General features: G+C 47.1%; 108 protein-coding genes and 1 tRNA gene (1 of these 109 running past the window's edge). 47 read left to right on the forward strand and 62 right to left on the reverse strand.

The features are described from left to right. From fliI to AC5SV9_RS03585, 9 genes are all read right to left on the reverse strand, one after another. Positions 1 to 831, reverse strand: partial view of a flagellar protein export ATPase FliI gene (gene fliI, locus AC5SV9_RS03545; RefSeq protein WP_475152696.1) — the 5' portion only. Its footprint begins 516 nt before the window's first position; the window shows 831 of its 1,347 coding nt (coding positions 1–831); it begins with the start codon at positions 829 to 831; its stop codon lies off the left edge, out of view. A 2-nt stretch (positions 832 to 833) separates the two neighbouring features. Beyond that, a complete protein-coding gene (fliH, locus tag AC5SV9_RS03550) occupies positions 834 to 1,658 on the reverse strand; it encodes a flagellar assembly protein FliH (RefSeq protein ID WP_475152694.1) in 825 nt (274 codons plus the stop codon). 17 nt (positions 1,659 to 1,675) lie between these two features. Next, positions 1,676 to 2,710, reverse strand: a complete 1,035-nt coding sequence (gene fliG / locus AC5SV9_RS03555) for a flagellar motor switch protein FliG (RefSeq protein WP_134053782.1) — start codon at positions 2,708 to 2,710, stop codon at positions 1,676 to 1,678. Further along, the gene (gene fliF / locus AC5SV9_RS03560) at positions 2,703 to 4,391 is read right to left on the reverse strand and encodes a flagellar basal-body MS-ring/collar protein FliF (RefSeq protein ID WP_475152691.1); all 1,689 of its coding nucleotides are present in this window, start codon (positions 4,389 to 4,391) and stop codon (positions 2,703 to 2,705) included. The genes fliG and fliF overlap by 8 nt, the downstream gene beginning before the upstream one ends. A gap of 14 nt (positions 4,392 to 4,405) precedes the next feature. Continuing rightward, entirely contained in the window at positions 4,406 to 4,741 is a 336-nt protein-coding gene (gene fliE, locus AC5SV9_RS03565; protein WP_134053778.1) for a flagellar hook-basal body complex protein FliE, read from the reverse strand. Between the two features lie 119 nt (positions 4,742 to 4,860). Next, positions 4,861 to 6,240, reverse strand: a complete 1,380-nt coding sequence (locus AC5SV9_RS03570; RefSeq protein WP_475152690.1) for a sigma-54-dependent transcriptional regulator — start codon at positions 6,238 to 6,240, stop codon at positions 4,861 to 4,863. Continuing rightward, positions 6,237 to 7,352, reverse strand: coding sequence for a sensor histidine kinase (locus tag AC5SV9_RS03575; protein WP_475152688.1), 1,116 nt, complete (start codon positions 7,350 to 7,352; stop codon positions 6,237 to 6,239). The genes AC5SV9_RS03570 and AC5SV9_RS03575 overlap by 4 nt, the downstream gene beginning before the upstream one ends. Before the next feature lie 106 nt (positions 7,353 to 7,458). Beyond that, positions 7,459 to 8,907: a sigma-54 dependent transcriptional regulator gene (locus AC5SV9_RS03580; RefSeq protein WP_475152685.1), complete on the reverse strand. Its 1,449-nt coding sequence runs from the start codon at positions 8,905 to 8,907 to the stop codon at positions 7,459 to 7,461. 110 nt (positions 8,908 to 9,017) lie between these two features. Beyond that, the gene (locus tag AC5SV9_RS03585) at positions 9,018 to 9,815 is read right to left on the reverse strand and encodes a flagellin (protein WP_475152684.1); all 798 of its coding nucleotides are present in this window, start codon (positions 9,813 to 9,815) and stop codon (positions 9,018 to 9,020) included. A gap of 201 nt (positions 9,816 to 10,016) precedes the next feature. Here AC5SV9_RS03585 and pseB point away from each other — a divergent pair, with 201 nt between their 5' ends. Genes pseB through AC5SV9_RS03630 form a run of 9 tightly spaced genes read left to right on the forward strand, consistent with a single transcriptional unit; the run spans position 10,017 to position 18,221 of the window. Beyond that, on the forward strand, positions 10,017 to 11,018 hold the full coding sequence (pseB, locus tag AC5SV9_RS03590; RefSeq protein WP_475152683.1) for a UDP-N-acetylglucosamine 4,6-dehydratase (inverting): 1,002 nt from the start codon (positions 10,017 to 10,019) through the stop codon (positions 11,016 to 11,018). Next, complete coding sequence (pseC, locus tag AC5SV9_RS03595; protein ID WP_475152681.1) at positions 11,015 to 12,163, forward strand: UDP-4-amino-4,6-dideoxy-N-acetyl-beta-L-altrosamine transaminase; 1,149 nt, start codon at positions 11,015 to 11,017, stop codon at positions 12,161 to 12,163. The genes pseB and pseC overlap by 4 nt, the downstream gene beginning before the upstream one ends. Then, the gene (gene pseF, locus AC5SV9_RS03600; protein ID WP_475152679.1) at positions 12,160 to 12,858 is read left to right on the forward strand and encodes a pseudaminic acid cytidylyltransferase; all 699 of its coding nucleotides are present in this window, start codon (positions 12,160 to 12,162) and stop codon (positions 12,856 to 12,858) included. Before pseC ends, pseF begins: the two co-directional genes overlap by 4 nt. Continuing rightward, positions 12,855 to 13,886, forward strand: coding sequence for a UDP-2,4-diacetamido-2,4,6-trideoxy-beta-L-altropyranose hydrolase (pseG, locus tag AC5SV9_RS03605; protein WP_475152678.1), 1,032 nt, complete (start codon positions 12,855 to 12,857; stop codon positions 13,884 to 13,886). The genes pseF and pseG overlap by 4 nt, the downstream gene beginning before the upstream one ends. Then, positions 13,886 to 14,935 (forward strand): pseudaminic acid synthase, encoded by a 1,050-nt coding sequence (gene pseI, locus AC5SV9_RS03610; RefSeq protein ID WP_475152676.1) that lies wholly within the window; start codon positions 13,886 to 13,888, stop codon positions 14,933 to 14,935. Before pseG ends, pseI begins: the two co-directional genes overlap by 1 nt. Beyond that, positions 14,932 to 15,909 (forward strand): ATP-grasp domain-containing protein, encoded by a 978-nt coding sequence (locus AC5SV9_RS03615; RefSeq protein ID WP_475152674.1) that lies wholly within the window; start codon positions 14,932 to 14,934, stop codon positions 15,907 to 15,909. The genes pseI and AC5SV9_RS03615 overlap by 4 nt, the downstream gene beginning before the upstream one ends. Then, positions 15,893 to 16,564 carry an HAD family hydrolase gene (locus AC5SV9_RS03620; RefSeq protein ID WP_475152673.1) on the forward strand — a complete coding sequence of 224 codons (672 nt, stop codon included), beginning with the start codon at positions 15,893 to 15,895 and terminating at the stop codon, positions 16,562 to 16,564. Before AC5SV9_RS03615 ends, AC5SV9_RS03620 begins: the two co-directional genes overlap by 17 nt. Continuing rightward, positions 16,557 to 17,429 carry a class I SAM-dependent methyltransferase gene (locus AC5SV9_RS03625; RefSeq protein WP_475152671.1) on the forward strand — a complete coding sequence of 291 codons (873 nt, stop codon included), beginning with the start codon at positions 16,557 to 16,559 and terminating at the stop codon, positions 17,427 to 17,429. The genes AC5SV9_RS03620 and AC5SV9_RS03625 overlap by 8 nt, the downstream gene beginning before the upstream one ends. A 24-nt stretch (positions 17,430 to 17,453) precedes the next feature. Further along, positions 17,454 to 18,221: a hypothetical protein gene (locus AC5SV9_RS03630; protein ID WP_475152669.1), complete on the forward strand. Its 768-nt coding sequence runs from the start codon at positions 17,454 to 17,456 to the stop codon at positions 18,219 to 18,221. Positions 18,222 to 18,409: 188 nt separating this feature from the next. On the opposite strand, the gene AC5SV9_RS03635 is transcribed toward AC5SV9_RS03630, so the two are convergent. The 9 genes from AC5SV9_RS03635 to AC5SV9_RS03675 all read right to left on the reverse strand — a co-directional run bounded on the left by AC5SV9_RS03635 (position 18,410) and on the right by AC5SV9_RS03675 (position 27,679). Further along, the gene (locus AC5SV9_RS03635) at positions 18,410 to 21,205 is read right to left on the reverse strand and encodes a motility associated factor glycosyltransferase family protein (protein WP_475152667.1); all 2,796 of its coding nucleotides are present in this window, start codon (positions 21,203 to 21,205) and stop codon (positions 18,410 to 18,412) included. Positions 21,206 to 21,225: 20 nt separating this feature from the next. After that, a complete protein-coding gene (locus AC5SV9_RS03640) occupies positions 21,226 to 21,534 on the reverse strand; it encodes a hypothetical protein (protein ID WP_475152665.1) in 309 nt (102 codons plus the stop codon). Further along, a complete protein-coding gene (gene fliS, locus AC5SV9_RS03645; protein WP_475152663.1) occupies positions 21,534 to 21,962 on the reverse strand; it encodes a flagellar export chaperone FliS in 429 nt (142 codons plus the stop codon). Before fliS ends, AC5SV9_RS03640 begins: the two co-directional genes overlap by 1 nt. An 11-nt stretch (positions 21,963 to 21,973) precedes the next feature. Further along, positions 21,974 to 23,437, reverse strand: coding sequence for a flagellar filament capping protein FliD (fliD, locus tag AC5SV9_RS03650; RefSeq protein WP_475152661.1), 1,464 nt, complete (start codon positions 23,435 to 23,437; stop codon positions 21,974 to 21,976). 8 nt (positions 23,438 to 23,445) lie between these two features. Beyond that, positions 23,446 to 23,826, reverse strand: coding sequence for a flagellar protein FlaG (locus AC5SV9_RS03655; protein ID WP_475152659.1), 381 nt, complete (start codon positions 23,824 to 23,826; stop codon positions 23,446 to 23,448). Between the two features lie 68 nt (positions 23,827 to 23,894). Then, positions 23,895 to 24,728, reverse strand: coding sequence for a flagellin N-terminal helical domain-containing protein (locus AC5SV9_RS03660; protein ID WP_475152658.1), 834 nt, complete (start codon positions 24,726 to 24,728; stop codon positions 23,895 to 23,897). A gap of 209 nt (positions 24,729 to 24,937) precedes the next feature. Further along, on the reverse strand, positions 24,938 to 25,765 hold the full coding sequence (locus AC5SV9_RS03665) for a flagellin N-terminal helical domain-containing protein (protein ID WP_475152656.1): 828 nt from the start codon (positions 25,763 to 25,765) through the stop codon (positions 24,938 to 24,940). A 65-nt stretch (positions 25,766 to 25,830) separates the two neighbouring features. Next, entirely contained in the window at positions 25,831 to 26,655 is an 825-nt protein-coding gene (locus AC5SV9_RS03670; RefSeq protein WP_495473533.1) for a flagellin N-terminal helical domain-containing protein, read from the reverse strand. 196 nt (positions 26,656 to 26,851) lie between these two features. Then, positions 26,852 to 27,679 (reverse strand): flagellin N-terminal helical domain-containing protein, encoded by an 828-nt coding sequence (locus tag AC5SV9_RS03675; protein WP_495473534.1) that lies wholly within the window; start codon positions 27,677 to 27,679, stop codon positions 26,852 to 26,854. Positions 27,680 to 27,872: 193 nt separating this feature from the next. On the opposite strand from AC5SV9_RS03675, the gene AC5SV9_RS03680 reads away from it, so the two are divergent. Then, a complete protein-coding gene (locus tag AC5SV9_RS03680; protein ID WP_475153152.1) occupies positions 27,873 to 28,931 on the forward strand; it encodes a putative sugar O-methyltransferase in 1,059 nt (352 codons plus the stop codon). A 29-nt stretch (positions 28,932 to 28,960) separates the two neighbouring features. Here the strand turns inward: AC5SV9_RS03680 and flgL are convergent, their stop codons facing one another. The 13 genes from flgL to AC5SV9_RS03745 form a co-directional block, all read right to left on the reverse strand. Further along, entirely contained in the window at positions 28,961 to 30,196 is a 1,236-nt protein-coding gene (flgL, locus tag AC5SV9_RS03685; RefSeq protein WP_475153151.1) for a flagellar hook-associated protein FlgL, read from the reverse strand. 2 nt (positions 30,197 to 30,198) lie between these two features. Beyond that, the gene (gene flgK, locus AC5SV9_RS03690; RefSeq protein WP_475153149.1) at positions 30,199 to 32,217 is read right to left on the reverse strand and encodes a flagellar hook-associated protein FlgK; all 2,019 of its coding nucleotides are present in this window, start codon (positions 32,215 to 32,217) and stop codon (positions 30,199 to 30,201) included. 41 nt (positions 32,218 to 32,258) lie between these two features. Beyond that, positions 32,259 to 33,272, reverse strand: a complete 1,014-nt coding sequence (flgJ, locus tag AC5SV9_RS03695; protein ID WP_475153147.1) for a flagellar assembly peptidoglycan hydrolase FlgJ — start codon at positions 33,270 to 33,272, stop codon at positions 32,259 to 32,261. Between the two features lies 1 nt (position 33,273). Next, complete coding sequence (locus AC5SV9_RS03700) at positions 33,274 to 34,359, reverse strand: flagellar basal body P-ring protein FlgI (RefSeq protein WP_417704941.1); 1,086 nt, start codon at positions 34,357 to 34,359, stop codon at positions 33,274 to 33,276. 10 nt (positions 34,360 to 34,369) lie between these two features. After that, on the reverse strand, positions 34,370 to 35,047 hold the full coding sequence (gene flgH, locus AC5SV9_RS03705) for a flagellar basal body L-ring protein FlgH (RefSeq protein WP_134053703.1): 678 nt from the start codon (positions 35,045 to 35,047) through the stop codon (positions 34,370 to 34,372). Positions 35,048 to 35,058: 11 nt separating this feature from the next. Further along, positions 35,059 to 35,847 (reverse strand): flagellar basal-body rod protein FlgG, encoded by a 789-nt coding sequence (flgG, locus tag AC5SV9_RS03710; RefSeq protein WP_273023780.1) that lies wholly within the window; start codon positions 35,845 to 35,847, stop codon positions 35,059 to 35,061. A gap of 36 nt (positions 35,848 to 35,883) precedes the next feature. Further along, a complete protein-coding gene (locus AC5SV9_RS03715; RefSeq protein ID WP_475153145.1) occupies positions 35,884 to 36,630 on the reverse strand; it encodes a flagellar basal body rod protein FlgF in 747 nt (248 codons plus the stop codon). A gap of 142 nt (positions 36,631 to 36,772) precedes the next feature. After that, the gene (gene flgE, locus AC5SV9_RS03720; RefSeq protein WP_475153144.1) at positions 36,773 to 38,086 is read right to left on the reverse strand and encodes a flagellar hook protein FlgE; all 1,314 of its coding nucleotides are present in this window, start codon (positions 38,084 to 38,086) and stop codon (positions 36,773 to 36,775) included. Positions 38,087 to 38,105: 19 nt separating this feature from the next. Beyond that, positions 38,106 to 38,834, reverse strand: coding sequence for a flagellar hook assembly protein FlgD (locus AC5SV9_RS03725; RefSeq protein ID WP_475153142.1), 729 nt, complete (start codon positions 38,832 to 38,834; stop codon positions 38,106 to 38,108). A gap of 11 nt (positions 38,835 to 38,845) precedes the next feature. Beyond that, the gene (gene flgC, locus AC5SV9_RS03730) at positions 38,846 to 39,271 is read right to left on the reverse strand and encodes a flagellar basal body rod protein FlgC (RefSeq protein WP_475153141.1); all 426 of its coding nucleotides are present in this window, start codon (positions 39,269 to 39,271) and stop codon (positions 38,846 to 38,848) included. 2 nt (positions 39,272 to 39,273) lie between these two features. Continuing rightward, positions 39,274 to 39,675 carry a flagellar basal body rod protein FlgB gene (flgB, locus tag AC5SV9_RS03735; RefSeq protein WP_475153139.1) on the reverse strand — a complete coding sequence of 134 codons (402 nt, stop codon included), beginning with the start codon at positions 39,673 to 39,675 and terminating at the stop codon, positions 39,274 to 39,276. Positions 39,676 to 39,747: 72 nt separating this feature from the next. Beyond that, entirely contained in the window at positions 39,748 to 40,581 is an 834-nt protein-coding gene (locus AC5SV9_RS03740; protein ID WP_475153137.1) for a CheR family methyltransferase, read from the reverse strand. A 16-nt stretch (positions 40,582 to 40,597) separates the two neighbouring features. Next, complete coding sequence (locus AC5SV9_RS03745; protein ID WP_475153135.1) at positions 40,598 to 41,527, reverse strand: chemotaxis protein CheV; 930 nt, start codon at positions 41,525 to 41,527, stop codon at positions 40,598 to 40,600. Between the two features lie 130 nt (positions 41,528 to 41,657). On the opposite strand from AC5SV9_RS03745, the gene flgA reads away from it, so the two are divergent. From flgA to flgN, 3 genes are all read left to right on the forward strand, one after another. Further along, the gene (gene flgA / locus AC5SV9_RS03750) at positions 41,658 to 42,362 is read left to right on the forward strand and encodes a flagellar basal body P-ring formation chaperone FlgA (RefSeq protein WP_475153134.1); all 705 of its coding nucleotides are present in this window, start codon (positions 41,658 to 41,660) and stop codon (positions 42,360 to 42,362) included. A 76-nt stretch (positions 42,363 to 42,438) separates the two neighbouring features. After that, the gene (gene flgM, locus AC5SV9_RS03755; protein WP_134053683.1) at positions 42,439 to 42,759 is read left to right on the forward strand and encodes a flagellar biosynthesis anti-sigma factor FlgM; all 321 of its coding nucleotides are present in this window, start codon (positions 42,439 to 42,441) and stop codon (positions 42,757 to 42,759) included. Continuing rightward, positions 42,756 to 43,190 (forward strand): flagellar export chaperone FlgN, encoded by a 435-nt coding sequence (flgN, locus tag AC5SV9_RS03760; RefSeq protein WP_475153133.1) that lies wholly within the window; start codon positions 42,756 to 42,758, stop codon positions 43,188 to 43,190. Before flgM ends, flgN begins: the two co-directional genes overlap by 4 nt. A gap of 16 nt (positions 43,191 to 43,206) precedes the next feature. Here flgN and AC5SV9_RS03765 read toward each other — a convergent pair whose 3' ends face one another. After that, positions 43,207 to 43,665, reverse strand: a complete 459-nt coding sequence (locus tag AC5SV9_RS03765) for an LPP20 family lipoprotein (RefSeq protein ID WP_475153132.1) — start codon at positions 43,663 to 43,665, stop codon at positions 43,207 to 43,209. Between the two features lie 132 nt (positions 43,666 to 43,797). Here AC5SV9_RS03765 and AC5SV9_RS03770 point away from each other — a divergent pair, with 132 nt between their 5' ends. The 3 genes from AC5SV9_RS03770 (at position 43,798) to AC5SV9_RS03780 (ending at position 46,507) form a co-directional block, all read left to right on the forward strand. Further along, the gene (locus AC5SV9_RS03770; protein WP_495473535.1) at positions 43,798 to 44,934 is read left to right on the forward strand and encodes a flagellar assembly protein T N-terminal domain-containing protein; all 1,137 of its coding nucleotides are present in this window, start codon (positions 43,798 to 43,800) and stop codon (positions 44,932 to 44,934) included. 47 nt (positions 44,935 to 44,981) lie between these two features. Next, positions 44,982 to 45,056 (forward strand) — tRNA-Arg (locus AC5SV9_RS03775). A 245-nt stretch (positions 45,057 to 45,301) separates the two neighbouring features. Next, positions 45,302 to 46,507, forward strand: coding sequence for a lipase family protein (locus AC5SV9_RS03780; RefSeq protein WP_475153129.1), 1,206 nt, complete (start codon positions 45,302 to 45,304; stop codon positions 46,505 to 46,507). A gap of 52 nt (positions 46,508 to 46,559) precedes the next feature. Here the strand turns inward: AC5SV9_RS03780 and tssH are convergent, their stop codons facing one another. The 9 genes from tssH to tssA form a co-directional block, all read right to left on the reverse strand. Beyond that, entirely contained in the window at positions 46,560 to 49,253 is a 2,694-nt protein-coding gene (gene tssH, locus AC5SV9_RS03785; RefSeq protein ID WP_475153127.1) for a type VI secretion system ATPase TssH, read from the reverse strand. Between the two features lie 25 nt (positions 49,254 to 49,278). Beyond that, the gene (gene tssG, locus AC5SV9_RS03790; RefSeq protein WP_475153125.1) at positions 49,279 to 50,310 is read right to left on the reverse strand and encodes a type VI secretion system baseplate subunit TssG; all 1,032 of its coding nucleotides are present in this window, start codon (positions 50,308 to 50,310) and stop codon (positions 49,279 to 49,281) included. Next, entirely contained in the window at positions 50,274 to 52,154 is a 1,881-nt protein-coding gene (tssF, locus tag AC5SV9_RS03795; RefSeq protein ID WP_475153124.1) for a type VI secretion system baseplate subunit TssF, read from the reverse strand. The genes tssG and tssF overlap by 37 nt, the downstream gene beginning before the upstream one ends. Before the next feature lie 21 nt (positions 52,155 to 52,175). Continuing rightward, on the reverse strand, positions 52,176 to 52,676 hold the full coding sequence (gene tssE, locus AC5SV9_RS03800; protein WP_273024129.1) for a type VI secretion system baseplate subunit TssE: 501 nt from the start codon (positions 52,674 to 52,676) through the stop codon (positions 52,176 to 52,178). A 5-nt stretch (positions 52,677 to 52,681) separates the two neighbouring features. Further along, entirely contained in the window at positions 52,682 to 53,464 is a 783-nt protein-coding gene (locus AC5SV9_RS03805; RefSeq protein ID WP_475153123.1) for a type VI secretion system accessory protein TagJ, read from the reverse strand. An 81-nt stretch (positions 53,465 to 53,545) separates the two neighbouring features. Further along, positions 53,546 to 54,028: an Hcp family type VI secretion system effector gene (locus AC5SV9_RS03810; RefSeq protein ID WP_475153121.1), complete on the reverse strand. Its 483-nt coding sequence runs from the start codon at positions 54,026 to 54,028 to the stop codon at positions 53,546 to 53,548. 59 nt (positions 54,029 to 54,087) lie between these two features. Continuing rightward, positions 54,088 to 55,578: a type VI secretion system contractile sheath large subunit gene (tssC, locus tag AC5SV9_RS03815; protein WP_475153119.1), complete on the reverse strand. Its 1,491-nt coding sequence runs from the start codon at positions 55,576 to 55,578 to the stop codon at positions 54,088 to 54,090. Positions 55,579 to 55,580: 2 nt separating this feature from the next. Further along, positions 55,581 to 56,102: a type VI secretion system contractile sheath small subunit gene (tssB, locus tag AC5SV9_RS03820; protein ID WP_273024133.1), complete on the reverse strand. Its 522-nt coding sequence runs from the start codon at positions 56,100 to 56,102 to the stop codon at positions 55,581 to 55,583. 96 nt (positions 56,103 to 56,198) lie between these two features. Continuing rightward, the gene (gene tssA, locus AC5SV9_RS03825; protein ID WP_475153117.1) at positions 56,199 to 57,284 is read right to left on the reverse strand and encodes a type VI secretion system protein TssA; all 1,086 of its coding nucleotides are present in this window, start codon (positions 57,282 to 57,284) and stop codon (positions 56,199 to 56,201) included. Positions 57,285 to 57,804: 520 nt separating this feature from the next. Between tssA and AC5SV9_RS03830 the strand changes: the two genes are divergently transcribed. From AC5SV9_RS03830 to tagF, 15 genes are all read left to right on the forward strand, one after another. Further along, complete coding sequence (locus tag AC5SV9_RS03830) at positions 57,805 to 58,716, forward strand: hypothetical protein (protein ID WP_475153115.1); 912 nt, start codon at positions 57,805 to 57,807, stop codon at positions 58,714 to 58,716. A gap of 137 nt (positions 58,717 to 58,853) precedes the next feature. Further along, positions 58,854 to 59,945 (forward strand): hypothetical protein, encoded by a 1,092-nt coding sequence (locus tag AC5SV9_RS03835; protein WP_475153114.1) that lies wholly within the window; start codon positions 58,854 to 58,856, stop codon positions 59,943 to 59,945. Between the two features lie 158 nt (positions 59,946 to 60,103). Beyond that, a complete protein-coding gene (locus AC5SV9_RS03840) occupies positions 60,104 to 62,095 on the forward strand; it encodes a type VI secretion system Vgr family protein (RefSeq protein WP_475153113.1) in 1,992 nt (663 codons plus the stop codon). 12 nt (positions 62,096 to 62,107) lie between these two features. Then, positions 62,108 to 62,524: a carboxypeptidase-like regulatory domain-containing protein gene (locus AC5SV9_RS03845; RefSeq protein ID WP_331922195.1), complete on the forward strand. Its 417-nt coding sequence runs from the start codon at positions 62,108 to 62,110 to the stop codon at positions 62,522 to 62,524. Between the two features lie 79 nt (positions 62,525 to 62,603). Further along, the gene (locus AC5SV9_RS03850) at positions 62,604 to 63,251 is read left to right on the forward strand and encodes a peptidoglycan-binding domain-containing protein (protein ID WP_475153111.1); all 648 of its coding nucleotides are present in this window, start codon (positions 62,604 to 62,606) and stop codon (positions 63,249 to 63,251) included. A 12-nt stretch (positions 63,252 to 63,263) separates the two neighbouring features. Then, a complete protein-coding gene (locus AC5SV9_RS03855) occupies positions 63,264 to 63,740 on the forward strand; it encodes a peptidoglycan-binding domain-containing protein (RefSeq protein WP_475153109.1) in 477 nt (158 codons plus the stop codon). A gap of 6 nt (positions 63,741 to 63,746) precedes the next feature. After that, the gene (locus AC5SV9_RS03860) at positions 63,747 to 64,937 is read left to right on the forward strand and encodes a zinc metalloprotease (RefSeq protein WP_475153108.1); all 1,191 of its coding nucleotides are present in this window, start codon (positions 63,747 to 63,749) and stop codon (positions 64,935 to 64,937) included. 162 nt (positions 64,938 to 65,099) lie between these two features. Further along, entirely contained in the window at positions 65,100 to 65,876 is a 777-nt protein-coding gene (locus tag AC5SV9_RS03865) for a HEAT repeat domain-containing protein (RefSeq protein ID WP_475153106.1), read from the forward strand. Positions 65,877 to 65,902: 26 nt separating this feature from the next. After that, positions 65,903 to 66,292, forward strand: a complete 390-nt coding sequence (locus AC5SV9_RS03870) for a DUF4280 domain-containing protein (RefSeq protein ID WP_475153105.1) — start codon at positions 65,903 to 65,905, stop codon at positions 66,290 to 66,292. A 117-nt stretch (positions 66,293 to 66,409) separates the two neighbouring features. After that, positions 66,410 to 67,975 (forward strand): type VI secretion system-associated FHA domain protein TagH, encoded by a 1,566-nt coding sequence (gene tagH / locus AC5SV9_RS03875; RefSeq protein WP_475153103.1) that lies wholly within the window; start codon positions 66,410 to 66,412, stop codon positions 67,973 to 67,975. Between the two features lies 1 nt (position 67,976). Further along, a complete protein-coding gene (tssJ, locus tag AC5SV9_RS03880) occupies positions 67,977 to 68,483 on the forward strand; it encodes a type VI secretion system lipoprotein TssJ (RefSeq protein WP_475153101.1) in 507 nt (168 codons plus the stop codon). 64 nt (positions 68,484 to 68,547) lie between these two features. Then, a complete protein-coding gene (gene tssK, locus AC5SV9_RS03885; protein ID WP_475153099.1) occupies positions 68,548 to 69,876 on the forward strand; it encodes a type VI secretion system baseplate subunit TssK in 1,329 nt (442 codons plus the stop codon). A gap of 4 nt (positions 69,877 to 69,880) precedes the next feature. Beyond that, positions 69,881 to 71,185, forward strand: a complete 1,305-nt coding sequence (icmH, locus tag AC5SV9_RS03890) for a type IVB secretion system protein IcmH/DotU (protein ID WP_475153097.1) — start codon at positions 69,881 to 69,883, stop codon at positions 71,183 to 71,185. A 5-nt stretch (positions 71,186 to 71,190) separates the two neighbouring features. Next, a complete protein-coding gene (tssM, locus tag AC5SV9_RS03895; RefSeq protein WP_475153095.1) occupies positions 71,191 to 74,631 on the forward strand; it encodes a type VI secretion system membrane subunit TssM in 3,441 nt (1,146 codons plus the stop codon). A gap of 7 nt (positions 74,632 to 74,638) precedes the next feature. Further along, positions 74,639 to 75,319 carry a type VI secretion system-associated protein TagF gene (tagF, locus tag AC5SV9_RS03900; protein ID WP_475153093.1) on the forward strand — a complete coding sequence of 227 codons (681 nt, stop codon included), beginning with the start codon at positions 74,639 to 74,641 and terminating at the stop codon, positions 75,317 to 75,319. 37 nt (positions 75,320 to 75,356) lie between these two features. Here tagF and AC5SV9_RS03905 read toward each other — a convergent pair whose 3' ends face one another. Together AC5SV9_RS03905 and AC5SV9_RS03910 are read right to left on the reverse strand one after the other, a co-directional pair. Beyond that, on the reverse strand, positions 75,357 to 76,460 hold the full coding sequence (locus AC5SV9_RS03905; RefSeq protein WP_475153091.1) for an IQM protein middle domain-containing protein: 1,104 nt from the start codon (positions 76,458 to 76,460) through the stop codon (positions 75,357 to 75,359). A 197-nt stretch (positions 76,461 to 76,657) separates the two neighbouring features. Then, complete coding sequence (locus AC5SV9_RS03910) at positions 76,658 to 77,443, reverse strand: PP2C family protein-serine/threonine phosphatase (protein ID WP_475153090.1); 786 nt, start codon at positions 77,441 to 77,443, stop codon at positions 76,658 to 76,660. A gap of 193 nt (positions 77,444 to 77,636) precedes the next feature. On the opposite strand from AC5SV9_RS03910, the gene AC5SV9_RS03915 reads away from it, so the two are divergent. The 3 genes from AC5SV9_RS03915 to AC5SV9_RS03925 are packed head-to-tail and all read left to right on the forward strand — an operon-like array spanning position 77,637 to position 81,495. Continuing rightward, positions 77,637 to 79,574: a protein kinase domain-containing protein gene (locus AC5SV9_RS03915; protein WP_475153089.1), complete on the forward strand. Its 1,938-nt coding sequence runs from the start codon at positions 77,637 to 77,639 to the stop codon at positions 79,572 to 79,574. Between the two features lie 11 nt (positions 79,575 to 79,585). Further along, positions 79,586 to 80,572: a polysaccharide deacetylase family protein gene (locus tag AC5SV9_RS03920; protein WP_475153088.1), complete on the forward strand. Its 987-nt coding sequence runs from the start codon at positions 79,586 to 79,588 to the stop codon at positions 80,570 to 80,572. Beyond that, positions 80,569 to 81,495, forward strand: a complete 927-nt coding sequence (locus tag AC5SV9_RS03925; RefSeq protein ID WP_475153087.1) for a tetratricopeptide repeat protein — start codon at positions 80,569 to 80,571, stop codon at positions 81,493 to 81,495. Before AC5SV9_RS03920 ends, AC5SV9_RS03925 begins: the two co-directional genes overlap by 4 nt. An 82-nt stretch (positions 81,496 to 81,577) precedes the next feature. Here the strand turns inward: AC5SV9_RS03925 and AC5SV9_RS03930 are convergent, their stop codons facing one another. The 3 genes from AC5SV9_RS03930 to AC5SV9_RS03940 all read right to left on the reverse strand — a co-directional run bounded on the left by AC5SV9_RS03930 (position 81,578) and on the right by AC5SV9_RS03940 (position 85,906). Continuing rightward, the gene (locus AC5SV9_RS03930) at positions 81,578 to 82,741 is read right to left on the reverse strand and encodes a hypothetical protein (protein WP_475153086.1); all 1,164 of its coding nucleotides are present in this window, start codon (positions 82,739 to 82,741) and stop codon (positions 81,578 to 81,580) included. Between the two features lie 212 nt (positions 82,742 to 82,953). Further along, positions 82,954 to 83,562 carry a LuxR C-terminal-related transcriptional regulator gene (locus tag AC5SV9_RS03935; RefSeq protein ID WP_475153085.1) on the reverse strand — a complete coding sequence of 203 codons (609 nt, stop codon included), beginning with the start codon at positions 83,560 to 83,562 and terminating at the stop codon, positions 82,954 to 82,956. 91 nt (positions 83,563 to 83,653) lie between these two features. Continuing rightward, the gene (locus AC5SV9_RS03940) at positions 83,654 to 85,906 is read right to left on the reverse strand and encodes a sensor histidine kinase (RefSeq protein ID WP_475153083.1); all 2,253 of its coding nucleotides are present in this window, start codon (positions 85,904 to 85,906) and stop codon (positions 83,654 to 83,656) included. Positions 85,907 to 86,247: 341 nt separating this feature from the next. On the opposite strand from AC5SV9_RS03940, the gene AC5SV9_RS03945 reads away from it, so the two are divergent. The 4 genes from AC5SV9_RS03945 (at position 86,248) to AC5SV9_RS03960 (ending at position 88,303) form a co-directional block, all read left to right on the forward strand. After that, positions 86,248 to 86,811: an RNA polymerase sigma factor gene (locus AC5SV9_RS03945; RefSeq protein WP_475153082.1), complete on the forward strand. Its 564-nt coding sequence runs from the start codon at positions 86,248 to 86,250 to the stop codon at positions 86,809 to 86,811. A 424-nt stretch (positions 86,812 to 87,235) separates the two neighbouring features. Further along, positions 87,236 to 87,538, forward strand: coding sequence for an integrase arm-type DNA-binding domain-containing protein (locus AC5SV9_RS03950; RefSeq protein ID WP_475153081.1), 303 nt, complete (start codon positions 87,236 to 87,238; stop codon positions 87,536 to 87,538). Beyond that, on the forward strand, positions 87,505 to 87,774 hold the full coding sequence (locus AC5SV9_RS03955; protein WP_475153079.1) for a phage integrase central domain-containing protein: 270 nt from the start codon (positions 87,505 to 87,507) through the stop codon (positions 87,772 to 87,774). The genes AC5SV9_RS03950 and AC5SV9_RS03955 overlap by 34 nt, the downstream gene beginning before the upstream one ends. A gap of 19 nt (positions 87,775 to 87,793) precedes the next feature. Beyond that, entirely contained in the window at positions 87,794 to 88,303 is a 510-nt protein-coding gene (locus AC5SV9_RS03960; RefSeq protein ID WP_475153078.1) for a tyrosine-type recombinase/integrase, read from the forward strand. A gap of 91 nt (positions 88,304 to 88,394) precedes the next feature. Here AC5SV9_RS03960 and AC5SV9_RS03965 read toward each other — a convergent pair whose 3' ends face one another. Then, positions 88,395 to 88,754, reverse strand: a complete 360-nt coding sequence (locus AC5SV9_RS03965) for a hypothetical protein (RefSeq protein ID WP_475153077.1) — start codon at positions 88,752 to 88,754, stop codon at positions 88,395 to 88,397. 112 nt (positions 88,755 to 88,866) lie between these two features. On the opposite strand from AC5SV9_RS03965, the gene AC5SV9_RS03970 reads away from it, so the two are divergent. Then, positions 88,867 to 89,088 carry a hypothetical protein gene (locus AC5SV9_RS03970; RefSeq protein ID WP_475153075.1) on the forward strand — a complete coding sequence of 74 codons (222 nt, stop codon included), beginning with the start codon at positions 88,867 to 88,869 and terminating at the stop codon, positions 89,086 to 89,088. A gap of 30 nt (positions 89,089 to 89,118) precedes the next feature. On the opposite strand, the gene AC5SV9_RS03975 is transcribed toward AC5SV9_RS03970, so the two are convergent. Further along, positions 89,119 to 89,529 carry a hypothetical protein gene (locus AC5SV9_RS03975; protein WP_475153074.1) on the reverse strand — a complete coding sequence of 137 codons (411 nt, stop codon included), beginning with the start codon at positions 89,527 to 89,529 and terminating at the stop codon, positions 89,119 to 89,121. A gap of 138 nt (positions 89,530 to 89,667) precedes the next feature. Here AC5SV9_RS03975 and AC5SV9_RS03980 point away from each other — a divergent pair, with 138 nt between their 5' ends. Continuing rightward, the gene (locus AC5SV9_RS03980) at positions 89,668 to 89,826 is read left to right on the forward strand and encodes a hypothetical protein (RefSeq protein ID WP_475153072.1); all 159 of its coding nucleotides are present in this window, start codon (positions 89,668 to 89,670) and stop codon (positions 89,824 to 89,826) included. A gap of 22 nt (positions 89,827 to 89,848) precedes the next feature. On the opposite strand, the gene AC5SV9_RS03985 is transcribed toward AC5SV9_RS03980, so the two are convergent. The 13 genes from AC5SV9_RS03985 to AC5SV9_RS04045 all read right to left on the reverse strand — a co-directional run bounded on the left by AC5SV9_RS03985 (position 89,849) and on the right by AC5SV9_RS04045 (position 109,715). After that, positions 89,849 to 90,508, reverse strand: a complete 660-nt coding sequence (locus tag AC5SV9_RS03985; protein ID WP_475153071.1) for a hypothetical protein — start codon at positions 90,506 to 90,508, stop codon at positions 89,849 to 89,851. Positions 90,509 to 90,529: 21 nt separating this feature from the next. Next, complete coding sequence (locus AC5SV9_RS03990; protein WP_475153069.1) at positions 90,530 to 92,254, reverse strand: hypothetical protein; 1,725 nt, start codon at positions 92,252 to 92,254, stop codon at positions 90,530 to 90,532. Positions 92,255 to 92,340: 86 nt separating this feature from the next. Continuing rightward, entirely contained in the window at positions 92,341 to 92,661 is a 321-nt protein-coding gene (locus tag AC5SV9_RS03995) for a hypothetical protein (protein ID WP_475153067.1), read from the reverse strand. A gap of 214 nt (positions 92,662 to 92,875) precedes the next feature. Next, on the reverse strand, positions 92,876 to 93,952 hold the full coding sequence (locus tag AC5SV9_RS04000) for a patatin-like phospholipase family protein (RefSeq protein WP_475153066.1): 1,077 nt from the start codon (positions 93,950 to 93,952) through the stop codon (positions 92,876 to 92,878). Beyond that, the gene (locus AC5SV9_RS04005) at positions 93,949 to 94,836 is read right to left on the reverse strand and encodes a diguanylate cyclase regulator RdcB family protein (RefSeq protein ID WP_475153064.1); all 888 of its coding nucleotides are present in this window, start codon (positions 94,834 to 94,836) and stop codon (positions 93,949 to 93,951) included. The genes AC5SV9_RS04000 and AC5SV9_RS04005 overlap by 4 nt, the downstream gene beginning before the upstream one ends. Before the next feature lie 5 nt (positions 94,837 to 94,841). Beyond that, positions 94,842 to 97,268 carry a dynamin family protein gene (locus AC5SV9_RS04010; RefSeq protein WP_475153063.1) on the reverse strand — a complete coding sequence of 809 codons (2,427 nt, stop codon included), beginning with the start codon at positions 97,266 to 97,268 and terminating at the stop codon, positions 94,842 to 94,844. A 214-nt stretch (positions 97,269 to 97,482) separates the two neighbouring features. Next, entirely contained in the window at positions 97,483 to 98,664 is a 1,182-nt protein-coding gene (locus AC5SV9_RS04015; RefSeq protein ID WP_475153062.1) for a restriction endonuclease subunit S, read from the reverse strand. Then, a complete protein-coding gene (locus tag AC5SV9_RS04020) occupies positions 98,661 to 100,250 on the reverse strand; it encodes a type I restriction-modification system subunit M (RefSeq protein WP_475153060.1) in 1,590 nt (529 codons plus the stop codon). The genes AC5SV9_RS04015 and AC5SV9_RS04020 overlap by 4 nt, the downstream gene beginning before the upstream one ends. 41 nt (positions 100,251 to 100,291) lie before the next feature. Next, complete coding sequence (locus AC5SV9_RS04025; RefSeq protein ID WP_475153059.1) at positions 100,292 to 103,726, reverse strand: DEAD/DEAH box helicase family protein; 3,435 nt, start codon at positions 103,724 to 103,726, stop codon at positions 100,292 to 100,294. Positions 103,727 to 104,116: 390 nt separating this feature from the next. Beyond that, on the reverse strand, positions 104,117 to 105,448 hold the full coding sequence (locus AC5SV9_RS04030) for an McrC family protein (RefSeq protein WP_475153058.1): 1,332 nt from the start codon (positions 105,446 to 105,448) through the stop codon (positions 104,117 to 104,119). Then, on the reverse strand, positions 105,432 to 107,342 hold the full coding sequence (locus AC5SV9_RS04035) for an McrB family protein (RefSeq protein ID WP_475153057.1): 1,911 nt from the start codon (positions 107,340 to 107,342) through the stop codon (positions 105,432 to 105,434). The genes AC5SV9_RS04030 and AC5SV9_RS04035 overlap by 17 nt, the downstream gene beginning before the upstream one ends. Positions 107,343 to 107,377: 35 nt before the next feature. Continuing rightward, positions 107,378 to 108,397, reverse strand: coding sequence for a hypothetical protein (locus AC5SV9_RS04040; RefSeq protein ID WP_475153056.1), 1,020 nt, complete (start codon positions 108,395 to 108,397; stop codon positions 107,378 to 107,380). Positions 108,398 to 108,560: 163 nt separating this feature from the next. Further along, positions 108,561 to 109,715: a metallophosphoesterase gene (locus tag AC5SV9_RS04045; RefSeq protein WP_475153055.1), complete on the reverse strand. Its 1,155-nt coding sequence runs from the start codon at positions 109,713 to 109,715 to the stop codon at positions 108,561 to 108,563. Between the two features lie 184 nt (positions 109,716 to 109,899). Here AC5SV9_RS04045 and AC5SV9_RS04050 point away from each other — a divergent pair, with 184 nt between their 5' ends. The 5 genes from AC5SV9_RS04050 (at position 109,900) to AC5SV9_RS04070 (ending at position 112,937) form a co-directional block, all read left to right on the forward strand. Continuing rightward, the gene (locus AC5SV9_RS04050; protein WP_475153053.1) at positions 109,900 to 110,244 is read left to right on the forward strand and encodes a hypothetical protein; all 345 of its coding nucleotides are present in this window, start codon (positions 109,900 to 109,902) and stop codon (positions 110,242 to 110,244) included. A gap of 48 nt (positions 110,245 to 110,292) precedes the next feature. After that, complete coding sequence (locus tag AC5SV9_RS04055; protein WP_475153052.1) at positions 110,293 to 111,066, forward strand: hypothetical protein; 774 nt, start codon at positions 110,293 to 110,295, stop codon at positions 111,064 to 111,066. Continuing rightward, positions 111,063 to 111,602: a hypothetical protein gene (locus AC5SV9_RS04060; RefSeq protein WP_475153051.1), complete on the forward strand. Its 540-nt coding sequence runs from the start codon at positions 111,063 to 111,065 to the stop codon at positions 111,600 to 111,602. Before AC5SV9_RS04055 ends, AC5SV9_RS04060 begins: the two co-directional genes overlap by 4 nt. Before the next feature lie 77 nt (positions 111,603 to 111,679). Beyond that, on the forward strand, positions 111,680 to 112,549 hold the full coding sequence (locus tag AC5SV9_RS04065) for a WYL domain-containing protein (protein ID WP_475153049.1): 870 nt from the start codon (positions 111,680 to 111,682) through the stop codon (positions 112,547 to 112,549). Between the two features lie 109 nt (positions 112,550 to 112,658). After that, on the forward strand, positions 112,659 to 112,937 hold the full coding sequence (locus tag AC5SV9_RS04070) for a hypothetical protein (RefSeq protein ID WP_475153048.1): 279 nt from the start codon (positions 112,659 to 112,661) through the stop codon (positions 112,935 to 112,937). 40 nt (positions 112,938 to 112,977) lie between these two features. Here the strand turns inward: AC5SV9_RS04070 and AC5SV9_RS04075 are convergent, their stop codons facing one another. Beyond that, entirely contained in the window at positions 112,978 to 113,289 is a 312-nt protein-coding gene (locus AC5SV9_RS04075; RefSeq protein ID WP_475153046.1) for a hypothetical protein, read from the reverse strand. Positions 113,290 to 113,400: 111 nt separating this feature from the next. Between AC5SV9_RS04075 and AC5SV9_RS04080 the strand changes: the two genes are divergently transcribed. After that, entirely contained in the window at positions 113,401 to 114,366 is a 966-nt protein-coding gene (locus AC5SV9_RS04080; RefSeq protein ID WP_475153044.1) for a hypothetical protein, read from the forward strand. 62 nt (positions 114,367 to 114,428) lie between these two features. Beyond that, positions 114,429 to 115,100, forward strand: coding sequence for a hypothetical protein (locus AC5SV9_RS04085; protein ID WP_475153043.1), 672 nt, complete (start codon positions 114,429 to 114,431; stop codon positions 115,098 to 115,100). The last annotated feature ends 243 nt before the right edge of the window (positions 115,101 to 115,343 follow it).

The following is a 115,343-nucleotide window of genomic DNA, read 5'->3' on the forward strand; positions in this document are numbered from 1 at the left end:
CTCGCCAACCGCCAGCGCTATTTCACGTTGGGCCTGGGCATAACGGGTAATAGAGTCGATAAGCAGCAGTACATCCAGCCCCTGATCACGAAAATACTCCGCTACCTGGACCGCCGTTTCACAGCCTTTTAAGCGCATAAGCGGCGACACATCAGCAGGCGCCGCAATAACCACCGAACGCGCTTTACCTTCGTCCCCCAAAATTTCGTCAATAAACTCTTTAACTTCCCGACCACGCTCGCCAACCAGCCCGACAACAATGACATCGGCAGAGGTGCCCCGTGTCATCATGCCAAGCAGCACACTTTTACCTACACCAGAGCCGGCAAATAAGCCCATCCGCTGACCTTTACCTACGGTCAGAATACTGTTGATTGCCCGCACACCCACGTCAAGTGGCTGCTTTATTGGCCGTCTGTGCAGTGGGTTTATTGGTTTGCCTTTGATACCACCATGCTCGCGCGCTGCAATCGGCCCTTTGCCATCCAGTGGCGTGCCAACACCGTCAATAACACGCCCGAGCAAGTTCATGCTAAGCGGCACACCTTTAAAATTCAGCATGGGTGTAACTTTGGCCCCCGGCACGACACCGGAAACATCATCTTTGGGCATCAGGTAAATGCGATCATTAGCAAAGCCAACCACTTCGGCCATGATATCGCCACGGGCGGTTTCGACACTGCAGGGCTGGCCAATTGCCGCACTGCAGCCGGTAGCTTCCAGCGTCAAACCAACGACCCGCACCAGATGCCCGGAAACAGAAGGTTTTGAACGATGAACATAGCCCAACTGCTGTTGCAGAAACTGGCTCAGCGTTTCACTGCTGGCCATGATTATTCCCCGGCCTCAGGCGCATCAGCGTGTTGCTGTAGCTGCAGGAAATGTTCAAGACTGCTCTGAACGCGTTGGCTTAAAGTGCGATCAACACTTGAGCGGCTACTTTCTACCATACAGCCACCCTGCTCAATCGACGGTTCAGCCCGCAGTTGCCAACCTCGCTCGATAAGGGCCTCTGTGCCGTAAAATTGTTCAATGGTACTGATATCCTGCGGGTTAAGTTTTATCAGCAGCTGCGATGCATCGAGCGGCAATGCACTGATAGCATCACTGACTGCCTGCAATATAACCTGTTGATTAGTCTTAACTTCGACGGCAATTACGGCCTGCGCCATTGCCAGGCTCAGCTCCAGCAATTGCTGTTGTACCATCGCATCCACATTTGCCAGTGGTTGCTGTAGTTGATCCAGCAAAGTACTCAGCTGCGTTAACTTGTTATTGAGCTCTTCCTGACCATCTGCCAATCCTTGTTTTTTGCCTTCAGCCTGCCCCTGGGTAAAACCATCCTGCTGGCCTTGTTCTCGCCCTTCGCCGTAGCCTTTACTGAACCCTTCGTCTTTGCCTTCGGCAAATCCTTCATCAAAAGCAGCCTGACGGATTTGCTCGATGTCATCCGCCGTCAGTGGTTTCAGGGTTAACTCTTCTTCTTCCTGTGGCTTCTGCGCTTTAGCAACCGGCTGGGTTTTATTCAACGCATTGGTTTTGGTATTACGCTTTAGCTGCTCTGAAGTCAGATCCGGTGTCTGCCACTGCTTTAACAGCTCTTCGGTGTCATCATCCGGCGAAAATGGCCGTTTATATTTAAAGGCATCAACTGACATATGCGCACTCATTTTGCTTACAGGAAGTCATCACCACCGCCGCTGCCCAGCATAATTTCGCCGGCATCAGACAAGCGTCGTGCAGTCGACAGAATTTCTTTTTGTGCCGCCTCCACATCACTGACACGCACTGGCCCCATGGCTTCCAAATCATCCTGCAGCAATTCTGCCGCCCGTTTGGACATATTTTTGAAGATTTTCTCTTTCAAGTTTTCATCTGTGCCTTTTAATGCTTTCATCAGCACATCCTGCTGCACTTCACGCAGCAATACCTGAATACCGCGATCATCAACATCTATCAGGTTTTCAAACACAAACATCAGATCCTGAATTTGCTGCGCCATTTCTTCGTCATGCTCACGGATTGAATCCATCAGCTGACCTTCAATATTGGTATCCATATAGTTCAGAATGTCGGCAGCTGCTTTTAAGCCACCCATTTTCGCGGTCTGCGTACCCGCCTGACCTGCAAACTGTTTCTCCATAATCTCGTTTAACTCCTGCAACGCCGCCGGTTGCACTTCTTCCAGGTTGGCAATACGCATGGTTAAATCCAGCCTTACCTTTTCCGGGAATTGCGATAGAATTTCGGCGGACTGTTCAGGTTCCAGATAGGACAACACGATAGTCTGGATCTGCGGGTGTTCGTTGCGGATGATGTTCGCCACCTGCTTAGAGTCCATCCATTTCAATGAATCCAGGCCTTTGGCACCACCACCCAGTACTATCTGATCGATCAGATTAGCTGCCTTCTCTTCACCTAATGCCGCTGTTAACGCGCGTTTGATAAACTCTTCACTCTGGAAGCCAATGGTGCTGAAATTCTGAATTTGTTCAATAAACAGCCGGTGTACAGCGCTGATTTTGGCCTGGTTCAAATCTGTCATCTGCGCCATCGCCAGACCGACTTTCTGCACCTGTTTCGGCTCTAAGTGCTTTAAGATCTGCGCAGCATCTTCTTCTGATAAACTCAGCAATAAAATGGCCGCTTTCTCAACACCGTCCAGTTTGCCAACGTCAAACGCCGGCTTTGTCGCTTCTATGCTACTCATCTTCAGCCAACCAGTTTTTCACTACCAGAGAAGACAGTTCAGGCTCATTGGCAACCAAGGCCCTAACTGCGCGTAATAAATCATCATCACCATGTAAGTCTGGCAGCATCAGTGTGCCATCAGGTGCAAAGCCCACGGCATTTTCATCAAAGCTTGAGCTTAGCATATCAATGGTGTCATCCCCTAAGTCCAGCCCGCTGCTAAGAGCATTGTCGTCATAGGCCTCTTTGGTATCTTCAGGGTAAATCAGTTTCTTCAGCATTGGCCGCACTATCGCCAGGATCAGCACGATAATAATCAGGCCACCAATGGCAAGACGTACGACTCGCAGGAACCATTCTTCTTCATAGAATGCAGGTGTCGGTGGCTGTACCACTTCATCTTTCATAAAGGGCACAGAGATCACTTCAATCATGTCACCGCGCTGTGCATCAAAGCCGATACCACCTTGTAGCAGGCGACGGATATCAGCCAGCTCTGCCTGAGGCCGCGGCTGTGGTTCACCGTTTTCACCGGCAACGTAGTCAATCGCAACGGACACACTTAAACGCCGGATCACGCCACTTTGCTGGGAGATGTGGCTGATAGTCGTGTCCAGCTCATAGTTGCGGGTCGCTTCTTTATGATTACGGCCAGGAACCACCGGTTTAGCATTAGCGCCGGTGGCCTGCTCCGGAATATTCGAGTTCAGCGGTGGCTGGTTAGACAAAGCTCCCGGGATACCAGCACTTAAACCACCGACACTGTTTTCTTCAATCGTCATTTCGCTGCGAACAGCAGGCAGGTCAGGGTTAAACCGTTTCTGCGTTTGCTCGGTTGCAGTAAAATCCATATGCAGGTCGACCTGAGCAGTGTAATTACCATAGCCCAGCACCGGCATTAAAATTGAGTCAACTTTCTGACGGTATTCTTCTTCACGGGTACGCTGCAGTTCATACTCTTTGCGGGTACGGGCAGAGCTGGCATCCTGAGAGCCACTGTTGAGCAGACGGCCATTCTGATCGGTAACGGTAACTCTTGACGGAGATAACCCCTGCACAGCAGACGCTACTATATCAACGATAGCGTCTACTTCGCTGTCACGTATGACCGTGCCGCCACGCGCCGTAACCAGCACTGTTGCTGATGGCAGCTTTTCAACCCGGGCAAACACGTTTTCTTTGGGGATAGCCAGCAATACGCGCGCCCGCGCCACGCTTTGCAGCTCTTCAATAGTGCGGGCCAGCTGCTGCTCACGGCTGTGTTTTAACCGCTCCATTTCCAGGCGCTGGCTGACACCGAAACCGCTGTCCTGCAACAGAAACTCGGTGCCGCTGGAAGGCTCTTGCGTTAAACCTGCACGTGACAATGATAATTTAGTGCTCTGAAACTTATCCTCAGCAACATAGATCACATTGCCTTCAAGCGTGTAATCAATTTTTTGCGCATCCAGGTGGTCCAGCGTTTTGATTAGTTCTTCAGTAGGAAAGGTGCCCAGCGGACGCATTTCAGGCTGGCGTGCCCACATAATGATTAAAATTGCTATGGCCAGACAAATTGTCAATGCAACGATAAGCGTGATCTGACGCACCAGATCCATACCGCCTAACGAGCCAACAAAACCACTTTTTTGCTCCTGCTGTTCACCACTACTGTAATCGTTACCAGCCAGCGCCAGCTCGGTTGATTGATTTTCAGCCACAACCTATTCCTCCGTTACACTGGCATTGACATAATGTCTTTGTACGCTTCAACCAGCTTGTTGCGTACCTGAACTGTCGCTTCAAAGGCTAAAGATGATTTCTGGCTGGCTATCATGACCTGCGCCAGTGACACATTAGGATCACCAAGCTCAACTGCGGTACGCATTCTGCCGGTTTCCTGAGCCAGATCGTTAACATGGCTAAGCGCACTGGTCAGCATAGAACTGAAATCGCTTTGGCTTGGGTTCACCTGCTCTGTATTTTGCAGCCGCAGCTCAGTGCCAAGCCCTCTTGCCTGGCCCGCCAATGACTGCATTTCTGCATAAAGTGCCTGACCTTTGATGTTCATAGCGTTATCCGTCAAAAAAATGCTGCAACTAGAATTACCTCTAACAAAGCAGGAGTTGTGCCAGTTTTTAACGCAATGAAATATATAGAAAAAACCCTCGTAACGAGGGTTTAGGTAACTCAGACAGGCAGGTCAATACCGCAGTCGCGCATTCTGGCCAGCTTATAACGCAATGTACGGTCGCTTATCCCCAGCTTTTGCGCTACGTCTTTGCGCCGGTTGGCGCAGGCTTTCATAGTGGCAAGGATAATGCGGTGTTCCTGCTCATGCACACTGTGTTTAAAGCTATTACTGCTCTCATCAGCAATATCAGGCTCATCGGCATCTGCCAGTAAGGCAGTGTCCGCCGCAGCCAGCGCAGCAGACTGCGCCATATCGTCCGGCTCCAGCATAATATCCTCTGCTGTTATCGTGTTGCCCTGTGCAATGATCAGCGCCCGCTGTACCACGTTGTCCAGTTCACGCACATTTCCCGGCCAACTATGCTGACTAAGGCGCACACGTGCTTCTGCGGTTAAAACCGGTACAGCTTGTCCGCTGTCAGCACAGTGGCGCTGCAGCAAATGCTCCGCCAGTGGCACTATATCGTCAGGGCGTTGACATAGTGCTGGCCAGATAAGCGGAAACACATTAAGCCGGTAAAATAAGTCTTCCCGAAAAGCGCCTTGCGCTACAGCCTGCTTTAAATTACGGTTACTGGTGGCCAGCACCCGCACATCGAGCTTAATGGTTTTACGCCCGCCCAAACGCTCTACTTCCCGCTCCTGCAATACCCGTAGCAACTTAGCCTGCAGGTTTAAATCCATTTCGGTAATTTCATCCAGCAGGATAGTACCCTGTTGTGCCTGCTCAAATTTGCCAGGGCACGCGCTTATCGCGCCGGTAAAGGCACCCTTCTCATACCCAAACAACGTTGACTCGAGCATATTTTCCGGAATAGCGGCGCAATTTATCGCAATAAAAGGCCCGTTTCTGCGCTCTGATAACTGATGAATGTAGCGTGCCAGTACTTCTTTGCCGGAACCACTGGGCCCGGTGATCATCACACTGACATCAGTCGCGGCAACTTTGCCGCACAGCGCCAGCAGCTGTTTACTGCTATTTGATGCGGCCACGGGTTCAACATTACCTGAGGGTTCAGAGCTGACATAACGGCTGACAGTATTCACTAATACTTCCGGCGAGAAAGGTTTCGCCAGATAATCGATAGCGCCAAGCTGAATGGCCTCTACTGCTGCCTGCACCGTTGCGTAAGCCGTCATCATCAGCACCGGCAATTGCGGATAGCGCTCGCGCAGTGTCTTTAGTAATGTCAAACCGGATACGCCCTGCATTTGTACATCACTGATAACAAGCTGTACCTTATGTTGCTGCAGCAATAATAAAGCCTGTTCGGCACTGTCGGCGGCCAGAACCTGATATTGCGCCAGCATCAGCGTATCCTGCAACGCTTCACGCAAGCCGGCATCGTCTTCGACCAGTAAAATACGTTGTGTCATTGGCCTGCCTCCTGAACACTGTGGGAAAGCGGTAGCAACATTTCAAAGCAAGCGCCCTGCTTAGTGGGCACATACCTTACCGAACCATGATGTGAATGCGCCACAGCCTGCACAACAGCTAAGCCAAGCCCAGTGCCTTGTGCGCGTCCGGTAACGAAGGGTTCAAACAAATTATCGTGTAACGCCGGCGCAACCCCGGGCCCGTTATCGGTAAGGCGCAGCAGCAACTTACCACTGTGCTGTTCGCTTGTTTTGAGCTCCAGCAGTATTTGAGCTTTGGCTGGTATTGCCTGCAGACTGTTTTGGATCAGATTCTGTATCGCACCGCACAAAGCATTTTGGTTACCAACAAGACGAAGCGACGGCTCATCACATTGCAGGGTAAAATCCGCCTGGTGCTGCACCAGCAAAGCGTCAACCGCTGCTTCAATTTCTGTAATCAGCTGATCGAGCGTAAATTCTGCCACCTGCTGTGAACTGCCGCTGCGGGCAAACAGCAGCATATCGCTGACCTGCTGCTCTAAATCCTGCAAACGGGATAATAACTTTTGCTGAAACTGCTGTTGAACCTGCCAGGTGGCTCTTGGGTTGGCCAAATTCTGTGCGTACAACATTGCAGCAGATAACGGCGTGCGTATTTGATGCGCCAGGGTGGCCATCATTTTGCCCAGCACAGACAACCGCTGCATCTGACCGACCCTGCTTTGTAATTGCCGGGTTTCGGTCAGATCGGTCAACATGATTAGCTGTCCTGGCTGGGTATATTCGGTGTGCGTCAGTAAAGCATTAATTTGTAATTTAACCCTGCGGCCATCTTTTAACGACACTTCCAGGCCGTCATCACGGCGGGGGCTAAAACAGCGGCTGATGATGGAAAACCAGGCCTCTCCAACCAGCTGCTCACCTAACATAGATACAGCAGCGGGATTAGCCTGGTACACCACACCGCGCTGATCTAATAAAATGACTGCTGCTGGCAATGCCTGCAATACAGGATCAAGCCCGGTTGATGCGCAATACGTTGAGAGCTGATGGCCACTGGCTGCAACAACTGATAAGCCTTGCCGGGCAAACCCGGAGGGCGAAAAGTGCATAGCACTGGCTGAAGTCATAAGTCCCCCTGAAACACATCGTTCAGGGGAGTAATGCAGACATTATGCCAGCATTTTATTGATTTATTTCAGATGGTTAAACCTGTCAAAACTCTGACAGCAGCAGTTACTCATCTTTCCCGAGATTATACTTTCGCATTTTTTCAACCAGGGTAGTACGACGCAGCCCTAACACTTCAGCTGCCCGGGCAACAACAAACTCATGCCGCTCCAGCGCTTGTGAAATAAAGCGGATTTCAAGCTCAGCAAGGTATTCTTTTAAATCCAGCCCCTGCTCAGGCAACTGCTGCAGCGTATCAGCATCTGATGCAAAGCCGCTGTCATCGTCTGTGTCATCATCGTCGGTTGACTGAAACATCTCATTTAGCAGATCGCGTTCCTGCAAGCTTTCCGGATACTGCGGTACGTAGCTTTCAATGTCCAGATGACGGTACTTGTGTGGCAATTCAGCCACATCAACCACCTGATCCGGGTACATAATGACCATTCGCTCCAGCAGGTTCGCCAGCTCACGCACATTTCCGGGCCAGCTGTGTAACTGCAGGCTTTGCATTGCATGCTCCGTAAACTTAACGATTGCCTGGCTATGCTTAGCCTGGCGCTTTAATAACTCACTCACCAACAGAGGTAAATCGTCTGTACGTTGGCTAAGGGCCGGTGTCTCAATTGGAAACACATTCAACCGGTAGTATAAGTCTTCGCGGAAACAGCCTTCAGTAATCATCTGCTCCAGGTCGCGGTGCGTTGCAGCAACAATTCTGACGTCGGCTTTAATTGGCTGGGTACCACCAACACGCTCATAAGTGCGCTCCTGCAACACCCGTAGCAGTTTAACCTGCATGTTCAGCGGCATATCGCCAATTTCATCTAAAAACAGCGTGCCGCCCTGGGCCAGTTCAAACCGGCCTTTGCGGGTTGAGATTGCGCCGGTAAAAGCGCCCTTCTCATGGCCAAACAGCTCACTTTCCAACAGCTCAGCCGGAATAGCACCACAGTTAATAGGCACAAAAGGTCCGCCTGAGCGGTTAGATAACAAATGGATATTGCGGGCTGCCACTTCTTTACCTGTACCTGAAGGCCCAAGCACCAGCACGTTGGCATCTGTTTTAGCCACTTGCTGAATAAGAAAGCGTACCTGCTGCATTGCATCTGAATTGCCAACCATGCCGTCAAACTTAACTGCAGTTTCAGTCTGGCGCTGTATTGGCAGTAACCTGTGATACTGCTGGCAATCACGCAGCAGTTGTGTCAGTGAGGCATAAGCAAAAGGTTCAGTTAATAATCCAACGGCATTGGCGTGTTCCAAAAGCGGTTGCAGGGTTTCACCTAACAACAAAAATGCCGTAGCCGGGTATTGCTGTAACAGCGTTGCATGCAACTGGCTACCTAAAGCGCCAAGCAGCACTACAGCCGGTTCATCGGCGCTTAAACGTTGCTGCAATTCCTGCAATGTCAGCTGTTGATGTGGTTCATGAATAAAGCCCAGCACCGTGCTTAAACGGCCACTACGCTGGCTTTGTTCATCAACAATATACAGTGAAGGCGTATTTGACATGCTGTTGCTTTTATTATGCTTTTAACTGCATTGTACTGTGCAGGCGTCAGCTTGCAAGAGAAGACGCTATTTTTTTGACGCCGGTGTCAAAAAAATAGCGTCAGAGATAGTTAACTCAGCAGATTCAATGCTTGTTGCTGTTGCACCCTGGATTGCGCCGCTACACTAACCGATGTGTTAGCAAGAATATCTGCAGCCACTTTATCACTGGTCGCACGGGCAAAATCCAGATCTTCAATCCGGCTGCGCGCCTCTGATTCAGCAATCTGCTGGCCATTTAAATTACTGGCGGCACTGGCAAACCGGTTGGCTTCAGCCCCGGCCTGAGCTTGCAAACCACCAATGTAATCACGCGCCTGAGCAATACTATCCAGCGACTGCGCAGCACTTTGCGCGCTGGATAAATCGATATTAAAGGCATTGCGGTCCTGCAAACCTGCTGCAACATCTGTGGTGGTAAGGTTAACGCTTCCAGACCCGGAGCCAAAAGCTACACTGGCGTCTTCGCCGAACAGCTTCTTGCCGGCAAACTCTGAACTGTCAATGATCTGCTGTGCGTTGGCAACATACGCATCGGCTTCCGCCTGCAGCGCCTGCCGTTCTTCCGTACCATAAATGCCATTACCGGCGGCAACAGACAAGCGGCTAAGCTCAGCAAAGTTGTCATTTACGCCTTGCAACGCTTGCTCATAAACACGGGATAACGAAATACCGTCGTACACGTTTCGCTCGCCCTGAGCCTTGGCATTAATACTGCTGCTAAGTTGATTCGCAATTTGTAAGCCTGCGGCATCATCCGCGGCACTGTTAATACGTTTTGCTGTTGCCAACTTTTTTAGCAGGTTTTCCTGCTGCAGCTGCGCCTGATTGAGGGTGTTGCTACTGCCGGGAGCATTAAGTTTCATCATGACACCACTTCATCGTTAAAACTGGTTATAGTTTAGTCAAAGCGACACTAAAGCGCTATTAATTCAGTAGCGGCATAAAATTTATTGACGCAATGGCTGCAAAACTGTTTAAGTTTAATATGTTAGAAGCGGCGGCATACTTTATGCTAAAGTCAGCTCACACAGCAATTTGCAACATTACGTGGTTCCTGAGGGCAGCTTATGTTTAACGGCAAAACCATTCTGATTACCGGCGGTACCGGCTCGTTTGGCCATAAGTACACGGAAACTCTGTTAGCGCGCTACAAACCGAAAAAGATTATTATCTATTCACGTGATGAGCTAAAGCAGTATGAAATGCAGCAAAAGTTTCATCACAGCTGCATGAGATATTTTATCGGTGATGTACGCGATGAGCATCGTCTGATCCGCGCTATGCACGGTGTAGATTATGTGATCCATGCGGCAGCGTTAAAACAGGTTCCGGCGGCAGAGTATAACCCGACCGAATGCATCAGAACCAATATCAATGGCGCCGAAAACGTGATCAACGCAGCTATTGAAACCAACGTTGAAAAAGTTATCGCGCTATCTACCGATAAGGCTGCAAACCCCGTAAACCTTTACGGCGCCACTAAACTGGCATCCGACAAGCTGTTTATTGCTGCCAACAACATGGTTGGCGACAGCAAGCCGAGGTTTTCCGTGGTGCGCTACGGCAATGTTGTTGGCTCCCGCGGCTCAGTGGTACCGTTTTTTCAGCAGTTAGTAGATAAAGGAAATGATCATATTCCAATAACACACCCCGAGATGACCCGTTTCTGGATTAGCCTGCAACAAGGTGTCGATTTTGTGCTGAAGAACTTTGAGCGCATGCTGGGCGGTGAGATATTCGTACCGAAAATCCCCTCTATCCGTATTGTCGATCTGGCCGAAGCGATGGCGCCGCATTTGCCGATAAAAGAAGTGGGCATTCGCCCGGGTGAGAAACTGCATGAAATGATGTGTCCGGGTGATATGTCCTATCATACTTATGAATTCGCTGATCATTTTGTTATCGCACCGGCCATCAAATTTTTTAACCGCAGTAATGATTTCTCCAGTAACGCCCTGCAAGAGCAAGGCAAGCCGGTAGCCCCTGGGTTTGAGTATGTGTCTGATACTAACCCGGATTTTCTTACTGTCGAGCAAATGCGCCAGTTTAATCAGGAAGCTATGTCGTGATCCCCTATGGCCGCCAGCACATTACCCAGGCTGATATTGATGCGGTAACAGAGGTACTGCAAAGCGACTTTTTAACCCAGGGGCCGACTGTACCGGCTTTTGAAAAACGCCTTAGCGAACTAACCACCGCGCAGCATGCCATAGCTGTTAATAGCGCCACATCCGCTTTGCATCTTGCCTGCCTCGCGCTGGGGGTTGGCCCGGGCAGCCGGGTCTGGACCTCACCTATCAGCTTTGTTGCCTCGGCCAATTGTGCCCGTTACTGCGGTGCTGATGTCGATTTTGTTGACGTAGAACCCGACAGCGGCAATATGGCAATTGATAAGCTGCGGCTGAAGCTGGAGCAGGCGCGTAGCAATGATACGCTGCCGCAGGTCGTTATTCCTGTGCATCTGGCCGGCGCCAGCTGTGATATGCAGCAAATTCATTACCTGGCCAACGAGTTTGGCTTTGCAATCATTGAAGATGCTTCACATGCTGTGGGTGCCAGTTATCTTGATGATGCTGTGGGCTGTTGCCGCTACAGCGACATTACGGTATTTAGCTTTCATCCGGTAAAAATCATCACCACTGCCGAAGGCGGTATGGCGCTGACTAATAACACTGAACTGGCCGATAAAATGCGTTTACTCAGAAGCCATGGTATCAGCCGTGATGAAGGCCTGATGACTGAGCCCAGCCATGGCAACTGGTATTATCAGCAGTTACAATTGGGCTTCAACTACCGCATGACTGATCTGCAAGCCGCTTTAGGGCTAAGCCAAAGCCGGCGCTTGCTACCAATAATTCAAAAACGCCAGCTGCTGGCCGCAAACTACCACCGCTTGCTGGCACAGTTGCCTTTAAGCTTACCTGCGCTGGATGATGACAATATCAGTGCCTGGCATTTGTTTATTATCCGGCTGGATGACAAAACTAAACGTAAAGCCGTATTCGATGGCTTGCGCGATGCAGGCATAGGTGTCAATGTGCATTATATCCCTATCCATACCCAGCCTTACTATCAGCAACTGGGTTTTGACTGGGGCGATTTTCCGGTAGCGGAAGATTTTTATGAGCGCATCATCAGCCTGCCGATGTTTCCGGAATTGACCGGCGACCAACAGCAATATATCGCCGATACACTGACTGAGCTGCTGCAATGAGAGTCGCCATCATTCCCGCCCGCGGCGGCAGTAAGCGCATACCACGCAAAAATATTAAAGACTTCTGTGGCCAGCCTATGCTGGCTTACCCCATTAAAGCAGCATTGAACAGCGGCGTAGTGGACAAAGTGGTGGTCTCCACCGAGGATGCTGAAATAGCGGCCATAGCACGCCGGTACGGTGCAGAAACACCTTTTGTGCGCAAGGCTGAGCTAGCAGACGATTTTACCGGAACCACAGACGTAATACGTAACGCTATAACGGAGTTGCAACAACTGGGTTGGCCACTAAGCAGCTGCGCCTGTATTTATGCTACTACCCCGTTATTGAACAGCGAACGTATTGCAGCCGCATACCAGATGCTGTTAAGCAGTAAAGCCGACTATGTGTTTAGCGCCACCCGTTTTTCTTTTCCCATTCAGCGCGCATTGCTGCAAACAACGGAAGGTGGCGTGGTGCCGTTTGACCCGGCCAGCATTATGCAGCGCTCACAAGATCTGGCTGAGACATTCCATGATGCTGGACAACTTTACTGGGCAACCGCTGATACTTGGCTGGATAGTGCTAAAGCTGTGTTCGGCACAGGTTCGCGAATGCTGCTGTTACCGGATCATTTAGTGCAGGATATTGATACTACTGAAGATTGGCGTCGTGCTGAGTTGTTGTATCAACTGTTACTGGCGCCTGCGCAGTGAAGGTGCTGTTCCGCGCTGACGCCTCTGTTACCCTGGGTTCAGGCCATGTTATGCGCTGCCTGACACTGGCTATGGCGCTTAAGCAACAAGGTGCTGAGTTTGACTTTATATGCCGGCCACATGAGGGAAATCTAATTGCCTGGCTTAATAGCCAAAGCGTTAATGTGATTATCCTTCCCGATACTATCCACAATGAAGTTGATGACGCCCTGCAATGCCTGCGCAGTCTCACAACACAGTATCAGTTGCTGGTGCTTGACCATTATCAGCTAGGGCAAGCCTATTGCCAGCTTATGCGCCAGCGCTGTCATAAAATATTGGTGATTGACGATTTGGCCAACCGCCAACATGACTGCGACATATTGCTGGATCAAAACCTGCTACCGAACAATAGCGAGCGCTATCAACAATTAATCCCAACCCATTGCCTACAATTATTAGGCCCACGCTATGCGCTGCTGCGCGATGAATTTTACCAAGGCCAAAGCTCCCCCCAGCCGCAGCATATTTTGGTCAGCTTTGGCGGAAGTGATGAGCAAAACTTAACCTCACTGGCAGTTAATGCTATTGAACAGCTAAAGTCACAGCAGGTTACGGCCGATATAGTATTAGGCGCAAATAACCCGTGGCGCGCTATGCTACAGCAGCAAGTTGCGCGCCTGCCTAATGTGCAATTACATGTGCAATGTAATTACATGGCCAGCCTGATGCACCGGGCTAGACTCATGCTAGGTGCGGGCGGAGCCACACATTGGGAGAGATGCATTTGTGCCCTGCCGGGTTTAGTAGTGACCGTTGCCGAAAATCAGCAGGCGACAACGGCGTATCTAGACGAGCTCGGGGCCTGTGTCTGGTTGGGTCAGGCTGCTGAAATGTCAGCAAAGTTCTTTGCAGAGCAACTATGCTATTACCTGTCCCAACCAGCACTATTGGATGAAATTAGCCAAGCGGCCAGCAACATAGTTCAGATGAACACAGGTACGCCTATAGTGGTAAAACAAATATTAACGATGGTAGCGAGAACGTGATGTCAGAGATAAAAATTGGCAACCGGCTAGTAGGGCCAACACAGCAACCTTTTGTCATTGCCGAAATGTCTGGCAACCACGGTCAATCACTGGAAAAGGCGATGGCCTTAGTTGATGCAGCCGCTGCAGCAGGCGCTCATGCTTTAAAACTGCAAACTTACACGCCGGATACTATTACGCTGGATGTCCACGAGCGAGAGTTTTTTATCGCTGATAAAAATAGCCTGTGGCAAGGTAACTCATTGTACAACCTATACAAAGTTGCAATGACGCCTTGGGAATGGCATAAACCTATTTTTGATTATGCCAACAGCAAAGGTATGTTGGCATTTAGCTCGCCGTTCGACTTGACGGCAGTCGATTTTCTAGAATCTCTTGACGTACCTTGTTATAAAATTGCCTCCTTTGAAAATATTGATCATGGCCTGCTTGCTGCTGTGGCGAAAACCGGTAAGCCCGTTATTATGTCTACCGGCATGGCAACGCAAGCAGAACTTGCAGAATCAGTTGAAGTACTTCGCAGTAATGGCTGTAAAGATCTCATTCTGCTAAAATGCACAAGTAATTACCCTGCCCGCCCGATCGATGCGAACTTGCGTACCATCCCACATTTAGCGCAACTGTTTAACTGCCAGGTCGGCCTATCTGACCATACTCCTGGGGTGGGTGTATCTGTTGCAGCAGTCGCACTCGGCGCTACCATAATCGAAAAACACTTTGTATTAGACCGCAACGGTGGCGAAGTTGATGCCGAGTTCTCTCTGGAGCCCGCCGAACTAAAAATGTTGGTAGAGGAAACCAACCGCGCTCATGATGCGCTTGGTACAATACACTACGGCTGTACCGATAAAGAAATTTCCTCCCGGGTACACCGGCGCTCGCTCTATATTGCTAAAGATATGCAAGCCGGAGATATCTTTACTGCAGAAAACCTGCGCTCAGTGCGGCCGGGCCTTGGTTTAGCACCGAAATATTTGCCAGAATTTCTTGGACGTAAAGTAAAGCAGGATGTAGCGATGGGCACACCGCTAAGCTGGGATCTGCTGTGACAGAGCCTCTTTCCGGCACCGCATTGCTGTTAACCAGTGCAGGTGCCAAAATTCCTATGTTGCAAGCAGCCAGGCAAGCTTGGTTGCGGCTGTTTCCAACCGGCAGCATTATTGCCGGCGACATGCAGCCTTTAAGTGTAAGCAGAGCTTTTGCCGATAGTTTCTGGCAAATGCCTGCCACAATCCTTGCCAATAAAGCTGAACTACGCCGCGGCTGTATTGAGCGGAATATCAAGGTTATTCTGCCCAGCCGCGATGGAGAGCTATTGTTTTGGGCACAAAACCACTCTTACTTTGCAGAAGCAGGCATTCACATTATTGTGTCACCTGAGGCCGGCATTAAATTGTGCCTGGATAAGCTGGCCTTTGCTGAATTTGGCCGCCAGCATCAACTACCTATTATTCCGGCGTCATTACAGATTGACGATATCAACGCAGAGCAATTGGTTGTTAAAGAGCGCTTTGGTGCCGGCGCCAAATCAATCGGCCTGGCGCTGAGCAAAGAACAGGCCTTGCAGCATGCAAGGCAGTTGCAGGCACCAATTTATCAACCGATGCAAAGCGGCAAAGAAATCAGTATTGATGCTTGGCTGGATAAAGACAGCCGCGTAAAAGGCCTGGTACTGCGACAGCGCGATAAAGTCGTAGCCGGCGAATCACAAATCAGCACCACCTTCAGCGATGCGGCTTTAGCTCAGCAATTCAGCCATATATTGGCACAGCTGAAACTCACAGGCCCGGTGGTAATGCAGGCCATTATTGACGCCAACAGCAAGCCACACATTATAGAATGTAACAGCCGTTTTGGCGGCGCTTCGACTCTAAGCATAGTGGCTGGATTGGACAGCCTGTATTGGAGTTTTCAGCAAGCCATGCAGCCGGAAGCCCGGCTTAGTGATTTTACTGCAGCAAAGCAACCAATCAGGCAATTGCGCTACAGTATGGATACCTATCAGTATGATCCTGATTTTTGATCTGGACGACACCCTATACGATGAACGTCAGTTCGTAGAAAGCGGTTTTCGCGCTGTAGCCGATATGGCGCAGCAACATTGGCAACTAGATGCCGTCTCCGGTTTCCAACGTTTATGCCAATTGCTGGATAGCCAGGGCCGCGGACGTATTTTTGACGATTGGTTAAAACCACATAACTTAGCCAGTAAAACCAATATCAGCGCGTGTTTGCAGCGCTACCGGTTACATAAACCGCAGCTAACACTGCCATTGGCCCATCGGCAAATGCTGCAAAGCCTTCCCGGACCGCTGTATCTTGTCACCGACGGCCACAAAATAGTGCAGCAAAATAAAGTAGAGGCGCTTGGCTTAGCGCCTTATTTCAAACGTATGTTTATTACTCACCGTTTTGGCATAAAGCATGCTAAACCTTCCACCTATTGTTTTGAGTTAATCCAAAAGGCTGAACAATGCCGCTGGCAGGATCTGGTTTATATCGGCGATAACCCGGCAAAAGACTTTGTTAATCTGAATAAAAAAGGCGCACAAACCATCCGTATTTTGACAGGCTGCCATAAGGATGTGCAGGCTAAACCTGGCTATGACGCTAAAACGCTGCTGCATACTCTTACTGAGCTGACGCCATTACTAACAGGTAACCGTAATAATGTCTGACCAAGCAAAATTTACCGAACACCGCCACGCGCTGGGGTTTATTGAAGCGATACCCAAACCGTCAGAGGCACAGTTGCAGGCGCATTATAACGCTAAGTACTACCAGGTGCCTGAAGGCTCTTACCACAGCTCTTATACTGAGCAGGAGCTGGCGTATTTTCACAATATCGCCAGTGTCGCTCACCGTGTAGCACAGCAGAATAATTTGCCCCGCAGCTTGCTGGACTTGGGCTGTGGTGAAGGTTTTTTTGTCAACGCTTTTGAAACCTTTGGCTGGGAGCTTGCCTGCTGTGATTATTCTGATTTTGGTATCAGCAAACACAACCCGCATTTGTTGCCGTATTTTCAACAAGGCAGCATTGAACAAAGCCTGGCACACTACAAAGGCCGCACCTTTGGCCTGATTAACCTGCAAAATGTGCTGGAGCATGTGCTGGACCCGTTCCAAACCATGGCGATACTCAAACCCTTACTGTCGGCCAATTCCGCGCTGAGAATCAAAGTACCGAATGACTATTCTGATTTTCAACTGGCCTTGCAACAGCAAGGCTATACCGACAATACCTGGTTTGCGCCACCGGAGCATCTCAGCTATTTTAATCAGGAAAATTTAAGCAGCTTTATCTCGGCGTGCGGCTATCGCTTATTGTCTCTGCAAACCAACTTTCCTATCGAAGTTTTCCTGACCAATTCACATTCTAATTACTGGCAGGACAGAAGCCTTGGCAAACAAGCGCATTTTAGCCGCGTATTTTGTGAAAACTTTCTGATTAGCAAAAACATAGACAACTATATTCGCTATGCTGAAGCCAGTGCAGCCCTGGGCTTTGGCCGCGAGCTGATCGCTTATGTCACACCTGAGTAAGCCTTACTTTTCGGGAATAAAAAAATGAATAACAAAACAAACACCAATCCGGTGGTATCCACGGATTCATCAGCAACAGAAGCCGACAGCCGCAGAAATTTTTACCAAACCTTTAGCGATTGTCCGGTGCCACAGGCAGAAATACTGAACAATTTAGGCCTGTTTATGCGCCGTCAGGATCTGTCACGTATTATGTTTATGGACGAATTGTATAAAAAAGCACTGCCGGTGCATGGTGTCATTATGGAGTTTGGTGTGCGCTGGGGGCAAAACCTCGCGTTATTTTCATCATTTCGCGGCATGTACGAGCCCTACAATTATAACCGCAAGATCATAGGCTTCGATACCTTCGAGGGCTTCCCGTCAGTATCAGAGAAAGATGGCTGCAATGATGTAATCAAAAAAGGGGCCTACAGTGTCACCGAAGGCTACGAGCATTACCTGGACAGCGTGCTGCAATATCATGAATCAGAAAGCCCGCTAAGCCACATTAAAAAATATGAAATTGTTAAAGGCGATGCCACGGCAACCCTGGAGCAATACCTGGCGGATAATCCTCAAACTATTATCGCTATGGCATACTTTGATTTTGATATTTACGAACCCACCAAAAAATGCCTTGAATTAATTAAAGGCCATTTAACCAAAGGCAGTGTTATTGGTTTTGATGAGCTAAATTACCACAAGTTTCCGGGGGAAACACTGGCACTAAAAGAGGTATTTGGTTTAGATAAGTACGCCATAAGACGCTCGCCGCTGAGCCCGCTTACCTCTTACATCGTTATAGAGTAATGGGCAATTGTTAATAGTATATTATTAGCGAGGCTACTCGCAGCGAGTTTTATTCTATCACACCCGTCATTTTCAAGCGGTTGTTGCCTATTCAGCAACAACCCAATCATTTACTATTTTTATCAGTACTAATGCTGGTTAGTTTTACTGAACTTTACTCAAGAGCACTTATTTTAGAGTGAAGCCATCTAACTAAATGTCAGCCCCGACTCTACCTGATCCTGTTTGATGGGTTTAACTGCAAAGTCTTCTTCAACATCAGCTAAATAGTGGCGCCAGATATCCAGCACAAAGTTAAAGCGCATAATATCTTTTTCGGAGTCATCAGATGGCAGGATCTTAGTCAATACACTGAGGAAATAATTAGAACTGCCATAGAGCAAATAAAAGGTAATATTGCGTTCGTTAGAGGCTTCATTAATTAAAAACCGCCACTGATTATCAATAATACTTTTCGCTGTACTGTAATTTGTAGCGTCACTATTTATCAACGACTGCCACTTAGCCATAGTTTGTTTGAACAGCGACAATTCATAGAAATTAAAAATCTTAGATGCTAAATCTGTAGCAAACGGTGGGTGGTATGCTGCCGTTAAAAAGCGGCTTAATTCAGCTTTAACATCCAAATCATGCTGAATAATAATATTATCCGGTGCTAATGGCATAGCGCCTTTGATTAAAGCACCATCACTGCAATTGAACACATCACAGCGTCGCTGCTTTTCTGCAAGCGCTTTTTCAATAAGTTGTCTGGATACATCAAACTCGGGCTTGGTAAAAACATAAGGCTTAAAGTTTCCTTTTACAGGAATACCACTGCCGTAGTGCTTCTGATAATCAATAATGTCTTTACCATCAGCTTTATAATAAGCCGAGTGTTTTGAGTGATGCTGATTAATATCGGCGTAACCTAAATCAACCCCCAACAGATACACCTGCTCAAACCCAAGCTTTAACACATAATTAAGCACTAAGTTTGATACCGTTGGGTAAGCAAATGCTAAAGACCCCACGTTATAACCATTTGAAACAAAGCCATTTCTGAAAATCTGGGTTGAAGCTTCGCCGTCTTTTAATGCCAGGTAGGTAAACTCGAATAGCCCTGCGGTATCAGGATGCACGCCATTTACAGATAGTAATTTTATCTGCTTTAAATAAGCAGGATCCTTTACCTGATTTATCCAGTCATAGGTAGCACGGTTTTGCTCTACTTCGGCGTGAAAATCAGGTTGAATACCCATTTTATGCAACGAACGGATTGCGGTACCGCAACTGATCACAATTACCTTGCTTCGGTGCTCTTTAATGTAGTCAATGCAGTTATCAAGGCTCGGGCCATTACCGATAACAAAAACAGGGATAGTCACCGCCGGTAGCTTAGCGGCTTTAGCTAAATCTGCGTACAAAAATTTGTGCCCAGCTTCCACACTCATGTAGGTATGCGCTACTCCATAGCGGGCATGGTCATAAAACTCACCCATCGCCAGGACCACCTTAAGTTGCTGTTTTAAACTCTGAATAGCTTTAAGCAATTGAGGTGTATGATAACTCGGTAGCATATAGGTGTTTGCTATCGCATAGGCACCCACCTGATAGAATTGTCCCATAAAATCATGAAAATACTCTGTTCCATCACCACCAATATTCAGGTAAATACGCTTCTTTTGCTGCTCAGCTGCAGTCAGAATGGCGGACCAATCAGTGACAAATAAGCTAGCATAAAAAAAATCAAGGTTCGGTTCACAGATATACAAATTGGTAATGTCTCGTTTCGTCAACAGCTGTTCAACATGCAACCCTAACGCCACACCAAACACAATTAGCGAATCTACATTCTCAGGCAGCGGCTTTCTCTCCGCTTTTAATGCCAGAAACATGTTCTGAAGCTTCTTGATATACCTAAAATGAATAAAACTGTTAAATTTTTCGCTGGCGGCCTGGCCAACAATTACATCATCTTTAAAGGGTTCAGCCAGATATTGATTAACCAGTATGGTTGAATCATGTTGTGGGTCATCGTAAAAGTACACCCGGCGTTTACTGTGCCATAGGTTGTACTCGCTGTTATCATCCAGCTGTAACAGCCAGTGCTTTGGCTGGTAGTCGGCAAACAACTGCTGCACCTGCGGATATAAACGGGCAAAAGTGCGCATATTTTTGTCAAACAGTTCGGTATTCACTCTGCTGCTATCGGTTTGCGGCGCAAAACCAAGTACATTTTGCGGATGTGCTGAGACAAAGTCGGTTGATTCATTAAAACCACGAAACTGCCGCCCCTTTCGTTGCAGAATTTCAGGATTACCGCTATTTTCAAACAAAAAAGCAACTACTTCATCAGATACCGGGTCACACAAATGACGGTACAGATACAATCTTTCCAAATCAGGCGCTATTGTAAGTAATTCCTGAATATCTTCTGCGATTGAAGTACCGGCGTTGCCAATCTGAAATGAAATTTGCGTGCCCGTTGCTACGGCTAGCTCAAAGATTTGTAACCAGTTAGTGCTATGCAGTGAGCACAGAAAGTTTTCCACCTTAGGCTCATAAAGCACCAGAAAATGAATGCGTGCACTTTGTAGTAAATGAACAAGCTGATATCCAAGGCCACAACCAAACATCAGTACCACATCAACCTGAGCAGGCAGCGTTTCAGCCTGATAGCCCGATGCCGCCGTAGTAAGGTGAATAACTGGTGCATGGGATACAAACTGCTCAACTTCGGCTTGCATTTCCTGCTGCGGTGTAATGCCATAGGTCACTCGGCCCGTGGTAACATTTACAATATTTAACTGACCTGCTTTTGTGCAAAAGACTGAGTAATCGGTTAGTTCATGCTCACCAATGACCTCAAGCAGCTGAGGATGGTGTTGGCGAAATGTATTTATGTTGTTACGAAGGGTTTGTTGAATAAACGGGGAGATTTGCTGCTCTAGTTTGTTTTGTGTCGTCTCGTCATCTAGCTGATAATTAATAAATTTAAGCATCTACAAACCTGGCTCTTATGTTATTTGTTTTCGCCGTAGCTTTTTTCAGCCTTCTTTCTTCGTTGGATTTGCAAAATACTATTAGCAATCTCTTTTTTTTCTTCATGTATTTTGCTTACTACTGCATTCAACCAGTGAAGATTATCGGTTAAAAAAAGTGGATATGCCTCCCCGTTGGCAACGTCCAGTGGCTTTGTGTTTAATAATCTATTGAGTGTAACAGTTTTTTCAGCCAGTTCTTCTACTGAGTATTCTTCAGTGGCCAACAATATATCTATTTCAGCCCTAAGCGCTAACACTTCAGCGCTTAGTTCAGTCAATGTTGCCACTAGGCAGCTCCCTGCGCTCTTTGCATCTGAAGCTGATAGCCTTTTTCGCGATCGGCCACAGAAATCTGATCCCAGGCGGATTTTATAGTCAATAACAGCTCCATAACTTCAGAAATTTTCTCTATGCTGTTTTCTCTGCTGGCTAAGATTAAATGGTTAATCATAAACTCATAAAGCGAAGCCAAATTCTCTGATATCTCTGCTCCAGCTTCCATATCTAAAGAACTTTGTAATGAACTGATTATTGTCATCCCCTTCGAGATGGTAGATGACTTACCGGCAAAATCTTTGCGTTCAATACAGCCTTTAGCTTTTGCCAGATTCTCTAGAGCGCCCTGCATTAATAGCTGGATCACGCGATGTGGGTCAGCAACAGCCAGGTCATCTTTAATACCAACGGCTTTGTAGGCTTTAATTCCGTAACTCATGATGCTCTCCACTAATTCGATTTGTTGGTGCCAAATCCCGGCAAGCTCGCCAGCTGTGCTGTTACAGTAGACCCCATGTTATTCATGGAACCTATCAGCGCATCCAAAGCAATGTAACGGCTGCGCAAGGTTTGCTCGAAACTCTCTATATATCGGTTCGCAGCCTCTAAATCTTTAGTGTTTTTATCAATTTGTGTTTTAAGAGTATTTTGTTTGCTGGCAATAATACCGCCGGTCTGGGTAAATTCATTTAAAAAGCCATCAAGAGTTGCACTTAAGCCCTCATCGCCACCAAAAAACGCTGCCACGCCGTCGTAATTCTCTGTTAACGCGCGATCGAAACGCGTACGGCCTGAATCCGCACCAAATTCAGAAGTACTGGAAATTTCCAGCTTCCCTTGATCATTAAAAGTGATACCGAGCGAATACAATGTGGATAAAGACTGATCAGCGCCCTCTACCGCGTTCCCCAGTAAGCCACGCAGTTGCGTCATAATATTCTTTGGCAATTGGTCTGTCGCCAAAGGCCCACCTTCCGCAGTAACCGTTTTGCCATCTGCACCTAAAGTGCGTTTTTTAGTCAGGTCAGCTATCTGATCAACCAACACGTTATAGTTATTAATAAAATTCTGAATGTTTTCTTCGGCGGAAGCGGTATCCGTCGCTATATCAACTGCCGCATTATTACCATCTGGCGTCACAGCTTTTACCGTCAGGGAAACGTCTTGAATCACGTTGTTGAATGTATTGCTGGCATTGGTAGCTGTTATACCGTCAATTTCAATAATGGCATCTTGCGCGGCCTGACTTACGTTGAGACCAGCAGAAGCACCTGTAGGTACCGTAGATACCCCATCGAGCTCGGCATTGTTATTACTGATAACAAGATCATTACCAGTGCCGGTTTCGTCTGAGGTTAGAACCAATTTGGTACCAGCTGCACCACCAGCATTTATAATATTGGCGTTTACTCCAAAATTGTCGCTCTTAGCATTTATCGTTTTCCGCAACTCATTTAGCGTCATACCAGCGGTGACTTCCACGTCAAAGCTCTTACCATTGGCAGAGAACGTCAAAGTGCCATCTGTGGTTGAAACAACATCATCGGCAGAGCCAAACGCTGTATCAGCGCTTTCCAGACGACTACCAGATGCTAGCTGATTAACTTTAATATCAAAACTGGCAGCTGCAGCGGTACTAGACGCAGATGCCTCTATATAGGTTTTATTTTCTGTTGGCTGGGTTACTGTTGCTATTCTTGCATTCAGGGTGTTACCACTCAGTTTTTTGATAGCATCTTGAAAAGCTGACAAGGCAGATTTTAACTGCCCGACGCCCGACAACGAAGAGTCCAGTGTCTTCTTGGTAGTATTAATCCTACTAAATTTACTGTTCCTTTCTACACCAACCAAGGTGGTAACGAGTTCCTCGAGTGGCAAACCGGAGGCTGAACCAAGGAAATTAATACCAGACATAAAAACCTCTACACTTTGTTGTCGATTAACAGGCCGATAGATTGTCCCATTTCTTCCTGTAACCGTTTAATGTCCTGCGCTACTTTCAACAACTCTTCAGATGGAATTTGTTTAATCAGCTCATCAGTCTCAAAGTCTATCACTTTAATGACAGACCGGCCCGACACATCATCAATAGAAAAACTTAATGACCGTTGCTCTAACGCTACAGCCTGATTAACCACATCAACCGCCTGCTGCAAATCGGTTTTATTTACCTCTGTAACCGGTTTTTCGACATTTACTGCTGATAATGGGGTAACCGGTTCTTCCGGCGCAAATTTTATTGCTTTGTCGGCGACAGCAGCGTAGTTTACCAGCGTCGTACTATTTACATTAATACTGCTCATATTCAGACTCCTTATCGGCGCGCAAGGTGAGAACTTTATAACAAATTCTCACCGCTGCGCGTATTAGTTTAACCCAATAACGATAAAGCTGCCTGTGGCCGCTGGTTCGCCTGTGCCAATACAGTAGTACTGGTTTGCTGCAGAATCTGCTGACGGGTCAGCTCTGCAGTTTCACGGGCAAAGTCTGTATCACGGATCCGGCTGCGAGCACCTGATACGTTTTCAGAGATATTAGTTAAGTTACGGATAGTTGATTGAAAGCGGTTTTGGATCGCACCTAAGTCTGCACGCTTACCATCAATCGCTTTAATGGCGCTGTCAACCAGAGCAATGGCTGTAGAGGCACCCGTTACACTAGAAACGGTTAATGCACCCAGACCCAGACCGGCAGTACCCCAGCCTGCACCTGGTGTGGTACGACTTAAATTAACACTGATGTTTTGGTTAGCGTTAGCACCAACCAAAAATTTTGCTGAGTAACTGCCACTTAGCAGGTTTTGGTTACCAAATTGCGTGGTAGTAGCAATACGGCTCATTTCCACTTTTAACGCTGACACTTCTTTTTGCAGGGCAGCGCGGTCATCATTACTGTTGATACCGTTCTGAGACTGGATTGCCAGAGTACGGATACGCTGTAATGAGTTAGTGATTTCTTCCATAGCACCTTCAGCTACCTGAGCAACTGAAATACCATCGTTCGCGTTACGTGCGGCTTGATCCAGGCCATTAACCTGGCTGGTTAAACGGTTTGAAATCTGCAGGCCGGCCGCGTCATCAGCAGCACTGTTAATTCTGAAACCCGAAGACAAGCGCTTGAAGGCTGTATCCAGGTTATTACCAGAATTGAACAGCTGACGCTGAGCATTCAACGACGAGGTATTGGTGTTTACATATAAAGCCATGAGTCACTCCTTAGTTGTCGGTAGCGGCGCCACGTCCAACTGATGTTTAAAATACGGTTATCCCGTTAACTGAGCCAAGCTGCAACTTGGCTTAACTAGTATTTCGGCTGCGGCTTCATAAACTTTAGGAAAAAAATCTATTTTTTTAATTAAATTTATTTCTTATTTAAATTCAAAAAGATAAAAACCACCGTTAGGTGGTTTTTATCTTAACTTGTCAAAATACTCAGTGCAGCTTGCGGCCTCTGATTGGCCTGCGCCAACACTGTAGTGCTGCTTTGCTGAATTATCTGGGTCCGGGTAAGCTCAGTGGTTTCCTTGGCGTAATCGGTATCGCGGATCCTACTGCGGGAAGCGGACACATTTTCACTGACATTAGTCAGATTACGAATTGTTGAGCCCAACGCATTTTGCCAGGCACCTAAATCAGTACGAGCTGAATCAACAGCCAATATTGCACTGTCAAGCGCAGACAGAGAATCGGCAGCGTCATCTTGCCCAAGCACAACTGCCGCAACATTTAATCCGCCAGCGTCGCTACCATAACTGGCTGACAAATCAATTTCTATTTTCTGCCCAGCATTTGCACCAATCTGAAACACTACCTTAGGCGTGCTGCCATCCAGTAATTTAATGCCACCAAATTCAGTATTGTCGGCAATATTCTGAATAGAAGCTGCCAATTCATCATATTCCAGCTGAATGGCACTGATATCCGCTGCGGTATTGATGCCGTTTTCTGATTGAATGGTCAGTACCCGCATGCGTTGTAAACTAATGCCAATCTCTTCCATGGCACCTTCGGTAACCTGTACCAGCGAAATCGCGTCATTTGCATTACGTACCGCTTGATCCAAACCATTCACCTGGCTGGTCAGCACATTGGTAATCACTAAACCAGCAGCATCGTCTGCAGCTCTGTTAATGCGAAAGCCCGATGTCAGCCTCTCAAAAGTTGTGCTTAAGCCAGCCGTTGCGTTACTTAATAAACGCTGCGAAGTAAGCGATGACTGATTAGTATTTACGACTAACGACATACTGCAATTCCTTCTCAGTAAGAGGGATATGAGCCGCCTGTCAGCGGCTCATATCTTTACCTCAGTTACTGCAGTAAGCTCAATGCAGCCTGAGGCCGCTGGTTAGCCTGTGCAAGAACCGTCGTACTGGTTTGCTGCAGGATTTGCGTACGAGTTAATTCTGCCGTTTCTTTAGCAAAATCCGTGTCGCGAATACGGCTGCGGGCGCCTGATACATTTTCCGAAATGTTGGTCAGGTTGCGAATTGTCGCCTGAAACCGGTTTTGTACCGCACCCAAGTCTGCACGTTTACCATCAACCGCTTTAATCGCACTGTCGATCAATGCTAGCGCTCCTGATGCACCACCGACTGTTGATACTGTTAATGTTGCTAAACCCAAACCTGTTGTACCGTAACCGTTGGTACGTGATAAGTTCACACTGATATTCTGGTTAGCATTCGCACCCACTAAAAACTTAGAAGAAAAACCACCAGTTAACAGATTCTGATTACCAAACTGCGTAGTCGATGCAATTCGGCTCATTTCCAACTTCAGCGCTGATACTTCTTTTTGCAGCGCAGCACGATCATCATTGCTGTTAATACCATTCTGTGACTGAATCGCAAGGGTACGAATACGCTGCAAAGAATTGGTAATTTCCTCCATTGCACCTTCTGCTACCTGTGCCAGCGAAATACCATCGTTGGCATTACGTGCAGCCTGGTCCAATCCATTCACCTGACTGGTTAGCCGGTTCGAAATTTGTAAACCTGCGGCGTCATCAGCAGCGCTGTTAATCCGAAAACCTGAGGACAACCGTTTAAATGCCGTGTCCAGCGCATTGCCTGAGTTGAACAGCTGACGCTGAGCATTTAATGATGAAGTATTGGTATTGACATATAAAGACATCTTAACTCTCCTGCTACCTAATTAAACACTAGCAGCAGCCGCCTTAACAGGCGATGTTGCTATTTTTTTGTGCTACTTATGTATCGGAAAAAAAAGAAAATACTTTAGATAGTTTATAAAAATACTTATTTTAAAGACAAAAACATTTTAAAATAGAAAAAGCCGCATTAATGCGGCTTTTTAGGAAACAGCTTTACTAGCCCTGCAGTAAGCTCAATGCAGCCTGAGGCCGCTGGTTAGCCTGTGCAAGAACCGTCGTACTGGTTTGCTGCAGGATTTGCGTACGAGTTAATTCTGCCGTTTCTTTAGCAAAATCCGTGTCGCGAATACGGCTGCGGGCGCCTGATACATTTTCCGAAATGTTGGTCAGGTTACGAATTGTCGCCTGAAACCGGTTTTGTACCGCACCCAAGTCTGCACGTTTACCATCAACCGCTTTAATCGCACTGTCGATCAATGCTAGCGCTCCTGATGCACCACCGACTGTTGATACTGTTAATGTTGCTAAACCCAAACCTGTTGTACCGTAACCGTTGGTACGTGATAAGTTCACGCTGATATTCTGGTTAGCATTCGCACCCACTAAAAACTTAGAAGAAAAACCACCAGTTAACAGATTCTGATTACCAAACTGCGTAGTCGATGCAATTCGGCTCATTTCCAACTTCAGCGCTGATACTTCTTTTTGCAGCGCAGCACGATCATCATTGCTGTTAATACCATTCTGTGACTGAATCGCAAGGGTACGAATACGCTGCAAAGAATTGGTAATTTCCTCCATTGCACCTTCTGCTACCTGTGCCAGCGAAATACCATCGTTGGCATTACGTGCAGCCTGGTCCAATCCATTCACCTGACTGGTTAGCCGGTTCGAAATTTGTAAACCTGCGGCGTCATCAGCAGCGCTGTTAATCCGAAAACCTGAGGACAACCGTTTAAATGCCGTGTCCAGCGCATTGCCTGAGTTGAACAGCTGACGCTGAGCATTTAATGATGAAGTATTGGTATTGACATATAAAGACATGGTGTGCTCCTAAACTCGGTAATCTTACTTAACGTTTATCGCTAAGTCGTAATCCAGATACTTATTTATCGCGCAATCTTGGTTTATCTTTAGCTTTTTTTTAAGGACGACGATTTAATGCTCTTAAGTTGTTGTACTTAATAATTTTTCCATTATAGTTTAGACGATATACGACAGACTTCAGGTAGCGACAATGAGTACTTCAGAAAGCTTTACTGCACTGGACCAAGCGTTTGCTGATATGCAAAACCAAAGTGAGCTTTACAAGCCTTCAGCATTTTGGACAGACGCCTCACTTAAAATCGCTACAGCATTAAAAATGCATGGTGTGGAAAACTTCAGACGTATTGACGACATTTTGGCGTTTTTTGTACCGACTTATGGCTCACCCGGTAATAGCTTTACACCTTACATGCAAAGTGAATTGACTAACTTTTTCCAGCAAACCTTTCCTGATGCAGTTAAAGCTCAAAAAACTATAGAACTGATGCTTGGCGGATATCAATCTGCGCTCGCTGATTACCGGGTGTTTCTCGCTGCTGATGATCCAGCAACAGTGCCACAACTTAGTCATTTCTCTGAATCAGAATTTGGTAACCCCATTGAACACTTTGAGTTTGATGGTAAAAAATTCAGCCGTTCCTCTCTGAATTACCTGCTCGGCATGCAGTTGCTAAAACGCTACTTGGATACAGAGATAAATACTGTGCTAGAAATCGGTGCAGGTTTCGGTGCGCTTGGCGAAATATTAGCAAAAAGTGATATTCCTAGCCTACGCTATATCGACGTTGATATTCCGCCAACGTCTTTTGTTGCCGAAACATACCTAAAAGCGGCTCTTCCTGGAAAAAAAGTGGTCGGTTATATGGAGACCAGACACCAGGATAATATCGACATCGCCTTGCTCCCCGAAATTTCTGTACTATGTAGCTGGCAGTTACCGAAACTCAGCGGCTCCATTGATTTATTTGTCAACTTTATTTCGTTTCAGGAGATGGAACCGTCTATCGTCAAAAACTATTTTAATCATGTTGAGCGGTTACAAAGCAAATGGATCCTGCTGAGGAATATAAGGGAAGGTAAACAAGTGAAAAAACATAAAGATGACCTTGGCGTTGAGCAACCTATACGAACGGATGATTACATCGACATGTTGCCAAATTACAACTTAATAACCCGTCAGGTGTACCCTTTTGGTTTTAAAACAGTCGATAATTTTCACTCTGAATTATTATTATTTAAACGGCGCTAGAATTAAAAAGGTAGATAACAAGTGATTATCTACCTTATATAGTCAAATAAGCTCACACCCGATACCTTCACAAAAGTATTAGAGATAGCCTCAAGCGCAATTTCCTGTTTAGTAATTTCTGTTATCGCAGCTGCGTAATCCACTTCAGCCAGGTCAGCTCGGTAGGCTTTGTTATTGATCGTTAAATCTTCATTGGTACCAAATACACTATCCAGCACATTTACTCTGCCACCTATTGAAGACAGATAACTATCAATGTTTGTTGCAGCAGAAGTGACCTGAGTTATCGTATCACTGATAGCTTCATTATAGTCAAATGAAGAAAATGACGGGTCTTCCAGCGCAGTAATAAATTCTCCAATTGTGGTCAAAATGTTCTTCTTTTCCGGTGCCTGTAACGAGAAGTCAACTTGTCCTGGAACAGCTGCAGCACCACTTACGGTAATTGTAAGGCCGTTAAAGGCTATAGGAGCATCAGGGGTAAAAGTGCCAGTAACAGGTGGAACCAAACTGGTACCATTTTGTTGGATCTCATAGGTTGATGGAGCCGTAAGCACCACACTGAAGTCATTGTTTGCCGGTGCCAGGCCGTCATAGGTCTGTTTATAATAAGCATCAAACTGGCTTTGATCTGTCACTGAAACAGAAGCTGCTGTCGCACCACCGGCGCTGATAACTGCCGCAGTCGTTTTGAAGCGCGCATCCACATTTTCAAAGATAAATTTACCGCTATCATTGCCAGCCAAGGCTATTGTTGGTGAAATCTGCAAAGCCTTTTGTCCATCATCCCCCTGAAACTCATATATGCCAGTGGCGTTATTGTAGCTGTATGTTTGTTTCTTATCCTGAAAACCAGAGAAGATATACCCGCCCTCTGCATTACGGCTATTCATCAAATCCAGCAATTCAACCTGAATATTTTTCAGCTCTTGCGCAACGGCCTTTTTGTCCGTCTCGGTATAAGCACCGTTACCTGCAGCAATGGTTAAAGTACGAGCCTTGTCTAGCGATAAGCGCATATTAGTCAGCACTGTCTCTTCCAGCGCCAGATTATTCTTCAACAATACGCTGTTGTTCTGAAACTGTGCGACTTGCTCTAAATTCTGATCCAGCCCCAAAACCTTAGCAGACGCAGCTGGATCATCAGCTGGCGTCAAAATCCGGGTTTGTTTGGTAAGTTGGTCCTGCGCCCGGTTCATTTTCTGCTGGGTATTTAAAATGCCATCTAAACCGGCATTAAATTTCATATTAAAAGACAAGCGCATAATTACCTCACCGCTGACAACAGCGTATCGAACACGGTTTGTGACGTAGATATTATCCGGGCTGCTGCAGCATAGGTCTGCTGAAACCTTACCAGATTAGAGGCTTCTTCATCCAGACTAACACCCGATAACGACTCATACCAGGCGGTAGTTTGTTCTAACAACGCCTTACTGGCGGCTTCATTATTCCGCCCCTGACTAGTACGTTCGCCAATCAAGCTGACCATATCAGCGTAAGATTGGTTGAAGTTAACAGCATTTGCGCTGTCCGGCGCAGATAGCGGATTGAGGCGTGTGGTCTGCTCTGTTTGCAAAGCAGACATAGCCAAACCGTTACGGTTATCGTTAAAACCGCCGTCGTTAAAGCTTATACTAAACGTATCTCCAACAGACGGAATACCTGTCACAGAAAAATCGAAACCTACGTCAATACCTGCCTGAGCAAAAATATCCTGATACTGATTTGAACCAAAGGCTGCAGTAGCAACGGGATTACCAAGATTGTCTACTATTTCAAAAGTATCACCACCAACATAGGTCATTGTCCAGGGACCATTAATCAGACCTGACGGTGTATCAAAACCATATGCGGGTAAGGTTGCCGGTGTGGTATCCGTAACAGTTAACCCCTCTATTTGGGCATTGCCCAGGTTAGTGACGGAAAATTCACTTCGTACCGGAGATGCCAGGGCAATATCTTCAGGTCGGGTAGTTGCCAGCTCCAACGTCCTGGAAGCGGTGCTCAGTGGTTTAAGCTCAAATTGATCACCTATAGCCGGAGCACCGGTCAGCGTAATTTCAAGACCATACAGATCGCCTGCCGCATCTGCCGAATTAATTGTTACAGGGTATGCCCCCACTGCAACGACTTTATCCGAGCCGGCAATTATTTTCCCTTCAGAATCAAGAGCCTGAATTCTTACCCCACCTGCTTCCACCGTTAGTAAAAAATCATTTGGTGGTAAGCTACTGCCTTTACCTGGCTCGATAGTAAGACTAACAGCTCCAGTTCCTGTGTTAGAGGCGTAAGAAAAGCCATTGCTTACGGGTAACTTGAATAAATCGCCACCAATTTCGCCGTTCAGATCCATCCCAAGACGGTTTTGTGTGTTCATCGCATCTGTCATTGACAGTGCAAGCTGCCCCAGACGGTTTTGTGTTGGTATCAGAATCTCTTCGCGAAATGCCAATAAACCACCTATTTTTCCACCCACATTCTCAATATCAATATCCCGCTCGATACTTGGTTTTGCGGATAGTTGCAGCTTTAAATCACGCTGCGAAGGATCTGGATCACCACGTAGTGAGATAAGGCTGTAATCGCCCCGTTCTACAACCAACGACTGTCCGGTCGCGAGGAAAACCAGTTTTTCTCCATTATCGGCATCCAGTGTGCGTATATCGACCATTTCTGACAGATTTTTAATGGCCAAATCGCGTTTGTCCAGCAAATCCAGCGGCACGGGTCGGCTACTTCCCGTACCAAAAGACGAGATTTCAATGTTCAAATTTGCAATCTGTTTGATGTAAGCATTCGCCTCATCTGTATAGATATCAAGTTGCTGGTTAACAAAGTTATCCTGATCTAATACAAGATTGGACAAGGTGTTGAACTTATCCAGCAATGCTTGAGAACTGCCGATAATAAGCTGCCGATTGGCCAGCGTAGCCGGTTCATTATTGGCAATCTGGAACTGTTTAAATAAATCATTAATCCCGGTAGCGATACTATTGGCAGGGTTAGAAAACAGTGCATCCACGCGATTGGCTTCTGTAACGTACTGCTGAGCAAAACTGTAGTTAGACGTATCGCGCCGTAGTTGCTTCTGCGTAAACTCACTGACCAGACGTTCCGTCGTACCTTTGCCTACACCTAATCCCAGGATCTGTGATTCAAACTCGGTGCGCTGACGTGTATAGCCTTCAGTATTAATGTTGGCAATATTATTACTGGTGGTATTGAGCAAAGTAGTGTTTGCCAGTATGGCTGAAGTACCAATTCTGAGTAAATTATCTGACATTGCTCTCTCCGTTAACGCCGGCTGCTGCGTTACTTAGGCTTTTATTCGGCTGCATGGGTTATTTCTTTAGTGTCGCTGTCATCGCTACGGGCGTTTTGCAAAGCAGGGCTTTGATATACCGCCATAATTTTTTGTGCGTACGCGGGGTCTGTCGCATAGCCTGCCGCCTGTAATTGTTCAAAATACGCTTTGGTATCTGCACTGGCGTTAACCGCGTCCTGATAACGCGGATTCTGTTTAATAAAGTCCACATAATCTTGCAGACTATGCTCTGCTGAACTGTAAGCACGGAATCGGGCCTGCTCTTTTTTGGCAATACCACCGCGGTACTCCAATGTATCGACCACAGCGGTATCACCTTGCCAGCCGTTGTTAGCTTTGATGCCAAACAGGTTAAAGCTGTTGTTGCCCTGATTATTCTTGATCATCCGCTGCCCCCAGCCTGTTTCAAGTGCCGCTTGCGCTACCAGAGCCAGCGGGTCGAGCCCCAGTGCTTTAGCGGTTTGCCTTGCAGCTGGCAGCAGGTTTTTAACGAAGTCGGCCGGGCTATCTACCTTCCACTCCGGCTGAGTCTGCTGGTCTACAGCTGCAACCGGCGATGTGTCGGTAGCTGCTGTCCCCTCTCTCTGCGGCTGAGGCTTTATGTGTAGCGCTGGCAGAACAACGTTCGGCATCGTCAGTACTTTGTCAGTTTTGTGCTGGGGCAATTTAAGCTCTGAGGGTGTTGCTCGGACAGGCTTGATCCCCAATGCAGGGCTAAGTTGCTGTACCAGCAAGTCGGCTAACCCTAAAGCACCATTTTTTGATAGCTCAGTCGCCATCTGGCTGTCCTGCATATCGCGATAAAACTTAGTGGTCTGGCTGTTCATCATGCCATCCACTTCAAATGCCTCGTTGGCTTTGCGCATGCTGCCAAGCAACATACTGAAAAAAATTGACTCGAACTGCTCCGCAGCCTGGCGCAATGCACCCGCTTCATCTTTACCAGCCGCACTGCGAATTTGCTGCAGGCTGCCAATATCATGATACGAAATATTGTTCGGTGTCGTGCTCATGTTAAATCACCACCAGCTCACCATGAATAGCGCCGGCTTCTTTAAGCGCTTCTAAAATTGCCATTAAATCACCTGGCGCCGCGCCGACAGCATTTACCGTACGCACTAAATCATCCAATGTAACGCCCGGGTCAAATTTGAACATCCGTGACTGGTCCGGCCGCACATCGATAATGCTGTTTTCTTCGATTGCAGTCTGGCCATCAGCCAATGGGTTAGGCTGTACCACTCTTGGGTTTTCAGCGATAGTCACTGTTAAACCACCGTGAGTCACCGCCGCCGGGAAAAGCCGAACCTCTTTGCCGATAACAATAGTACCGGTACGGGAGTTAATAATAATTTTGGCTGAATAATCTCCCGGTTCAAACGTCAGATTCTCCAGCGTCGACAAGTAAGATACCCGCTGGCTGACATCACGTGGCGCCCTAACCTGCACAGAAGTCGCATCAAGTGAATACGCAGTTTCCGGCCCGATAAAGGCATTGATAGCCTCAGCCAGCCGTTTTGAGGTAGTAAAATCTGACTGCTTCAGGTTAAACGTAATAAAGTCATTTTGGGCAAAAGGTGTAATCACCTCGCGCTCTACCATGGCCCCGTTAGGAATACGGCCTACCGTTGGCGTATTGACCAGAATACGCGACCCGTCCAACCCTTCTGCGCCAAGGCCGCTGACAATTAAACTACCTTGTGCAACGGCATAGACATTGCCATCAAGGCCCGTCAGAAAGGTTTGCATCAAAGTACCGCCACGCAGGCTTTTGGCACTACCAACCGATGAAACGGTAATGTCCACGGTCTGGCCAGGCTTGGCAAACGCCGGTAGTTCAGCATGCACAGCCACAGCCGCAACATTTTTAATCTGTGCTTTCATGTTGCCAGGCAAAGTAATACCAAAATTGCTTAACATGGTGCGAAAGCTCTGTTCGGTAAAAGGGCTTTGCTCACCTGTACCGGGTAATCCTACAACCAGACCATAGCCTACCAATTGGTTCGACCGCACGCCTTCAACATCAGCGACATCTTTAATTCGTGCGCCTAAAGCAGGTAATGCCAGTAAGCACAACAAGATAGCCATCACAGATTTCATTTGTGCTCTCCTAGAATGGCCACAGCGGACCGTTAAAGAACCGGCTCAGCCAGCCGGGTGACTGACCATTATGGTGTGCACCGGTACCACTGTACTCAATACGCGCATTGGCAATTTTGGTCGACTCTACCGTGTTATTCACATCAACATCCTGCGAGCGGATAACGCCGGTCAGACGGATATACTCTTTACCGGTGTTAAGCGTCAGCCACTTTTCACCACGGATCACCAGATTGCCGTTGTTCAGCACCTGCAGTACATTGACCGAAATATTACCGACCAGGCTGTTACTCTGATCCGCCTTTGAATCACCTTTATAATCTGAGGTTGAATCGGCGCCAAACTGCAAAACATTGCCGGCAACGGACACATTTCTGCCGCCAAGGCCAACCATCGGCTCAAATGACGTAGAACTGTCTTTTTGCATTTCCGTTTTCGCTTTTTTACTGGCCTGAGTGCTCTCGCGCAGTACCACGGTAATAATGTCGCCTTCATGCCGGGCTTTATTGTCTGCATACAGGCTGTTTGAATAGGTTTGAGCAAACAGTGAGCCATTTTGCGTCAGCGGCCTTGAAGGCTGCTCCGGCACCAGCGGCGAAAAATACGGATCATCCTGCTGCGGCTCCTGCAAAGACGCGCAGCTGCTGAGCAATAACACGCCACAAAGAACAGACATAATGCGTAACATAAGGCCTCCCATTACAGCTGCTGAATCGCCGTACCCAGCATTTGGTCAACAGATGAAATCACTTTTGAGTTCATCTCATATACCCGCTGACTTTCAATCAGGTTAACCAGCTCTTCAGTAACGTTAACGTTTGATGTTTCAAGCGAGCCCTGCACAATAATGCCCAGCCCTTCCAGCCCGGGTATGCCCTGCACAGGGTCGCCGCTGGCGCCGGTTTCACGGAACAGGTTTTGCCCGATAGGCTCTAAACCCGCCGGATTTATAAAATTTGTCACGGTAAGCTGACCAAGCACGGCAGGTTGCCCCTGACCAGGTAACTGCACTGAAACCTGACCGTCCTGCGCTATAGTGATACTTGTCGCATCTGGCGGCACAACGATATTCGGCTGAACCTGATAACCGGCACCTGAGGTCACGACGTTACCTTCATCATCAACAGTAAACTGGCCATTGCGGGTATATGAAATGGTGCCGTCCGGCATCAGAATTTCAAAAAAACCATGGCCTTGTATCATCACGTCCAGACTGTTGTCTGTTGTGATCATATTGCCCTGGGTAAAGTTTTTCTGTGTAGCCACCACTTTTGTGCCTGCGCCAAGCATTAACCCGTTAGGCAATTCAGTATTCTGTGATGATGCACCACCAGGCTGATTGACATTCTGGTACAGCAAGTCTTCAAAAATTGCCCGGCTTTTCTTAAACCCAACGGTGCTGGCGTTGGCCAGGTTGTTTGAAATAACCGAGATATCGCGCTGTTTCGCGTCTAATCCGGTCTTACTAATCCATAAAGCTGGATGCATGTTTGCCTCCCGGGCTATCGCCCTTTCAATAATCTGTTAGCCGACGATTCTCAGCAGTTGATTCTGTTGACGGTCCATTTCTTCAGCGCTTTTCATCATTTTCACCTGGATCTCAAACTGACGTTGCAGGCTAATCATGTAAGTCATCTCGCCAACAGCATTGACGTTACTGCCTTCCAACGCACCTTTGAGCAAACTGACATCGGCACTGGCCTCTTCTATCTGACCGTCTTTACGACGGAACAAACCATCAGTACCCTTATCCAACTCGTTGTTCACCGGCCTTACCAGCTTAATACGCCCAACGGGCGCTATAGCATCTGCAGGTGCGCCAAGGGGCAGTGCACTGACAGTGCCGTCCTGCGCAATTTCAACCTTTGCCAGCGGCACCGGCAACTGAATAGGACCATCGTCTCCCAGCACAGGCAAACCTGTTACGGTTTCCAGCATACCAAGGGGGCTTATCTGCAAACTGCCGCTACGCGTGTATGCTTCATTACCATCCTGTGCTTGCACCGCAAGCCAGCCATCCCCCTGAATTGCCACATCAAGCTCGCGCTCAGTCATGATGACAGCACCGGCGTCAAAGTTTTGACCTGGGCGTTCTGTCAGCGAAAATACCCGTGTCGGTAAACCTTCGCCAAAAGCCTGCATTGACCTGGCCTGCTCAAAATCAGCCTTAAAGCCGGTCGTACTGGCGTTAGCCAGGTTGTTTGAACGCAGTGCCATACCGTTCATATTTTCTTTGGCACCACTCATGGCGATATATAACAGGTGATCCATAACGCGCTCCGTCAGTCGTCGTTGCTACTTCCAAAGCAAATTTGATGCCACATATAAAAATGCAGTAAAGCTGCTGGCCGCAACGCTTTTCCCAATAAAAAAACACCACCGCGAAGGGTGGTGTTTTTCAGCTAAACCATGCTTATCGTATCTGCAGCACTGTCTGCTGTAAGGTACTGTTAACTTCCAGCGCCCTGGAGTTTGCCTGGAAGTTACGCTGGGCACTGATTAAGTCAACCAGTTCAGTGGTCAGGTTAACGTTTGATTGCTCCAGCGAGGACGCATTTACCGCGCCAAAAGTACCGGTATTAGCCTGCCCGCCTATAGGTTCACCTGAAGTAATACTTTGTTTCCATGATGTATTACCAACCTGCTTTAAGCCTTGAACGTTGGCAAAACGCACCATCGCCACCTGCGCCAGATAGGCAGAGTCACCGTTACTGTAACTGGCCAACACTCGGCCAAAAGCATCAATATCTACTCCGGTTAAGTTACCGACGGTAGTACCATCCTGGCTCAAATTCTCTACGTCAAAAATCGAAGCATATTGTGTGGGAGTTCTGACACCGGAAGCGTCACGGAAGTTAACGACAACATCAGAGACAGCCTGTGCACCATTCGTTAGGTAAGTATTTGCCGGGTCATTAAGAGCTGTGGCAGGTATAGTGATAACCGGCAATGGTGTTGTTTCAATAAAATTACCGTTAGAGTCAAATTCTACCGGATCGCCAGCAAACCACGAATCTGCAGCTGGCGGTGCTGCTGTTTTGTTATCCCACACCACAAAAGTGTCCCAGGTATTTACCGCCGGAGCGCCCTGCTTACGAAAGTACGTTGTTACCTGATGAGACTCCCCCAGGCTGTCATAAACGGTAACTGACGTCGAATGATTGTAAGTTGCGCGGTCCGTTGGATCAAAAGCAGCACCAGGTGCTACTACACGGGAATCTAAGTTCATGCTCAAGAAAATGTTATTAGTCGCACGAGGCGCACCGGCGGATGTCGGGATCGAAATTGGTTGCGTGGTACTTAGGCTAACCGACTGATTTTCCCCGTCAACAGGGTCTACCGCAAAGCCCTGCAAGAAATTGCCTTTGTTATCGACAATAAAATTATCTTTATTCAGCTTAAAAGCACCAGCCCGGGTGTAGGTTAAATCTTGCGAGAAACGATCTGGCGTCAGAGCAAAAAAGCCTTCACCGGTTATCGCCAAATCCAGCGAGTTATTGGTAAATTGCAACGACCCTTGGCTAAACTGCTGTGCAACAACAGAGGTGGTCACACCATCACCGACCTTAGTGCGGCCAGAGGCAAAAATAGAGGTTGCATAAACGTCTGCAAACTCTGCCCGTGACTCTTTAAAGCCAGTTGTATTTACGTTGGCAATGTTATTTGCCGTGGTATCCAAATCTTTCTGCGCTGCGGCCAGGCCGCTTAATGCGATATTAAAACTCATAATTCACCTCAGCTCGCTATTAACTGTAAGATACTTCTAAAACATCACTTAATTTAACCGGCCCCAGCCCCAGCAGGTTCAGCGTAACCCCGCCACCTGTGCCGTTAAGGCTCACGCTGCCCACCGGCGAATACACATTTGCCGGTAAGCTGGCGTTAGTGCCATCGGTGTAGTTGACGTCCACTTTGACTTTATAGACACCGGCCTTCACCCGCTCAGACAGTTCGCCGTCAATTTCTTCGGCACTGCCGGCACCAGATTCCATATAGGTACCATCCCAGATAAACTCGTTCTTACCAACTTTAGGGTTTTCAACGCTAAATGTCTGAACAAGCTCACCTTTCTCGTTTTCTATCCGCACTTTCATCATCGTTGCGGCTTTATCCAGTTCAATGGTGCCGCGCGATAGCGTTTCGCCGGTAAACACAATTTCTTCAGACTGTGTTAACACGCTACGGCCAACCAGCGATGACGCCTGCAATGCCTGGTTAGAGGTCATGCTTTCAGCAAAACCTTTAAAACTCTCATTTAGCGAACCGATACCATCAGCCATGGTGAAGTTGGTCATCTGCGCGATCATCTGATCGTTTTCAACCGGCTTGGTCGGGTCCTGATACGCCAACTGCTGTGTTAACAGCGCAAAGAAATCAGCCTGCGTCAGGGCGCCGTTATTTTTATCCGGCGCTTTATCGGTGTTATCCCAATACATGCCGTCCAGAGCAGAGTTATTGTTTACTGAACTAGTCATAAGTTATGCCCTTAGCTTGATTGGCCTAAACGCAAGGTACGCATTACCATTTGTTTAGCGGCATCAGCTGTCTGTACGTTGGTTTCATACGAGCGTGACGCTGAAATCATGTTCGCCATCTCTTCCATAATGTTGATATTGGGCTTATAGATGTAGCCATTTTCATCTGCCAGCGGGTGGTTCGGCGCATACTCCACGTTCAGCGGGGCGTCCGACTCAACAATACCCAGCACCTGTACGCCAGCGGTGTCATCGCCCTGCTGGCGCTGGGCTTCTGACAGTTGGGCGGCAAACACCGGGTGCCTGCCGCGATAGGTCTGGTCAATACTACTGCTGACGCTATTGGCATTGGCAATATTACTGGCGGTGGTATTCATACGCACAGACTGTGCTGTCATACCGCTGCCGGCGATATCAAAAATTTTATAAGCACTCATGGTTACTGGCCTCCACCGGTGATGGCTTTTTTAAGGCCGCTGATGCGGGCGTTCAGAAAGGTCATGCTGGCCTGGTACTCCAGGCTGTTCTGCATAAAGGCGTTGCGTTCGCGATGAATATCTACGCTGTTGCCATCGCCGGTATCCGGTTGATCCGGGTTACGAAACATCGTTTCCTGACGCTGGGCAATAGAAATATTAAAGTGTTGCTCGTGCGTGCGGTTTATCGCACCGGATTGCCGGGCCTTGGCATTGCTTAAGGCCTGATGAAAATCGATATCTTTGGCTTTATAGCCAGGCGTGTCTGCGTTTGCGATGTTTTCGGCCAGCACCTGTGCCCGCCGATCACGCACCAGCATGGCTTCAGGATGCAAACCAAATGCTTTTTCAAAACTGATTGCCATTTTTTTGCCACCTGTTTATTCACGATGGCAAATCAAATGCAAAACTCAGGCCAGAAATAAAAAAATCAGCGTTCAGCTTTTTTTGCGGTAAATAATACCGGGGTTACAGCGGATCATTTCAAAATCGTTGTTCAGACTGGATAAGGATTCGGACGCGCCCAGGAACAAATAACCGCGTGAATTCAGCGACTGGGCAAACTGGCGGATAATTTTTGCCTTCACATCTGCCGAAAAGTAAATAAGTACGTTTCGGCAAAAGATAATATCGAATTTGCCTAGCAGCGTGTAACTGTCCAGCAGGTTAAGATGGCGGAAACTCACATTCTTACGCACGGGCTCTTTTACCCGCATCATACCTTTGCCGCTGTCTTCAAAAAACTTACTGCGACGCTCGGGCGACAAGCCACGCGACAGCGCTAAGCCGTCATATTCAGCCCGCTGACAGTGCTCCAACATAGTATTAGAAATGTCAGTACCAAGAATGTTTACGCCAAGGCTAAACGAGCCCGGACGACTTTGCTGATATTCCAAAGCTGTCATTGCAATAGAATAAGGCTCTTGCCCACTGGAGCTGGCCGCCGACCAAATTTTGACGTTACGGCAAGTTTTTTCCATCTCGGGAAAGATTTGTTTTTTCAATAACTCGTAGGGGTAAGTATCTCGAAACCACAAGGTTTCGTTTGTCGTCATCGCATCTATCACTGCCGATCGCAGCTGCCGCTCGAACGGGCTAAGGGTTTTTGTCACCAGCTCAGACAAAGATGCAACACCGAATCGTTGCATTAGCGGTGCCAGCCGGCTTTTAACCAGATATTGCTTGTTCTCTCCCAGCACTATACCGCATTGCTGTTCCAGGAAGTCCCGGAACAGTACGTACTCTTTATCCTGTAAATCTTTGTTCAGCACCGGCAGTCCTTAACTATCAGTCAGCATGCAACCATTTTTGTACCGACTCCGCCAGCTCGTCAGGGTTAAACTTGGCAATAAAATCATCCGCGCCGACTTTTTGTACCATTTGCTGATTAAATACCCCACTTAATGAGGTGTGCAGGATAACATGCAAACGTTTCAACCGGGCATCCTGTTTAATTTCAGCGGTAAGGGTATAACCATCCATCTCGGGCATTTCGATATCTGAAATCAGTAAACCGACTTTCTCTGTCACCGATTCAGTACACTCTTTTGCCACTTGCTGCAGGTAAGTCAGAGCTTCGCGGCCGTTATTTACCAGATGCATCCGCACACCGAGCCCTTCCAGAGCCCTCTTTACCTGATTGCGCGCTACAGCAGAGTCGTCGGCAATAAGGATTAGTCTGTCGCCCAAATCAGCCGTAATACTCTGAGTGTCGAGCGCTTTTGATATTGCTGTGGGTGATGGTGAAATTTCTTCCAGAATTTTTTCTACATCCAGAATCTCTACCAGTTCTTTATCAATCTCAGTTACTGCTGTCAGGTAGCTTTGTTTGCCGGTTGTCCCTTTGGGCGGCGGCATTATAGCTTCCCAGTTGATATTGATAATGCGTTCAACCGAGTTAACCAGAAAACCCTGCACTGAGCGGTTGTACTCAGCAATAATGATAAAACAGTCTTTGGTGTTATCAATGGCTTTACCACCTGTCGCCAGGCTTAAATCAATAACAGAGATAGTCTGACCGCGTATATGGGCAATGCCGCGCACATACTTATTACGCTTGGGGATAGCGGTCAACGGCGGACACTGCAATACCTCACGCACTTTAAACACATTAATGCCGTAACGCTGGCGGCCGACCAGCTTAAACAACAATAATTCCAGCCGGTTCTGCCCGACTAACTGCGTACGCTGATTTACTGAGTCTAAAATACCGGCCATCTGCCGCTCCTCTGTAATACTATCAGGATCAATTCTTGCTTAACCCCTTATCAAATCAGGTTAAGGCGGTTAGCGTCAAAGTACCGTCATATGTTATAACCCCTAGCCAGTAAAGCATAGCCGAAACCTTATGAAAAAGTACGAAAATTTATTTAAACAGGCACTTAGTTCATTACTGCTGTTGGCATTCAGTGCCGCTGCGATGCAAGAATCTGTTTATACGCCCGGCGAACTTACCATTGCTGCCGAGCAATGGCTGGCACAGCAGATAGCAGCAGAAGATGCTGCCTCCACACAAATCAATGTTAATCCGTTGGATAACCGTATTGGCAGCAAAAGCTGTGTGCAGCCGCTGGAATTCAGCCTGTCGCAACCGCTCACGCAGCGCCAGAATACTATCCAGATACGCTGCGCTGCGCAAAGCGGCTGGCAGCTTTATGTCCCGGTACGCATTGATGAGATTGTGCAGGCGATAATATTGCAGCAAAATATTGCTTCAGGCAGCCTGATAACGGCCGATATGTTAACCACAGCAGAGCGTGAACGGCGCTTTATCCGCGGCAGTCTGGTTGAAAATGCTGCCAGTGTTATTGGTGCCCGAACCAAAAGAGCCCTGTCGATGGGACAAATTTTAACCTTGCAGGATCTTTGCCTTGTCTGCAAAGGAGATGTTGTTACAATATCAGTCAGTGACAATGGTCTTAGCGTTGCTGCAACCGGCGTAGCGCAATCTGATGGTAGCCTTGGAGATACTATCAGTGTGATGAACCAGCAGTCTAAACGCGCGATAAACGCTGAAGTGATCGCTGTCAATCATGTCAGAGTAAAATTTTAAAAATTTACTAAAGTTTTGCTGTTTAACGCCGTTAACCTGAACATAAGGAACTGTATTAAGGTGATGAGGTCCGAGCATGGCTATTAATATCAATAACTTGCAAAACACAACGCAAGTAAAAAACGACAAGGTTGAACAGAACGTTCAGCGTCAGCAGGCTGCTGTGCAACAAAATGCAACGCAAAATGCTAACCAGAAACAGGATTCAGTATCAATCACGCCGCAGGCACAGCAGTTTTCTAAACTGACTGAAAAGGCCTCAAATAGCAGCGGTATTGATCAGGAAAAGGTCGACAAGATCAAACAAGCGATCAGTGAAGGTAAGTACAAAATTAACGTTGAACAACTGGCGCGCCGTATCGTGCAGTTTGAAAGCGAGTTATTCGGTAAAAAATGACCGCAGCCGCCGACGCCATCACCGCTTTATTAAACCAGCAACAACAGCATCTGGATGAGCTGCTGTTGCTGTTGCGGCAAGAACTTGCCGCCCTGTCAAACCGCGACATCAATGAGCTGGAACGTATCACCAGTGCTAAATCAGTTGTACTACAACAACTGCAGCAAGCTGATCATCAGCTGGCGCAGGCTCCCGAGCTGGAAAGCATGAAGCAGCAAGACTGGTTTAAACAGCTGGTCACTAACATCGACCAGCAATTAGAACAGTGCAAACGCCACAACGATATTAATCAGCAAACGCTGGAACAAAGCCAGCTGACACTAGCCCGCTTTAAAACTGAGTTACTGGCCAGCAGAGGCAAATCCGGCCTGACCTATACCAATAAAGGTATGCCCACCGTAGACAATAAAGGCAAAGGCATTAAAGCTTAAGCAGCAGACATTACCCCTAGTAATATCTGACGCTTTTAATGGTTTGTTGTGGCCGGGTATTCTGATACAGATAATAAACCTGCTCAAAATCAAGCTCTAGCTCAGTTACATACACATCATCAACAGCATAGGTTTTTACTACCCGGGCGCCATTAATCACCCCTTTAACCGAAGCAGACAAGCGCTCATTCGTCAGTACCATGTCCTGCAGCTGATTATCAGCGTCAATTTTTTGGCCGTATACCATCTCTGTCAGTTCTTTATAGGCATCAAGCTTGGATGCTTTCATTGCCTGTAACATCTTTTGTTGCTGGTCATTACTCAGCTGTGCACTGATAGGCGCATAACCCACAGCCCGCAGCAGCGGAAATGATTCAGGTTTTATCGCTGTATATTCTATATGCTTGTTATACAACGCAGAACAACCACTTAGCAGCACGCTGCCAGCCAATGCAAGGCTTAACCACAGTTTCATATAACCTCCGTTCCATCCACCCGTTTATATTAAAGGTGCGTCTTCTATGGTGTTATGTCAGCAAAATTCGGGCCAGCATTCAGGCACGTATTTTGCTTTATTGATGTAAGTATTTACCGTGTGAAAAAAGCGATGAAACGACACCTTATTATCAGTGTGCTAAGCTCAGCCCTACTAAGCTTACCCGGTCAGGCTGCCTGGTATGAAGCAACCGGCCAGGCATTTATTACCCAGGGCAACGTGGAACAGGCCAGGCAGCAGGCAATTGACGATGCCGTAAAACGTGCCGCGCTTGCCGCCGGCGCCAGTGTCCGCAGCACGCAGGTAGTATTAAATGGCGTATTACAGCAAGAGCAGCTTGGCGTAAGTAGCCAGGGCGAGATCAAACAGCTGCAACTTATTACAGAGCAGCAACAAGGCGATTTGATCACGGTAACGTTAAGGTTGGATATTGAAGCACTGGGTAGCAGCTGTGAAGGCAATATATACCGTAAACCGCTGCTACTAAGCCAGGTGCAGCTGCATGCCAGGCAAGATGCTATTTATGGCCAGCTATTCGAGATCGGTGCCGATGTAACAAATCAGCTAAAGCTGCATATGCAGGATTACAGCCCGGCGGTGTTGGTTAAACCTATGCAGCAAAGCGTAACGGCACAGCAGCTGGTGTACCCGGATACCGACCGCATGTTCCGTCAGGGTAATCAGTATATACTGCTGGCACAAATTAATGATTTATCACTGGGCCAAAGCACTAACCGCTTCTGGCAGCAGTCGCAAAAAGAGCGTTTCTTCTCGCTGCAGGTAAGCCTGTACGATTTGTTTGAACAACACCTGGTATTCCAGCAGGAGTACCGCACCAGCGCCAACTGGCCATACGAAAGCAAAAGCACCCCGGCCAGCCATAGTCAGGCATTCTGGCAAATGCCGTATGGCCAGAAAATTGACCATTTGTTATCTGCCGTAGCAGAAGATGTGCAGCGTCAGTTACAGTGCGAGCCTTTGCTAAGCAGTATTCGCCAGGTAAAAGATAATCAGGTAATGCTGGAAATTGGCAAAATGCACGGCTTGCAACCGGGCGACGAATTACAGTTATTTCAATTACAGCGTCACCCTACCAGCCCGGGCATCAAGCGCCTGATTAAAGAAGCAGTGACCCTTAAGATAACCGACCTCAGCGAGCAGTACGCCTGGGCCAGCGGCAGCACTAAGCTGCTGCAACATATTCAGCAAGGCGATATTGTAAGTGTGCGGAAAATAGCCAGTTATTAAGGTTCAGGTTCCCAATCACTGCCCGGTCTGTTAGAATTTCGCCGCGTTGCCCCATAGTTAAATGGATATAACGGCCCCCTCCTAAGGGGCAGTTGCAGGTTCGATTCCTGCTGGGGCAGCCATTAGTCAGTTTAACCCGTCTAAACTGATCCGCCTCACAAAGAAAACCCCTTATATCAATTTTTATTAGTCTTAGCCTGTCTAGTCCGGTCTGGCGCATCTAATGTGTTTTGGCACCACAGCCTCTAATTCCCCCTACTACTGCAACTTTTACTCCCTCTTTAACGTATAACTAAGCGTATGAAATCACCTGGACTTTCCTGAAGAAGGGTAATTAGGGTACTAACAGAAATAGGGAGAAACCCGCGTGGCACGACCACTATCGATTAACTTTGCATCTGAGTGTGCTTTTGCAGCCACTTCAGACTTGGTCGACTTGGTCGATCGCAGGTGTGCAATCAGCCTGGATTTAGGGGGCGGCCACATAGTGCCATTAGAAAAAACCACCTTTAATACACACCCTGAGGCATTGTTTGCACAAACGTTCCCTTTCTCTGGCAACAGTACCTGGTCAGCTAACGACCAGATGGGCTTCATTACCAAAGGCACAGGCAGCAGACGAGGTGAGGTGTTAATTACCTTTCGCGGCAGTACACGCTTAAAGGATGATTATCTGTATATCGATGGCGGATTCTTGCCAGGGACCAGCCCGAAAGGCTTTGCGGTGCATGGTGCATTTGCCAAAGTGTTCCAAAGTTGCTTGCCTGGTATTCGGGCTATATTAGGTAATATCGGTGAATATCACACGGTTCATTGTGTTGGGCACAGCATGGGTGGTGCATTGGCCACCTTATGTGCCGAACATTTCGTCAACTCTTACGTTACACCCTATTTATATACTTTTGGCGCCCCCCGGGTTGGTATGTTGCCGCACGCACTTTATATGCAAAAACATTTGGGAGAGCGTCTTAACCGTTACTATTATGCCGGTGACGTAGTGACCTGGTTGCCGATGCTGCCGTTTGTGCATATGACAGGCAAACGCCTGATTTCTCCCGATTCCTGGTCTGGCAGTCATATCGGTTACAGGGAGCCCAACGGATTGGTATTGGCCGACAGTAACAATGCACAAGTCAGAGCAGAATCCTGGGCGCAGGCTGAGCAACTTATCTCACAAGGCATGAATGCCGGTGGCGGCTGTGGCATGGAGTCCAGACGCTGGCGGTATTTCACCCAGGCCTTCCATAAAATATTATATGTTGTAGGTGCTACGGTTGGGCTAATAGTGACCGCCCCCGGCACAGTGGTTGATCAGATAGTTTCCCTCATTTCCTGGGGGTGTACCCAAGATCCAAAAAGACGTCCACTAATAGTGCGCTGGCTGGTTGGCTCATTTCAGGCGCTGGGTAAAATCGTCACTGTCGGCAAAGACACCTTTGTTGCTATGTTACGCTACATTCTGGGCCTGATGTTAAGCCAGATAAAAACCAAAACCGAACGCGAATTATTCCAGGCAAGACAACTTGAAGCGATTAACCAAAAACGCAAACAGGTTATCCGTTTTAACCGCTGATATACACACCGGGCAGCCAGATTAGGCTGGCCCGGTGTTGCCTTTTTGCTGACTATTCAGCCAGCCTGTAACTGAATTGGCCGTCTTCAACGCCGACACTGATTGCAGTAATAGGCGTTCCCGCCAACATGCGATTGAGTATTTTGGTACTTAGCTCTGGCAATAGCGTGTTGGTTAAAATGGCATCAATCATCCGTCCGCCACTTTCAAGCTCGGTACAACGGCTAACAACCACATCGACCACCGCATCAGAGTAATCAAACGCAATGCCCTGCCCATGCTCAATGCGCTGTTTTATGCGATCAAGCTGCAAACGGGTAATCGAATTTAGCATCTGATTCGACAGCGGATAATAAGGAATCGACACAATACGCCCCAGCAGCGCAGCCGGGAAAATCTGTAACTGTGGCTCACGCAGCGCTTTAACGATACTCTCCGGCTCAGGCAACAGCTCCGGGTCGTTACAGATGTTCATGATCAAATCGCTGCCCACATTGGAGGTCAGCAAAATAAGCGTATTTTTAAAATCAATTAATCGCCCTTCGCCATCTTCCATTACACCTTTGTCAAATACCTGGAAGAAAATCTCATGCACATCCGGGTGGGCTTTTTCCACTTCATCCAGTAATACCACTGAATAGGGTTTGCGCCGTACTGCCTCAGTTAAAATACCGCCCTCACCATAACCGACGTAGCCCGGCGGCGCGCCTTTAAGGGTTGATACGGTATGTGCTTCCTGAAACTCACTCATATTAATGGTGATCACATTTTGCTCGCCGCCGTACAGCGCTTCGGCAAGGGTCAAGGCTGTTTCGGTTTTACCTGTGCCGGAAGGGCCACACAGCATAAACACCCCAATCGGTTTATTCGGGTTATCCAGCCCGGCACGCGAGGTTTGAATGCGTTTGGCGATCATCTCCATAGCATGATCCTGGCCGATGACACGCTCCTGCATAATTTCGGCTAACGACAAAATACGCTGTACTTCATCGCCGACCATTTTGCCGACGGGTATGCCCGTCCAATCAGCCACTACACTGGCAATAGCCTGCTCATCACAACTGGGCAGAATTAACGGTGACTCTTGCTGTAATGCGCTAAGCTGTGCCCGCAAATCAGCCAGTATGGCTTTTTCACTGGCGATTAATGCCAGAGTATCGGCTGCAGTTTGTTCCTCTGTGGCACTGTCTTTAGGGTTGACCAATTCACGTAAGCGTCGCTGGGTCGCCAGTAGTTTTTCAACCAGTTGTGTTTCCGTTTGCCACCTTTCAGTTAATTGCGCGGCCAGGGTGTTTTCCTGCTCAATTTTCGCCTTAACCTGCTCAATCCGGGCATCATGTGCCACGCCCATCGCCGCTTCGTTGGCCAGCATTTTGGCTTCGGTAGTAAGGTTTTCAAGCCGCTGTTTGCAGTCTTCCAACGCAAAGGGCGTCGCATACTGGCTCACAGCCACCCGGGCTGCTGCTGTATCCAGCAAGCTTACCGCTTTATCCGGTAACTGGCGCGATGGAATATAGCGGTGGGATAATCTGACGGCGGCCTCAATAGCAGAATCACGTATTTCAACTTTGTGATGCTGCTCCAGCATGCCAGTGATATTACGCAGCATTAATATGGCGTTTTCTTCGCTTGGCTCTTCTACTTTGACCACCTGAAAACGACGGGTCAGCGCTGGGTCTTTTTCAATGTGTTTTTTATACTCAGCCCAGGTAGTTGCGCCAATGGTACGCAGCTCACCCCGCGCCAGTGCGGGCTTAAGTAAGTTTGCTGCATCGCCGGTGCCGGCAGCGCCACCGGCACCAACCAGCGTATGGGTTTCATCAATAAAGGTAATAATCGGCTGGGTTGAGCTTTTAACTTCTTCAATGACTTGCTTCAGGCGGTTTTCAAACTCGCCTTTCATGCTGGCGCCAGCCTGCAATAAACCTATATCAAGGCTTAACAGTTTGACGTTTTTAAGCGCCGGCGGCACATCGCCTTTGACGATGCGATGAGCAAACCCCTCTACCACCGCGGTTTTACCTACCCCGGCCTCGCCGGTCAGGATCGGGTTGTTCTGACGACGACGCATTAAAATATCTATCAGCTGGCGGATTTCATCATCACGGCCGATAATCGGGTCCAGCTTAGCGCTGCGCGCCTGTTCGGTCAGATCAACGGTAAATTGTGCCAACGCCGCCTGTTTACCGCCAGCGCCGGAAGCCATTGCCGCACTGGCCACGCCGGGTTCAGCCCCCATATTGCTGCCATCATTGGCTGCCAGGCCATCTTCACTGGAACCGGCGACAATATCCTGTAAATTTTCGCTAAATTCAGTCAGTTTAATTTTGCCAAATTCGTTTGATATCGCCAGCAAAGCGCTTTTCAGCTGGCGGGTTTGCAACATGCCCAATATTACATACGCCATGCGTACTTTACTGTCGCCATAAGCCAAAGAGCCATACACCCAGCCCCGCTCAATGGCATCTTCGATATGGCTCGATAAATCCGAAATCGAAGAGGCACCGCGCGGTAAGGCTTCAAGACAGTTGGTGATGTCTTTGGCGAATACTGAAGGCTCAAACTCAAAGTGCTTGGCAATACGGTGTAAGTCAGAGTCAGGCAGCTGCAGAACCTGTTGAAACCAATGCACAATTTCAACATAAGGATTGCCCTTTAGTTTGCAGTAAACCGTTGCACTTTCCACGGCTTTAAACGCAAGCGGGTTAAGCTTGCCGAATAAATTGACCCGGCTAATTTCAGCCATGTTAGGATCCTTTTAGTTATTAAAATCAATATTGTTGTCGATAAGCAATATGCGCCGGACTCTGGCTGTGCGTGTGCGTCCAGCTGTTAACCCCCAATGCACAGTTTCCCAGGTTGGCGCTTTGCTGTTGCTGTGCTGCCAGTTTGAGCTGGATGCTATAGCTGTATTCGCTGCCGACGATACTTGCCGTCAGTTGACGGATTTTTTGCAACTGTTGCCGGTTAGCCAGTAGCGCCATGTAATCGGCATAACACAGTGGGCCGACGGTGATGCCAAAATTAAAACTGCGCTGAAAACTGGCGGCGCCAAGCAAGGCGCCCTGCCCCAAACAAGCGTGAGCTTGCCCAAGCCGGCTAACGTCCTGTTCAGGCAGGTCATACCATTGGCCTTCAAACTCGTGAATTTCTACCGGCTGTTGTAACAACACCGCCAGCGCCTGTTGCAACATGCCCGCGCTGCTGTGTTTCTGGCTGAGCAAGCCCGCCAGATATTGATTAAGATGATTCTGCTGAGCAGATTGATCGGAGTTAGCCGTCCCGCTAAACACAGCAACACGCTGCGCAAAATGATCGCCATGACGCTGGTCGCGCAGCGTGTCACTTTGACGATAAGCATGATCGTGGCTGACAGCAGGTTGTGCATCCGCCCAGGCCCGGTAAAACAGTGAAATAAAACGGTGATGGAAGATGTCACAAAACTCAGCCAGCGTTTTGTCCTGATAACGGTATTTACGCTCTATCGCGTACTCAGTCAGATGGTGCGGCAAGGCGCCATTTATGCCAAACAAGCCCCAATACACATTATTAAGTTTGTATTGCTGGCTTTGAGGTTGTTCAACCACTTCAGCAAACGCCGAGGCATGAAAATGCAGCTGCGGAGACTGCCCTAACCGAAAGGCATCCTGTTGCAGAGAAATGGAGTAACCCAAACGCTCATGCAGCGGCGAATTGGCATCCAGATACCTTAATAACGCCTCAAAACCCTGCTCATGCAATGCAGCAGGGTTATGTGCCAGCGCAGTTAAATAGTGCTTCGAGAGCCGATTCTGATGGGCCATTGATGGATCTCGCCGCGCTCAGATGAGCGTAATACAAATTTAGAAAACGAATTGGCACTGACGTATTGGGCAAAAAACCTGTCCAGTACCATGCCAAGTAAAAAGGCGCTGCTGCCCTCAAAGGCGGTTTCATCCACCGTCAGAGTAATTTCGACCCCCCGGCCAAAACAAATTGGCCCGGCAAATGGCAGCCGTGCCGATACCGCTTTGGTGGCAAAGCCAATCAAACCGTCTATCTGTTTGTTTTGCGAGTGATTGTGCTTATTGACCATCAGGCCCAGCAGCTTTTTCAGCGCAGCCAAAGCCGCGTTTTCATCACCGTCAAAGCCCAGAAAGTTTAACGACAGTAAATTAATCAGGTCCCAGCTGATATTGCCGCGATTCAGTGGCGGGGTTGGGCTGGTCGGCTCGCCCAAACAGCGCACTGCCGTGCAGGGGGCACCGGTATCAATGGTAAAATCGGTGCTGGTTTTGCCAAGTGGCATCATCAGCGGTAAATCACGGTTGCAGCACAGTGTTTCCACCGCCAGTTGGCGTAAATCGCCGGCATAAGGTGCTGCTTTGGGGTCAACTATCGTTAAGTAAACCTCTGAGCCAATGTAGCTGGAACGATGTCCGAATTTGCGCTGGTTTACACTCATCGCCCTGGTGCGACGGCTTTGGGTAAAATAGGCCTGATTGCGGTTCACACTGCTGGTAGATGGCGCGTATAACGGTGCCATCGGCTTAGCCTCGTCAATGGCACTGCCGTACGCGGTGACGTTTTCAATCGTACAGACTTCATAGTCAAGCGGTCGCAAGCGATCAGGGATCACCTGAAATTCATGACTGGCGTGAGACAAATTGATCCGCTCAGCCCGTTTCGGAAACAAGTTTATCGCCGGCACACTGTGCAACGCAAAGTTACTCACACTCACCCGGTTATCCAGGCGGCGGTCATAGTGGTCGAGTAACAGCAATAACGTCACGCTCTGATGATCGCAGCGGCTGATACTGGCTTGCAGGTTTTGTAGCGTAAAAAACAAAAAACGCTGCGGAAATGCAAACCACTCGCGTAATAAGCGAAAACCATCAAATTGACGCTGACAAAAAGGCAATAGCGCATGTTCGGGGCTAAATTCCGCTGACACTATCTGGCTTTCATCCTGTTGATTACGCCAGACAGAATCGCCGCTTTTGACCATCATGCCCAGGTAACCTTTAAACAGCGCTTCGAGTAAGTAAAACGGAAACGACTCGCTACCGCGGATATAAAAATTGAGGCTATCGAGGCTAAGATCAGATACTTTTATATTGTCAGGTGTTTCAAGAGTAATTTTAATCGCACTTTTGGCCATTTTAAGTGGTCCGGCCAGCGCAGTGTCATCCCCGCCATACGCCAGCAAATCCTGCGAATGCACATATTCGGCCTGCGTCAGGGTTAACGGCCACAACGTCATCTCCCGCGACGTCCGGTATTCACAGGGGGTTTGCTCATCTTTGCCAAGCAAGCTAAATAACGACGTGTGTTTAGCGATATTAACGCCACCCAGCAAACTGCCCTCTTCATAATCTGGCTGAAATTGCGCCACCAGCATTGACGGCACAGGCTGTAAAAACGTCGGAAACAACAGCTCAAGCAAATGTTGGGTAAATTCAGGAAAGGACGCGTCGAGTTTGCGATGCACCCGCGCCGATAAAAACGCAAAGCCTTCCAGTAAGCGCTCCACATAAGGGTCGGAGCAATCAAAACCGTCCAGCCCCAAACGGCCGGCAATTTTGGGGTACTCTTTGGCAAACTCAGCGCCGGACTCACGAATAAACTTGAGTTCCTGGTTATAAAGTTCGAGAAATCTAGCGTCCATTTCAGTTACCCACTTTATGCGTTAACGCCATTGCTTAACGGCAACATGGCCATTGTCGATATCCACCTCGGTTTGCAAAAACAACTGCAATGGAATGGGTTGAGCCCACAGGTCTGCATTTATCTCGAAGCTAAGGGTATTGCCGCTCATTTCCTCGCGTTGAAAAATGACTTTAACCAGTAAAGAAGAGGCAATGATCCGCGGTTCATATTGCTTAATGCATTTCACAATTTCGCGCTCTAACGCCAGGGTGTTGAGCGAAGACGCCACCAGGCCGGACAGGTCGGGAATACCGAAATTCAGTGTCGAGCTTTGCACTTCTTTGTAGGCCTTAAGATCCATGCTGGCTTCAGCGGCCACACTATTGAGTAACCAACCCAGATCACGCAGCACCAACTCTTTCAAGCGGGCAACAGAGATAACCCGCTTATCACGCTGTTCGCTTTTTTTGTCCGGTTCATCGTCGGTCAGGCGGTCAAGTAACGACAGCTGCAACCGTTCTTTTTGTGATAATTCAGGCATGGCAGTTAATCAAATTCGATAACCTGAATATTCAGCAGCGCAAATTCAGCACCGTCACTTATCAACACCCGCTGCCCCTGGCCAATATAAAAATCGGCACACGGCGACGACCAGTCACAGACTTTGGCTAACTTTTGCTCATCGGTTGTCGTAGCGGTAATGGGGTATCGAACCGGCATAAAAATAATAAACTGCGCGTTATTTTTTAATGTCAGCCTGGCGGGCCGCCAAACAACATCACGTAAATCTTCTACGGCTTCGAACTCAATTCGTTTGACCTCGCTATAAGGCAATTGAAAATAGCCGCCATTCAGCATGATCTCAAAACAAGGGCCAAAGCGCATATCACCGTCGGTTAACCAGCTAAACGGTTTGCCATCAATGTTACCTGCCACTTCAGGAGCAGCATCAACACCGGCGAAGGCTTCGGTTCTGGCCTGTTCAAATTGCTGTTGCTGACAATACTGCAGTACTTGAGAAAAACGATACATCCATGCCGGGCGTGCACCAAAACAGGGGCCAGGCGCATCGGCGCTTAATACGGCTTGCCGCTTCTGTTCACTGTCGATAAGCAACGAGTAGGTATTCACCAAAGGCAAGTTAGCATCAGACATTTTGCGTAACAGTTCCAGCTGCGACAGCGCACGTGTCCAATCCTGTTCAACACATGCCAGCTGAAACAAAAACACGCGTAAATCCATATTGGTAGGCGATTGTTTGATTTGTGCAAATAGCTGCGCCTTGCACGCATCTAACTCACCCTGATGAAGCAATGCTTCCGCTGACATAAATTGGCCCTTCGGTGTTGCGGTGTTCTGATAAACAACAAAGCAGCGATGCTGCCGCCACAGGCGACAGCATCAATGTTGTTATTTCTTGGTGTTTTCCGGAATGTTGAACGCAAAATCAACCGCAGCCGCGCCAGAGCCATCATCATTTTGCGGTACGTAAGACACTTTGATTTCAGCAAAATTAAGCGTTAATTGCTCTGTCAGCATGTCTTCACCACCCGAGCCACCGGTTGAATATGAGCTGACGATCAGATCTTTCATATCAATCTTGATGTACTCCAGAGGCTTGCCGCCAGCCTTACGCACGATCAGTTGCGCTTTGACAATATGCTCACCTGTAGCCACGTATTCCATCAATGTTGCCGACGCTTTATCAACATATTTGGTGATACTGATGTCCTGGAAGCTGGCCTTACCGGCACCGCCGCCACTGGACAAATGTGTACTACCAGACTGGCTCAGACCCCAGCTCCAGGCCAGCACATGAATACTGTCTTTGTGTACTTTATCTTTAGACTCACCTTTGATTTTTTCTAACTTTAAAAACATATCTACAGCCATGATTACTCTCCTTTAAGGTTTGATGGCATACGGACTTTAAATTCTGCTGTGGGCAAAAATTACCCCTGACCGGCAGGCAGCTTGGAGACTAATCTCAACGAGGCTGTCAAACCTTCCAACTGGTAATGCGGTTTCAAGAAAAATTTGGCGCTGTAATAACCCGGGCTGCCTTCCACTTCTTCTACGGTCACCGCGGCATCCGCTAACGGTTTACGGGCTTTGGTTTCTTCACTTGAAGTGGTAGGGGCACCATCAACATAATTGTTGATCCAGCCTTGCAGCCACTTCTGCATGTCGGTTTGCGAACTGAATGACCCCACTTTGTCGCGCACAATACACTTCAGATAATGGGCAAAACGGGTAGTCGCGAACAGATACGGCAGTCTGGCAGCCAGTGCAGCGTTGGCAGTCGCATCAGGGTTATCGTATTCCGCTGGTTTTTGCAGCGTTTGCGCACCGATAAAGGCAGCCATGTCGCTGTTTTTACGGTGGATCAGCGGCATGATGCCGCAGGCAGATAGTTCGGCTTCACGACGGTCACTGATAGCAACTTCCGTCGGACACTTCATGTCGACACCGCCATCATCGCTTGGGAAGGTATGTACCGGCAGGCCTTGCACAGCCCCGCCCGACTCTATACCGCGAATACGTGAGCACCAGCCATACTCTTTAAAGGAACGGTTGATATTCACCGCCAGCGAATAGGCCGCATTAGTCCACACATAATTAGCGCCGTCACTGCCGCTGACATTTTCGTCAAAGGCGAAGCTTTCTACCGGATTGTCTTTACCATAAGGTAAACGCGACAACACGCGTGGCATGGTTAATGAAATATACTTAGCATCTTCGGTCTCACGCAGTGAGCGGAATGACGCATATTCCGGCGTAGAGAAAACCTTGGTTAAATCGCGCGGATTCGTCAGCTCGTTCCAGCTATCCATTTGCAGCAAACTGGGGGCTGCCGCTGTCAGGAAAGGCGAATGTGATGCCGCACAAATTTTCGACATGCTGGATAATAGAGCAACATCGCCGGGGCTGTTATCAAAATAATAATCCCCTACGATTGAGCCAAAAGGTTCACCACCGAACTGGCCATATTCTTCTTCGTAGAACTTCTTGAAAATGGGGCTTTGATCCCAGGCAGTACCCGCGAATTTCTTCAGGTTCTTACCCAGTTCCTTTTTCGAGATGTTGAACACTTTAATCTTCAGGTATTCATCCGACTCGGTGTTATTCACCAGATAATGCAAACCACGCCAGGTACCTTCCAGCGTCTGGAAATCTTCATGATGCAAAATGGCATTGATTTGTTCGGTCAGCTTTTTATCAATTTCGGCCACTATGGCTTCAATCGAATGCACGGTGTCTTCTGAAATGCTGCTGATATTTTGCAGCGCATACCCGGCCAGCGTTGAGACGGCCTTTTCAACCTCGTTTCTGGCGCGATCTGATTTGGGTTTAAACTCTTTTTGCAATAACGCCGCAAAAGAATCCGAGTTCAGGGTTTCAACACCGGCTTCGGCGGCTACATTAAGTTCTTGCTCAGCCATAATTATGCGTCCTTCGTGCTGTCAGTTGCGTCATCTTGCGGTTTGGCGCTGGCACTGAGGGTTTCCAGCAGCGCCGGATCAGCAAGCACTTTGGCAATCAGTTGTTCTGCCCCTTCTTTGCCGTCCATATAAGTCACCAGATTGGCCAGTTGGGTACGGGCTTCCAGCAGCTGCTTTAAGCCTTCTGTCTTTTTGGCGATAGCTTCAGGAGAGAAGTCGTCGATGCTTTCGAAGGTCATTTCAATTGGCAGATTACCTTCACCGGTTAAGGTGTTTGGCACAGAGAACTGCACTCGCGGTTTAGCAGCTTTTAATCTGTCATCAAAATTATCAACATCGATTTCCAGTGCTTTGCGTTCTGAAATTGACGGCAAGGGTTCAGCCGGGTTACCGGTCAAATCGGCCATCACGCCCATTACAAAAGGGATCTGCACCTTTTTCTCGGCACCGTAAAGCTCAACGTCATATTCAATCTGTACTCTTGGCGCTCTGTTGCGCGCTATGAATTTTTGACCGCTGGACATGTATTCTCCTGTTTTCAATAATTTGCTTTGTAAACCCAATCGCCGTGCGCTGCTGTTGACGTTTGGCGTCAAACTAAACCTTTACTGCAAGTGCTCTCACCATGAATCATCCGAACCTGACGGCTCGGCTGGTGAAGCCCCTTCGCTGGTTCCGCCTAACTGGTACAGCGCAGGCAGTGCATCGGGATAAATATCTTTAATAATTTCAAAGAAATCCTTATTCACCAGTTTCAATGCACGGCCAATCAACATCGGCAGCGGGCTTGACGGCTCATATCTGGCGTAGTACTCGTTTATCGCATGCAGGCAGCGCTCTACATCCGCTCGGCTCGCGATAGCCCCGGGCGCCACTTTTACAGCCGTAACCTCAGCCTGAGCCTGACTGGCAGAGTGTTCAGCCTGGCGGCTTTGTTGGTTAGCTGCTGTTGCAGATTTTTCATCCAATTCAGCGGTTCCATCGTCTTGAGAGCCAAGCCCGGCATACTGCTCCAGCACTTTGCCAATCTGCGTTAACAGGTCAGCAAGCTGTGCAAAATTCACCGTATACTGATGTCCGGCCTGAGCAATTAAACAGCTATTGATACTCGTCAAACTTGTTAAGCTGTACGCGACAGCCTCGTATAAAAGTTGCAGTTGCCCGGAATTATTTTCGGTAAAGATGGCTCTGATCTGGCTTTCGCTTAATCCGTTATCACTGTCACCAGAGTGGCTTAATGAATTCAGCGATACCTGACCAACGCCGCGCGCGCTGGCCAGTGGCAACGCTTTGAGCGTCTTACTGATGAAGGCTTCATTCAAATAAGCCAGTGCCGTTACCCGCTCAAGCGGATCGCCATCGTCTTCATCCAGCGGCGGATACAACGCCTGCCAGTGGTTTTCAAATAAAAACGCCAGGCCTTGCAAACAAGCCGCAAACTCCGTTAACCCATCGGTGTTCACCACTGCTTGCGCCAGCACACAAATCAGTTTGATGTCTTTAGTTTGTTCGAGATAAGCCAGTGCCTGCTTTTTCACCACCCGCCAGTCAGGTGGTTCAGCAGGAAACGTATTTTCACCGTCGTAACGCTCCGGCGTGCCTTGTGCCATAAAAAAGAAATTCTGAAATTCGGCATCATCTTCCAGGTTTTGCCCGCATACCGCGTCGTCTGCCAAAGGCTCAGAAATTAATTGTTGGTAATCCATTCATCACACCTAACCGGGGCCGCTCAGCCCTTGTAACTGCCTTTCACATTAAAACTGCAGGCAACCGCAGCATTAAATAAAAGTGCTTATTTGAAGCTAGTTACGCAGCTGGATGAGAATAAGTTGCAGCAAGTCAGAACATGCAATGCAAAGATAAGCTGTTGTACCCGTTGCGGGTGTGAGTTGAAGCAGTGTTCGACTGTGCCAGCGCCCACTGCAACTAATCCATCAGTGGCTGCGTAAGTCGCTATGTCGAACGTGGTTGCAGGTAGTTTGTGCCGGATATGTTTACCTTGTTAACAGGCCCCTGCCGACGTGTCCGTATCAGCGATGCAGTTAAGGATTACCCATGCCCATTACCATTTCAGTCAGAGAGTTTAAAAAGAAAACATCAACCACATTCGATGCTCGTCCAACTTCACTACGATGTATTGATGGCTGCCTCAAAAATTACCATGAGCAGGTTTCACTAAACGCCCCTCACAGTGAAATAGCGCGACGCGAAGTATCGGTATTGTTAATGTTTATTCAAGATTGGACGGCGGGAAAAGCAACTGTGACAATAAATGGCCAGTTGCGCTACAAAGCCTATCGTGACCGCCATGGCATGATAAGTGAGTTGGAACGTCAGGCTACCCAAACCGAACAGGAAATAGAGCGGGTGCATCAGGGAATTACTGATAATCTGAATGTCAATCTCGGCCGGCGTCATTTGAATAACTTCGCCCCAGCACCACCTGCACCGCCGCGGCATGACCGCCTGCCATTTACCTATTTTGGCGATAAACCACCACTACCGCCGCGCCGCGGAGCACAGGTACCTGTACGCAACTCCGTAGCAGGCACTGAGGAAATATTAGACCAACGTGCATCTTTTGGCGCAATAGAAGCAAATACGGAAAATATGGGGCGAGCTAACCGGGCATTGCAGGAACACCACGCTTACAAAAATGCGGCGCATATGTTAACACTTGTCACCAGACGCCAAACGACATCGAGACAAGTTCAAAACAGTGCCGACGTACCTAAAGCACTGACAGGTGGCACACTCACCATGGCAAGTCTGTTTTCTGCCATGAACAGTTTGGTACAAGGAACTGGCAAGCATATATATTATGAGCGTCACTGCACTCAGCAACAGTATTTTGCCAATATCCTGGATAATTCCAGCGATCAAAATCCGGTGTTATTTGCCGTAACCGACAATGCCAATGGCCAAAGTAAAGTAGTGATATGCCGCGGTAAACATTACTACTGGGATGGCCTGCGACAAATACCCAGATATTCCATGATTGATACCTCTATTGGCTTTGGGGTGGCTGTTGTGACCATGGATGATCAGGGTGACATGGTTGTCGAATCTAATGGGCAGGTCGCAAATTACGTCGCAGCCCGGGATTTGGGCTTTATCAAAATGAAAATTAGTCCCTAATTTAACGGCTAGCCAGAACTCATATACAGCCCATGGCCGCTGATGGCAACGTTGTTTGCGCACCGCGGCTTTATATAGCTGCAACTTATTTTGCGTTTATCGCGTAGGTAGGCATAACAAAGAATTGAGGAAGTTGCATGCCAATTACCATCTCCGTAAATGAATTTAAGAAAAAGACGTCAACGACCTTTGGATCACGCTCCGCTTTAGAACCTGTAGATTCTCGTCTTGAAGCTTATCATCAGTGTGTAGCGCGAAATACTCCACATAGCGAACAAGTCGGGGTGCTTTTATACGGCATGCTGGATTTTATTCAAGCGTGGGCTCAAGGCAAAGCAGTGGTTTATGTGAATGGCAAATTTCGCTACAAAGCTTATCGCGACCGTTACGGCTATATTAGTGAATTAGAGCGCCAGGTAAAACAAACAATAAACGAGCTAAATAGAGTCCACACAGACATACAAAACAATCTCGCAGCCAACTTGGGCCGACGCTTTGCGCCAGCACTTCCTACGGCTCCAAACGTCGTACCCTTCACTGACTTTGGTCCGAACATGCTACCAAGGGCACTAAGAGACAGCACTGAAAGCTTTGATTCCAGTGGCTTACGCCCAGTTAGCCTGGATAGTTTTTTATCCTGGGACGAACGCTCAATCACACATCCCCGTTCATCCGTTGTTTCTACGCAAACCATGGAAAATATGGGGATGGCAAATCCGACGCTAGAGGAAAACTCGGCTTACCAAACTGCAGCTGTTTTGATTCGTCTTGCCACCCGGCAGATGGTACAAAGTGACCAGATACGTAATGCTGCACAGCAACCTAAAACACTCACCGGTGGCGTATTGACTATGGGTAGTTTGGCATCTGCAATGAATACTTTTATCAGAAATGCCCGACAGGAGATCTATTACGAGCGTCATTGCACCCAAAGCCAATATTTTGTCAACATTCTGAAGAACTCAAGTGAGCAAAACCCGGTGCTATTTGCTGTGACCGACAATGCCAATGGACCGAGCAAAGTCATTATTTGCCGTGGCAGAAAATTAATGTTTGATGGGCACAGGCAATGGTATCGCTATAACATGGTTGACCCGACACTGGGCATAGGGAAAGCAAATATGACCATGGATGATCAAGGCGACATGACAGTAGAATCACATGGTCAGGTAGCTCATTACGTTGCTGCGCGCGAGCTGGGGTTTATAAAATTCGAACAGTATGCCTAGGTCTTAATTAGGTCGTAAATCGCCTGCATTTAATCCACTTCACCTACAACGCATGATTAATTTTGCGATTTTGATTAATCATGCGGCGGCTCATACCGGCTGCAACTTATTTTGCGTTTACTGCGTAGGTAGGCATAACAAAGAATTGAGGAAGTTGCATGCCGACAGAACAACGTTTGGTTGCCATTAGCACGCCATTGCAAGATAGCGACTTAGTGTTGCGCCAGGCGACATTAAGCGAACGTTTGGGTCAGCCGTTTGAGATTGACGTCGAGCTGGTCAGCCCGGATGAAAATCTCCCGTTCGATAAGATACTTGGGCAAAATGTCACTATTCGCTACCAAACCGCCGAGCAAAGCCGCTATTTAAATGGTTTGGTAACAGCCTTCAAACAACATGAGAACCTGCAAAAGAATGGCTATTACAGTGCCACAGTGCGGCCCTGGTTGTGGTTGCTGACGTTAAGCCAGCATTGCCGGATTTATCAGCAAAAAAGCTATCCCGACATCATTAAAGCGGTATTTGATGACATGGGCTTTTCAGATTATCAAGACAAGCTGCGTGGCCAGTATCAGCCTCAGGAATACGTGGTGCAGTTTAATGAAACCGACTTTGATTTTGTCTCGCGTCTGATGCAGCAAGAAGGCATTTATTACTACTTTGAGCACAGCAATGGCAAACACACGCTGATCCTGACTGACGACAGTGTGACATTAGAAGATCTGGGTGACATTGAGTACCTGGAGCTGGATGAGAACAAAACACACACTGGTGTTGAAGGTATTAACCAGTGGCAAAATCAACGCCATTTACGCACAGGCGGTATCAGTTTATCCAGTTTTGACTTTGTCACGCCGGGTAAAAACCTGGACGCATCAACCAAAGACCCTCAGGTTGCGGCAGTGGCAAACTATCAAAAATATGCCTATAGCGGTAAGTATCAGGAACGTGATGCGGTACAGCACTATACCAAGGTGTTGATGGAGCGTGAAAATACCGGCTATGAAAAAAAATCCTTGTCCGGCAATCAACGTAATTTATTTGCCGGTGCCCGCTTTAAACTGAACGGTCATGCCCGTGATGATCAAAATATTCAATATCTGCTGACCGACTACCGCTGCACATTGCGCGCAGACGAGCTGTTAGAAGAGCAGGAACTGGACCAACACCAGATGCTGACGTTTGAGGCTGAGGCTATTTCAGCCAAAGTCAACTTCAGGCCGGCGCAATCTGTGGTTAAACCCCAAATGAGTGGCCCACAAACAGCAACCGTTGTCGGTAAAGCCGGAGAGGAAATCTGGACCGACAAATATGGCCGCATCAAGGTGCGCTTTCACTGGGATCGTCACAGCACAGCTGACGACAGCTGTTCATGCTGGATCCGCGTTGCTCAGACGATGGCGGGCAAGAACTGGGGCAGCATACATATTCCAAGAGTGGGCCAGGAAGTACTGGTAGACTTTTTACAGGGCGATCCTGACCAACCTATTGTGATTGGTGGCGTGTTTAACGGCTCAGCATTGCCGCCTTATGAGCTGCCTGCCAACGCAAACAAATCCGGCTTTAAGTCCCGTTCCAGCAAAGGCGGTGGCAATTTCAACGAAATCCGCTTTGACGATGAAAAAGATCAGGAGCAACTGTTTGTACACGCCGCCATGAATATGGATACCGCTGTCACTAAAAACAGCTATGAAACCATCGGCGAAGACAAACACCTGAGTGTGAAACAGGACTTTTACACCAAAGTGGAAAATAACCGCCATGAAGATATTACCAGTAATCACATAGAACAAATTGGCGGCGACCTGAACCTGCGTATTGGCGGCAAAGAGGCCAAAGAGGTGAGCCAGTCATCATCATTAAATATACAACAAGACCGTTCTGAGCAAGTTGGTGGTAACGCCTCGCTGCTGGTAAACAACGATTACTATGTAAAAGCCACCAACCTGTGCTTTGAAGCGTCGGGCAATATCACCTTGCAGGTTGGCAGTAGTTTCATCTCAATGGACAGCGGCGGTATCTCAATAAAATCGAATGGCAAAATTGAAGTGGTGACTGCGGGTAATCTGACGTTGTCAGGCGGTGGAAAAACCGATGTGGTCGCGGCGGGTCAGGTGTCCGTCAGTGGCGGTTTGGTCAAGATTAATTAACAGGTAAGCAAGATGCCAGGTCCAAAACCGGGAAACCCTGTAACAAACATCAATGCCACTAAGCCTGAGGCGGTGCATCTGGCTGACAGCGCTGATCCGGGCGAAGTTAATAAACTCAAGGTACAGCAGCAAACACAGCAAAGCGGTAAATACGGGCAAACCAAAGCCAAAGCCTTTAAACCCTTGCCGATTGCGGTCAGTAGCAAAGACAAAGCACAGCAACAACAGCAGGTTAAAACCAGCTGGGTGGGCATTGAACTGGTCGATGAAGCTGGCCAGCCGTTAGCAGGCCACCCTTACACCATTACCCTGCCCGACGGCAGCGTCAAAACAGGTACTACTGATGCCAAAGGCCGCGCCAGAGTTGAGCAATTTGCGCCAGGTAACTGCACACTGACGCTGGAACAGCTGGATGAAAAATCATGGTAGTAACTGGCAGACGCTCAGTGATGTTGGCTGCACACTCTGACGTTTGCATAGGACGAAATCAGCGCCAAGGAACCAGATTATGCAACGCATAAGAATACTCGCGGGTGATTGCTGCGCCAGCCTGGCCAAAGAGTTCGGTTTTGCTGATGGCAACGCCATTTACCAGGCACCGGAAAACCAGAACTTTAAAACGTCTCACCGTAATATGCATGTGCTGACCACTAATCACGTACTTTGCATTCCCGATAAAAAGGTTAAACGCGAACCACTTAAACCCGAGCAATATAACCGGTTTGTGGTGAAAGGCGTGATCACTGAATTTATCGTCAGTATCGGCGATTTTGCCGGCAGCGCGCTGGCCAATCACGACTACGAACTACAGGTAAACGGGATTAAACACAGCGGTAAGCTCGATAGCGCCGGCAAGTTGAAAGTGAAAATTGATGCCACAGCCAGAACCGGTGAATTAATTGTTTACTTAGACAAAGATCGCAAGAACAACCTGTTCTGGACACTCGAATTTGGCGCCTTGCAAGATGTGGTGGACATTGCCGGTATTCAGGCCCGCCTGAATAACCTTGGCTATGTTTGTCGTAATGAAGACGGCGATTTGGATGACTCCACCAAGGCTGCCATTAGCCAATTCAAACTGGTAAATGGCTTGGCAGCCAATGATCGGGTTGATGGTGCCCTGGTGTCGAAACTAAACGATGTATATGGGTTTTAAGGAATATCCGTCATGGCTAAAGTAGCGCGTTCCGGCAGCAGCCAAAGCAATAACAATAAGTTACGCGTACACAAAGTGAAAGTGTATTTCCAGTTGTACCCCGGTAAGTCAGGTAACAACAATGAACGTTCGGTGTCCTCTGATGTGGAGTACGAGCTGTATCTGAATAATCGTTTTTCGCAATCAGGCCAATTACAGGCCGATGGCAGTGCCGAAGTGTTTATTCCTGCCGGCATGAGCGCAGAACTTACAGCGTTGGGCAGTCGTTATTTACTGCAACCGGTGAGCAATCTGGAACCTTACAACAGCATTAAGGGTGCGCAGCAACGTCTGCGGTTACTCGGCTATTTTGCGGGCGCCGCCGACGGCAAGTGGGACGCTGCATTTGACCGTGCCATCCTCAATTTTCAGGCCGACCACAACATTGATAGCAGTGGCAACTTACATAACGAAACCTACGATAAAATTAAATCAGAATTTGGAGAATAAGCGTTAGTGGCCAAACACATTGCGATTAAAACAGAATGCAGGGTAGTTCCGGTACGCTTTCAACGCGCGGTTATCGGCCCCCCGGACAGACGCTATCCTGACATTGATGAACGCGGTTTTAACCATGTTATTCCTGCAATGAATAATTTACCGGCATCTGCAGCAGTGCGTGGTAATGCGGTGTCGATCGCGCATGACCATGAAGTCGAGATCCAACTGGTGCGCGAAGATATTGATGACAATGCCGTGCTGTATGTCAGCTCGTCTGACAACAACGTATTTACCGTAGAGAGCCCGACTGTCAATCAACCTTGTACGCCTGGCAAAACCTGCAATATCCGTTTGCGTACGCAGTACGTGCTGAACTGGACGCCGGCAGTTGCTAACCTGCAAGTGCATTATCAGAAAAAAGACGGGCCTGTGATTGCCCGTTTAGTTGTTTATGTGATGCCGCTGATGAGTGTCAATGTGCAACCACATATTGTTGCCATTAACAGCAAAACAGCCCCCGGTGTGCCGCCAAAGATCAGTTTTGATCCTATTGCGAAACTGGCTGCGGATATATGGTTCAACGCCGGGGTAGACCTTAGCTTCGCCAAAACCAAACTGCTGGCCGTCAATGCATCTGGCACAAATTATCTTAAATTCAACGAAGTTGACCTGGTACTGAAACATCACTGGACAGCGGGCTATATCAACGTTTATGTGGTTCAGGAACTCGAAGACGCCTTGGGTTATGGCTTTAGCACGAACGACTATAAAGGATATAAACTCAGTCACCCGGGTGTATTTCTGGGTTTGCAGACTAACAGCGGCAGCAGTTTGGACCGCAGTAATGATGTCGTGTTTTGTGCCAATGATATTGCCCATGAAATTGGCCATTTCTTTACGCTGAGACATCCGTCGGATGGTCCTGGCAATAATCCTAAGGGCTGGGGGCGCTTCGACAGCTGGTCAATGCGCTTTTTAATGCATAACTGGAATACCACAAGGCGCAGCCCCAGTGCCACGCCGCATAAAGGTGCCGACTGGCCGGAATTTAATACCTTTGGTTACGGTAGTGGCGCGCACGGCGCATACCGCGGCGCAGCTATCCCGTTAAAGGCCATCAATACCGGTAAAGCCTGCATTGACGGCCATTGCGCCATCGTGCGTAACCATATCGCCAAAGGGGCGAACAATTTATACGGGACCTAGCATCTGATGACATTGATATGCGCACGCCTGAGCCGCAGCCACTATGCTGGCCTGATGCTAGCCTTGCTGGCAGGCGTTGCCATACTTTTACCCGTTAGCGCACAACAGTCCTGTGATAAAACACAGACATCACAGGTACAGATAAAGGCTGGAGAACAGAGTATGTCAAGGTTAACACAGGCGGTACTGGAGCATGATACCGACGCGCGCAATATCGCCTCAACCATGGGGCAAGCAGCCTTAAATGAGTTAGCCCCTTTGCTGGCACAGCAGGATGCATCAATCAGACTGCGCGCTGTGATGGCACTGGGTGGCGTTGATATTCTGATCAGCAAAACCGCGCTATTCAGTGCGCTGGATGATGCGGATCCGAATGTTATGCACGCTGCGCTGGCGGAAATTGAGCAGCAACAAGCCAAGTTATCAGTACCTCTGCTGGTGGGGCTATTAGACCGGTTGCAAGACGACAACGCTAAAAACCGGCTTATTCTGATTTTGGGTCAGCGCCTGGATATCACACAAAGCGCTGCGCTGGAAAAATACTGCAATGTAGATCAAGCCGTGAGTGTCGCCTTACACAGCATGGCAGCACTGGCGAAAATTGGCGTGGAGCAGCGGCGCAAGCAGTTCTCGGCCTACTTACTCACCATCAAGGATGCCGATACTTTTGCTGAAGCATTTCAGCTGGTTGAATACATCAATCAACCCTGGCTGGTAGCGACATTGCGCCAGTTATTAGCCAATAAGCAGCAATACAAATCTTTGGGCGGACATTTCCCCGGCTTCCCCACTACAATCCGGATCTGTGATGCGGTAGTGATGCTGATTGGCGCGCTGTTACCGCAACTTACATTGAGCTTTGACGCCAGTGTTTATGCCAACTTCAGCGATGAACAAATTGCTGAATTAAATTACGCCAGTGCCAAGGTTAAATACTAATAGTCCACGCTTGTGCAGGAGAGAGTATGGCGATTCAGGTTACAATGGGTGCAACGCTGATGTGCTCGCAAGGTCTTGCTCCCAGCACGCTGGTAGTCCCGCCGCTAAATAGGACACTGGCCGATGGCTTGCCTGCAGCAACCATCATGGACCAAATCCCCATTGTGAATATTCCGCCCTTTGGCATGTGCCGTTCACCGGCAAACCCCACTGTTGCCGCAGCTACCGCTGCCGCTATGGGAGTGCTGACGCCGATGCCCTGTATGCCTGTCATTGCTGCACCCTGGTCACCGGGGTGTGCAACGGTACAGATTGGCAATAAACCGGCTTTGAATAACACTGCAAAATGCATCTGCAATTGGGGCGGTAGTATTTCTATCACCAATCCGGGCGGTAAAACCGTACAAACGCCTTAAGCCTGACTGTCCATATAATTTTTTGCTCATCTGCAACTTACACATCGGTTGTGCCGTATGTTGTTTCGATCATGCTGAAACCCATTTGAGCAAAGCGTTTTTGGACAACTTACACCTATGGCAAATTTGCATCTGGCACTTATCACCAATATCCCTGACCAACAGCTAATTACTTTTCGCTTTACCGAACGCGGCGGCAGTGTTGGCAGATCGCAGGATTGTGACTGGCGGTTAAATGATGCCGAGCGATTCATCTCTAACAAGCACATTATCATTTCGTTTGTTAACGATCATTTTCTGGTTACCGATACCAGCAGCAACGGCACCTACATTAATGATAATGCCCAGCCGCTGGGCAAAGGTAATTCTCACCGTCTACAACTAAATGACATTATCAAGCTGGGTACCTTGTACCTTCAGGTCAATGCAATAGACTTGTCACCGGCTCATGTACCTGCCCCGCCCATGCCTGCGGCAGCTTTTGCACCAAACAACATATCGGCAACAGATTCTGATTTACTCGACTTAGTCTCGGGTAAACATGCATCGGCTAACAGCGCCTCAGCCAGCCACGCCGCACCGCTTAATTCGTCGCTTACATCTGCCGCCCCCCCGCAAGCGAGCAGCGCTAAAGCAGATAATTCAGGTTTATTTGATATCTTATCCGCCGGTACATCTGGTAGCAGCCCCACCGGTATGGCTGCACCATCGGCTGCTGGCGAGGCAAATATCCCCGCCCGACCGCAATCAGCGGCAACGCCAGCAGCATCGCCCTTTTTACCACAGCACAACGACAACACCATTCCTGACAATTGGGATTTGGATGACGAACCGGCGCAAATGCTGACGCCACCGGCAACATCCGGCGATGCTCCTGACAACGCCGGGCCGCTAAGTAGCCCAGCGGCGAGCGCAAATAACATACCAGAGTATCCGCACTATGCTGCAACGGCCGCTGCAGCTGAGCCAACACCGAAACCAGCAAGCCATAGTGCTGCCGATGTACAGGCTGTTGCTGCACAGGCTGCGGATGTTCAGGCGGTAAATGCAAAAGCTCCAGTGCCGCAGGCAACAGCTGGCGATAAGCAGGACGACTTTTTTACCTTGTTGTACCAAAAGCTGGGGCTGCCTGCGGCATACATGCAGTCGGTTGATAAAGCCGAATTCGCCAAAGACCTGATGCAGGTGCTGATGACATCAACTCAGGGTTTAATGGCTTTATTGGCCGGGCGCTCGGTGCTTAAACAAGAGTCACGGTTATCCATGACCATGATTAAACCCCAGTCCAATAATCCGATTAAGTTTTCCCTCGACCCCAGCGACACGCTGGAAATGCTACTGGTGAAGAAAAAGCCCGGCTATTTGACCGCGCAAGCCGCTTATGCCGAAGCCATGCATGACTTGCAGCTGCATCAGATGGCGTTTTTATCGGGGCTGCAAGCGTCACTGCAAGGCATTTTGGACGAACTCTCACCCGGCAACATTGAACAAGAAGCAAATGAAAAAGGCCGCGGACTAATGGACTTTAAAGGGCATGCACGCAACTGGGAAACCTTCGCTAACAAACAGCAGACCTTGCAAAATCAAGTTAAAGAGAATCTCAACGATATTTTATCGCGGCACTTTTCTGCGGCTTATGAAAGCTACATCAGCAATGCCAAAACCAACCGCCAGGGAGACTGATATGGCATCGACATTACGAAAATGGACTTTGCGCGGGTTCGCCCTGCTGCTTGGCAGCTTACTGCTGAATGCCTGCGCCTCGTCACCTGCCGATACTAAGGTCGACTTTACCCTCAGCATCCGCGCTGCAGACAATATCAATCCGGATTTTCAGGGCGCACCGTCATCTGTGGTAGTTCAGGTGTATCAACTTACCAGTGCCGGCAATTTTCAGGATGCGCTGTACGAAGACCTGTTTAACGGCAATGCCAGTATGCTTGGCAGCCAGCTTATCAGTATGAATAACTACCTGATTGACCCGGGTTCAAACCAAAACCTGGAAACGGAAATTTCTGCCGACACCAAATTTATCGGCGTGGCCGTTGGCTACCGCGAGATTAATCTGGTGACCTGGAAAGTGGTGCAGCCCATCGCAGACGATTCATTGCTCGACAGCATCAATCTGTTTGCCAGCAAAGGCATGCTCATCTCGATAGAACAAAACAATGTGCGGGTAAGCACGAATTAACGTTGTGCCGTCAACTACACGGCTTAAACACAATCCAGCGCAAATGATTAAGGATATTGCTTAAATGGCATGGGAAAAACGCGTGGTATGGACCGAAGGCATGATGCTTCAGCCGCACCATTTTCAACAGCAAAGCCGATACCATGAAGCCCAGTTAAGGCAAGCGGTCAATGCCTGCATGCCGTATCCATGGGGTTTATTAACCGTTGAGATTGAACAATCATTACTCAAATCGGGCAAATTCGGCATTAATCGTGCTGAAGGCGTATTCAATGACGGTAGCCTTTTCAGCATTCCGGAAACCGACAAACTGCCTAAAGCGATAGATATTGACCCGTCTCATCTTAACGCCACGCTGTATCTGGCGTTGCCCATTCGTCGCCAGGGCAATAACGAAATAAACCGGGAACAAGCCAGTGCCGGCCGTTACCAGTTGGCAGAGCAGGAGATCCGCGATGTCTCTGGCCTGACTAATAACAAGGCCTTTGTTGAAGTTGCCGGTTTAAATTGTTCATTGCGCACCAGTTTGCAGGACAACAGCGAGTTTGTTTGCCTGGCGCTGGCCAAAGTGGACGATGTCAGCCCGAATGGCAACGTTAGCTTAAGCGCAGATTTTCTCGCACCCTCACTAAATTGCCGGACCAGCACCTACCTTAGCCACTTTATCAGCGAGCTGGTCAACCTGACACAACACAGAATTAAGTCGCTCGCCAGCCGGGTGTCAGTGGCCGGTAAGTCGACCAACAGTGAAATAACCGATTTCATGATGTTGCAAACCCTAAATCGCCACTTGCCGATGCTGCGCTATATGGATAATGCCGACAGTATTACGCCGTTTTACCTGTACGAGAAATGGGTCAGCTTAATTGGTGATATGAGTACCATTATTCAGGCCGACAAGATGGTGCCTGTGCTGCCACACTACCAGCATCAGCAGCTGAATGATGTGTTCCCGGCCCTGATTGAACAACTGCGCAAACTCTTCAGCGTCGTACTGGAACAAAACTCGGTCAATATTCCATTACAAGAGAAGAAGTTTGGCGTTCGGGTAGGCAATGTCGCCGACCGCACACTGTTTAGCGGTGCCAGCTTTATTCTGGCGGTCAGCGCTGATATACCAGCCGACAATATTCGCCAGTTTTTCCCGCAGCAGGTCAAAATTGGCCCGGTTGAATCCATTAAAGAATTGGTCAATTTGCAGCTTCCCGGCGTTCAGGTAACACCGCTGGCAGCGGCACCAAGAGAAATCCCCTATCAACGTCACTATGTGTATTTTGAGTTGGTGCAAACTGGCGACACCTGGCAAGCACTTGCCTCGTCAGGCGGCATCGCCTGCCATATCGGCACCAGCTTCCCCAATTTAACCATGGAGCTTTGGGCTATCCGGAGTTAACAGCATGCACAATGACGATGACTTATCCAAAACCATGCTGATCCCCAATCCGGGTGGCCGTCGCAGCTATAACGCTCAACATGACGAACTAAGCAGAACACGGCTGTCGCCCGCTGCTGCAGGTGCTGGTGCTTATTCGGCACCCGGGCCTGCTGATACAGACATCGCCGGCGAAAATATCCTGTTAAGTGAAGCCCGCGACATCATCAGCCTGGCCAGCCATCTGCGCACCCTGGCGCCCAGCAATAGCATTGAACAACTGCGGCTGGATGTGGAAAATCTGTTCCGCCAGTTCAGCAATACTTTGAAAGAGCAAGGCACAACTGATGAAGTCATGCTGACAGCACGCTACCAGCTATGCTGCCTCATCGACGAGCTGGTGTTAAGCACGCCCTGGGGGATCGACGGTCCTTGGAGCCAACAAACCCTGCTCAGTAAGTATCACAATGAAACGTCCGGCGGTGAAAAATTCTTCCTGATCGCCAATAAGTTAATGGAGCACCCGCAGCGCAATCTGGATTTAATTGAACTCGCCTACGTTTGTTTGTCGCTGGGGTTCAGGGGTAAATACCGCCTCAGTCAAACCAGCGACAGCGACATCAATAACATTTGTCAGATGCTGTACCAGCCTATTGCGCTATACCGTCCGGTTGCCGCAGATTTATCACCGTGCTGGCAAGCGGCACCAGCACTGGCGCCCAGTATTGAAAAGCGTATTCCGCCTACCTTGTTATTGCTGTTTTTAAGCTTTATCTGTGTGGCGGTGTTTATTGGCTTGTTATCCAACCTCAATGCCAAGGCATCGCCTTTGCTGGCAAAAATAGAAGCCATTGCCTGGGATGAGCTGCTGTCAAACGCATCTGAGCAAAGCCGCCATCAAACCGGTATTGATGAGGTTGTCAGCCAACTGCGCAACGCGCTGCAACCGTCCATCGCGGCGCATAAGGTTGCCGTGGCAATACAAGATAATATGGTCGTCATCCGCCTGATCAGCGAGGCATTATTTCCGCCCGGCAGTACTAAAATCAGCGAAGCTGAATTACCCAATCTGAATACATTGGTACAGGCCATCTCAGCTTATGCCAATTCTGTCATTATTGTTGGCCATACCGATTCAACCGGGCGCGCCGAATCAAACTGGACCATCTCCAGATTGCGCGCTGAGGCAATAGAAAACTGGTTGCATTCAACCACCCCTACTATCAAAAACTCTATTACCCGTGGCATGGCAGACACCCAACCATTGGTCAGTGGCCGCGATGCCAGTGAAAACCGTCGGGTTGAACTGCTCCTGTTACCCAAGGAATAACGTGAATGTTAGCCAAACTGCAAAAGGTTTCCTCACACTCTTTATTTGTCCCGGTCATATGCTTAACCCTGGCCGTTATGCTGATCCTGTTCGCCGGCCCTTATATCGCCATTGCCGGCCAGGTACCTCTGGCGGGCTGGTTAACGCGCTTGCTATTGTGCAGCGCATTAATAGCGGCTTATGTGCTGTACAAGTACATTCAGCATCTCAAATCGTTACAACAGCAAGACCAGCTGGTGGCGGAAATCGCCGCCGCAGATGATGGTGCCAGTCAGGCTATTGACGCCGAAGCAAGCGCTTTGCGCGATAAGTTTAAGTATGCTTTTGAGGCACTCAAGCACACCAAAGGCGGCCCTGCGTCGCTGACGCAGATCCCCTGGTACATGATTATCGGCTCGCCCGGTGCCGGTAAAACCACGTTGTTGTCTAATTCCGGCTTGTCATTCCCGCTGGCCGACAAACTCGGAAACAAGGCGCTGCTGGGTGTGGGAGGCACCAAAAACTGTGATTGGTGGATTACGCAGGACGCCGTGTTACTGGATACCGCCGGACGTTATGCCTCGCAAGACAGTTTTCAAAAAGTAGATGAGTCCGGCTGGAGGAATTTTCTCGCCCTGATTAAGCGCTTTCGAAAAAAACCGATTAGCGGACTGCTGGTAAGCATCAGCATGACTGACGTCATTAACCTTAATGAATATGAGCTCAGCCAGCAAATTGCCCAGATAAAGCAGCGTATCGCCGAGGTAAATGATTATTTTAATACCCGCTTTCCGGTGTATGTGATTTTCACCAAAGCCGACATGCTGGCAGGCTTTAGCCAATTCTTTGACACCTTTTCACACAAAGAGCGCGAACAGCCGTTCGGTTTTACCTTTGATGCAGCTACCTCTGCCAGCGATTATGTCAGCCACGATTTCGCACAACAGTTTGCCGCCTTGTACAAGGCCATTGTACGGCGCCAGTGGGGCCGGCTGTCTATCGAACGCGATACCGGTCGTAAAAACTTACTGTATGCTTTTGGTGAGCAACTGTCGTCACTTAAACTGCCGCTTGGCAACATCATCCGCCAGCTCAGCAGCACTGACGAGGGAATGAGCACCGGCATTGTTCGCGGCCTGTACTTTACCAGTGGTACCCAGTCAGGCGCGCCTATCGATCGCATGCAGGCCAGGATCTCACAGGTTTTTGGCATGCAGGCCAGCCAAAAGCCAATGTGGAATAACGACCAGCGCAGTTATTTTATTAAGGATTTACTGCAACAGGTGGTGTTTGCTGAAGCTGATCGCTTTGGCACGCTGGCAGGTTATGAACGCCGCAAAAAACGGCTTAAACAATGTTCGCTGGCGTTTTTTGCCGTTGCGTCACTGCTGGTTTGCGCCAGTTTGTTCAGCAGTTTTAATAACAATGTGCAGTACCTTGCCCAGGCAAACGCAGCGGTCACTGAGTGGCAGCAGCAGTTCAACAGCCTCAACATTCAACCAGGTAACAGCGAGTCACTGCACAGGCAACTTCCGGCGTTAAACGATTTTCTGACCAAGATAAACGGCCTGCAAGATGTTCAACAGCGCCATTTTTCAGGATTGGGATTAAATCAGGCTAATGCCGTAACCCGGTCACTGAATGCCAGTTACCAGCGCTTACTAAAGACGGTGCTGGTACCTTATATACAACAACAACTGGAAGGCCTGCTCAACGCAGGTAATGCTCCACTGGTGCAATATCAGGCATTAAAAAGCTACCTGATGCTGGCAGATGACGGTAACTTACGTAAAAATCGCTACATCAAACAATTTTTGGCCCAGAACCTGAACAACGACAAACGCTTTTCCGCTGCTGAGTACAGCCAATTGCTGGCACATATGCAAAGCATGGTCGATAGCGGTATGAGCTTTGATGCAGTAAATGATAACCTGATCACACAAGCCCGGCGGATTTTACGCGCACAACCGCTCGGCGAAATATACTATCGCGAATTAAAAGACAGGCTTAGCAGCAACCCGGCCAGTTATCTTTCAATGGCACAGCTGGCAGGTTCTGACTGGCGTAATACCTTCACCACCACGCTGGATGAAATACAAACCATCCCCGCGATGTTTACCCCTGGCCAATTTGACAGCATTATCGACGAAGGCATCAGCCAACATCTGGACAGCCTCGCTGATGAAGCCTGGGTACTGGGCACCGAAAACGTCATAGACCTTAATGCCACCACCAAACAATTACGAAACTTATACCTGCAGGACTACACCAATAGCTGGCGCAAACTGCTCGATAGCGTATCGATTAGATCAACCGGCGACGCTGCAACATTAACCACTCAGTTGCAGCAAATCGGTCAATCCGATTCGGCGTTATTTGTGCTGCTCAATTCAGCCGCTAAAGCCACAGAATTAGTCAGTGTCCCCGCCGATAGCGGATTGGCCTTTGCGCAAGCTAATGAGCAGGTGAATTCAGCCCGACAATTGCTGGACGGGCTGAATGATGAAAAGCGCTTCGTCACATCGCGCTTTAGCAAGTTACACGAAGCGATGGCCGCACAGCGGCAAGCGGCACTGCAACAACAGCTTGAACGATTAGTGCAGGACATACTGGTCAGCATTAATTTTCAGCTACAAAACAACCAAACAAATGCCAAGCCTGGGTCACTGAATGCGTTACAGGGCTTTGGCTATTCACAAATTTCGCCGCTAAACCGCTGGGTAGAAGAGCTGGTCAGAAACATCAACCGCTCACAAAACCTGTTACAAAAACAGCAATGGAACGCGTTGTGGCAGAATCAGATACTGCCGGCATGCAATAACATCGTGACACAGAAATACCCGTTCCAGCGCAGTTCGCAAATTGATGCCGGTATTGATGATCTGAGCCAGCTATTTGCAGCTAATGGCACAGTGTTTGGTTTTTTCCAACAACATTTTGCCGCTCTGGTTAACACCCAGACATCGCCGTGGCAGTGGCGGGGAAATAGTCAAAGTGAATATCAGTTTGATGCTCAGGTACTGCCGTTCTTTGAATCCGCTATGCGCATGCAGCAGGCGTTATTTAAACCAAACGGTACTGAAGCCCACGCCCGGTTTACGCTTACACCGGTTTATCTGGACCCGCGCCTGGCGCGGCTGCGCATCAGTATTTATGGCAGCAGCATTAACTATCAATTTGGTCGCCCGACACCGACAGCTATCAGCTGGCCGCCCGTAAGCGAGTCGGCCAGCAACATTACTCTTGTCAGGCGGGATGGCAGTGAAATGGCGGCCAGTCAACAAGGCCTGTTTTCTCTGGCTCGTATGATTGACGCCGGCCAGGTTGAACGCAGCTCTGCCACTAAAGTGACCGTAACCTTTAGCCAAACCGACTATAAAGCCATCTACGAGGTATCTGGCGCCGGGCAAACCGATCCGCTGGTATTTAACCAACTCTCGTCATTCCAATGCCTGAAAGGCTTGTAGGTGTACAATGAAAGTAGGATTTTTTGGCAAACTTCCCAGCTATGGCGACTTTGTTCAGCGCAATGTCTCACCAGAGCTGACTGAGCGCTGGGACAACTGGTTAATGCAGTCTATTGATACATCGCAAAGCCAGTTAAAAGACTACTGGCGCGAGCTGTACTTTACCAGCCCGGTATGGCGCTTTACCGTGCAGCAGGGTGTTATCAGCAGTACCACAGTCTCGGGGTTGATGATGCCAAGCGTGGATGCCAGTGGCAGAAACTATCCTTTTTTCGTTTTTTGTGAGTTAAGTGGCGCGCACGATGTACTGAGTATATCGGCACAGCTGGAGCCTTTGCACCTTCAGGCTGAAGAACTAATTATCGAATTGCTCAATAAAGTACGCCCCAATCTGGATGATGTAGCGACGTTATTAAGCCAGCACTACGCCAAATTTAAACCCGCGCCACCGTTAACTCCGGCTAGCGACGCGCCGCAGTTACAAACGGATTTGTTTAAACACAGCAGTGTAAAGCCAGTATCAGTCAGCGATGTCCATCAGGCGTTTTGTAGCCATTTACTGGCCCGGCAGCAGCTTGCCATCTCTATCTGGGCACATTCAGCCAGTGAACATTTTGACCACCTGCAACGCTATTTTAACGGTATGCCACCTGTTGATGCTTTTGCGTCATTGCTGTACGGCAGTTAGGCCGGAATAACTGCCGGCTTTACCGGTCGTTATTCCGTTAAACGGGAACCCTTGCCGGCTTTGCGATTTCCTGAGCAGCCGGTAAATTGCGTAGTATTCCGTTCGCCTGAATCGCATCCATGGCGTTAAACCACTTGTTAGGCGCATTGAAAGGATCACTTACTGCCACATTTCTTAAGTCGACAGCATGCTGCTGCATAAGACGAGTCAACGCAGCATTTAGCTCTTCGGGCCGCGCTTTATAGTGGCCGGTTTTGTTGGTAACCCCCACCACCCTACCGCTATTAATAGCGATTTCGCCTCCAGCCATAACAGCTGCGCCGGAAAAAAAACTGGAATGATGAAAGCGGTTGATACGGTGTGAGCCAACATAAAAGTTACCATAAAAATCAACCACATAAATACCCCACCCCGGACCTGAGGACGAAGATACCAGGTTACCGCTATGAAACAGATCACCATTAGAGTCCCGGGCCATACCTCCGGCAAAGTGCAGCTTATAAGCTTGCCTGCCCTGTTCATCAAGGTATTGCACGCCTTCCTGAGCCAAACCAGCAAGCGTGCTGTCTCCATCCTCTCCCGCCCATTGGCGTACGGTATCCATCCAGGTATTTAACGTCAGTTGAGAGCCGGAATCGAGCCAGTTTTTCACTGTATCCTTGCCTAAATGCCGTGAGTTGGCTCTTTCATAGCGATATTCATTATCTAATGTTCGCCCTACCGCTTTACCATTCAGGTTTGCTTTATCGTAAAAAGCCTCAAACTCTAAACGATTCTCATAATTTTCCAGCACCTGTTCTTTGTGCACCCCCAAAAAGTGCGTAGCGACAGCATCAATTCTTCGATCTAAGTTAGCTTTGAGCTCCTTAATGATTGTTCTGTCGCGATTAGAGTAAGGGTCTTTAAAAGGATGTATAACATTAAGCAAAGCATTACATTTCTTCCTTACATCCCGCAGACGGGCAATTGCATCCTTCGAAAGAAAAAACCGATATAACTCTGCCCTTTTTAATGCGTTATAAATGTCATCGATAGAAGGATCACTTCGTTTAAGTGTTCCATAAACACCGGTTCGGCCAAGCTTGTACTTAAAGTAATAAGCCGAAGGGATGCCATTAACTACTTTTTTATTCACGTCCATTAAGATTTTCCTCTGCGTAATAAGCACCCCGCCATGCGAAACCAGCACAGTATCGCACTGCCTGGCTTTACATGGTTGGCAAAGACAACTGCTATTATTTACGGAAAGCGGGAACAAATAGTTGCACAAAGAACAGGTTAACTTAGCTGCTTTTTTGCCGTTGCAGCAATAAAGCAACTAAGTGGCATCGCACTTAATTAACCTTGAAAATTTAATGGCAGGGTCGAGTCCAGCGGCAGTGTTTGGTACATCTCATGCCCGACAGTGCCGGGATTATGCACGGCAATAACAGTAACATTGTCCCTGGCACCACGGCTTAAAGCTTTGCTGATAAGCTCGCTGGCAATACCTTCTGGCGCAGTGTGTAACATCAGGTATTCCAGCTCAGGGTCATTTAACGCTTTATTTAACCCATCACTGCACAGTAAAAAGCGGTCGCTTGGCAACAGGTCAAAGCTTTTGCATTCAAGCTCCAGCTCCAGCTTTGCCCCTACTGCCCGGGTAATCACATTAGCTTTAGGGTGGCTTTCCGCTTCTTCCGGTTTAATCAGGCCAGCATCTATCATATCTTCAACCTGACTGTGATCGCGGGTTAACCGCTGCAGCCGTTTATTGCGTAACCGATATACCCGGCTGTCACCGGCCCAAATGCAATGCGCCTGCGTTTTAGTAAGCAACAAAATAACTACCGTACTGCCCACAATCGCGCCTTTTTCGCCGGAGATAGCGACCAATTTACGATTAGCCTCTTTAACGCATGCAACAATGTCTTTTACCGTCAGTTCGTGATGGCTGCGCTGCACTAAATTAGCCAGTTCCCGGGTGATTAACTGGCTGGCCAAATCACCACGCGCATGACCACCCATGCCATCGGCAACACACCAGACTAATGCACTGGCATCAGCAAAAAAACCGTCTTCATTGACCTTTCTGACATGGCCAATATCGGTCTTGGCAACAGACGCCCAGGGAGATTTTTGCATATTAACTTCAAACTCATTTACCAACGCTATTAATTAGATTACGCATTATTTTCGTCAATGTGCAACATTTTTAACGCTGTTTGCGTACATGGTTTCAGAGTTAAAAACCAGATTACGCCGCCGCATCATTGCCTGTTAGAAACAACATTTTCACGCTGTGCGAGGGCAATGATGCCGCTAAAAAGGGACCCAGATGTCTGACAGCATGTTGAACAAAAAAATCGGCCGGTACGAGCTTCAGGAAGTGATCGGCGAAGGGGCAATGGCTACGGTTTACCGCGCTTACGACCCGGAAATTAATCGCTCTGTCGCCTGTAAAATTCTGAAAAAAGAATACTGTGTCGACAAAGAATACACCTCCCGCTTTTTGCGTGAAAGTAAAGCCGCGGGAGCGCTGTCACATGCATCCATCGTCACCATCCATGATGTCGGTGAAATCGATGGCTCACCCTACATCATGATGGAACTGATCCAGGGGCAGGACTTGGGTGAAGTGCTAAAAGTCCGTCACAAGCTCAGCGTTACCGAAACCTTGCTTATCGTGCTTAATCTGGCCAAAGCGCTTGACTACGCTCACGCTGAGAACATTGTTCACCGCGATATCAAACCAGACAATATTATTTTGCTGTCAGACGGCCAGTCAGTAAAAGTGGCCGACTTTGGTATTGCAAGGTTAAGTGAAAGCGACGAAGCGCAGAAAACACAGATTGGCTCAGTACTGGGCACGCCAAGATATATGTCGCCGGAACAAGCGCTGGGTAAAGACATTGATGGCCGCTCGGATTTGTTTTCCGTTGGTACCATCATGTATGAAATGCTCAGTGGCAGGAAAACTTTTGATGCCAACAATATGGGCACGCTGATGATGCAAATTGCCCAGCAGCAGCCTGAACCGCTGAAAAAGATCAACGCTGATATTCCCGCCGGCGTGCGCCAAATCGTAAACAAGTTACTGCAAAAATCGCCGGATAAGCGTTTTCAAACCGGTGCTGAACTTGTTCAGGCAATAAAACATGAACTACACGCACTTAAAGAGCAGCAGGAAGAGCAAACTAAACATAAATACATGCCGCTGCGTTATAAATGGACCTTCATTGCGTCGGCGATTGTGACCGCAGTACTGCTGCTGTGTATGAACATTATGTTTAGTATGCAATCTTCCGCCATGACAAAACAGGCGGTAGATTCCGGCGAGTCGCTGGCCAAGTTTATTGCTACCGAAACCGCCGTTCCGCTACTTAGCGAAGATTGGATCACACTGGAAACGCTGGTGAATGATGCCTCAAACCGTGAAACATTCAGCTATTTAATCGTCGCTGATCGCAGCGGCATTATTCGCGCGGCGACCGACAACACGCTAGTTGGACAACCCTACCAAGCCAACGCGAACGCCGAGCCGGTCAACCAGAGCGAACACACCCATACCACCAGTTCCAGCGAAAGCGATGGCATGGGCATGTTTAATATCGAAACCCTGGTGTTATTTCAGAATATCGAAGTGGGTAAAATCATTTTAGGCATTTCCCAGACCAGCCTGGATCAGGTAAAAAGCGTTACCGGTTGGCTCATGGTATTACTTGGCCTTATTACTGTGTCCTGTGTGTCGGTGGTGATGTTTATTTTTGCCAGCCAGATTGCCAAGCCGTTAAAAACCGTTGGCCGAGCCATGATCAAACTGGAAAAAGGTGATTTTGACTCGCGTATATCACTGCAACGTAATGACGAGATGGGTAAGTTGTTTGAGGCATTTAACAACATGGCCTCTTCTATACAAGCCCGTTACACCCGGGTGTCGGATGAGCTTGCGCTATCGGGTATTTCGATTGCAGCGGCTCAGCCAGGGTCAGTTGATAACTCGGCGGTTTCAGACAATACCATGCTGGAAAGCAGTGCTTCCAGCCACTTATCCGATACGCCGGTTGAAGAGTTAACGGTGCTAACCCTGAGCCAGATCACCACGCGCAGCATTGAAGAAAATGACGATGGCACTGTGATGATAAGCAGCCAAATCACAGCAAATCAGTCGGAGCAGGATACCCAAGCACCCGCGACGGAGCCTACAGATACAGACACGTCAGATGTAGAATCTGGCAAAGACCCAGCCCAAAAAGCACCAGCCGAAAAAGCATGATTCCCGTGCGCATGAATCTGTTTTATAGCACCTTGCTGCTTATCACATTAACACTGGTTGGCTGTTCCAGCAGTGGCGAGCGCCACAGCGTGATAACACGCAACAAGCAGTTTGTCGTCGTCGAAACCGACAGCAAGGATACTTATGCGTCGCTGGCAAAAAAGTTTATCGGCAATGAAGCCTATGCGTCGGTGATTGCCCGCTATAACCCGGATTTATCGCAGGCCGGATATGTCGCTATTCCGCTATCCGCTGTCAACCCAAGTGCGGTGTATACCTCAGGCTATCAGCAAATTCCGGTATTGTGTTACCACCAGTTCACCACTGCCAGCCACAGTAATAACAGAATGGTCGTAACGCAGAATGAGTTTGAGCAGCAAATGCGTTATTTGCGCGAACATGGCTATCAAATTCTGACCTTACCCGAGCTCTATCGCTTTGTTCAGGGCCAGCAAGAGGCCCCCGACAAGGCGGTAGTGATCACCGTTGATGATGGTTACCGCAGTTACCTTGACGTAGCAGTGCCGATTTTGCGCAAGTATGACATTCCGTCGACCATTTTTGTTTATCCTGATTTTATTGGTGCACCACTGGCTCTGAGCTGGGACAACATAAAGATGTTTACTCAGGACCCGCTCATCGACGTGCAATCCCACTCCAAAACACACGCCAATCTGGCGTTTAACGCCAAAACTGACAATACCAGGCAATATCAGGCTCGCTTACAGCAGGAAGTGTTGACGGCGGCAGAAAAAATTGAGCGTATAACCGGCGAAAACAACATTCATTATTTTGCCTACCCGTATGGCAATACCAGTCAGGAGTTAATGGTTCTGCTTGAACAACACAATTATCAGCTTGGTTTCACCGTAGAGCGCGGTAGCGCGTCAACCTTCTCAGACCGATTTTTAATTAACCGCACCATGATTTATGGTGGCGACAGCCTGAGTAAATTTATCCGCGCCCTGAATACCTTTGAGCGGGTGGATCTAAAGTGAGAAATACTGCGCTTCTTGTTCTGACATTTGCCCTGAGCGCCTGTGTTAGCACCAGCGACAGGCTGTCGTTTAAGTCGGCCCCCGCTAACGACCCAAGGTACAGCTATGCCCTGCAGTTAGAACAACAACAGCAATGGGCAGAGGCTTTAGTGCAGTGGCGCATTCTGGCGCTGCTTTATGCCGACAATGCTCAGATAACAAAACAAATAACCAATTTAAATCAGAAGATTGAAATGCGTGTAAGCGCCCTTGAGCAGGAAATAGCACAGCTGGGAACGCATGCATCCGCCAGTAAACAGCAGCAATACTTGCAGCTTAAAATACTGGCACTAAAACCGGATTACCAACCTGCAATTGCTTACCTGCAAAGCGCCGACAGCAGATATGAACTGGCCAGAGCAGAACGCAAAGCCCTGCCGGCTAAACCAATGCCGAAAAACCCCATTAGCGCACCAGTGAAAGTGTTGGATCCGCTCGATGACATACTTACCAAAGCCGAGCAACAAAGCGCGCAAGGGGATTATGAACAGCTGCTGCAATCTGTTGCTGCAATTGAGGATATTGCGCCGCAACACCCCAACCTTAAACATTACCGCTACACGGCGTGGAATGGCCAGGCAAAACAGAAGCTTAGCTTAAGCCAAATTAACGAAGCGTTGCAATGCTACGAAAAAGCCCTCAGGTTCGCCGCTGACGCGGACAAACAAAGCCTGTCACATACAATCACTCAAATACGCCAACGGGAATCAGATCGGCTTTATGGCGAGGCAATGAAGCTGTTTACCAGCGACATTACTCAATCGATAAAGCTGCTGGAACAAGCCGTATCAATTGATGCCACTAACCAGCGCGCTAACCAGCAATTACAGCGCGCGCAAACCATCAGCAAGAATCTTAAGCAAATAAAGAAAAACCAAAACTAACGTTTTGGTTTTAAATCGTAAAATGACATCTGGTAGATCTGGGTTGATGTCTGAACCCGGGTGGCTCAGACATCAATTGAGATTACGGATTAAGTGCTTTTAAGCGCTGCTGCAACTCAACGGCCTGACTACGATAGGCTGATACATCGGTGTTTGACGGATCAACATGCAATACGATGTCCCATTTTTTAATGGCCTCTTCAATACGTTGCTGACGAAATGCGATAGAGGCTTCACGATGGTACTTACTTACAATCTGCTGCTGCAAATCCATCATTTTTTGCTGCGCTTCTGCATTACTATCATCAGTAGCGTAAGCCAGTTTGAAATAATCAAATGCACTGATGTCATCGCCATTTTGCTGCATAAAATCAGCCGCCTGAGTGTACAGCTGCGCCGCAGTTGAGGCTTGGTTAGCTTTAATCATATCGGCTCTGCCTATCAATGCCTCGCTTGCCAATAGCCGCGTACTGGCATCGAATTCAACATTCTGCGACGTCAGTACCTCAAGCAGTGATACTGATTGCGCAAAGTCCCCTGCTCTGTTCGCATCTGCCAGTTTGGCTTTAAGTGTCGCTGGCGACTCCGGTACATTTTCAGCCAGCACTTCACTGCTGTCATCTTCAACGCTGGCAGTCTGCAGCTCTTCTTTTGACGCTACAATGTCCGTTGCCACAGCGGCCTGTTGTGGTTCAGTGCCTTGCGGCTTTTTTTGCGCCAGTTGCGCATCTTTCTCGCGTACAGACCTGGCATTAGCGGTGAGCGGAATTTTGATTTTACTGCCGGTATTAATGCGGCTGGGGTTCTCAATACCGTTATATTTTGCCAGCGCATAAAACTCCAGCGCATTGCCCAAATAGTGCTGAGCCAGCGTACTGATGCTTTGCCCAAACGCCAGTTCAACAACGAAAAACTCTGGCGGATAAAACTCATTAGCGGGCGTATTAATCTGTTTTAATAATTGCCTGGCACGGCTGCTATCCGGTGTACTGATCAGATACTCATTTAACTCCACGCTTGCGACATCAGCATTTCCCAGTTCGAGTTGCTGGATCGATTTTGACATGCGCTGCCTGGGCGTTAAGCCAGCTTCAGCAACCAGCACAATATTCTGCTCATTTGCACCGTTTTCCGATGTAGGCAGTGTTTTAGCTGATGGCCCGCTGTTGCCGTTTGTAGCACATGCACACAATGTCACGGTGATACCGCATAACAGAACTGCTTTGATGGTTTTATTTAGTAGCAAAAACACGTTTCCTCACTTGTCATTACACTGCATTGCGTTAGGGATTAACGGCACTTTTCAACACAGTGAACATACGCAAACCCACTGCAAAAGGTTGCAGTGCGCTGTATTTCGATAAAGCTGCAACTTTACGCAGTTAGACGACGTATCATTCAATAGCAATACATAACCGGCAAGATGGTTGCGGTAGCGCAAAGACAAGAGCAGTGGAGTTAGTATTTAGTTAGCCTGGACAGCAGCAAGCCTTTGTTTTCGGCGTTTTGAACAGCCTGGGTGCGGTTATCTGCGTCGAACAATTCTAAAATTTTTGACACATATTCTTTTGCGGTATGTGGAGAAATATTTAGCGCGCGGGCGATTTCTTTGTTGGTCTTGCCTTGCGCCATAAAATGCAGTGTTTGTTCCTGACGGGTAGACAACATAATGCACTGATTAGGTTGCAGCTGCGGTTCAACGACAATTTCGCCCTGCAGAATTTTATCCAGCGCACTTAACATTTTGGCTTTGGCAGAGGCTTTGGAAATAAAGCCGTTTACCCCAAGGTTCATAATATTGCGTACATTGGTTTCAAAATCCAATGAGGAAATGACCACCATTGTTAACGTGGGATAACTGCTTTTTATCGTGTTAATACCATCAAGCCCATTGGCATCAGGCATTTTAAGATCAACCAACGCCAAATTTATGTTGGGTTGTTGGCTAAGTAAAACCAGTGACTGTTGAATGTCCCGCGCTCTGAATATTTCAGCGCCAGGCAGTAGTTCATGCACAATAAGGGACACACCATCACCATAAAGATCATGATCTTCTGCAATCAACACACCTTTTTTAACCAAGCACTGGTTTAACGTCACTGGCTACCAATTTAAATGATAAGACTCTCGTTCGGATTATACCTTTATACCTGAAAAATTAAACAGATAGGTATTGGGCTTCAACGTAACGTATAAAAGCTCTTAGTTCTGCCGGTTCAACACCAGGATTTAAACGGTGCACTTTCAGCTTATCCGTCGCCGCATTGTTAAACGGCAAAGTAGAAAATGAACCAATAAATTGCGGTACTGCCGGCGCATCGCGCTGTTGAATATGATTAGACAAATATTCAAGCAAGCTAGATGACTCGTCAGTAAAGTAGATACAGTCAGCCATACTGTCGCGGCTGATATCGGCTGCATTAGTCGTGGTATAGCCCCATTTATGTAAATAGCTATTCACCTTGTTTTTCAGCTCGACGTTTTCAATCAGGTTAGCAATGGTCAAGCGCGGTATGCGCTCTTTACTTTGGCTATTTTTCTGCGCTATGCAGTTTTCAACATCGGGTATTTCAATACGAAAAACCGAGCCTGTATTGACTCTGGATTTGAGCGATATTTTATACCCCAGTGCATCAACCAGCTGTTTGACATTAGCCAGCCCAATACCAGAACCACTCTCCTGATGTTTGTAATGTCTGGCGCGTTGATACAGATCGAAAATAATCGGCTGTTCATGTTCGGGAATACCACACCCCGTGTCCCAAACTTCAATCACTATGCTGTGTTTACGGCAACGGCAAGTCATCAGCACTGCGCCGCTCTGGCTATACTTCAACGCATTGGACAACAGATTACGTACTATTCGCCTTAACAATAACGGGTCGGTTGTGACCACGTATGACGGCGCCTGAATTCTCAGCTCAATACCTTTTTGCACTGCCATAGACGTGAATTCTGTTTTAACGTCGTGCAACAGTTTGCTGATGTCGGCTTTTTCCAGGTTAACGCTAACCTTGCCCGCTTCCAACTGGCTCCAATCCATTAAGGCATTGAAGGTTTCGTCAAATGTCGTTTGCACCTGCTGCAATTGACTTAATATGGACTTGCCCTGCTGGCTTTGAACTTCCCCTTCCAGATGACCGGTGAGCAACTGCATGGAATGTATAGGCTGGCGTAAATCGTGACTCACTGATGCCAAAAACATTGTTTTGGCGAGGCTTCGGGTTTCAGCTTCAAGTTGCTGTTTCTTATGGTCTGCAAAGCGCAATAAGATAGCGACCAAATGACCAAAAAAATGTATCGCCTGGTAAACCGGGTCATAACCTGGGTTGTATATTATCGCGTCGCTGCTGTAACTGGGGTCTACATTCAGCGCAAATGCCTTTTCGCCGATGCGGAAAAATATCGGTAACCAACCTAAAACAAACAACACATAATATTTGCGCAGCTTAAACGCATATATAACCCCCAACACCACTGCGAACAGCGTGACTAACAGGCCATAGAAAATACTGACCATGATCATGGTTTCCGGCCTCAGGAACAGCTCTGACAGCAGCAAACTCATAAATATACAGCTACTGATAATGATAAAACTGCGGTTGTAAAAGCGGCGTAGTGGAAGTGGATCCTTATCAGATGATAAAAATGACAGTACAAATTTCAATAAGCAGATTTCGGTTACACAGATCAGCAGCCAGAACCAGTCTGGCAAACCGTTATCAAGCTCAAAGAAAGCAATGCCAAGATAGCTGCGCGACAACGTAATCAGCGCCATTAAAAACGACGAGATGGCAAACCAGAAAAATGTCATTTCACGCAGCAAGAAAAAGCACACCAGAGACGCCGCAATACTGGAAAAAACGATACCCATTGTAAATAGAAACAACGCGTTGGCTTTTTCCGTCACCCGCGCGTATTTTCCACTGCTATATAAATCGAGCGACACAGGTGGCACAAAGCTGTCTGCCGACAGTATCACCAGCACCCTGGCTGTAGATTCAAGCGGTAACGAAATCGGAATACCGTGACCGAACACACTCCTGATGGCGTCGTTGTCACTGCCATCTTTAAAATTAGCGGCAAAGTATGAGTTGCCGTCTTCGGTGATAACATAAACCTCAATCTGGTCTATCAAAAACCGATTAACATGCAATATCCATTGTGACGTATGGGTATAGTTGTCTAAAGCGATGAACAAGCCATAGTGGCTGTGTTGCTCGAAGTTGGGGATAGTAACCGTTGAATCCGCCGTAATCTGCTGTATGACCGAGGTTATATCTCCCAGCCCGGTATTTGCAGGCACTTCAAAATAGGCTGCCGCTTGTTTTTGCGCGTTTAAACGAAAGGCCTGATTTTGCTCATTCAGTTCCAGCACAGGCTTTTCCTGCAATGGTGATGCATAAGCCATAGGTGAAACCAGGCAGGTAATGACGTTAAGCCAGATTAAAGCAAGAAAGAGTGCTGATGCATATTTCATGTTTGTGGTTATTGTTAGTAAGTCATTTTTACCGGGCAAACAGCCTTGCTACAGACTTAATTGCCATCCATTTTAATTAATGCGACACAGCACAAACACGCAAATCAACGCAAATCAACGCAAATCAACGCAATTCTAACACATTGATTTCCCGCTTTCGCCCCCCCATCTGTCGGGTTTTCCTTTCCCCCTGACTCAGTAGACTAGTCCCATTGGCAGCTAGCAAGTGACGTTTTTGACGGCGCTTTTGTGAGCACTACTGAGTCGGTATCATGGATAATAATGAATTAGTACGTTTAATTGCACTATGTGCAAAACGTGATCAAAAAGCCTTGCAGCAGCTCTATCGCAATACTTCAACCTACTTAAATACGGTTGCTTACCGTATTGTTGGTTGCCAGGAATACAGCAAAGAAGTACTGCAAGATGCCTATTTACAAATTTGGGATAGTGCAGACGAATATTATCCGCAGCAAGCACAAGCCATGACCTGGATGGCCAGTATTGTCAGGTACCGTTCAATCGATAAAATCCGCCGTGAAAAGAATCACCGTAATCGGCCGCTTTTCGAAGAAGAGCAGGAAATATTACTCAATACCCCCTGCGCCGATAAACCCGAAGAACAATGCATGCAGTTAATGTTTGGCGAAGACATTGAAAAACATTTAAACGCTATGAACGATAACTTTAAAAACAGCATTCAATTGGCATATTTCTATGGCTATACCAGAGAAGAGCTATCAGAAGCATTAGGCACCAACCTGAATACGATAAAATCATGGCTACGCCGAGGCACAGCAAGGCTTAAAGAGCAATTAGAAAGTCGCTACAATTGAAGCTAGTCAATTAACCCTGCGGATAAAATTTGTACTGAAACTTCATCACTGAAGAGTGATACAACTGCCACTTGTCCACTGCCATTAATTTGACTATAGTTCGACAGTTGCGCGATACCCGCGCAAAGTGTTAGTAAACCCGAGCAAAATTTTTTGCACCACAGGTTGCACCACAGCTTTTTAAAATATGGCGCTAACCCTTGGTATATCTGGATGTTCGATTCCTGCTGGGGCAGCCATGCTCACTACCCCCGAAGTGTAGCAAAGACCAACAAAGCTCAACAAAGTTTATTAAAAATCAAACACTTACAGATTACATAATACAACTTAGTGCAAAATCGTCCGGTAAAATCCGGTGCGGTATGTACCACAGGTTGTACTACAGCACCGTCAGTGCATTTTCTGTAGTACACAGAGAGTGCCCATGACCAAGAAAACAAAGCCGCTGACCGAAGCTCAAGACCGTATTGCTAAGTCAAAAGAAAAGTTATTTCTCCTGTATGACAAAGATGGTCTGCAGATAAAAGTCTCGCCTTCAGGCAGTAAGATCTGGCTGTTTCGCTACCGCCGACCGGTAACGTTAAAAACCAATAACCTTAAACTGGGTAATTATCCTGCCCTAACTTTAGCGGCAGCACGAAAAACTACCCTTGGTTCCCACGAACAGTTAGCAAGAGACATCGATCCACAGAAATGGTTAGAAGAGAAAAAACAGCGAAGCAGATAACGCTTAATAACACGGTAGAAAAATTAGCCCGGCAATGGTTTACAGTTAAATTCAGCAAAATTACGCCGCGCCATGCCTTTAATATCACCCGCACCTTCGAAATGCATGTCTTTCCAAAGCTTGGGCGCTACCCGGTTCACGAACTAACAGTCCCACTCGTTACAATGCATTTCAAGCCGCTCGAGACTATAGGTAAATTGGAAACATTATCAATGGGTATTATGTCAACACATTAACGAAGTAATACAATGGTGTGTGAACACAGGTGCAATAGCAGCCAACCCACTTTCAGGCATCAAAGCTGCTTTTATCACACCGACGAACGCACCTATGCCGACTTTAAAACCTCAGCGACTTCCTGAACTGATGCAACGTATAAGTCGAGCTCAAATCAGGCTTCAAACACTTTATTTAATTGAGTTTCAGCTTCACACCATGGTGCGGCCATCCGAAGCAGCAGGTCCATGCCGAGATGAAACTGATTTCGCCAAACAAGAATGGAAAATTCAGGCCTCCCGAATGAGGCAAAAACGTGAGCACGTGGTGCCACTATCACCTCAGGTGCTTGATGGCTATATCTATCTGCACCGCGACAAAGCCGGGCGTAACTTGAGTATCAGCATCAGCAAATCGCTGCGCGATAAGCTAGAAGCCAAACAATACCCTCAAGGCAATGAGATGTATCGGGTGCTGTCTGCTTGCTCAGCAGAGATTGCTGAGTTCTGTATACAGCACGCGGATGATTTTGAGACCATATTCGGCTGACCACCGGATATCTATATGGAAGTTGCCACGTATTACTGAGGCATTATGACGAAGCGTTAACCTAACGGCGGGGAATCCCGCCGTTTTTACGTTAAGCGTCCTCGGTGCTGTGCTCCATGTCGTGCAGAAATTGCTTAGACGCCTCTCCAACACCGCGCAGAATGCTGATATCAACAGCGCCTAAACGGGTTGGGTTTGCTACAACCCTGCCAGCTTTGCGGTAGTCGTCGTGATTACTGATAATGCGGATATAACGCTTTAAGAGCTCTGGAGGCGTGCTATCGCGTGTTAGCTTCTTCTTTAGGCTGGCTGTGAATTTTTGAATGCTGGCATCTTCATCATCATCTTCGTCGTTCAACTCGCAGTAAATCACCTCGGCCAAGCGAGCTTTAGTCCAGCCCAACAGCTTCTGCATGGTATTAATTTCATCTTGCAGTTGCTTAATCTGCACAATGTCCCGCTTTGTCCCTGTCGGCAATTTAGTATCACTCCTGTTCGCAGCAATGCTGCTGCGGGCACTTAAATAAACGTTATCAATGCGTTGATACGCAAAGGAGATTCAAATGTCTACATCTATGACAAAAGCAGCCGCAGCTCGCATTCAGTCCGCCACCGCTAAAGCAAACGGTGGTGTAGTTCCTAAAGGTTCATTTGCTGCCAAAGCTACCAGTGTTGCAGCCAAAAGTGCGGCATCACGCCCTGCACCACCAAATGGCCCAAGTACTACCGGCAAACCTTCTGGTAAAGGCCGTGGCAATAATCCACCCGCACCGGCTAAACGCTAATATCTACTAATCCAGGCCGGGTAATCCGGCCTAGTTGTCACACCTTTTGAGGTTTTGCGTAAATAAAACCTTAAACTCTTTTGCACGACCGGCCATTTCGGCTTCCGGAATCTTTTCCATCGCCTTGTCCAAAGCACATACACACGCTTTGGCCAGACGTGGCTTGGTCATATCGACCAAATGCGGACTATCCGGATTAACACAGAAATCAACAATCTCATAAATCGCCGCAGTTGAGTAACGCTTGGGTTCAAAAAAATGACCATCCACCTTTTGACCACCATAAGCTCCAAGCAGCAGAACTGCACCAGTACCCAGAATCGATGTTTTGTATTTTTTGAAAGAAAAGCCAGCAAAGCTTTTTTGGCATTTATGGCAGTGGATATTTTCGGCAAATTCGATGGTGTTGCCAGTGTCGCAATGCGGGCATTCTATGTTCATTACTGCTGTGTGTCCTTACCATGTGTCCAGTTCAACAGTATATCGTTAAGGAAGCAAAATCATCCCCCTTAAGCTCCACTGCTGAACATAAGCCAATGATACTCTTGCCTCGTCAAATGCTGACTAAACGGAGTTCATATGAAAAAAATTTATAACTTTCTTGCCAGTTACTCTTATCAATATCGCGCTGACGATGTTTTACTGGTTGTTATCTGCTGTGCCATTGCTATTTACACAGTTGATTTAACTACAGCTTGCGATATTGGTTTAATGTACTGCTTATCTAAAATTTACTAAACCTTGCCTCGTAGTTACTTTCCTATCTATTTATCTCAAGAAGTAATTTTCCACAGGCCGCAAAACGTTGTTCCAGAGGGATGTTTTGGTAATAATCACCTGCAACCCCCGCAGTCAGAATACGTTTTTTGTGGCCTGTATTTGGGTCTGCTATGTAAGAGCGAATGTTTTTAGCGCTTTGTGCATCTTCATACCAAGAAATGTTAAAAGCACATAAGTTGGGGAAGAACGTTAAACTGCTATAAGCCGGTATATGGGCATGTATCCACCATGCTAACGAAACCCAATCGCCGGTTTGCTCAAAGTAATCCAAATAAGCCGGAATAACGATGCAAGCAGTTGCCCCCATAAAACCATGCTCGTCGCGCCTGTCCCAAATATGGCCAGCATAGTTTCTTTCATTTGATGCGCAGTTTGCCCCAAGTTCGTTACCAAGTTGGTTAACCTCACAGCTACGAAAAGCAGAGCGTATATGAATGCGCCCCCATGCTGCCTGTATCGGCTCCAGCACCTGTTCACACAACTTACTACCCGCCGCCACCGCCAGTTCAATATCATCCGGGATATTATTAATGCCATGTACAGCGGCGGTTTCTGAGTACAAGAAATCGCGTAAGAAAAAGTGCTTTGACAGACGAATGCGGGCTAAGTTATCAAGCTGGGTTACTTTAGATTTAGACATAACAGCATCCTGGTTACGGTTTTATTGGCCACGATAAAGAAACATAGTATCCCTACTATATTGATCTGCTGCAGACCACGTCGTCTCAAATAGGGGTTGCAGGTTGTCGAATACCTTGGTTTCTGCATTTTTCATTGTTTTGATTTCAAGATCAGAAAAGTAATCAGGATCGCTATCTGCATGCAGAAGCGCTTTGCGACAAACTTCTTCACTCATTTCTGCAAGTTTAAAATCCCCCTGTATAAGCCCGATTTCAGTAGCTAAAGTACTCAAATACTTGTGAAGTACCCGCCATTGGTCGAGGTTTAAGCATTCAAAATCACCACTTAAGATCCGCACTAACACAACCTCAGTGAGTTTTTGCGTAGTGAGATAATTGCCATCGATAGACTTAAACAGGTAAACATCGTGCATCTCGGCCAACAGGCTTAATTTAAACCAAAACCGTTCCGGCAGGCTGAGGAAATACAACATCAACTGGAATTTAGAATAGGTTAACAGCTCTGCCGCACTTAAAAGCCCTTCTATGTAATGCTTATCCGGTGATTGCAACTCAAGGTAAATAAGGTCATCGTCATATGCCAAACCCATTGCAATCTGAGTTTCATTAACTTCAACAAAGAGGTCGTTCAGTAACTCATTGGCTTCAACGCGATGCACCCGCTTTAACTCTTCCAGCAGTGATACCCGAAGAAATGGTTCACTACCGTCCTTTTGAACCTGGTTGGCCACTCTTGTCAAAGCAGCAAGTTTTTGCTTTTCTTGATTTAAAGCACATTGTAACTCTGCATTCTTCTCCGTAAGTGCGATTAATTCCTCATCCATCTCCTGTTTAGAGTTGGTTACTGAACGTAAATCAAACCAACCTATTAGCTCTGGCGAATCATGTTCCGCGCTATCGATTAAATCCTGCATGAAACTTAAACTAAGTTCAGACCGCCCTGTCAGCAATGTGGCAAAGCGCGCAAACCACTTAAGCAACTGAGTATGTCGTTCATCTTTGTAAGTAAGATAATCGTATAAAGCGAGGTTTATCAGATTGGGGCCTGCGCCAGAATAGCCGTCTAAATACGGATTTATTTCAGCACCGCAAAACACTAGCCAATTCATTAGCCTGATGTTGTTATTGCTGTACGCATGCACCATTAAAGGCACTCGCTGTGGGCCATAACGTTTTTCAGTATCAATATTTAATGTAGTAAGAATTGGCGCATATGCGGCACTTAGCAGCGTTTCCAACGGCCGAAAGTACTCAAATTGTTCGCCCTTCCCCAAAAACTGAGAAATGTCATCAAACTCGCCTTTCACTTCAGCTTCAACATTCACGTTGATGTTAGGGACAAGCAGTAGCAAGTTAAAAATTTCAACGTTATTAACAATCATCGCCTCAGTAAGCGGGAAGCGGTCTTCACTCCAGGCTCTTTCGTTTACCTTGTTTCCAAGTGCCAAACACGCCATCAGCAAGTTTACGTCGTCGAACTGAATGGCTGAAATCACTGGCGTTGTTCCGCTGTTACAGCATGCTTGCAAACAGATAGCCGCTTCGATGTAAGCTTGCTCTTCAAGTAACGCCTCAATTTTTCTTACTGCTTTTGGCCAAGTAAGTTGATTCAGTGCTTTATATGAATCAATGTCGAACTGTTGTGCTTCAAGCTGCCATCTGGCTAACTCTTGGGCATACCAATCGGATTGGATAAGGCTATGCAGGTTTTGTGTTTTTAATAGTGTTAAGTCAAGGGACAGCAATCCTTTACTCCTTAAGAGATTCCCAACTAAATATGATCGGCTAAATCCAGTAGTTAAGCGCAAAACAAGGCTTAATCATTAAAGCTTTAACCATTTCCCCCGGCCTTAAGCAAGAAAAACAGCCAAATCAGCAAAGCGCCTGACAGCGTAAACCCCAGCAGAAAAATTAGGCCTATTTTAGTGACATCGGCCACCAGCTTTTGCCGCTGTGCTTCAAGTTCCTTAAACATTTCCTTAGCCAGAAAGTCTGCCTGAAAAGCCGATTTGCGCATCAGCTCGTCAGCGTGTTGGTTAATAAAGCCAATTTTTTGGTCGATAAGTGGCGAGATATCATCGCCGATAATCTTCTTCGCCACCTGGTTTACTTGTTCAAGCTCATTTGTCCAGTCGGTATTAAGTAATGCCATTACAACTCCTGGTTTATCTGCGCTTGGCTTTAAGGCTAACCAGCATTTTTTCAGCGATGTTTGGCTTTACCCGGTTAAATGATTCACTACCGCAAGAGGGGCATTTGTCCGGCACTTGCCCAGGCAAACGCACATCACCCATCGGCGGGAAAACCTTGATCCAACCGCAAGAAGTACAATTAAGCTTAAAAGCAGGGCTTATTACCGGCATTGATTACTCCGATTGTTTAAGGTCTCGGACTTCCCTTAACTTATTTATTGCCTCAGCTAACTGGTTATCAGAAGTCACACTATTTTTCAGTTGTTTTTCAAGACCTTCTCTAGCCATTTTCAGTTCATATCTTGAGTTAGTAGCCTCTATTATACGCCCCATAGAGACCATTGTGTCGGCATACCCCTGCTCAATCCAGGAGTGAATTTTGTCTGGGGTAAAGCCCAGAATATCTTTTACAGCGCCTATAGTGCCGCTATCTCTTCCAAGAGGAGCTTTAGGTCTTATCTCGACAATAGTCGTGTCAGGAAAATCATGCCGACTCCAAAGTGAACCGTCGTTTAAATGAGTAACAATAACTAGGTTGCATCCCGCATCGATCAACGGTTTTATTGGAGTATTGCCATGTTGCTTATTCCAGCCCCCTTGCCCACCATCGGTGTATACAACATCATTGATAACTTGCTCACTAAATAATAAGGGGATAGCAGCAGAGGCCATAAGCATTGTCTTTTGCTGCTCTTTTGGCAAACTCTGAATATGAACATAATCTGACTGAGGATTTTCGCTTAACCCCAACTCTGCTGAGATAATTCCGCCGACGTCTACAATAACACCACGGCTTTTAAAAACAGATACATAGAAAGGTAAACCGCTCGCCAACTTTTCTACACACAAGTATTTATCAAGTAACTTGCTAAGCGGATCATTACTTAATACCGCAGGTTCTAGCCATTCATTTTTTAGGAGAGGAATTTGTCGAAGTTTAGGTAGTACGGCAAGTGCTTTAGCAAAAATGGGGTTTATTCTAGCGCCAGCTAAAAGCAATAACCGTAAGTAAACTGATTTATTAACTTTCAAAGGCGAGTTGCGAGCCAGCTCAAGCCAAATTTCTTCAATATGCTCTACACCTGTCGCAAAGTTATCAGCTGACGCCAATACACCAGCATTAAGTGCTCCAATACTAGCGCCAGAGACAACATGAACTTCTGTGCCAAGCTCTCTAAGTGCCTTCAACACCCCAACTTGATATGCACCTTTTGCACCACCGCCAGATAATACTAAGCCAACTTTGTTCATACGCATCTCCCCAAAACCTCTCGCGCCAATGCCTCTGACAATCTTTGTGCATCGCAGATTCTCGGTACAGATATTGGTAATTCGATGCAAGAAGAATGTAAACTGCTGATAAATGGTTTTAGCGCTGTATCGTAATCGCTGGCGAGATATTCGATCGCAACTTGATAATCGGAATCATCAGAAGTTGGAGCTAACCAATCTCGATAAGCCAATCGAGAATAATACTGTGTGTTAGCATCTTTACAGATTTGAGACAGTAACCGGTTGCTCACGAATTCCAACTGTTTATCTACTTCACGCTCATTTAAAGTCCGAAGTAAGTTTCCATAACTGCCCCAGTTAAGTTCTTCTAAAACAGCGTAAGCCCTTCCAGCTATAGACAACTTGCAAAATCTCCCCGCATCCCATTTAGAAAATACCAAGTTGAAATGCTGCTGAGCGGCGTTTTCAAGTTCTATCTTACCCAAACGTTGCTCGAACTCTTCAAATTTTTCATTAAATTTGTTGGTAAGAACTTCAATCTGCTTTCTATTCTCCACCGAAAAATGCACTATCTCAGTTATGTTATCGGTCAGCTTTTGCAATTTCTCGCTCACTTCATGTGCAGCTTTCAGACCACACGTTAGCGTTGTCGACAAGTCATTTAAAACTCTAAATTGTGCCTCGATATGTGAAATTAGATTGGAGTTTACTTCATACTGCTGTTGCCAGCCCTGGCCTGTAAAACCCTTATAAAGCCGACCAAAAAATCTCTGTGGCAAACGTTGGACTTTTTCATGGTCTTTAAGAACATCAATGGTATTGGCATAGTCAACTATAAATTTTTCAGGTATCGCACTTAAATCCTGACATAGCTTTGAATTTGGCTGAATTGACTCTGTCATATTGCTTATTCTCTTGTGTCAACGGGCGGTAGGTTTTTCATAATACTACCCATTTTATTATCATCTCTTTGCACAGCACCAATGCACGCAAGGGGCTTTAGATCTGCATCTAACCCCTTAACATCAGCATTTAATGGTTGTAGTTTTTTTAAATATTTATCTAAATGCTTTAATAATTCTTCTTGTTCTGCTTTAGATCTCTGCTGATCCTGAATGCTTTGCATCAAGTCTGCGCGGATATGCTCTATTGACGTTGTCAACTCTCGGAACAGTGCCTCAACTTCAGACGTTAAAGGCGTAAATAAATTTTCAGCTAAGTTGCTATAGACATCAATAAACCAAGAATCAAGTTCTTTGATTATGTTTCCATTTACTTTAGTAATATCAACAGTATAAAAAACACTAGTACCCGATAAACTCTCCATCCCCCAATCTTTATTAACCCAATTTAAAATCTTTGCAATAACGCTATCTTTAGGCCTTCTCCAAGATATTTGCTCAGAATTTTCTTGTATATCTTTTACCCCGACAGCTGGTAACAAACTAACTAATTCGAGAAATCGTACGTCCGGCAACCTTAAAGCAACTTTAAAATCATTCTGAGCAAGGTTATTGGTAATACCTTGCAATAGTTCAGTGCAATCCTTTTTTACGGCATTTGTCAGCTCAGATTCAAATAAACTTAAATCCTCAGAAAGTTTCGAACGGAGATGTTCCTGCTTCTCTGAAACGATATCAGCCAAACGTTGCCTGATTTTCGAAATTAACGCTTTTGCATCATCCTGCCGCTTGAATTTAATTACCGGATTGGAGGGATCAAAATCAGCCTCATCTTGATTCTTAAACGAGTCTGATACAGAAGGAAGGTTTCTGTTATTTTCGGCTTCATATCTCGATTTTTCTTGTGATTTTCCCTCTTCAAAATATCGTGACACATCTGAAATGACTTCATCTTTGGCTAATTCAAAAGATAACTCACATGTGTTTTCAAGCTGCCTCTGTGCTTCTAAAATTTTTGTACTCGTATTCTGTCGAATCTGACTCAGTCGTTCGATATCGTTTATTAGATCATCTGTCTGCGCTGACAGCGCATCCGCACTTATACGTAAACCAGATTGCCTTACCTGCAAATAGTTCTCTAAGTCTTGCGCAGTCAGAACGATCTTTTGGGTTGCAGAGACTAAAGAGAGATACCCTGCTTTTGCATGCGATTGCCCGATAATGTCTTGTAGTGGCGTAATAAACCCTGCTTTATGCCACATATCATTCGCAACATCTTTGACAAGATCATTGCTACCGAGCATTTTTTGCCAATACTCCCCAAACGCCAGCTTTGCAAAATCAACTACCCAAGAATGATTGTGGTCAAGGTTGTCTTTAAGAGATAGTTCTTCCATCGCTTTGCATGCCAAAAAAGCCTTGCTAGCCGAAACTGGATAAACCATCTCAGGCGAAACAGCCTTGTCCATAAGATGATTAGCAATATAGCTTTTGATATCTTCAATTGAATCAGAGTTTCTATCCTGTTGATCGATTTTGTTTACCAGGATAAAAAGCCTTTCCTGGCATTGCTTAACTATGTTTTGTAGCTGACTTCGAACTTCGTTATCAGCCTCAGATTTTAGCTGGGTGAAATCTAATACTGTTAATACCGCTGACGCTTTTCTCAACTGCTCCTCTAACATCAGTTTAAAATGCAGTTGCCCGAACTCGTTTGGTCCTGGCGTGTCTAAAAGTGCCAACTTCCCATTACTCGGACCGTAATCAGCAAGATGAGCAAACTCTACTTCAATTACCGGTATTTCATTAATTTTACCGAATTTATCAAAAGGAAATGGTAAGTCTTCATCAACACCCATTCTTACCATATCGTTTAGCTTTCTTAACAAGTCACAGATTTTTTTATGCCCAACATATTCGGCTACAAATTTAACGTCATGCTGTGTAAAGCCAGCAAGGTCCATTTTGTGTTGTTGCACCTCAAAACTAACAGACAATTGCTCAGCCCCAGAAGCTTTCAAGCGCTGATTTAGATTCATTAAATATTCATTCAGCACATTGAAATTTTTGAGTTGCAAAACAGGTTCAGTTATTCCCGGAGCGTGCCTGATAAGTGTTGGCAAAGCTGTCATTGGCAGGCTTCGATTTGGTAGGATTTCTGAACCAACAATTGCATTAATTGTTGTCGATTTTCCCGCTTTCATCGTACCAACTACAGCTATAACAATTTCTCTATTTTGTAGTTTTAATTTCTCACCGTTTAAAACATCAATAGACCGATTTATTGATACTTTATCAAAAGTCTGTTTTTCAACCGTATGGCTTTCAGTAACTAACCCAGGAGTTTTCGCTAAATCGGAGAGAAACTCAGATTCCACAGTAATTAATCGAACGGCCTCTTCTTGTAACAAATCAAAGTTTTTCTCATGCATACTTATTCCTTAATCAGAGCATTTAAAAGGCACTGAGATAGTAATGTTTGTATTTCGGCTGCCTGCTTTGCATTTTCAGTAGATTCGGTGATAATTCAACGTCTTCAGCACCCACTCAGACACCGTCTGCCAATCGGCTGCGATGCTTAGCGCATGCAGGTATTTGTCATTGATGGTGGAAAGTTCTGTATTCATAACATCCTTGTTATTCTGGTTATAACTGACCTGAAAACGCCTTTTGACTCAATGCTGCAAATTTATCTTTAGTTATCTCCTGAGCATCCTTTATTAACAAGAAGGACTTTTGGTACTTAGCGAAGATAGAAGAGAACATTTTCTGCAACTCAATAGGCGGTAATTTGAATCTAAAATTTGAAATTTCATCCCTGTTTAACTTCGGAATATTTGCCCTGTCGGGAAGAGTTTCCGTGTACTGAGTAAACTCATCTGAAAGTAAGAGTTGCCAAAGGTACTCACGTGTTAATAGTCCGCCTTTAGGACGCACTGGATACATATCTGCTGAACATAGTCCTGAAAAATCAGGGATTGCTACTTTTCTCAGGTATGGCCGAATCTTTGAATACAAAACATATGAACTATCGAAAAGAAATTTTTTACTGATTAAGTTTTCCTGTCTTGCTGTAAGGGCAGGTAGTAAACGTCCGGTATTCTTTTCAATTCGATCTGGGCCGATGTGTAGCAGGTCCAAATATTTTTCTTCCCGGGGATCGACCATAGGCGCATCGATGAGTAATACATCCGAAAACAAAACCGCCCGCCACTCAGACCGGTCAGCGAGAGGGCCAAACATCTCCAGAAACACGGCGCGGAGGAGATCGTCGGCAAGTTGGATGGCTTGCTGGCGTTTGTGACGGATGGCGTCGGCTTTATCAAGTATCGCGGCGATGCGTTTTTGCTCGGCTATTGGTGGAAGTGGGATTTCCAAATCCTTAAATCGATCAACATCTAGATTTGAGATGTTCGTCGTTTGGCGGCCACAATAGCGAATCTTATGCTGAGAAGATGGGCTACTAATCCAATGATAAAGATACCTACTATCAATGAGTTTATCTTTAGCACGAACTATTGATATAAAACCTCCTGCTGTCGCCTGATAGTCTAAAGAGGGCACATAACTAACTTTTCCTACTAATTCCCAGCTGTTCGCAGAAGAAAGCAAAATATCGCCTTCTCGTAATGTCTGTTCATTGCGTTTTATTAGACTTGACGGAATTGCAATTAAATCACTTTGATCCAACCCTTTTGACTGAACATTCTTCGTGCGCATTACTACAGTAGAGCCGACTGATAATGGCTCCACTTGATCCTCTGGTTTAAATGTAACTCCGCGGATAAAGAGAATCACATCATCCAACTTCACCATCGGCCAACTCACAGCATGGCCTCCAGTGCTTTTAAATCGGCCAGAATATCGTTTTCCAGCGCTACTAGCTTATTTAGGATCACTTTCGGGTCTTCATACTGCTGTTCGGCGTAGACCACTTGCTTATAGCGGTTAATGGATAAATCGTACTTATTACCAACAATATCGGCCTTGCTTACCCAAAAGGCTTTTTGCGTGCGATCGTTCTTATCCGTTTCAGCAATGGCTTTATCACGCGCTTTATATTTGGCGACTAGCTCTGGCAGGTCGTTATCTTTTATGGGTGTGCGTTTATCGTCCAGGCTAAAGCCGTCGGCTTGCACGTCGTAAAACCAGACGTGGTCGGTACTGCCGCCTTTGGTGAAAATTAAAATGGCGGTAGATACCCCGGCATAAGGCTTAAACACGCCGCTTGGCAGTGAGATAACCGCTTCTAACTGATTTTGCTCTACCAGTAACCGGCGTAGCTGCTGGTGGGCGTTGGATGAGCCAAACAAAACGCCGTCGGGTACGATGGTGGCGCTTTGGCCACCAATTTTCAGCATGTTTTCAATAAGGGCAACGAACAGCAGCTCGGTCTTTTTGGTTTTTACCTTGCGCAAAATATCCGGGCAGACGTCCTCCTCATCCAGGCTGCCTTTAAATGGCGGGTTGGCGAGGATAATGTCAAAGCCGTCTTTGGCCTCGCGCGGGAAACGCTCTTTAAAGCTTTGGCTTAGCGTGTCCTGGTAATGAATATCCGGCTGTTTAATGCCGTGCATCACCAGGTTCATCGCCGCTACGCGTAGCATGGTAGCGTCAAAGTCGAAGCCGTGGAACATGTCGGTATCAATATGGCGGCGCTGTTCGGGGCTGATTAAATCACCCGAATACAGGGTGTTAACCTGCTGCTTGCCGCTGACATCCAGCAGCGGCTTGCCCTGCTCGTCGAATAATGGCTCTTGCTCGACACCGTCTTTCGAGGTGTATTTTTCAAGTAAATACTCATAGCTGCTGACCAAAAAGCCGCCGGTGCCGGTGGATGGGTCGCAAATGCGGCTGTTGATGGCCGGGTCGAGCATTTCAACCATAGCGCGGATAATATGCCGCGGTGTACGGAACTGGCCGTTAATACCGGCGGTGGTCAGTTTGCTTAGCAGGTACTCGTATAAATCGCCCTTGGTGTCGCTGTTTTCCAGCGGTAAGTCGTTTACCATTTCAACCGCTTTAACCAGCAACGACTGTTTTTGGATCATCAGCTGGGCGTCTTTCATAAACTCCGCGAACAGTGAACCTTCATTGCCGTCTTTAACCGACTGGGCGGAGCTTTCAGCGAAAAACGGAAACAGCTCGTCTTTTACCAGCTTGTACAGTTTATCGGCCCCTAAATGCCGAAAGTGCTGCCAGCGCAGGTGTTGCTGGTTGTCGTTAAAGCGGCGGTTAAAAGCCTTGCCGCTGCGCGATGCGAGCTTTTCATCTTTTTGCTCATTCATATCCAGCAGGCGGGCATACATTAAAAAGGTGATCTGCTCGATAACCGTCAGCGGGTTGGTAATACCGCCGGTCCAGAACTCTTCCCACAGTTTATCGATTTTGCTTTTTAACGGGCCTGTAATCATGTGTTTTCCTGTACCACTGTAATCAGTTTTAAGTTTTCGAATTAGGGGTTTAGTGTCTTTTCAATACGCGGCGCTTTGCTACCCAACGGCACGTCGAACTGACGGATAAACTGCTGAATAACATCCGCCTGCTGCTGGCTGAATACGCCGTCCAGCCCCATATCGTGAATGCTGGTAAAGGGCGCATCGTACAGCTGTTCAATAGCAATTGCACCGTAACGAATTAAATGGTTTTTCAGCATGCCAATAAAACGCTGTTGTTTGGCGTTCATATGAGTGTGGGTGTGCTGCACAAAGTCGGTAAAAGCCTGCTCGATGGCATCTTTATCCATGCCCACTATGGTGCGCAGTATTTTATCCAGGCTTACTGTCGATTCCGGGAAAAACTCTTTTAGCGTGTTTAAATCGACATTCGGGTTTTGCGTATGCACCAGGGCATTTAGCCTGGCCAAATCGGCTTCGCTTACGCTTTCACCGGCACGTATTTTTTTAAGCACCGCATCGGTATCAAACAGCGACGTTAAGGTTTTCTCTACTTCCTGGCGGAAGATTTGATAATCAATAGACACGATATTAGCCGCGCGCTCGGTTACCTTGTACTCGGCCGCATCTTCTTTTACATCCAGCACCAGCTCTGCGCTTGGCGTAACAAGGGCTTTATCACGCAGGTGGATAATACCGCGCAGTGCTTTACGGCTTTGCTCCAGGGCGTTAAAGCTAAGGTGTTGCCAGTAGCTGTCTTTTTGGATGTCAGCAATAGCAGCAGCTTTGGCGCGCACTTCGTTTAAGTGCATTTGCAAGCTGGTGATTTTGCCAAGCAGCGCCTGGCGGGCCAAGTCTATTTGCGAAAGGTCGGTATACAGCAGCGTTTGCAGCGCGGCTATTTCGGTATCAAAGCGGTAAGCCTCGCTTTGGCCCATAATATTGCGCCACTGCATTAACGGCGCAATGCTTTGCCACAGTAAGGTTTTGGTGGCTGGGGCAAACTGGTTTAAGCGTTTTTCGTCTTTGCAGGTTTCAACTTGCTGCCAGTTATCCCGCACGGCAATGGTGTTCATATCCAGCGCGGCAATATCGGCATAAATAAGCTTAATCACTTCATCGAAGCTGGCGATATCGGCTTTTTTCAGCGCTGTTTCAGCCAGTGTCAGCCTGGCTTCAAACAGCTTTTGCATCAGCGATTTGCTTTGTTTTACATCTTCCGGCTCAGGGTCGAGGTCAAAATACTCGAAGTTTTCCCAGTGATCGAATATTAAAAAGTGCGTTTTATGCTTGCCGGTGCCATACAGGTTAGGACAAAGCCGGGTGCCACGGCCTATCATTTGCCAGAACTTCACTTTTGATTTAATCGGTTTGGCAAACACCAGGTTAACCACCTGCGGCACATCGATACCGGTATCGAGCATATCGACTGAAATAGCGATACGTACCGACTTTTCATCGGTGGCTTTAAACTGATCGATAAGCTCTTCGGCGCGCTCGTACTTAGAGTGGATAACACGGCAAAAATCCGGCGGCAGCTGCGGATACATTTCGCCAAACAGCATGGCTAATAGCTCGGCATGTTTAATATTGCGGGCAAACACTATGGATTTACCAACTGACTGGCCGTCAGCATCACGCAGGCCTTTTTCCATTAAATTGCGCAATATTACCCGGTTGGTGTCTTTGTTTTTTACTGCCTCGTCAATTTGGGCGGCGTCAAAGTCGAGGGTATTCGGGTCTATGCCCTGCTCTTCTAACTGGGCAATTTGCTCATCGGTAAGCTGATCTTTTTTAATGCCGTCGCGCAAAAACTTAGTAGTAAAGCTGACAATTTTATAGGGCACTAAATTGCCCTCTTCTATCGCCTGCTCCAGCGGGTAATTGGCAGTAGGCAGCTTGTAATCACAGCCAAACAGCTCGCAGGTAGAGCGCGATACCATTTCAACCGGTGTTGCGGTAAGGCCCATTTCTAACGCATCGAAGTATTTAAAAATATCGCCGTAAATATTGTAGATAGAGCGGTGTGACTCGTCGGCAATAATGAGATCAAAGTAGCCAACGTCGTACTGTTGGAAAATGCCCATCATGCCAGGGTAAGTGGCAATAAATACCCGCGCACTTTCGGCGGCGTCTTTTTTACTTTTACCCACCACATACAGCGGCTCTTTGGTGTGCTCGTTAAAGGCGTTGGCGGCTTGCTTACGCAGCTCTTTACGGTCGCACAAAAACAGCACCCGTTTGGCCCAACCGGCATCCAGCAGACGTTTAGCCAGCGCAATAGAGACACGGGTTTTACCGGTGCCGGTGGCCTGCACCACTAAGGCTTTGCGGTGCTTATCGCTGAAACGCTCACACACCCGGCTGATACTTTCAATCTGGTACAGGCGGCCTGCAACCTTGGTATCAATCGGGGTTTGGTTCAGGTTTTGTTTCAGGCTGCGCTGCTTAATTAAATATTGCAGGCTGTCTTTACTGTAATAGCCATACACCTTGCGGCTGTTATAGCCCTGAGCATCGTCAAGCAGGCGAATATCGTAACCATTGGTGTAAAAGATCACCGGGCGGCGACCATAGCGCTTTTCCAGCGCATTGGCATACAAAATGGCTTGCTGGCGGCCCTTTTCTACCGACTCGCGGCTGCGCTTGGCTTCAATAACCGCCAGAGGCAGCTCGTCATCATCAAACAACACATAATCGACATAGCCAACGCCAGTAGCAGTGGGCTGGCCGTCGACTTCAAATTCTTTGCGTACGTCTTCGGTTGAGCTGCTATCAAGCGACACATTCCAGAGCGCAGCGCGTAAGTCCATATCAATAATGCGGGCGCGGGTTTGCGCCTCATTAAAATTGATACCCGACATGCTGGCAAAGCCAGCCTTAGCCTCAGCAACTGCGCCTTCATCAATGGCTTTTTTCAGGCTGGCTGCTTCTTGCTGCGCTTTTAGCTGGGCGGCTTCTGCTGCTTTTAGCTCATCCAGCGCCTGCTTTAACCGTACTTCATGCTCGGCCAGTTTAGCTTGCAGCTGTTTATTCTCGCGGGCAAACTGCGCATCACTCTGCTCAGCCAGCTTAGTACAATCAGGCGCGATAAACTCAGGCAGGTTTTTCGCATCGCCACCACAGTAGGCCACATAAAAATAACCGCTGACAAAATAACATTCCTGTAATATCCACACCGCTTCCTGCTGGCTGACTTTGCCCTCATGCGCAGCGCGGTTACCGCTTTTACGAATGGCATGCAGTTTGTCGATAATCGGTCTTGGTACTACTGAGGTGAAGCTGTCGGCATTAATTTTGTCGATGATACTGGCATTGGGGTACACCGGCAGCTGCAGCCTGGCGTAGATAACACCGACAATTTTTTCCATCAGGCAGCGCATTTTCACCAGCGCACTTTGTGGATCGCTACAAGCGTAATCCTGAGCAAAGGCCGCTAGCTGATAAAGCTCGGGTAGCGCTTGAAGATGTTTAAAATTTGTAGCTTGCTTCATTGCGGTGTATTCCTGAAAACCTTGCTGTTGAAAATTACGCTACCGGCATGTCAGTGCTAATTTTTCTTAATATTTGCAATATATTGCGCAAGCTAATATCGCGCAACTAAATTAGGTACTGATATCAGAACATTGTTCAGTGGGCATCCCTGCCTTTTATTCCCTGTTACATCCTGTTGATGCGTCTTGCATCTGCTCCTTGTCATCTGTGCTTAGCTTTATGTAACTAACAGTGACATGTCATCCGTGTACTGCCATAGTAAGGCGTTTCTAAAGTGACGCCATACTGTGCAGGTGTTCAGTGTATGGTTTTCAGGCAGATAGTTTATGTGAGCGAACAAGGGCGATTTCGAAAATGCTCGAGTTACACAGCGGAGAATCTATTTCCTCCTAAAAATACATTGAACCTATCGCTGTTAAATCGATTCGCACTTTAGAATGATGCGCGATATCGAACGGTACAATATTGAGTCGCAGCGAATTGTCTTGATCGAAGATAAAACTATGCTCTAAAGGCTTATCGAATTGTGCACTTTTAGGGTAAATGAGAACCAACTGCCCCATACTCGCTAAATACTTGTAACCGTATGCTAGCATTTGATAAAAATCTGCCTGTGATAAACCAAATTTGTCTTTGCCATCGGTTTTAGTCTGATCTAAAAGCTTCCATTTTGTATCCAGAATAATGGATGGCTGTCCATCTGGTGTTAGCATTAAATCTGGTTTCAATAAAAAATATTTTTTATCACCATAGTGTACAAGTGACTTGCCTTGCATCTGTGTTTTAAGTTGAGTCGTTTCTGGTAAATTTTTACTCAAATACTGCGCAACAAAACTCTCAAACAGCGCCTCCATCGGAAACAGTAACGAATATGCCTGGTGATTACCGGACATCGCTTGCGGTGATAAACCGTCCAACACTAATCTTGCCCATTTAATTGGCACTTCATAGTGCACCATGCCCCTTTGCAGAGTTATCGCCGAAAAATCGCTTTTATGATCTCTACTCAATGGAATTTCGTTGAAGGCAAATAGCAGCTCTTGACACAGCTTCAGGTTTTTATTCAGTTTGGTGTGCTTTGACACTACCGCTAATGCCGAGTGAATAACTCTGTTAGCCGGTTTGTCGGTCAAATAATTATCGAATTCAACATAAAACCGATGTTGGTTAATGAAGTTGTGTTTCAATTGTTGGCCATGCAGCAACTTGCCTTTTAAAAACGTATTATTGCTCTGCTCACGCACATACTCACTTCTGATGCCTTTTTTAATCAACTGGTTAACCGACTGTAAAAACTGAGCAATGAACACTTCCAGCAATGGCATTTTTTGCGTCTTAATACCCGCAACTTCTGTTTGTAGATGCCTAAATTGCTTCAATGATTTAAGCATCATAAACAAAGATTGACGGGCACCTTCCGCTTCATCAGCATCAACCGCCCATTTAGCAACTTTTGGCAATATTTCAATTTGAGTACCGTCTGGGCATAACACTACACCTGCATAGTTTTGGACTTGCAGTACTTCTTTGCCGAACGCTATTTTCAGTTTTAAAAAACGTGATTCGGATTCATCACACAAACAGCATTTTTTTAGGTAATCAAATGCCGCTGTCGATATTACCTTTACTAAATCATGAGCAGGCTTATCACTTGCGCTGAGTAGACCGTATTCAAATACCGTAATATTAATCGGCTTACCGCCTTTAGCTTGAAGCTTCATTCGATTTCACTCCCGTATACATGCTTTTATAAGTCATCGGGTTATACCAAAGGTCATTTCCGTAATTTATTAGCGTGTATGTGGTGGCTTCATTATCTAAGCTATTAATTTTAGTTGTGTCACCGAACAAACTTGAAAACTCAACATTTTTTTCCCGGATTAACTGCTCCTCCGTGTTTCTTTGGTTGTCAGCAAGAACTAAACGAATTTTTTCCCAATTTTCAAAGAAGTACTCTGCTAATAGAGGAATAATTTTTGTTTGAAAACAAAGTGCTAACTCTGATATCGCTTTCTGCTGGTTACCTGCTTTTATTGCGGTAACGACTGGCATTAAAAAAGCATGGCCAAGCATATGTTCCCGATCGTAAAGTGCAGCGATACGCTCATTGAGCTTATTTAAAAGCCTAACAAGATCGATTCCACTAACGCTATATGCTTTACCATTACTATCTTTTAAGGTGTCGTAATCTGGCATCATTTCGATAAAGTCAAAACGACGGCGTAATGCTGTATCCATTAGCGCCAAAGAACGGTCAGCCGTATTCATAGTGCCGACAATATAAAGGTTATCTGGCACACCAAAACTATCGCCTGAGTACGGTAACGTTACCTCTAGACTTTCCGGTTGACCAAGTCGTTTGGATGGCTCAATAAGGGTGATAAGTTCACCAAAAATTTTGGAAATATTGCCGCGGTTAATTTCATCAATAATCAATACAAAGTTCTTACGCTTTTTGTCTTTCTGCGGTCTTACAGTAATGAGTTTCAAATGCTCTATTAATGCAAGGTAATAGGGTTGCAAACCACCTTTGATAGCTTTTTCGTTGTTGTAAATGGCTTCAAGCGTTTTCACACTCAGTGAATGAACCGAATCCCCTTTACTTTTATCAAAGCGAATAGTGTTATTCGTGATATCAGTGATGGTGAAGAAAGTCTTCTTACTCAATGTTGGAATTTGTATTCCTGACTCAGATTCCGCCAATGCCCAACAAAATTCCAACCAACGTTCTTTAAACTCACTTTTATCGGTTTCATCTGCCGCAGATCTATAGCCTTTTGCATCATCACAAATAGCTTTAAACACACCGTCTTTTTCAAAGTAAGTTAATTGATTCCCCTCAGTCTTCGCACTCAGCCCTTCTACAAACTCTTCGTAGCCATAACTCTGGTGAAAAGTGACAAAGCGTATCCGCTGTTCTTTTACCAATTCGTCATATCGGATTTTGTAAGCTTTCCGAATTTCATCCTTACTGGGATTATTAATTAACTTAACGAATTCTGGATCAGCAGCGTCTACAGCCAGCTGAACTGTTTTATAGGTTTTACCTGTACCCGGTGGGCCATAAAGAATCTGGTTTAACGGCATGCTTGGACTAATAGAGTCATCAATCTCACTTTCAACATCATCGTCTACATCCTGCTCTTCAGCCTGTGTTGAAAGTTTTTCGTAGGCGTTACTCAAATCAAGATTAGTTAAAAAGTTAATTAGCTCGAGTTTTTTAGGGAAATCGATGATCAAATATGCCGACTTCTTCGCTCCTTCACGAACTTTTTCCTGCCTTGAATGGACTTGACCGTCATCTTCCAAAACAAAGTTAATGAAATCTGGCTCTATAGCTTTTGCGTATTCATATCTATGCGACAAATACTTATTTACTTCACCTCTTCGTCTATTACCTATCGCGGTAAAAGATGACTGAACACGTTGTTGAAGCTCTTCTCTGGTAATAATTTTTATGCCGCTTTCATGAGTTGTGCCTTTGTTCTCTTTTTCTAGTTCAGCAAGACATTTAAATACGGCAATAGCGTAAAAATCTGGCTTCCTAATTTCTGAACCAGATAAAAAATTACTCACATAATTTTTATATTCTTCAAATCTTTGGCTAAGATCCATGTCTAATCCTTTCCTGTTAAATCAACTTGGCACTGTTATGTCAACAGCGAGCGCAGAATGGGTTTACTACGCCCATAACTGACAATATTCACTTGTAAGCCACTGTTTTTATATATGTCAAATGCCTTGATTATCGCGTTAATGATCCAATCCATCGCATTACCAAAAGCTCCGCCACCCAATAGAGTTAGGTACACTTGGGTGTTGCCTGTCTTGGCGGCATTTATTACTGCAGCGGCCAGCGTTGCCTGATACGCTGCCTGCAAAATCACACTGGCCAGCGGCTGCCACAGCGCTGCAGTATGGTCTGTATATGCAACTGGCATAGCTGAGCAGTATGCCTGTGTAACCAAATGCCCAACGTTTTGCAGCGTGACTTCACTTTCGTATTGCACACCAATCTTTATCGAACCCATCAACTGAGCAGTATCTGCCTCGCTTAGCTGCGCTAGCGTGTGGTTAATCGCTATCAGCTGCTCAGCACTAGGCAGTGCATAGCCGTTTTGCATTTGCCACAGGTTGTTAAATTGCTGCTCGCTATGCAGATTTACTTGCACCAACAGTTGCTGCTCAAACACATCAAGCATATCTAATTGCCGCTTGGCGGTCTGGCCAAGTTCACCATTAACCGGCACGAAGTAATTACGGTAAATAAGCCCGGCACCACACGCCATAGCACAAGCTGGGCCTTGGGTGCGGTCAAGCCGATAGTCGGTAACACCTGAATCTGGCGTAATAGCAGGGCTCATCATTTCAAGTAAATTAAACTGCGAAGCGACCTGAAATAGCGTGCCGGCGTTTTGCGGATCTAGATGCAAACTTTGCACATCGGCTATAACTTCTCGCACGCTAATTGGCTTGGCATTGAAAATTGAGCTTTGCATAATTACAGCAGCTTCGGCTTTCAAGTCAGCCAATGTGGGAGTGACTAAACACCCTACCTGAAACGTTTTGCCATTGGCACGGCTGGCCAAGACGCCGTTTTCTAGCGTTAACATTTGCCGAACTTGTGCCGCGCCTTGCTCGGTAAATCCAGTTAATTGCTCAAACCACATAAAACCTCCTGTCAATCGTTATTGCGTCCCTGCCCGGCATCCTTGCCAATATACCCATGCTCCTGTGGGTATTCCGTTTCATAACCGCATTCTATTGCGATACGGCTATGTTAGTGCGTTAATAAATTCTGACCATACTGGGTGTTTACTCAGTGTACGGTTTTCAGGTAGATGCGAGCTGCCTTAATACAGAAATAACATGCTTTGCCTCAACTAAATCACCAAATGCGGAGGTTAAAGCCTGCTCTATGGCATCGAACAACGCCACATTTTCGTTGAGTAAGGCTCTGGCATGCTCAGCAATGCGCTGATACTCATCCGTACAATCGTTTTCCACACAACAAGTGTGCATCGGGTCAGACAGATAGAAAGCCAGGTTTAATTGCTCGATACTAAAGTGGCCATTTGGCCGCGTTGGCACGCTAACAAAATTTGCACTCGTAAAAGCTTTATCGTTAAAGCGATAACCAACCAAGGCACCGTGTTCAGCTGCCGAATAATCGACACAGGCAATATGTTCTGTTAACGCAGCGGGGTTGTCATGCAACCAGTAGTGGCCAATAAACAGTGGTTTTGTATTGTCATATTCAGGCATCTGACTTGATGGCACGCGCTCATTAGGCAGAATACTTACATCAGGTACACCTATAGCGAGCTCCTGATAGCTGCCGTATTGCTCTAACCACCATTGAGTGCGAATTTTGTCGCGTTTGTGTCCATCTTTATCGTTGAAGCGAATACCTTCTGGCAGGCTCAACTCCCAGCCTTTCATTAACACTTCAATCGCCTGATACAGCGGATGCCCTTTCTGATTAGCTATTTCAAACGCCTGTGGGTTTAAGCTGTAATCGGCATGACAATATTGCTGCAACACGGCTACAGATGCTGGATGCCAACAGGCATGAACGACTCTAAGCTCTGGCAAGTCAAGTAAAACCGGCAAGCTGCTAAACCAGTCAATCGTGTCGCGATACCAGCTTGGTGAAGACTCTGCTTCGTTGAGAAAAGCTAAATGCTGTTGACGGTTTTTTGAGGTGTGTGGCCGAAGCGGCTCACCATGACTATCTCGTTGATAATAGGCGACGGCATTAAACTCGTGGTTACCCATAATCACTTTGGCATAGCCGCTTTGTGCCATAGCGCGGATAACATCTACTGTGCGTTTTTGCTGCGGGCCACGGTCGATAAGATCACCTACAGAGATTAAGATACCCTCAGGATGCAGCCAAACGCCGTCGTGTTTTTGATAATCCAGTTTGGCGAGTAATAATTCAAGCTCGTCGGCATAACCGTGAATATCTCCAATAATATCGTACATAAGCCTCCTGCTTCGAAATGTGTATTAACGAAACATCATCCCTTAAAAAGGGAAACCTGAGTAACTGTGTAAATATTCAGTATCTATTATTCGTACAGATGACTACGATACGTATATAAAAAGCTTTGCTTCAAGCTTCTGAAACTGTAACAGTATTTAGTCTCAGTTCTGATAAAGGAATATTATGAAAGTTGCCACAGCTGACGATTGGAACATCTCCCCACTACCCACCACCTATAAGATTATTGTTCTTGATCTCCTTCTGACCGAGAGGCAGAGCAATGCTGTGAAAAGGGGTTATGTCCCCGAGGAAATGGAGGAAAAGTGGTTTTGCTATTTTAAAGACAATACGCTTTACCAGCACCGCAGCTGGACTGGGTACTGTATTGATGTCATTGAGTTTACAACTGAAGGAAACCAGCTAAAAGCTGTCAGTGCAAGAGTGAATCGTGACCCTTCACAATTTAACAATACCGATGACGTTGAGGATATCGAGCGTATTACGGATATGCTGACGCGTCTTTACTGATGGTTATGCCTGCCAATTAAGCATTGTTGCTCAATATATGGAGAAAAAATGAGCTCAAACTCACTGACTGAGAGTTACAAAAGAATTTTATCGTCTATCACCTCAACAGACTTCATCAAAGGCAAAGACCTTTACTCAGGTGTTTTTCTGTCACAACCTTTCGGGGAGTACTATCACAGTCCTGTAAAACTGATGCTGGTTGGCCGTGAGACAGCAGGCTGGAATACAAAAAAAAGTAAACACACTATGGCGCGCATCGTTGATGCAAACCGAAACGGTAATCTGGATAACATTATTGATGAGTCATTCGACCGTTTTTCATGGCACCTACTGGACGAAAAAGGCGGAAGCTTAAAAACAACATCTACTAGCTGGTTTAAACGCTTTCATCTGAGCGTGGCCAAGACACTGAATATTGATGCCCACGCAATTCTTTATCAAAATCTCTATGCTTGGGATTTTAACGGGCTGTCTCCTGCTAAAAGAGATAAATCTGAATTCGCTATTATTCAAGAATATTCAGCGCAGTTGCTAGCCGCCAGCATTCAACATAACCGGCCGGACATTATCTTGTTTGCGGTAGGCTGCAACGCAACAAACGACAAAACGATTAAAAGGGTCTGCGAAATTCTGGCAAATGACCGTAATGAGACGTACAAAACAATTGATTTGGAAAAAAGCAGATACTGGCACTTCCAGGTTAATGGATTAGATTGTATCCGGATTGCACATCCGCGCCGTCAGGAAGAGATATTTAAAGAGTATCGCAACAAAGCCGTTCAGTTAATTAAAGAAACGTTTATTGCTCGGAGCGCAGCATGAGTACCTTTTGGCAAATTCCTTTCACAGAGTTAGTTCCTCAATCATGGTATGTCGGACGTGGTCGAGCCAGTAACGTTGGTCGTTGGGATGGTGAGGATTTTGCTGTCATCACGAATTGCCTGGTTTACAACGGTTCATTTCGAACCCCTCAAAAAACCGAACCGGGGTTAAAGTTTGAATCTTATTTCACAGCTGATGAAGGCAGCTTTCAACCATTTATACGGCTGGAAGCATGTCAAAGTAATGCTGAAATAACCACTAAAATTATTCCTGTAAAAGAGATGCAACCCGGCCGATTTTACTTGTGTACAGGTGAAGAACAAAAGGTTGGCCGGTGGGAGGGAAATCGATTTACGCTCTTGCAGTACCCAACACCTTTTTCTGCTGAGGATCGCCCAGAAATTATTTTTGAAAAGCATATTTTGCAAGAAGGCACATTTGCACCGATAGCGCTTATCAATGAAGGCGAAGTAATAGAGCCCTACCTGGAGAGCGGTATTCCCGCAGGAAACTACGCGAAAGTAATACAGTTTTGAAATTAGCTTCAGTTTTTAATCTAATTTTCAGTTGATAACTTAAGCAATATGTTTGCTTTAGTGACAGGTATAAAAATATGGAAATAACTAATACCGGCTGGCCGATACGCTGGGAGCTGTTAATGCGCTACCGGCTGATTGAGATAGTAGCGTTATGGGAAGGCCGCTTAACCACCAACCATTTATGTAATAGCTTCGGCATAGCCCGCCAGCAGGCATCTAAAGACATTAATGCCTATTTGCGTGAGGTGGCACCGGGTAATTTGGTGTATGACAGCAAGCTTAAGGGCTATAAGCCTTCAGATACTTTTACTCCCAAAGTAACCAGTGGCCTGGCGGATGAGTACCTGCATGCGCTGGCCAGCACCAAAGATTTTGCCCACACCTTTAGCCAACTCGATTTAGGCTTTGCCCACACCGAAATGCTTAGCCCACCGATGCGCCAGGTAAACCCGGATATTCTGCGTGCGTTAGTGCAGGCCGCACGTGATGGTAAAAAGCTGGATATGGGCTATGTATCACTGACTAGCCCAGATGAAGAAAGCCGCATTATTGCGCCACATACTTTGGTGTGCACTCACCTACGCTGGCATGTACGCGCCTATTGCGAGAAAAACCGCGATTTTCGTGATTTCGTGCTAAGTCGCTTTCGTGGCATTAATGACGTTGAGGGTGATGCAGATAAAAACCGCGAAGATGATGAACGCTGGAACACCATGGTGAATATTATCCTGGTGCCGGACTCACGCTTAAGCGATTACCAAAAAGCCATTATCGCCGAAGACTACAATATGGTTGAGGGCAAACGGGTGATACCGGTGCGCTCAGCATTAGTGCCATATGCAGTGCAGGCGCTAAACTTGGATTTGGCCAAAATAGAAGCCAGGCCTGAAGCGCAGCAAATTATGGTGGCGAATTTAGACGAAGTTAGAGCACATGCGTTTTGATTTAAATATGTAATCAAAAGATACACATAAAAATTCCTGCGGCCGGTTAATGCTTTTCAAAAACCGGCCGACAACCTAAGCTCAGGCTATGCAAAAAGGAGCCATCGCCATGAGCCAACACACAATGCCAACCGTGACTGAACAGCAAACAAATGAGCTGCGCTACCTGCATAAAGTAATGCAGGCTATTCAGATTTTAGGCGAGCAACCAAGCCTTATTGTCGTGGCCTATGGCAAAATTTGGCGCTATGCCGACTTGCTCAAAACCGCCGTTCGCTACGCCGAGCTTGCTGAATTGCATGGCTATGATGTCAGTGTGTTTAAGCAGTGGTTTCAAAAAGATGTAGCGGTATTTGCCCAATACGGCGTAGCACTGCGGGTTAGCTAAAACTCAAGCTTTAGCTCACACTTGGCTGGATTGATTGTGCTTAGTCCGGGGATAACTGTATCTGCTTAATCCCTAACCAGTTTCTCTGTTCAGCACCAAGAGGCAATAAGGTTCCTTCCCGAGTCAATTCTATTGCATTACCAAGTAATATCCTCGACAACCTGCTGTTGGGATCAACATCAGGCTGTTTTGCTATATGTTGCAGTAATCTCTGCTCTAGCAGCAGATATTTTGCTTCGCTGTACAAAATCCAGCTATTGCCACTGATATCCGGTGTCAGTATAAACCGCTCATACTTTAGCATTGCTTCGGTACAAATAATCCCGCCAGCATTAAGCGTTAACCACTGCATATTTTTTCCTGCTTCAGATAATCAGGCTAAGCATAAGGCTGTCTGCGACTTATTGTGTCGCACACGATGATTATGCTGACAATATCTAGCCCAAACCTATTGGAATGCTTTATGTGCGGTTACTGTACTGAACTTAACTCTGTACGCCATTTATGGCAAAACGGACGCCTTGAACCTGTCGAAGAGTCAGATTGGTATTTCGAAGAAAGTTACAGCCTCGAAAGTGCTGATATGCACCAACTGTATACACTGCACCAACAGGGACACCCCTTAGATGCAAAGCTGGTGTTAATCAGGCTGGCATGCGAGCCATCGTTAAGTGGCACTGAGCATGTAAAGAATTATCTTATTCAAGCGATGCTGGATCAGCTTAACACTGAGAAAAACAAACACACTGCATCTAGCCCCTGGCTTTGGCTTGATAACACATTGAGTCATATTTTCCAACACGGACATTTACCCTATACCGATAACAAGGCATTTCCTGCTGAGTTTACCCAGCAGCTAGAGCAGGCACTAAACTGGGCCGCTGACACCGTTTATCCCGGATTACATCTTGATGAGGAAAACGAAGAAGATACACCCAAGACTGAGCAACAAAAGCAGGCGGAACACCAATATAATCTCGAGCTGGCAGAACTGCTCTATCAGCGCTTTCATCATGTGTTATTGGCTGTGCTGCTGATACAGACATTAGAACCTGAACACCCTAAGCTAGCCCAAATAGCACTGAACTATAACGTCAGTTTCACCCTTATGCGGGGATCAGAGTTAACACTAAGGCGAATACTGCAATATCACTGTATAAAGTACCATGGTAAAGACTGGTTTTGGCAGCACTTAGACCAACTAGAACTGCAGCACATATTCTACCTCGCCGCCCGCTGCCGCTTTGAGCCGGGCGAAATTCTGGCATTGCAAATAAAGCTGGAAGACGAATTTGCTGGTTTAGACTATTTTATGACCCGCAAAGACTGCATCGATGCATTAACCAGACTGAGCCTGGCGGTAGAGTTTGGGTTTGATGACCTAATACAAGAAGACGTTCTGAGCATATCTAAAGGACAAAAATATTAATTTCACTACAATCACTTTAGGTTAAGCTGTATTTGTTTTAAGCACACATAAATGAGGAATTTATGAAAAATGACATTGCCCTAATCATTTTAGAGCGTCCTTGGGGCCATCGTATAAGCCCTAATAACAGAGCTAGCGTACTACCATTTTTCCAAGGCCTTCAACAGCTACGTGGGGATTTCGATTTACACCACAGTCAATTTTATAATAAAACGAGCTTTGAATTGGCTTTGGCAGAGATGTTGGAAGCCGAATACGAAGAATACTACGTATATATCGCGTGTCATGGTAAAGGGCGAAAGTTAGAGAACATGCATCTGACAAGCGCACTTAGTGCAATAAATAAACAAGCAAAAGCTAGAAATATTGTTGGAGTGGTTACAGGGGCTTGCCTAGTTGGAGAGAATGTTACGCATTTTGAAGTTTTTTCCGAATCCTCATCTATTGTCTGGCAATTTGGTTATAAATGCTCAGTGAATTGGCTAGATGGTACGTTGATCGATCTAAAGGTTTTCGACACGCTACTGGGGTTAACAGAGCTAAATGACAGAGAAGAAATTAGCGGATTGTTTAGGTTAGCCCTAATCGACTTCAGACCTGATGCGTGTATTGGAACTAACAAAAAGGACGATCCAATGCCACTTAGGGACTCCTTAACATTAGTAATACAACCCAGAGGGCAAGGGCACAAAGCAAAAGATAACAGTAGCGATCTATTCGACATCGACGACTAACCATGCCCTACCAGCCGCCGTTTAACCTCACCCACCCTATGCTATTGCTGGTTGCCGATATTGCTGAGCTTATCGGCATTTGGAATACAGCACACAGTGGTGAACTGGTGTAGCCGTGACGCCGTAACAACCCGCCCTGGCTTACTTGCCGGTACAAAGTTTAATTAAACACCAGCAGGCCGACTACTATCACTTACTAAACCAAGCCGATAAAACAGCAGACTGCTTTACTGCGTCATAAGC

The sequence above is a fragment of the Rheinheimera sp. ATLC3 genome, assembly GCF_059429535.1.

Bases quoted from the DNA above. Each gene is read 5' to 3' on its own strand.
- fliE (WP_134053778.1), bottom strand. From the start codon at position 4,741: ATGAACATCAAAGGTCAGGCACTTTATGCAGAAATGCAGTCATTGGCG.
- AC5SV9_RS03585 (WP_475152684.1), bottom strand. From the start codon at position 9,815: ATGATGAAACTTAATGCTCCCGGCAGTAGCAACACCCTCAATCAGGCG.
- AC5SV9_RS03955 (WP_475153079.1), top strand. From the start codon at position 87,505: ATGGTTAGAAGAGAAAAAACAGCGAAGCAGATAACGCTTAATAACACG.
- AC5SV9_RS04005 (WP_475153064.1), bottom strand. From the start codon at position 94,836: ATGACAGAGTCAATTCAGCCAAATTCAAAGCTATGTCAGGATTTAAGT.
- tagF (WP_475153093.1), top strand. From the start codon at position 74,639: ATGAAAGTAGGATTTTTTGGCAAACTTCCCAGCTATGGCGACTTTGTT.
- pseI (WP_475152676.1), top strand. From the start codon at position 13,886: ATGTCAGAGATAAAAATTGGCAACCGGCTAGTAGGGCCAACACAGCAA.
- AC5SV9_RS03620 (WP_475152673.1), top strand. From the start codon at position 15,893: ATGATCCTGATTTTTGATCTGGACGACACCCTATACGATGAACGTCAG.
- fliS (WP_475152663.1), bottom strand. From the start codon at position 21,962: ATGAGTTACGGAATTAAAGCCTACAAAGCCGTTGGTATTAAAGATGAC.
- fliD (WP_475152661.1), bottom strand. From the start codon at position 23,437: ATGTCTGGTATTAATTTCCTTGGTTCAGCCTCCGGTTTGCCACTCGAG.
- tssE (WP_273024129.1), bottom strand. From the start codon at position 52,676: ATGCCTGAATTATCACAAAAAGAACGGTTGCAGCTGTCGTTACTTGAC.
- AC5SV9_RS03915 (WP_475153089.1), top strand. From the start codon at position 77,637: ATGTCTGACAGCATGTTGAACAAAAAAATCGGCCGGTACGAGCTTCAG.
- AC5SV9_RS03985 (WP_475153071.1), bottom strand. From the start codon at position 90,508: ATGTCTAAATCTAAAGTAACCCAGCTTGATAACTTAGCCCGCATTCGT.
- flgN (WP_475153133.1), top strand. From the start codon at position 42,756: ATGACCGCAGCCGCCGACGCCATCACCGCTTTATTAAACCAGCAACAA.
- AC5SV9_RS04020 (WP_475153060.1), bottom strand. From the start codon at position 100,250: ATGATTACAGGCCCGTTAAAAAGCAAAATCGATAAACTGTGGGAAGAG.
- AC5SV9_RS03570 (WP_475152690.1), bottom strand. From the start codon at position 6,240: ATGACACAACGTATTTTACTGGTCGAAGACGATGCCGGCTTGCGTGAA.
- AC5SV9_RS04030 (WP_475153058.1), bottom strand. From the start codon at position 105,448: ATGAAGCTTCAAGCTAAAGGCGGTAAGCCGATTAATATTACGGTATTT.
- AC5SV9_RS03850 (WP_475153111.1), top strand. From the start codon at position 62,604: ATGCAACGCATAAGAATACTCGCGGGTGATTGCTGCGCCAGCCTGGCC.
- AC5SV9_RS03630 (WP_475152669.1), top strand. From the start codon at position 17,454: ATGAATAACAAAACAAACACCAATCCGGTGGTATCCACGGATTCATCA.
- AC5SV9_RS04080 (WP_475153044.1), top strand. From the start codon at position 113,401: ATGTGCGGTTACTGTACTGAACTTAACTCTGTACGCCATTTATGGCAA.
- tssG (WP_475153125.1), bottom strand. From the start codon at position 50,310: ATGGCCCATCAGAATCGGCTCTCGAAGCACTATTTAACTGCGCTGGCA.
- AC5SV9_RS04055 (WP_475153052.1), top strand. From the start codon at position 110,293: ATGAGCTCAAACTCACTGACTGAGAGTTACAAAAGAATTTTATCGTCT.
- AC5SV9_RS04025 (WP_475153059.1), bottom strand. From the start codon at position 103,726: ATGAAGCAAGCTACAAATTTTAAACATCTTCAAGCGCTACCCGAGCTT.
- tagH (WP_475153103.1), top strand. From the start codon at position 66,410: ATGGCAAATTTGCATCTGGCACTTATCACCAATATCCCTGACCAACAG.
- AC5SV9_RS03945 (WP_475153082.1), top strand. From the start codon at position 86,248: ATGGATAATAATGAATTAGTACGTTTAATTGCACTATGTGCAAAACGT.
- AC5SV9_RS03660 (WP_475152658.1), bottom strand. From the start codon at position 24,728: ATGGCTTTATATGTAAACACCAATACCTCGTCGTTGAATGCTCAGCGT.
- fliH (WP_475152694.1), bottom strand. From the start codon at position 1,658: ATGTCAGTTGATGCCTTTAAATATAAACGGCCATTTTCGCCGGATGAT.
- flgM (WP_134053683.1), top strand. From the start codon at position 42,439: ATGGCTATTAATATCAATAACTTGCAAAACACAACGCAAGTAAAAAAC.
- AC5SV9_RS03855 (WP_475153109.1), top strand. From the start codon at position 63,264: ATGGCTAAAGTAGCGCGTTCCGGCAGCAGCCAAAGCAATAACAATAAG.
- AC5SV9_RS03675 (WP_495473534.1), bottom strand. From the start codon at position 27,679: ATGTCTTTATATGTCAATACCAATACTTCATCATTAAATGCTCAGCGT.
- AC5SV9_RS03840 (WP_475153113.1), top strand. From the start codon at position 60,104: ATGCCGACAGAACAACGTTTGGTTGCCATTAGCACGCCATTGCAAGAT.
- AC5SV9_RS03700 (WP_417704941.1), bottom strand. From the start codon at position 34,359: ATGAAATCTGTGATGGCTATCTTGTTGTGCTTACTGGCATTACCTGCT.
- AC5SV9_RS04010 (WP_475153063.1), bottom strand. From the start codon at position 97,268: ATGCATGAGAAAAACTTTGATTTGTTACAAGAAGAGGCCGTTCGATTA.
- flgJ (WP_475153147.1), bottom strand. From the start codon at position 33,272: ATGAGCACGACACCGAACAATATTTCGTATCATGATATTGGCAGCCTG.
- AC5SV9_RS04065 (WP_475153049.1), top strand. From the start codon at position 111,680: ATGGAAATAACTAATACCGGCTGGCCGATACGCTGGGAGCTGTTAATG.
- AC5SV9_RS03655 (WP_475152659.1), bottom strand. From the start codon at position 23,826: ATGAGCAGTATTAATGTAAATAGTACGACGCTGGTAAACTACGCTGCT.
- AC5SV9_RS04045 (WP_475153055.1), bottom strand. From the start codon at position 109,715: ATGTACGATATTATTGGAGATATTCACGGTTATGCCGACGAGCTTGAA.
- pseB (WP_475152683.1), top strand. From the start codon at position 10,017: ATGTTTAACGGCAAAACCATTCTGATTACCGGCGGTACCGGCTCGTTT.
- flgL (WP_475153151.1), bottom strand. From the start codon at position 30,196: ATGCGCTTGTCTTTTAATATGAAATTTAATGCCGGTTTAGATGGCATT.
- AC5SV9_RS04035 (WP_475153057.1), bottom strand. From the start codon at position 107,342: ATGGATCTTAGCCAAAGATTTGAAGAATATAAAAATTATGTGAGTAAT.
- AC5SV9_RS03580 (WP_475152685.1), bottom strand. From the start codon at position 8,907: ATGTCAAATACGCCTTCACTGTATATTGTTGATGAACAAAGCCAGCGT.
- tssB (WP_273024133.1), bottom strand. From the start codon at position 56,102: ATGTCCAGCGGTCAAAAATTCATAGCGCGCAACAGAGCGCCAAGAGTA.
- AC5SV9_RS03975 (WP_475153074.1), bottom strand. From the start codon at position 89,529: ATGAACATAGAATGCCCGCATTGCGACACTGGCAACACCATCGAATTT.
- AC5SV9_RS04040 (WP_475153056.1), bottom strand. From the start codon at position 108,397: ATGTGGTTTGAGCAATTAACTGGATTTACCGAGCAAGGCGCGGCACAA.
- AC5SV9_RS03980 (WP_475153072.1), top strand. From the start codon at position 89,668: ATGAAAAAAATTTATAACTTTCTTGCCAGTTACTCTTATCAATATCGC.
- AC5SV9_RS03995 (WP_475153067.1), bottom strand. From the start codon at position 92,661: ATGGCATTACTTAATACCGACTGGACAAATGAGCTTGAACAAGTAAAC.
- AC5SV9_RS03905 (WP_475153091.1), bottom strand. From the start codon at position 76,460: ATGGACGTGAATAAAAAAGTAGTTAATGGCATCCCTTCGGCTTATTAC.
- flgB (WP_475153139.1), bottom strand. From the start codon at position 39,675: ATGGCAATCAGTTTTGAAAAAGCATTTGGTTTGCATCCTGAAGCCATG.
- AC5SV9_RS03670 (WP_495473533.1), bottom strand. From the start codon at position 26,655: ATGTCTTTATATGTCAATACCAATACTTCATCATTAAATGCTCAGCGT.
- tssC (WP_475153119.1), bottom strand. From the start codon at position 55,578: ATGGCTGAGCAAGAACTTAATGTAGCCGCCGAAGCCGGTGTTGAAACC.
- AC5SV9_RS03845 (WP_331922195.1), top strand. From the start codon at position 62,108: ATGCCAGGTCCAAAACCGGGAAACCCTGTAACAAACATCAATGCCACT.
- AC5SV9_RS03665 (WP_475152656.1), bottom strand. From the start codon at position 25,765: ATGTCGTTAGTCGTAAATACTAATCAGTCATCGCTTACTTCGCAGCGT.
- AC5SV9_RS03635 (WP_475152667.1), bottom strand. From the start codon at position 21,205: ATGCTTAAATTTATTAATTATCAGCTAGATGACGAGACGACACAAAAC.
- tssM (WP_475153095.1), top strand. From the start codon at position 71,191: ATGTTAGCCAAACTGCAAAAGGTTTCCTCACACTCTTTATTTGTCCCG.
- tssF (WP_475153124.1), bottom strand. From the start codon at position 52,154: ATGGACGCTAGATTTCTCGAACTTTATAACCAGGAACTCAAGTTTATT.
- AC5SV9_RS03920 (WP_475153088.1), top strand. From the start codon at position 79,586: ATGAATCTGTTTTATAGCACCTTGCTGCTTATCACATTAACACTGGTT.
- AC5SV9_RS03745 (WP_475153135.1), bottom strand. From the start codon at position 41,527: ATGGCCGGTATTTTAGACTCAGTAAATCAGCGTACGCAGTTAGTCGGG.
- AC5SV9_RS03865 (WP_475153106.1), top strand. From the start codon at position 65,100: ATGTCAAGGTTAACACAGGCGGTACTGGAGCATGATACCGACGCGCGC.
- AC5SV9_RS03950 (WP_475153081.1), top strand. From the start codon at position 87,236: ATGACCAAGAAAACAAAGCCGCTGACCGAAGCTCAAGACCGTATTGCT.
- AC5SV9_RS03910 (WP_475153090.1), bottom strand. From the start codon at position 77,443: ATGCAAAAATCTCCCTGGGCGTCTGTTGCCAAGACCGATATTGGCCAT.
- AC5SV9_RS03770 (WP_495473535.1), top strand. From the start codon at position 43,798: ATGAAACGACACCTTATTATCAGTGTGCTAAGCTCAGCCCTACTAAGC.
- AC5SV9_RS03725 (WP_475153142.1), bottom strand. From the start codon at position 38,834: ATGACTAGTTCAGTAAACAATAACTCTGCTCTGGACGGCATGTATTGG.
- AC5SV9_RS03575 (WP_475152688.1), bottom strand. From the start codon at position 7,352: ATGACTTCAGCCAGTGCTATGCACTTTTCGCCCTCCGGGTTTGCCCGG.
- fliG (WP_134053782.1), bottom strand. From the start codon at position 2,710: ATGAGTAGCATAGAAGCGACAAAGCCGGCGTTTGACGTTGGCAAACTG.
- tssJ (WP_475153101.1), top strand. From the start codon at position 67,977: ATGGCATCGACATTACGAAAATGGACTTTGCGCGGGTTCGCCCTGCTG.
- tssK (WP_475153099.1), top strand. From the start codon at position 68,548: ATGGCATGGGAAAAACGCGTGGTATGGACCGAAGGCATGATGCTTCAG.
- AC5SV9_RS03970 (WP_475153075.1), top strand. From the start codon at position 88,867: ATGTCTACATCTATGACAAAAGCAGCCGCAGCTCGCATTCAGTCCGCC.
- flgH (WP_134053703.1), bottom strand. From the start codon at position 35,047: ATGTTACGCATTATGTCTGTTCTTTGTGGCGTGTTATTGCTCAGCAGC.
- AC5SV9_RS04060 (WP_475153051.1), top strand. From the start codon at position 111,063: ATGAGTACCTTTTGGCAAATTCCTTTCACAGAGTTAGTTCCTCAATCA.
- AC5SV9_RS03765 (WP_475153132.1), bottom strand. From the start codon at position 43,665: ATGAAACTGTGGTTAAGCCTTGCATTGGCTGGCAGCGTGCTGCTAAGT.
- tssA (WP_475153117.1), bottom strand. From the start codon at position 57,284: ATGGATTACCAACAATTAATTTCTGAGCCTTTGGCAGACGACGCGGTA.
- AC5SV9_RS04000 (WP_475153066.1), bottom strand. From the start codon at position 93,952: ATGAACAAAGTTGGCTTAGTATTATCTGGCGGTGGTGCAAAAGGTGCA.
- icmH (WP_475153097.1), top strand. From the start codon at position 69,881: ATGCACAATGACGATGACTTATCCAAAACCATGCTGATCCCCAATCCG.
- AC5SV9_RS03870 (WP_475153105.1), top strand. From the start codon at position 65,903: ATGGCGATTCAGGTTACAATGGGTGCAACGCTGATGTGCTCGCAAGGT.
- AC5SV9_RS03810 (WP_475153121.1), bottom strand. From the start codon at position 54,028: ATGGCTGTAGATATGTTTTTAAAGTTAGAAAAAATCAAAGGTGAGTCT.
- AC5SV9_RS03830 (WP_475153115.1), top strand. From the start codon at position 57,805: ATGTTTATTCAAGATTGGACGGCGGGAAAAGCAACTGTGACAATAAAT.
- AC5SV9_RS03625 (WP_475152671.1), top strand. From the start codon at position 16,557: ATGTCTGACCAAGCAAAATTTACCGAACACCGCCACGCGCTGGGGTTT.
- AC5SV9_RS03940 (WP_475153083.1), bottom strand. From the start codon at position 85,906: ATGGCTTATGCATCACCATTGCAGGAAAAGCCTGTGCTGGAACTGAAT.
- flgA (WP_475153134.1), top strand. From the start codon at position 41,658: ATGAAAAAGTACGAAAATTTATTTAAACAGGCACTTAGTTCATTACTG.
- AC5SV9_RS04070 (WP_475153048.1), top strand. From the start codon at position 112,659: ATGAGCCAACACACAATGCCAACCGTGACTGAACAGCAAACAAATGAG.
- flgK (WP_475153149.1), bottom strand. From the start codon at position 32,217: ATGTCAGATAATTTACTCAGAATTGGTACTTCAGCCATACTGGCAAAC.
- flgG (WP_273023780.1), bottom strand. From the start codon at position 35,847: ATGCATCCAGCTTTATGGATTAGTAAGACCGGATTAGACGCGAAACAG.
- AC5SV9_RS04085 (WP_475153043.1), top strand. From the start codon at position 114,429: ATGAAAAATGACATTGCCCTAATCATTTTAGAGCGTCCTTGGGGCCAT.
- pseF (WP_475152679.1), top strand. From the start codon at position 12,160: ATGAGAGTCGCCATCATTCCCGCCCGCGGCGGCAGTAAGCGCATACCA.
- flgE (WP_475153144.1), bottom strand. From the start codon at position 38,086: ATGAGTTTTAATATCGCATTAAGCGGCCTGGCCGCAGCGCAGAAAGAT.
- AC5SV9_RS03805 (WP_475153123.1), bottom strand. From the start codon at position 53,464: ATGTCAGCGGAAGCATTGCTTCATCAGGGTGAGTTAGATGCGTGCAAG.
- AC5SV9_RS03715 (WP_475153145.1), bottom strand. From the start codon at position 36,630: ATGGATCACCTGTTATATATCGCCATGAGTGGTGCCAAAGAAAATATG.
- AC5SV9_RS03835 (WP_475153114.1), top strand. From the start codon at position 58,854: ATGCCAATTACCATCTCCGTAAATGAATTTAAGAAAAAGACGTCAACG.
- tssH (WP_475153127.1), bottom strand. From the start codon at position 49,253: ATGGCTGAAATTAGCCGGGTCAATTTATTCGGCAAGCTTAACCCGCTT.
- AC5SV9_RS04075 (WP_475153046.1), bottom strand. From the start codon at position 113,289: ATGCAGTGGTTAACGCTTAATGCTGGCGGGATTATTTGTACCGAAGCA.
- AC5SV9_RS03680 (WP_475153152.1), top strand. From the start codon at position 27,873: ATGAGTACTTCAGAAAGCTTTACTGCACTGGACCAAGCGTTTGCTGAT.
- flgC (WP_475153141.1), bottom strand. From the start codon at position 39,271: ATGAGTGCTTATAAAATTTTTGATATCGCCGGCAGCGGTATGACAGCA.
- AC5SV9_RS04050 (WP_475153053.1), top strand. From the start codon at position 109,900: ATGAAAGTTGCCACAGCTGACGATTGGAACATCTCCCCACTACCCACC.